The 113,091-nt window shown below is 72.9% G+C and carries 106 protein-coding genes and 1 riboswitch (1 of these 107 only partly in view); of the genes, 57 read left to right on the forward strand and 49 right to left on the reverse strand.

The window, feature by feature from the left end:
* Together Sri02f_RS06365 and Sri02f_RS06370 are read right to left on the reverse strand one after the other, a co-directional pair.
* Positions 1–569, reverse strand: partial view of a TerD family protein gene (locus Sri02f_RS06365; RefSeq protein WP_174855599.1) — the 5' portion only. 667 nt of this gene lie to the left of the window's left edge; the window shows 569 of its 1,236 coding nt (coding positions 1–569); its start codon is at positions 567–569; its stop codon lies off the left edge, out of view.
* Between the two features lie 59 nt (positions 570–628).
* Complete coding sequence (locus Sri02f_RS06370) at positions 629–1,438, reverse strand: NAD-dependent epimerase/dehydratase family protein (RefSeq protein ID WP_109000078.1); 810 nt, start codon at positions 1,436–1,438, stop codon at positions 629–631.
* Between the two features lie 228 nt (positions 1,439–1,666).
* Between Sri02f_RS06370 and Sri02f_RS06375 the strand changes: the two genes are divergently transcribed.
* Together Sri02f_RS06375 and Sri02f_RS06380 are read left to right on the forward strand one after the other, a co-directional pair.
* A complete protein-coding gene (locus tag Sri02f_RS06375; protein WP_245970465.1) occupies positions 1,667–2,608 on the forward strand; it encodes a 5-dehydro-4-deoxyglucarate dehydratase in 942 nt (313 codons plus the stop codon).
* The gene (locus Sri02f_RS06380; RefSeq protein WP_109000080.1) at positions 2,608–3,771 is read left to right on the forward strand and encodes a hypothetical protein; all 1,164 of its coding nucleotides are present in this window, start codon (positions 2,608–2,610) and stop codon (positions 3,769–3,771) included. Before Sri02f_RS06375 ends, Sri02f_RS06380 begins: the two co-directional genes overlap by 1 nt.
* A gap of 230 nt (positions 3,772–4,001) precedes the next feature.
* Here the strand turns inward: Sri02f_RS06380 and Sri02f_RS06385 are convergent, their stop codons facing one another.
* On the reverse strand, positions 4,002–5,246 hold the full coding sequence (locus tag Sri02f_RS06385) for an MFS transporter (protein ID WP_109000081.1): 1,245 nt from the start codon (positions 5,244–5,246) through the stop codon (positions 4,002–4,004).
* Between the two features lie 99 nt (positions 5,247–5,345).
* On the opposite strand from Sri02f_RS06385, the gene Sri02f_RS06390 reads away from it, so the two are divergent.
* From Sri02f_RS06390 to Sri02f_RS06470, 17 genes are all read left to right on the forward strand, one after another.
* Entirely contained in the window at positions 5,346–5,942 is a 597-nt protein-coding gene (locus Sri02f_RS06390) for a TIGR03086 family metal-binding protein (protein ID WP_109000082.1), read from the forward strand.
* Positions 5,943–6,101: 159 nt separating this feature from the next.
* On the forward strand, positions 6,102–6,863 hold the full coding sequence (locus Sri02f_RS06395; RefSeq protein WP_109000083.1) for an MBL fold metallo-hydrolase: 762 nt from the start codon (positions 6,102–6,104) through the stop codon (positions 6,861–6,863).
* A 165-nt stretch (positions 6,864–7,028) separates the two neighbouring features.
* Positions 7,029–7,712, forward strand: a complete 684-nt coding sequence (locus Sri02f_RS06400; RefSeq protein ID WP_109000084.1) for a GntR family transcriptional regulator — start codon at positions 7,029–7,031, stop codon at positions 7,710–7,712.
* Entirely contained in the window at positions 7,709–8,620 is a 912-nt protein-coding gene (locus tag Sri02f_RS06405; protein WP_109000085.1) for a dihydrodipicolinate synthase family protein, read from the forward strand. Before Sri02f_RS06400 ends, Sri02f_RS06405 begins: the two co-directional genes overlap by 4 nt.
* Positions 8,617–10,362 carry an L-arabinonate dehydratase gene (gene araD, locus Sri02f_RS06410; protein ID WP_109000086.1) on the forward strand — a complete coding sequence of 582 codons (1,746 nt, stop codon included), beginning with the start codon at positions 8,617–8,619 and terminating at the stop codon, positions 10,360–10,362. The genes Sri02f_RS06405 and araD overlap by 4 nt, the downstream gene beginning before the upstream one ends.
* Positions 10,363–10,617: 255 nt before the next feature.
* Positions 10,618–11,553, forward strand: coding sequence for a carbohydrate ABC transporter permease (locus Sri02f_RS06415; protein ID WP_109000087.1), 936 nt, complete (start codon positions 10,618–10,620; stop codon positions 11,551–11,553).
* The gene (locus Sri02f_RS06420) at positions 11,550–12,449 is read left to right on the forward strand and encodes a carbohydrate ABC transporter permease (protein WP_109000088.1); all 900 of its coding nucleotides are present in this window, start codon (positions 11,550–11,552) and stop codon (positions 12,447–12,449) included. Before Sri02f_RS06415 ends, Sri02f_RS06420 begins: the two co-directional genes overlap by 4 nt.
* A 169-nt stretch (positions 12,450–12,618) precedes the next feature.
* Positions 12,619–13,788: a Gfo/Idh/MocA family protein gene (locus tag Sri02f_RS06425; protein WP_109000089.1), complete on the forward strand. Its 1,170-nt coding sequence runs from the start codon at positions 12,619–12,621 to the stop codon at positions 13,786–13,788.
* The gene (locus Sri02f_RS06430; protein WP_109000090.1) at positions 13,788–14,678 is read left to right on the forward strand and encodes a DUF6807 domain-containing protein; all 891 of its coding nucleotides are present in this window, start codon (positions 13,788–13,790) and stop codon (positions 14,676–14,678) included. The genes Sri02f_RS06425 and Sri02f_RS06430 overlap by 1 nt, the downstream gene beginning before the upstream one ends.
* The gene (locus tag Sri02f_RS06435; protein ID WP_109000091.1) at positions 14,675–16,327 is read left to right on the forward strand and encodes a glycoside hydrolase family 43 protein; all 1,653 of its coding nucleotides are present in this window, start codon (positions 14,675–14,677) and stop codon (positions 16,325–16,327) included. The genes Sri02f_RS06430 and Sri02f_RS06435 overlap by 4 nt, the downstream gene beginning before the upstream one ends.
* A gap of 345 nt (positions 16,328–16,672) precedes the next feature.
* Positions 16,673–18,010 (forward strand): ABC transporter substrate-binding protein, encoded by a 1,338-nt coding sequence (locus Sri02f_RS06440; RefSeq protein ID WP_109000213.1) that lies wholly within the window; start codon positions 16,673–16,675, stop codon positions 18,008–18,010.
* A gap of 105 nt (positions 18,011–18,115) precedes the next feature.
* Positions 18,116–18,913 (forward strand): rhamnogalacturonan acetylesterase, encoded by a 798-nt coding sequence (locus tag Sri02f_RS06445; protein WP_109000092.1) that lies wholly within the window; start codon positions 18,116–18,118, stop codon positions 18,911–18,913.
* A gap of 48 nt (positions 18,914–18,961) precedes the next feature.
* Positions 18,962–20,287, forward strand: coding sequence for a pectate lyase family protein (locus Sri02f_RS06450; RefSeq protein WP_109000093.1), 1,326 nt, complete (start codon positions 18,962–18,964; stop codon positions 20,285–20,287).
* A gap of 141 nt (positions 20,288–20,428) precedes the next feature.
* On the forward strand, positions 20,429–21,559 hold the full coding sequence (locus Sri02f_RS06455) for a pectinesterase family protein (protein ID WP_109000094.1): 1,131 nt from the start codon (positions 20,429–20,431) through the stop codon (positions 21,557–21,559).
* A gap of 4 nt (positions 21,560–21,563) precedes the next feature.
* Positions 21,564–22,649, forward strand: coding sequence for a pectinesterase family protein (locus tag Sri02f_RS06460; protein ID WP_109000214.1), 1,086 nt, complete (start codon positions 21,564–21,566; stop codon positions 22,647–22,649).
* A gap of 57 nt (positions 22,650–22,706) precedes the next feature.
* On the forward strand, positions 22,707–23,822 hold the full coding sequence (locus tag Sri02f_RS06465; RefSeq protein ID WP_109000095.1) for a right-handed parallel beta-helix repeat-containing protein: 1,116 nt from the start codon (positions 22,707–22,709) through the stop codon (positions 23,820–23,822).
* Positions 23,823–23,900: 78 nt separating this feature from the next.
* On the forward strand, positions 23,901–24,698 hold the full coding sequence (locus tag Sri02f_RS06470; RefSeq protein ID WP_109000096.1) for an HAD family acid phosphatase: 798 nt from the start codon (positions 23,901–23,903) through the stop codon (positions 24,696–24,698).
* Between the two features lie 42 nt (positions 24,699–24,740).
* Here the strand turns inward: Sri02f_RS06470 and Sri02f_RS06475 are convergent, their stop codons facing one another.
* Complete coding sequence (locus Sri02f_RS06475) at positions 24,741–25,607, reverse strand: hypothetical protein (protein ID WP_109000097.1); 867 nt, start codon at positions 25,605–25,607, stop codon at positions 24,741–24,743.
* Entirely contained in the window at positions 25,604–26,173 is a 570-nt protein-coding gene (locus Sri02f_RS06480) for a SigE family RNA polymerase sigma factor (protein ID WP_109000098.1), read from the reverse strand. The genes Sri02f_RS06475 and Sri02f_RS06480 overlap by 4 nt, the downstream gene beginning before the upstream one ends.
* Positions 26,174–26,431: 258 nt before the next feature.
* Between Sri02f_RS06480 and Sri02f_RS06485 the strand changes: the two genes are divergently transcribed.
* Positions 26,432–27,883 (forward strand): NCS2 family permease, encoded by a 1,452-nt coding sequence (locus tag Sri02f_RS06485; RefSeq protein ID WP_109000099.1) that lies wholly within the window; start codon positions 26,432–26,434, stop codon positions 27,881–27,883.
* Between the two features lie 13 nt (positions 27,884–27,896).
* Here Sri02f_RS06485 and Sri02f_RS06490 read toward each other — a convergent pair whose 3' ends face one another.
* The 3 genes from Sri02f_RS06490 to Sri02f_RS06500 form a co-directional block, all read right to left on the reverse strand.
* Positions 27,897–29,354: a penicillin-binding transpeptidase domain-containing protein gene (locus Sri02f_RS06490; protein WP_109000100.1), complete on the reverse strand. Its 1,458-nt coding sequence runs from the start codon at positions 29,352–29,354 to the stop codon at positions 27,897–27,899.
* A gap of 80 nt (positions 29,355–29,434) precedes the next feature.
* Positions 29,435–29,905: a GNAT family N-acetyltransferase gene (locus Sri02f_RS06495; RefSeq protein ID WP_109000101.1), complete on the reverse strand. Its 471-nt coding sequence runs from the start codon at positions 29,903–29,905 to the stop codon at positions 29,435–29,437.
* Between the two features lie 36 nt (positions 29,906–29,941).
* Positions 29,942–30,715: an IclR family transcriptional regulator gene (locus Sri02f_RS06500; protein WP_069771170.1), complete on the reverse strand. Its 774-nt coding sequence runs from the start codon at positions 30,713–30,715 to the stop codon at positions 29,942–29,944.
* A gap of 123 nt (positions 30,716–30,838) precedes the next feature.
* Here Sri02f_RS06500 and Sri02f_RS06505 point away from each other — a divergent pair, with 123 nt between their 5' ends.
* A complete protein-coding gene (locus tag Sri02f_RS06505) occupies positions 30,839–32,368 on the forward strand; it encodes an aldehyde dehydrogenase (NADP(+)) (RefSeq protein WP_109000215.1) in 1,530 nt (509 codons plus the stop codon).
* A gap of 46 nt (positions 32,369–32,414) precedes the next feature.
* A complete protein-coding gene (locus Sri02f_RS06510) occupies positions 32,415–33,023 on the forward strand; it encodes a DUF1349 domain-containing protein (RefSeq protein WP_109000102.1) in 609 nt (202 codons plus the stop codon).
* On the opposite strand, the gene Sri02f_RS06515 is transcribed toward Sri02f_RS06510, so the two are convergent.
* The 4 genes from Sri02f_RS06515 to Sri02f_RS06530 all read right to left on the reverse strand — a co-directional run bounded on the left by Sri02f_RS06515 (position 33,020) and on the right by Sri02f_RS06530 (position 37,613).
* On the reverse strand, positions 33,020–33,730 hold the full coding sequence (locus Sri02f_RS06515; protein WP_109000103.1) for an IS630 family transposase: 711 nt from the start codon (positions 33,728–33,730) through the stop codon (positions 33,020–33,022). The two genes, Sri02f_RS06510 and Sri02f_RS06515, sit on opposite strands and share 4 nt — an antisense overlap.
* A gap of 124 nt (positions 33,731–33,854) precedes the next feature.
* The gene (locus Sri02f_RS06520; RefSeq protein ID WP_109000104.1) at positions 33,855–34,730 is read right to left on the reverse strand and encodes a geranyl diphosphate 2-C-methyltransferase; all 876 of its coding nucleotides are present in this window, start codon (positions 34,728–34,730) and stop codon (positions 33,855–33,857) included.
* 16 nt (positions 34,731–34,746) lie between these two features.
* Positions 34,747–36,117: a 2-methylisoborneol synthase gene (gene tcp / locus Sri02f_RS06525; protein WP_109000105.1), complete on the reverse strand. Its 1,371-nt coding sequence runs from the start codon at positions 36,115–36,117 to the stop codon at positions 34,747–34,749.
* Between the two features lie 80 nt (positions 36,118–36,197).
* Positions 36,198–37,613, reverse strand: a complete 1,416-nt coding sequence (locus tag Sri02f_RS06530) for a family 2B encapsulin nanocompartment shell protein (RefSeq protein WP_109000106.1) — start codon at positions 37,611–37,613, stop codon at positions 36,198–36,200.
* Positions 37,614–37,983: 370 nt separating this feature from the next.
* Here Sri02f_RS06530 and Sri02f_RS06535 point away from each other — a divergent pair, with 370 nt between their 5' ends.
* The 3 genes from Sri02f_RS06535 (at position 37,984) to Sri02f_RS06545 (ending at position 40,442) form a co-directional block, all read left to right on the forward strand.
* Positions 37,984–38,487, forward strand: a complete 504-nt coding sequence (locus tag Sri02f_RS06535; protein ID WP_174855595.1) for a GNAT family N-acetyltransferase — start codon at positions 37,984–37,986, stop codon at positions 38,485–38,487.
* Between the two features lie 77 nt (positions 38,488–38,564).
* Positions 38,565–39,281, forward strand: a complete 717-nt coding sequence (locus tag Sri02f_RS06540; RefSeq protein WP_109000107.1) for a DsbA family oxidoreductase — start codon at positions 38,565–38,567, stop codon at positions 39,279–39,281.
* Positions 39,282–39,389: 108 nt separating this feature from the next.
* Positions 39,390–40,442, forward strand: coding sequence for an aminotransferase class V-fold PLP-dependent enzyme (locus Sri02f_RS06545; protein ID WP_174855596.1), 1,053 nt, complete (start codon positions 39,390–39,392; stop codon positions 40,440–40,442).
* 52 nt (positions 40,443–40,494) lie between these two features.
* On the opposite strand, the gene thpD is transcribed toward Sri02f_RS06545, so the two are convergent.
* The 5 genes from thpD to Sri02f_RS06570 all read right to left on the reverse strand — a co-directional run bounded on the left by thpD (position 40,495) and on the right by Sri02f_RS06570 (position 45,348).
* Entirely contained in the window at positions 40,495–41,382 is an 888-nt protein-coding gene (thpD, locus tag Sri02f_RS06550; protein WP_373865074.1) for an ectoine hydroxylase, read from the reverse strand.
* A gap of 5 nt (positions 41,383–41,387) precedes the next feature.
* The gene (locus Sri02f_RS06555) at positions 41,388–41,792 is read right to left on the reverse strand and encodes an ectoine synthase (protein WP_069771179.1); all 405 of its coding nucleotides are present in this window, start codon (positions 41,790–41,792) and stop codon (positions 41,388–41,390) included.
* 58 nt (positions 41,793–41,850) lie between these two features.
* On the reverse strand, positions 41,851–43,122 hold the full coding sequence (gene ectB / locus Sri02f_RS06560; RefSeq protein ID WP_109000110.1) for a diaminobutyrate--2-oxoglutarate transaminase: 1,272 nt from the start codon (positions 43,120–43,122) through the stop codon (positions 41,851–41,853).
* A 55-nt stretch (positions 43,123–43,177) separates the two neighbouring features.
* The gene (gene ectA, locus Sri02f_RS06565) at positions 43,178–43,684 is read right to left on the reverse strand and encodes a diaminobutyrate acetyltransferase (RefSeq protein ID WP_109000111.1); all 507 of its coding nucleotides are present in this window, start codon (positions 43,682–43,684) and stop codon (positions 43,178–43,180) included.
* 554 nt (positions 43,685–44,238) lie between these two features.
* Positions 44,239–45,348 carry a pyridoxal-phosphate-dependent aminotransferase family protein gene (locus Sri02f_RS06570; protein ID WP_109000112.1) on the reverse strand — a complete coding sequence of 370 codons (1,110 nt, stop codon included), beginning with the start codon at positions 45,346–45,348 and terminating at the stop codon, positions 44,239–44,241.
* Positions 45,349–45,522: 174 nt separating this feature from the next.
* On the opposite strand from Sri02f_RS06570, the gene Sri02f_RS06575 reads away from it, so the two are divergent.
* The 5 genes from Sri02f_RS06575 to Sri02f_RS06595 all read left to right on the forward strand — a co-directional run bounded on the left by Sri02f_RS06575 (position 45,523) and on the right by Sri02f_RS06595 (position 50,337).
* Positions 45,523–46,386: a transporter substrate-binding domain-containing protein gene (locus Sri02f_RS06575; RefSeq protein WP_109000113.1), complete on the forward strand. Its 864-nt coding sequence runs from the start codon at positions 45,523–45,525 to the stop codon at positions 46,384–46,386.
* 4 nt (positions 46,387–46,390) lie between these two features.
* Positions 46,391–47,224: an amino acid ABC transporter permease gene (locus Sri02f_RS06580; protein ID WP_109000114.1), complete on the forward strand. Its 834-nt coding sequence runs from the start codon at positions 46,391–46,393 to the stop codon at positions 47,222–47,224.
* On the forward strand, positions 47,221–48,015 hold the full coding sequence (locus tag Sri02f_RS06585; protein ID WP_109000115.1) for an amino acid ABC transporter ATP-binding protein: 795 nt from the start codon (positions 47,221–47,223) through the stop codon (positions 48,013–48,015). The genes Sri02f_RS06580 and Sri02f_RS06585 overlap by 4 nt, the downstream gene beginning before the upstream one ends.
* Before the next feature lie 18 nt (positions 48,016–48,033).
* Complete coding sequence (locus Sri02f_RS06590; RefSeq protein WP_109000116.1) at positions 48,034–49,125, forward strand: amidohydrolase family protein; 1,092 nt, start codon at positions 48,034–48,036, stop codon at positions 49,123–49,125.
* Positions 49,126–49,338: 213 nt separating this feature from the next.
* Positions 49,339–50,337 (forward strand): SCO1860 family LAETG-anchored protein, encoded by a 999-nt coding sequence (locus Sri02f_RS06595; RefSeq protein ID WP_109000117.1) that lies wholly within the window; start codon positions 49,339–49,341, stop codon positions 50,335–50,337.
* 142 nt (positions 50,338–50,479) lie between these two features.
* On the opposite strand, the gene cobC is transcribed toward Sri02f_RS06595, so the two are convergent.
* The 5 genes from cobC to cobM all read right to left on the reverse strand — a co-directional run bounded on the left by cobC (position 50,480) and on the right by cobM (position 56,347).
* The gene (cobC, locus tag Sri02f_RS06600; protein ID WP_109000118.1) at positions 50,480–51,550 is read right to left on the reverse strand and encodes an Rv2231c family histidinol phosphate aminotransferase CobC; all 1,071 of its coding nucleotides are present in this window, start codon (positions 51,548–51,550) and stop codon (positions 50,480–50,482) included.
* A complete protein-coding gene (locus tag Sri02f_RS06605) occupies positions 51,540–52,481 on the reverse strand; it encodes a sirohydrochlorin chelatase (RefSeq protein WP_109000119.1) in 942 nt (313 codons plus the stop codon). The genes cobC and Sri02f_RS06605 overlap by 11 nt, the downstream gene beginning before the upstream one ends.
* A gap of 73 nt (positions 52,482–52,554) precedes the next feature.
* Positions 52,555–54,270, reverse strand: a complete 1,716-nt coding sequence (gene cobJ, locus Sri02f_RS06610) for a precorrin-3B C(17)-methyltransferase (RefSeq protein ID WP_109000120.1) — start codon at positions 54,268–54,270, stop codon at positions 52,555–52,557.
* Positions 54,267–55,532: a precorrin-6y C5,15-methyltransferase (decarboxylating) subunit CbiE gene (gene cbiE / locus Sri02f_RS06615; RefSeq protein ID WP_109000121.1), complete on the reverse strand. Its 1,266-nt coding sequence runs from the start codon at positions 55,530–55,532 to the stop codon at positions 54,267–54,269. Before cbiE ends, cobJ begins: the two co-directional genes overlap by 4 nt.
* Positions 55,529–56,347, reverse strand: coding sequence for a precorrin-4 C(11)-methyltransferase (cobM, locus tag Sri02f_RS06620; protein ID WP_109000122.1), 819 nt, complete (start codon positions 56,345–56,347; stop codon positions 55,529–55,531). Before cobM ends, cbiE begins: the two co-directional genes overlap by 4 nt.
* A gap of 99 nt (positions 56,348–56,446) precedes the next feature.
* On the opposite strand from cobM, the gene Sri02f_RS06625 reads away from it, so the two are divergent.
* Positions 56,447–57,310, forward strand: a complete 864-nt coding sequence (locus tag Sri02f_RS06625) for a ZIP family metal transporter (RefSeq protein WP_109000123.1) — start codon at positions 56,447–56,449, stop codon at positions 57,308–57,310.
* Positions 57,311–57,339: 29 nt separating this feature from the next.
* Here Sri02f_RS06625 and cobI read toward each other — a convergent pair whose 3' ends face one another.
* From cobI to Sri02f_RS06670, 9 genes are all read right to left on the reverse strand, one after another.
* On the reverse strand, positions 57,340–58,071 hold the full coding sequence (gene cobI / locus Sri02f_RS06630) for a precorrin-2 C(20)-methyltransferase (protein WP_109000217.1): 732 nt from the start codon (positions 58,069–58,071) through the stop codon (positions 57,340–57,342).
* On the reverse strand, positions 58,068–59,477 hold the full coding sequence (locus Sri02f_RS06635; RefSeq protein ID WP_109000124.1) for a cobyrinic acid a,c-diamide synthase CobB: 1,410 nt from the start codon (positions 59,475–59,477) through the stop codon (positions 58,068–58,070). The genes cobI and Sri02f_RS06635 overlap by 4 nt, the downstream gene beginning before the upstream one ends.
* 7 nt (positions 59,478–59,484) lie before the next feature.
* A complete protein-coding gene (cobO, locus tag Sri02f_RS06640) occupies positions 59,485–60,084 on the reverse strand; it encodes a cob(I)yrinic acid a,c-diamide adenosyltransferase (protein ID WP_109000125.1) in 600 nt (199 codons plus the stop codon).
* The gene (locus Sri02f_RS06645; protein ID WP_109000126.1) at positions 60,084–62,153 is read right to left on the reverse strand and encodes a putative cobaltochelatase; all 2,070 of its coding nucleotides are present in this window, start codon (positions 62,151–62,153) and stop codon (positions 60,084–60,086) included. The genes cobO and Sri02f_RS06645 overlap by 1 nt, the downstream gene beginning before the upstream one ends.
* Positions 62,150–65,806 carry a cobaltochelatase subunit CobN gene (cobN, locus tag Sri02f_RS06650; protein ID WP_109000127.1) on the reverse strand — a complete coding sequence of 1,219 codons (3,657 nt, stop codon included), beginning with the start codon at positions 65,804–65,806 and terminating at the stop codon, positions 62,150–62,152. The genes Sri02f_RS06645 and cobN overlap by 4 nt, the downstream gene beginning before the upstream one ends.
* Positions 65,803–67,335 carry a cobyric acid synthase gene (locus Sri02f_RS06655; RefSeq protein WP_109000128.1) on the reverse strand — a complete coding sequence of 511 codons (1,533 nt, stop codon included), beginning with the start codon at positions 67,333–67,335 and terminating at the stop codon, positions 65,803–65,805. Before Sri02f_RS06655 ends, cobN begins: the two co-directional genes overlap by 4 nt.
* Positions 67,332–68,297, reverse strand: a complete 966-nt coding sequence (locus Sri02f_RS06660) for a cobalamin biosynthesis protein (protein WP_109000129.1) — start codon at positions 68,295–68,297, stop codon at positions 67,332–67,334. Before Sri02f_RS06660 ends, Sri02f_RS06655 begins: the two co-directional genes overlap by 4 nt.
* Positions 68,298–68,405: 108 nt before the next feature.
* Positions 68,406–68,547, reverse strand: a riboswitch (cobalamin riboswitch).
* Between the two features lie 129 nt (positions 68,548–68,676).
* The gene (locus tag Sri02f_RS06665) at positions 68,677–68,898 is read right to left on the reverse strand and encodes a hypothetical protein (protein WP_109000130.1); all 222 of its coding nucleotides are present in this window, start codon (positions 68,896–68,898) and stop codon (positions 68,677–68,679) included.
* Between the two features lie 34 nt (positions 68,899–68,932).
* Complete coding sequence (locus Sri02f_RS06670; protein WP_109000131.1) at positions 68,933–70,189, reverse strand: inorganic phosphate transporter; 1,257 nt, start codon at positions 70,187–70,189, stop codon at positions 68,933–68,935.
* Between the two features lie 206 nt (positions 70,190–70,395).
* Here Sri02f_RS06670 and Sri02f_RS06675 point away from each other — a divergent pair, with 206 nt between their 5' ends.
* The 3 genes from Sri02f_RS06675 (at position 70,396) to Sri02f_RS06685 (ending at position 73,972) form a co-directional block, all read left to right on the forward strand.
* The gene (locus Sri02f_RS06675; protein ID WP_109000132.1) at positions 70,396–71,127 is read left to right on the forward strand and encodes a class II aldolase/adducin family protein; all 732 of its coding nucleotides are present in this window, start codon (positions 70,396–70,398) and stop codon (positions 71,125–71,127) included.
* 100 nt (positions 71,128–71,227) lie between these two features.
* Complete coding sequence (locus Sri02f_RS06680; protein WP_109000133.1) at positions 71,228–72,364, forward strand: alpha/beta hydrolase; 1,137 nt, start codon at positions 71,228–71,230, stop codon at positions 72,362–72,364.
* Positions 72,365–72,535: 171 nt separating this feature from the next.
* On the forward strand, positions 72,536–73,972 hold the full coding sequence (locus Sri02f_RS06685; RefSeq protein ID WP_174855597.1) for a hypothetical protein: 1,437 nt from the start codon (positions 72,536–72,538) through the stop codon (positions 73,970–73,972).
* A gap of 20 nt (positions 73,973–73,992) precedes the next feature.
* Here Sri02f_RS06685 and Sri02f_RS06690 read toward each other — a convergent pair whose 3' ends face one another.
* A complete protein-coding gene (locus Sri02f_RS06690) occupies positions 73,993–74,406 on the reverse strand; it encodes a VOC family protein (RefSeq protein WP_109000218.1) in 414 nt (137 codons plus the stop codon).
* A 348-nt stretch (positions 74,407–74,754) separates the two neighbouring features.
* On the opposite strand from Sri02f_RS06690, the gene abc-f reads away from it, so the two are divergent.
* The 3 genes from abc-f (at position 74,755) to Sri02f_RS06705 (ending at position 77,820) form a co-directional block, all read left to right on the forward strand.
* Complete coding sequence (abc-f, locus tag Sri02f_RS06695; RefSeq protein ID WP_109000135.1) at positions 74,755–76,353, forward strand: ribosomal protection-like ABC-F family protein; 1,599 nt, start codon at positions 74,755–74,757, stop codon at positions 76,351–76,353.
* Positions 76,354–76,675: 322 nt separating this feature from the next.
* Complete coding sequence (locus Sri02f_RS06700) at positions 76,676–76,897, forward strand: helix-turn-helix domain-containing protein (RefSeq protein ID WP_004002281.1); 222 nt, start codon at positions 76,676–76,678, stop codon at positions 76,895–76,897.
* Positions 76,898–77,016: 119 nt separating this feature from the next.
* Complete coding sequence (locus Sri02f_RS06705; protein ID WP_109000136.1) at positions 77,017–77,820, forward strand: enoyl-CoA hydratase/isomerase family protein; 804 nt, start codon at positions 77,017–77,019, stop codon at positions 77,818–77,820.
* Between the two features lie 21 nt (positions 77,821–77,841).
* Here Sri02f_RS06705 and Sri02f_RS06710 read toward each other — a convergent pair whose 3' ends face one another.
* Positions 77,842–78,555: a nucleopolyhedrovirus P10 family protein gene (locus Sri02f_RS06710; RefSeq protein ID WP_109000137.1), complete on the reverse strand. Its 714-nt coding sequence runs from the start codon at positions 78,553–78,555 to the stop codon at positions 77,842–77,844.
* Between the two features lie 97 nt (positions 78,556–78,652).
* Here Sri02f_RS06710 and Sri02f_RS06715 point away from each other — a divergent pair, with 97 nt between their 5' ends.
* From Sri02f_RS06715 to amaP, 5 genes are read left to right on the forward strand one after another with little or no spacing between them, the layout of a single operon-like run.
* The gene (locus tag Sri02f_RS06715) at positions 78,653–79,138 is read left to right on the forward strand and encodes an Asp23/Gls24 family envelope stress response protein (RefSeq protein WP_109000138.1); all 486 of its coding nucleotides are present in this window, start codon (positions 78,653–78,655) and stop codon (positions 79,136–79,138) included.
* A gap of 55 nt (positions 79,139–79,193) precedes the next feature.
* Positions 79,194–79,379, forward strand: coding sequence for a hypothetical protein (locus tag Sri02f_RS06720; RefSeq protein WP_109000139.1), 186 nt, complete (start codon positions 79,194–79,196; stop codon positions 79,377–79,379).
* The gene (locus Sri02f_RS06725) at positions 79,376–79,795 is read left to right on the forward strand and encodes an Asp23/Gls24 family envelope stress response protein (protein ID WP_109000140.1); all 420 of its coding nucleotides are present in this window, start codon (positions 79,376–79,378) and stop codon (positions 79,793–79,795) included. The genes Sri02f_RS06720 and Sri02f_RS06725 overlap by 4 nt, the downstream gene beginning before the upstream one ends.
* Positions 79,792–80,424 (forward strand): DUF6286 domain-containing protein, encoded by a 633-nt coding sequence (locus Sri02f_RS06730; protein ID WP_109000141.1) that lies wholly within the window; start codon positions 79,792–79,794, stop codon positions 80,422–80,424. Before Sri02f_RS06725 ends, Sri02f_RS06730 begins: the two co-directional genes overlap by 4 nt.
* A 5-nt stretch (positions 80,425–80,429) precedes the next feature.
* Entirely contained in the window at positions 80,430–81,008 is a 579-nt protein-coding gene (gene amaP, locus Sri02f_RS06735; protein WP_109000142.1) for an alkaline shock response membrane anchor protein AmaP, read from the forward strand.
* A gap of 105 nt (positions 81,009–81,113) precedes the next feature.
* Here amaP and Sri02f_RS06740 read toward each other — a convergent pair whose 3' ends face one another.
* From Sri02f_RS06740 to Sri02f_RS06760, 5 genes are all read right to left on the reverse strand, one after another.
* Positions 81,114–81,869: an SDR family oxidoreductase gene (locus tag Sri02f_RS06740; RefSeq protein WP_109000143.1), complete on the reverse strand. Its 756-nt coding sequence runs from the start codon at positions 81,867–81,869 to the stop codon at positions 81,114–81,116.
* Between the two features lie 5 nt (positions 81,870–81,874).
* A complete protein-coding gene (locus Sri02f_RS06745) occupies positions 81,875–83,662 on the reverse strand; it encodes a glycoside hydrolase family 15 protein (protein ID WP_109000144.1) in 1,788 nt (595 codons plus the stop codon).
* 118 nt (positions 83,663–83,780) lie between these two features.
* Positions 83,781–84,572, reverse strand: a complete 792-nt coding sequence (locus Sri02f_RS06750; RefSeq protein ID WP_109000145.1) for an SURF1 family cytochrome oxidase biogenesis protein — start codon at positions 84,570–84,572, stop codon at positions 83,781–83,783.
* 92 nt (positions 84,573–84,664) lie between these two features.
* Positions 84,665–84,898, reverse strand: coding sequence for a metallothionein (locus Sri02f_RS06755; RefSeq protein WP_079142445.1), 234 nt, complete (start codon positions 84,896–84,898; stop codon positions 84,665–84,667).
* A 79-nt stretch (positions 84,899–84,977) separates the two neighbouring features.
* Positions 84,978–85,988 (reverse strand): DEDDh family exonuclease, encoded by a 1,011-nt coding sequence (locus tag Sri02f_RS06760; protein ID WP_109000219.1) that lies wholly within the window; start codon positions 85,986–85,988, stop codon positions 84,978–84,980.
* 415 nt (positions 85,989–86,403) lie between these two features.
* Between Sri02f_RS06760 and Sri02f_RS06765 the strand changes: the two genes are divergently transcribed.
* From Sri02f_RS06765 to Sri02f_RS06780, 4 genes are all read left to right on the forward strand, one after another.
* A complete protein-coding gene (locus Sri02f_RS06765) occupies positions 86,404–87,114 on the forward strand; it encodes a VIT1/CCC1 transporter family protein (RefSeq protein WP_109000146.1) in 711 nt (236 codons plus the stop codon).
* Positions 87,115–87,246: 132 nt separating this feature from the next.
* On the forward strand, positions 87,247–88,140 hold the full coding sequence (locus Sri02f_RS06770) for a sterol desaturase family protein (protein ID WP_109000147.1): 894 nt from the start codon (positions 87,247–87,249) through the stop codon (positions 88,138–88,140).
* The gene (locus Sri02f_RS06775) at positions 88,137–88,811 is read left to right on the forward strand and encodes a lysoplasmalogenase (protein ID WP_109000148.1); all 675 of its coding nucleotides are present in this window, start codon (positions 88,137–88,139) and stop codon (positions 88,809–88,811) included. The genes Sri02f_RS06770 and Sri02f_RS06775 overlap by 4 nt, the downstream gene beginning before the upstream one ends.
* Before the next feature lie 36 nt (positions 88,812–88,847).
* Positions 88,848–89,891 (forward strand): zinc-dependent alcohol dehydrogenase family protein, encoded by a 1,044-nt coding sequence (locus Sri02f_RS06780; RefSeq protein ID WP_109000149.1) that lies wholly within the window; start codon positions 88,848–88,850, stop codon positions 89,889–89,891.
* 46 nt (positions 89,892–89,937) lie between these two features.
* On the opposite strand, the gene Sri02f_RS06785 is transcribed toward Sri02f_RS06780, so the two are convergent.
* The 3 genes from Sri02f_RS06785 to Sri02f_RS06795 form a co-directional block, all read right to left on the reverse strand.
* The gene (locus Sri02f_RS06785; protein ID WP_109000150.1) at positions 89,938–90,888 is read right to left on the reverse strand and encodes a CopD family protein; all 951 of its coding nucleotides are present in this window, start codon (positions 90,886–90,888) and stop codon (positions 89,938–89,940) included.
* Between the two features lie 118 nt (positions 90,889–91,006).
* Entirely contained in the window at positions 91,007–92,464 is a 1,458-nt protein-coding gene (locus Sri02f_RS06790; protein ID WP_109000151.1) for a CoA transferase, read from the reverse strand.
* A 139-nt stretch (positions 92,465–92,603) separates the two neighbouring features.
* On the reverse strand, positions 92,604–94,139 hold the full coding sequence (locus tag Sri02f_RS06795; protein ID WP_109000152.1) for a S8 family serine peptidase: 1,536 nt from the start codon (positions 94,137–94,139) through the stop codon (positions 92,604–92,606).
* 314 nt (positions 94,140–94,453) lie between these two features.
* On the opposite strand from Sri02f_RS06795, the gene Sri02f_RS06800 reads away from it, so the two are divergent.
* From Sri02f_RS06800 to moaA, 3 genes are all read left to right on the forward strand, one after another.
* Positions 94,454–94,810, forward strand: a complete 357-nt coding sequence (locus Sri02f_RS06800; RefSeq protein ID WP_109000153.1) for a DUF485 domain-containing protein — start codon at positions 94,454–94,456, stop codon at positions 94,808–94,810.
* Positions 94,807–96,435 (forward strand): monocarboxylic acid transporter, encoded by a 1,629-nt coding sequence (locus tag Sri02f_RS06805; protein WP_109000154.1) that lies wholly within the window; start codon positions 94,807–94,809, stop codon positions 96,433–96,435. The genes Sri02f_RS06800 and Sri02f_RS06805 overlap by 4 nt, the downstream gene beginning before the upstream one ends.
* Positions 96,436–96,743: 308 nt before the next feature.
* A complete protein-coding gene (gene moaA, locus Sri02f_RS06810; RefSeq protein ID WP_218029850.1) occupies positions 96,744–97,733 on the forward strand; it encodes a GTP 3',8-cyclase MoaA in 990 nt (329 codons plus the stop codon).
* 66 nt (positions 97,734–97,799) lie between these two features.
* On the opposite strand, the gene Sri02f_RS06815 is transcribed toward moaA, so the two are convergent.
* Both Sri02f_RS06815 and Sri02f_RS06820 read right to left on the reverse strand, forming a co-directional pair.
* Positions 97,800–98,018: a hypothetical protein gene (locus Sri02f_RS06815; RefSeq protein WP_109000156.1), complete on the reverse strand. Its 219-nt coding sequence runs from the start codon at positions 98,016–98,018 to the stop codon at positions 97,800–97,802.
* A 220-nt stretch (positions 98,019–98,238) separates the two neighbouring features.
* A complete protein-coding gene (locus Sri02f_RS06820) occupies positions 98,239–98,664 on the reverse strand; it encodes a DUF3099 domain-containing protein (RefSeq protein ID WP_109000157.1) in 426 nt (141 codons plus the stop codon).
* A gap of 202 nt (positions 98,665–98,866) precedes the next feature.
* Between Sri02f_RS06820 and Sri02f_RS06825 the strand changes: the two genes are divergently transcribed.
* Positions 98,867–99,145, forward strand: coding sequence for a GlsB/YeaQ/YmgE family stress response membrane protein (locus Sri02f_RS06825; protein WP_109000158.1), 279 nt, complete (start codon positions 98,867–98,869; stop codon positions 99,143–99,145).
* A 120-nt stretch (positions 99,146–99,265) separates the two neighbouring features.
* On the opposite strand, the gene tyrS is transcribed toward Sri02f_RS06825, so the two are convergent.
* From tyrS to Sri02f_RS06840, 3 genes are all read right to left on the reverse strand, one after another.
* The gene (gene tyrS / locus Sri02f_RS06830) at positions 99,266–100,531 is read right to left on the reverse strand and encodes a tyrosine--tRNA ligase (RefSeq protein ID WP_109000159.1); all 1,266 of its coding nucleotides are present in this window, start codon (positions 100,529–100,531) and stop codon (positions 99,266–99,268) included.
* 100 nt (positions 100,532–100,631) lie between these two features.
* Complete coding sequence (locus tag Sri02f_RS06835; protein WP_109000160.1) at positions 100,632–102,026, reverse strand: metallopeptidase TldD-related protein; 1,395 nt, start codon at positions 102,024–102,026, stop codon at positions 100,632–100,634.
* Positions 102,023–103,546 (reverse strand): TldD/PmbA family protein, encoded by a 1,524-nt coding sequence (locus tag Sri02f_RS06840; RefSeq protein ID WP_109000161.1) that lies wholly within the window; start codon positions 103,544–103,546, stop codon positions 102,023–102,025. Before Sri02f_RS06840 ends, Sri02f_RS06835 begins: the two co-directional genes overlap by 4 nt.
* A gap of 245 nt (positions 103,547–103,791) precedes the next feature.
* Here Sri02f_RS06840 and fabG point away from each other — a divergent pair, with 245 nt between their 5' ends.
* The 3 genes from fabG to Sri02f_RS06855 all read left to right on the forward strand — a co-directional run bounded on the left by fabG (position 103,792) and on the right by Sri02f_RS06855 (position 105,791).
* Positions 103,792–104,511 carry a 3-oxoacyl-[acyl-carrier-protein] reductase gene (gene fabG, locus Sri02f_RS06845; protein WP_109000162.1) on the forward strand — a complete coding sequence of 240 codons (720 nt, stop codon included), beginning with the start codon at positions 103,792–103,794 and terminating at the stop codon, positions 104,509–104,511.
* 5 nt (positions 104,512–104,516) lie between these two features.
* The gene (fabI, locus tag Sri02f_RS06850) at positions 104,517–105,284 is read left to right on the forward strand and encodes an enoyl-ACP reductase FabI (RefSeq protein WP_109000163.1); all 768 of its coding nucleotides are present in this window, start codon (positions 104,517–104,519) and stop codon (positions 105,282–105,284) included.
* A gap of 174 nt (positions 105,285–105,458) precedes the next feature.
* Positions 105,459–105,791: a hypothetical protein gene (locus tag Sri02f_RS06855; RefSeq protein ID WP_109000164.1), complete on the forward strand. Its 333-nt coding sequence runs from the start codon at positions 105,459–105,461 to the stop codon at positions 105,789–105,791.
* On the opposite strand, the gene Sri02f_RS06860 is transcribed toward Sri02f_RS06855, so the two are convergent.
* A complete protein-coding gene (locus Sri02f_RS06860) occupies positions 105,772–106,461 on the reverse strand; it encodes a FadR/GntR family transcriptional regulator (RefSeq protein WP_109000165.1) in 690 nt (229 codons plus the stop codon). The genes Sri02f_RS06855 and Sri02f_RS06860 overlap by 20 nt on opposite strands.
* A gap of 70 nt (positions 106,462–106,531) precedes the next feature.
* On the opposite strand from Sri02f_RS06860, the gene Sri02f_RS06865 reads away from it, so the two are divergent.
* The 4 genes from Sri02f_RS06865 to Sri02f_RS06880 all read left to right on the forward strand — a co-directional run bounded on the left by Sri02f_RS06865 (position 106,532) and on the right by Sri02f_RS06880 (position 109,200).
* Complete coding sequence (locus Sri02f_RS06865; RefSeq protein ID WP_109000166.1) at positions 106,532–107,986, forward strand: CynX/NimT family MFS transporter; 1,455 nt, start codon at positions 106,532–106,534, stop codon at positions 107,984–107,986.
* A 44-nt stretch (positions 107,987–108,030) separates the two neighbouring features.
* Positions 108,031–108,147 carry an SGM_5486 family transporter-associated protein gene (locus tag Sri02f_RS43585; RefSeq protein ID WP_107450844.1) on the forward strand — a complete coding sequence of 39 codons (117 nt, stop codon included), beginning with the start codon at positions 108,031–108,033 and terminating at the stop codon, positions 108,145–108,147.
* A 211-nt stretch (positions 108,148–108,358) separates the two neighbouring features.
* Positions 108,359–108,565: a hypothetical protein gene (locus Sri02f_RS06875; RefSeq protein ID WP_109000167.1), complete on the forward strand. Its 207-nt coding sequence runs from the start codon at positions 108,359–108,361 to the stop codon at positions 108,563–108,565.
* A gap of 116 nt (positions 108,566–108,681) precedes the next feature.
* Positions 108,682–109,200, forward strand: a complete 519-nt coding sequence (locus tag Sri02f_RS06880) for a SixA phosphatase family protein (RefSeq protein ID WP_109000168.1) — start codon at positions 108,682–108,684, stop codon at positions 109,198–109,200.
* A gap of 223 nt (positions 109,201–109,423) precedes the next feature.
* Here the strand turns inward: Sri02f_RS06880 and serB are convergent, their stop codons facing one another.
* Both serB and Sri02f_RS06890 read right to left on the reverse strand, forming a co-directional pair.
* Positions 109,424–110,638 (reverse strand): phosphoserine phosphatase SerB, encoded by a 1,215-nt coding sequence (gene serB / locus Sri02f_RS06885; RefSeq protein WP_109000169.1) that lies wholly within the window; start codon positions 110,636–110,638, stop codon positions 109,424–109,426.
* Between the two features lie 145 nt (positions 110,639–110,783).
* On the reverse strand, positions 110,784–112,862 hold the full coding sequence (locus Sri02f_RS06890) for a streptophobe family protein (protein WP_109000170.1): 2,079 nt from the start codon (positions 112,860–112,862) through the stop codon (positions 110,784–110,786).
* Positions 112,863–113,091: the final 229 nt, after the last annotated feature.

Raw genomic sequence — 113,091 nt, forward strand, 5'->3', positions numbered from 1 at the left:
GGGGCCGACAGGGCCACCGGGGTCTGGATCGTCGGCTGCGGCGGGGCGACGGGCTGCGGCGGGGCGACGGGCGCCGGCTCCTCCACCGTGACGCCGAAGTCGGTGGCGATGCCGGCCAGGCCGTCTGCGTAGCCCTGGCCGACCGCGCGGGCCTTCCAGGCGCCGTTGCGCAGATAGATCTCCACCACCACCAGAGCCGTCTCCGCGCCGAGACCCGGGGGCGTGAAGGTGGCCAGCACGCTGCCGTCGTCCGCGCCCCGGATCGTCGCCGTCGGTTCGACGCCCTGGAACGTCTGCCCCGCGCCGTCCGGGCTCGCCGTGACGACGATCTTCTCGATGCCCGGGGGGACGGCGGCGGTGTCGACCGTGATCGCGTCGGGGGACGTGCCGCCGCCGGAGCGGTAGGTCACGCCCGGTCCGCTCGGCTGGTTGTAGAAGATGAAGTCGTCGTCGGAGCGCACCTTGCCGTCGGCGGTGAGCAGCAGGCCCGAAACGTCGAGCCGCACCGGGGCGGAGACGTCCACCGTCACGCGCGCGACCGGGAGAGGGATGTTCGAGCCGGGGGTCATAGCTGTCATGCCGGGTGAACGAACGAGACCACTTTGCCGTTCCCTTACCCGGGAGGCCCTCAGTACGGCCAGATCGGCGGGTCGCTGACGAAGTGGCCGCCCAGGTAGGCGTGGGCGATGTTCTCCGGGTCCAGCTCGCCCTGCTCGGCGACCAGTTTCTCGGCGTACGGCTCGGAGTCGTCCTGCGGCTCGTAGCCGAGGGCGCGCGCGGTCGACAGGTCCCACCACAGCCGGGTGTTGGCGGAGGAGCCGTAGACGACGGTGTGGCCGACGTTCTCGGCGGTCAGGGCCGCGTGGAGGAGGCGGGCGCCGTCGGCGGGGCTCATCCACACCGACAGCATGCGCACACTGGTCGGCTCGGCGAAGCAGGAGCCGATGCGCACCGAGACGCTCTCCAGGCCGTGCTTGTCCCAGTAGAGCTGGGCGAGGTCCTCGCCGAAGGACTTGGACAGGCCGTAGAACGTGTCGGGGCGGCGTGGGGTGTCGACCGGGATCAGGGGTTCCTCGCCCCGCGGGCGGGGGGTGAAGCCGACGGCGTGGTTGGAGGAGGCGAAGACGACGCGCTGCACGCCCTCGTCGTGGGCGGCCTCGTACAGGTTGTACGTACCCGCGATGTTGGCGGCGAGGATCTTCTCGAAGGGGGCTTCCAGGGAGATGCCCGCGAGGTGGATGATCGCGTCGACGCCCCGTACGGCCTCCCGGACCGCCGCCTTGTCGGCCAGGTCGGCGACGATCGCCTCCGGTGCGCCCTCGACCGGGCGCAGGTCGAACAGGCGCAGCTCGTAGCCGTAGGCCGGCAGCAGGTCCCGCATCAGGGTGCCGAGGCCGCCGGCGGCGCCGGTGAGCAGGACGGTGCGCGGAGCGGGCATCCTCGGGTCTCCTTGGATCACTTGAGCGGGCGGACGCATGCATGGCCGAAGTTCACATTCATGGACACGCTAAGGAGCGGCGGCGGTACCCGTCAAGTGTGCGACAGGAGTGCCAAAACTGCTGGTGTCTCGGGGGTTGGTCGGCTTGACCGGGCCAGATCGGGCACCTTAGCGTGAGCTTGTTCAGGAATATGGACACCGCTCAAGAATATGGACCCGGGAGAGCCCGTGACGTCAGCCCCGCTCGCCGCCCGCCTCCGCGTCCCCAGCGGGCCGCTGTTCTTCCCCGTCACCGCCTACGGCCCCGACGGCTCCCTCGACCTCGACGTCTTCCGCGCGCACGTCCGCCGCGGCGTCGAGGCGGGCGCCGCCGCCGTCTTCGCGGCCTGCGGGACCGGGGAGTTCCACGCGCTGGCACCGGAGGAGTTCGAGGCCTGCGTCCGGGCGGCGGTGCAGGAGACCGCCGGGCGGGCGCCGGTCGTCGCGGGCGCCGGTTACGGCACCGCGCTCGCCGTCCGCTACGCGCGGCTGGCCGAGTCGGCCGGGGCGGACGGCCTGCTCGCCATGCCGCCCTACCTCGTCGTCGCCGCTCAGGAGGGCCTGCTGCGGCACTACCGGTCGGTGGCGGCCGCGACCTCCCTGCCCGTGATCGTCTACCAGCGCGACAACGCCGTCTTCACCCCGGAGAGCGTCGTCGAACTCGCCCGGACCGAGGGGATCGTCGGCCTCAAGGACGGCCTCGGCGACCTCGACCTGATGCAGCGGATCATCAGCGCCGTGCGCACCGAGGTCCCCGGCGACTTCCTCTACTTCAACGGCCTGCCGACCGCCGAACAGACCCAGCTCGCCTACCGCGCCCTCGGCGTCACCCTCTACTCCTCGGCCGTGTTCTGCTTCGCCCCCGAGATCGCCCTCGCCTTCCACCGGGCGCTCACCACCGGCGACGACGGCACCGTCCACCGCCTCCTCGACGGCTTCTACCGGCCGTTCGTCGAACTGCGCGCCCAGGGCCGCGGGTACGCCGTCTCGCTCGTCAAGGCCGCGGTCCGGCTGCGCGGGCTCGACGTCGGCGAGGTCCGCCCGCCGCTGCACGAACCGAGCGAGGAACATGTCAAACAGCTCGCCCTGGTGATGGAGCGCGGCTACGCGCTGCTGGAGGAGGACAAGTAGTGAAGGCGTCGACTTTCGTCTACCCCTGGGACGTCACCGGCGACCCCGGCGCGCCGGCCCGGATCGCCTCGCTCGGCGTGGAGCAGGTGACCCTCGCGGCGGCCTACCACTCCACCCGCGCCCTGACCCCGCGCCACCCGCGGCACCGCATCGTCACCGCCGAGCACGCGGCCGTGCTCTACCCGCCGGACGGCCGCTGGGAGGGGCGCGCCCTGCGCCCGTACCCGGCCGGCGACTGGGCCCCCGGCGACGCCTACGGCGAGGCCGCCGAGGCGCTCGCCGCGGCCGGGCTGGAGGTGCACTCCTGGGTGGTCCTCGCGCACAACTCCCGCCTGGGCGCGGAGCATCCGGACACCTCGGTGGTCAACGCCTACGGCGACCGCTACCCCTGGGCGCCCTGCGTCGCGCAGCCCGCCACCCGCGCGTACCTGGCCGACCTGGCCGCCGAGGCCGCCGTGCGACCCGGCGCGGCCGGCGCCGAGCTGGAGTCCCTCGGCTGGTACGGCCTGCAGCACCTGCACGCCCACGACAAGACCGGCGGCGTCGGCCTCGGCGACGCGGGCCAGTACCTGATGGCGCTCTGCTTCTGCCCCGCCTGCCGGGCCGGCTACGGCGCACAGGGGCTGGACGCCGACGCGCTCGCCGCCGCCGTCCGGGAGGCGCTGGAGCCGCTGTGGCGGGGGGCGCCGGACGACCAGGGCTGGACCGGCGTCGAGAAACTCCTCGGGGAGGACATGGCCGCGGCCACGCGCGCGTGGCGCGACGAACGGGCCCGCACCCTCCAGGAGGCGGCCGTGGCCGCCGTCCGGGCGGCCGCGCCCGCGGGCTTCCAGGTCCTGCTGCACGCGGACCCCGTGACGTACCACGTCGGCGCCAACGCGGGCGTCGACCCGGCGCACATCCTGTCCGTCGCGGACGGAGTCGTGGTGCCCTGCGCCGACGGGCCCGGCCTGCTGACGCCCTTCGCCGCACAGGAACGTGAGGGCGCGGTCCTCGCCGCCAACTTCGGCGTCGTCTCCGGCATGGGGGGCAGTCCGGGCACGCTGACCGCCGACATGGCCCGCGCTCGCGAACTCGGCGCCACCGAAGCCCGGCTGTACCACGCGGGACTGGCGTCGGACGCCGACCTGGAGGCGGTCCGCGAGGCACTCGCCTCACGCTGACCGGTCGCGCGGACGCGGCGGCACGCCGGGACCGCAACCGGGGGCGACGCGGCGGGAGTCGGGCGCAGACCGCCGCGCCCGGGGCGCGGGGCCCGGCGCCCCGGGCCTGGCGTGCCGCATGCGGCGGTCTGCGGTGCGGGTCGTCGAGGTCCGATGGTCGAGGTCCGGGCGTCGAGGTCCGATGGTCGAGGTCCGATGGTCGAGGTCCGATGGTCGAGGTCCGGGGCTTCTCACGCCGGGTCGGCGTCGGGCGGGGCCGCGGACGCGGTGCGTGCGGCGCCCTCATCGGCCTGCGCGGGGGCTCGCAGCAGGGGGAGGACCGCCGTCAGCCGGGCCAGGCCCAGCGCGAGCAACAGCGGCTGGTACGGGAGGAGTTCGACCAGGCCCGCACCCATCGCCAGACCGACCGCGTTCGGCGCGTAGAGCAGGGTGCCGGCCGTGGCGGTGACCCGGCCGAGCAGCGCGTCCGGGGTCCGCTGTTGCACGGCGGTCAGCGCGGCGATCAGGGCGCAGGGCAGGCCCGCCCCGATCGCGGCGCCGCACATCAGGGCCACGGGGTCCGAGGGGACGGCCTGGGCGACGACCGCGACGGCCGTGAGGGCGATTCCGCACGCGGCGAACCGGCGCGCGCCCAGTCGCCGCAGCGCCGGCCCCGAGACCAGCCCCACCACGACAGATCCGCCCCCCTGTGCGGCGTAGAGCACGCCCATGTAAGCGGGGGAGTGGCCGAGTCCCTCGACGACGGCGTAGAGCAGCGGCGCGCCGAGACCCGCGAACAGCATCGTCGTGCCGCCCGCCACGACCAGCGGGCGCAGGTCGGGATGCCCCCACAGGAAGCGGGCGCCCCCGGCGGTCTGCGCCCGCCAGTGGCCGGCGACCCGCCGCGGCCGTTCCTCACGGACCCGCATACATCCGTACAGTCCGGCCGCGCACACGAACGTGGCCGCGTCCAGCAGTGCCACGCCGTGGCCGCCGTAGGCCGCGTACACGACCGCGCCGGTGGGCGGGGCCACCAGTTTCATGCCCTCGGTGAGCGTCATGCGCAGCCCGTTATAGTCGCCGAGCAGCTCCGGGGCCACGACGGCGGCGACGAGCGCGGACTCGGCCGCGTCGACCACGACGGAGGCGGCGCCGTACAGGAACAGCACCGCGAACAGCAGCCACAGCCGGTCGGGCGAGTCCACGGCGAGCACGCTGAGCAGCAGGGCCGCCGGGCCCAGGGTGAAGGCGACGAGCAGGGGGCGCCGGCGGGTGCGGTCGGCGAGGGAGCCCAGCAGCGGGGCCAGCAGCGTGGGCGCCCACAGCGCCAGTACGCACAGCGCGGCGAGCCCGTTCGAGCCGGTGAGGTCCTTGACCCACACGCCGGACGCCAGCCAGAGCGCCGAGGTGCCGAAGCCGGACACCGCCGACACGGCCAGGCAGAGCGCCGCGTCGCGGTCCCGCAGGACCCGTACCACGGACCAGTTGTTCGTCATGCCTGGTCATCGTGGGTCTAAGGAGACCCTCGCCGCATCGGGCAGGTGCCCTACCCGGGGGCCGCGATGAGTTTCCGGCGCGCGGACGGTCTCTCTCACATGACCGACACGACGACGACCTTCGACCTCGGGCCCCAGGCCCGGATCATCGCGCGCCTCGCGGACGGCGTGCGCGACGAGCAGCTCGCGCACGGGACGCCCTGCCCGGGCTGCGCCGTGCGCAATCTGCTCGGACACCTCACCGGTCTGTCCGTCGCCTTCCGGGACGCGGCCCGCAAGGACCTCGGCCCCACGACCGACACCCCGCCCGACGCGGCCGCGCCCGACATCGGCCCCGGCTGGCGCGGGGAACTGGCCGAAGCCCTCGACGCCCTCGTCGACGCCTGGCGCGACCCGGCCGCCCGGACCGGCATGACCCGCGCGGGCGGCGTGGACCTGCCCGGCGCGGTCGCCGCCGCCGTCGTCGCCGACGAACTGGTGATCCACGGCTGGGACCTGGCCCGGGCGACCGGCCAGGAGTACGACCCCGACCCGGCGGCGCTGTCCGCGGCCCACGGATTCCTGGCCGCCGCGGCCGACGGCGCCTCCGGCGCGGGCCCCTTCGGACCCGTGGTCCCCGTCCCGCAGGACGCCTCGCTGCTCGACCGGGCGCTCGGACTGAGCGGACGCGATCCGGGGTGGACGCCCCGTTCGTAGCGACGGGTGCATGCGGGGGCGGACGCCCCCGGGCACCCGCCCGCATGTGCGGGCCCGGGCGTCAGGAGCCCGGGGCGAGCCGTGGACGCCGGCGGGCGGTTGCCGTGGACGGACGCATTCAGGGCGCGTCCGGCGGGAGCGAAACGTACGCTCCCCACCATGCCCCTCAGCCTCACCGTCCTCGGCACCGCCTCTCCGCACCCGGGGCCGGGCCGCCCCTGCTCCGGGTATCTGCTGCGCGGCGCGGGGGCGGAGGTCTGGGTGGACGCGGGACCCGGCACGTTCGCGCAGTTGCAGCGGCACACGGACCCCGACCGGCTCACGGCGATCTGGATCTCCCACCTGCACGTCGACCACAGCGCGGACCTCCTCGCCGCCGCCTACGCGTTCGCCTTCGGCGGGATGACCCCGCCGGCCCCGATCCCGGTGTACGCGCCGCTCGACTGCGCCCGGCGGCTGGCCGGCTTCCTGGGCCGGTCGGACGTACGGTTCCTCAGCGAGTACCTCGACTTCAGGCCGCTGTTCGACGGGCACACCGTCCGGCACTGGAACCTGCGCCTCACCTCGCGCGCGGTGGCCCACGACGTCGAGGCGTACGCCCTGCGCGTCGAGTGCCAGGGCAGCGTCCTCGCGTACTCCGGTGACACCGGGCCGTGCGACGCGCTCACCGAGCTGGCCTCGGGGGCCGACCTGTTCCTGTGCGAGGCGGACCTCGACCGGCATCGCGAAGGCGAACACGAGCAGCCGGTGCACCTCACGCCCGAGGAGGCCGGTGAGGCCGCCCGCAAGGCGGGGGTGCGCGAGCTGTACGTCACCCACGTCGGCCCGACGCTGACGCGGGAGGCGGCGACCGCACGTGCCGCCGCCGTCTTCGAGGGCCCCACCCGCACGGCGCGCGAGGGCGAGACCATCCCCTTCTGACCCCACTTGTGTCCCCTTGCGCCCCGGCAACCTCGACTTCCTCTGCCGGAAGCATTGACGAAACCCGGGGCCCCTCCTACCTTCAACGCGTCGTACTTCGTACGTCATATATGAGACGCGATATGCGAGATCCGAGAGCGGATACGCGACTTCCGAGAGGCGCGCATGACCTCTGTGCCCACGCCGATCCCGTCCCGCACGCAGTACGTGCTGGAGGAGATCAAACGCCGCATCCTCACCGGGCGGCTGACGCCCGGTCAGGCTCTGGTCGAGACCGAGCTCGCCGCGCAGTTCGGGGTCTCCAAGACCCCGGTGCGCGAGGCGCTCAAGACCCTGGCCGGCACCGGCCTGGTCGTCATGAGCCAGTACAAGGGCGTCACGGTGCGCATGGTGGACGCCGACATGGCGCGCGAGGTCTACGACGTACGCCTGCTCCTCGAACCCGAGGCGCTCAGGCGGGCCGTGCGCCGGGGCGCCTCCCTGGACGCCGCACGCGAGGCGCTGACGATGGCCGACGAGGCCGCCGACACCGCCGAACGGTCCCTGGCCAACCGGGAGTTCCACCGCGCCCTGTATCTGCCGTGCGGCAACCCGCTGCTCGGCCGGATGCTCGACGAGGTCCGCGACCAGGCCGCCCTGGTCTCCGCCGTCGCCTGGGCGGCCTCGCCCTCCTGGGAGCGGGAGGCCGGCGAGCACCGCGAGATCCTGCGCCTCGCCCTGGCCGGCGACGCGGACGGCGCGGCCCGCGCCCTGCACGCCCACATCGCGTCCTTCGTGCACCGGGCGTTCCCCGACGCGGCCGGGGCGGACGCCCTCGAAGAGGCTCCGGCCGAGGAAGGTCAGCGATGAGCGGCGTGACGTTCGAGACCCAGCGTGCGGCCCTGGCCGACGTGGTGGCCATCCCGGTGACCCCGTTCGCCGAGGACGGCGCCGTCGACCGCGGCGCACACCGGGCCCTGGTGCGCCGGCTGCTCGACGGCGGGATCACCACCCTCACCCCGAACGGCAACACCGGCGAGTTCTACGCCCTCACCCCCGAGGAGCGCCGCCTGGTCGCCGAGCTGACCGTCGACGAGGCGGGGGAGCGTGCCGTGATCCTCGCCGGCGTCGGGCACGACCTGCCGACCGCCGTCGCCTCCGCCCGGCACGCCCGGGAGCTGGGCGCGCAGATGGTGATGGTCCATCAGCCCGTGCACCCCTACGTCTCGCAGAGCGGCTGGGTCGACTACCACCGGGCCATCGCCGGGGCCGTGCCCGAACTCGGCGTCGTCCCGTACATCCGCAACGCGCAGCTGCACGGCGAGCGACTGGCCGAGCTCGCCGACGACTGTCCGAACGTCATCGGCGTCAAGTACGCCGTCCCGGACGCCGCCCGCTTCGCGGCGTTCGCGCGCGACGCAGGCCTGGAGCGCTTCGTCTGGGTCGCCGGTCTCGCCGAGCCCTACGCGCCCTCCTACTTCTCCGCGGGCGCCACCGGCTTCACCTCGGGCCTGGTGAACGTCGCCCCGGCCGTCTCGCTGAACATGATCGAAGCGCTTCGATCAGGGGACTACCCGGCGGCGATGAAGGTGTGGGAACAGATCAGACGGTTCGAGGAGCTGCGGGCCGCCAACGGCTCCGCCGACAACGTCACCGTCGTCAAGGAGGCCCTTGCCTCACTCGGCCTGTGCCGGCGTGAGGTGCGTCCGCCGAGCCGGGCGCTGCCCGAGGGCGAGCGGTCCGAGGTCGCCGCGATAGCAGCGGGATGGTCCATATGAAGCGCTTCGACGATCAGGCCGGGAAACGCCCCGAGGAGCTCAGGAGCCATCAGTGGTACGGCGCGGAGGGCCTGCGTTCCTTCAGCCACCGCGCCCGCACCCGCCAGCTCGGCTACCTCCCCGAGGAGCACCTCGGCAAGCCCGTCATCGCGATCCTCAACACCTGGTCCGACATCAATCCCTGCCACGTCCACCTGCGCGACCGCGCGCAGGCCGTGAAGCGGGGCGTGTGGCAGGCGGGCGGCTTCCCCCTGGAGTTCCCGGTCTCCACGCTGAGCGAGACCTTCCAGAAGCCGACCCCGATGCTCTACCGCAACCTGCTGGCGATGGAGACCGAGGAGCTGCTGCGCTCCTACCCGGTCGACGGCGCCGTGCTGATGGGCGGCTGCGACAAGACCACCCCGGCCCTGCTGATGGGCGCGGCGAGCGTCGACCTGCCGGCCGTCTTCGTGCCCGCCGGGCCCATGCTGCCGGGCCACTGGCGCAGCGAGGTCCTCGGCTCGGGCACGGACATGTGGAAGTACTGGGACGACCGGCGGGCCGGCCTCATCGGCGACTGCGAGCTCGCCGAGCTGGAGAGCGGCCTCGCCCGCTCGCCGGGCCACTGCATGACGATGGGCACCGCGTCCACGCTGACGGCCGCGGCGGAGGCGCTGGGCGTGACGGTGCCGGGGGCGTCGAGCATCCCGGCCGTGGACTCCGGGCACGACCGGATGGCGGCCGCCGCCGGTCTGCGCATCGTCGAACTCGTCCACCGCGGGCGCCGGCTGAGCGACATCCTCACGGCGGACGCCTTCGAGGACGCGGTGACGACCGTCCTGGGCCTCGGCGGCTCGACCAACGCGGTCATCCATCTGATCGCCATGGCGGGCCGCGCGGGCGTCGAGCTCACCCTCGACGACTTCGACCGCGTCGCCCGCACGGTCCCCGTCCTCGCCAACGTCCGGCCCGGCGGCGAGAAGTACCTCATGGAGGACTTCCACTTCGCCGGCGGCCTGCCCGGCTTCCTCTCCCGGATCACGGACCTGCTCCATCTGGACCGGCCGACCGTCTCGCACGACACGATGCGCGAGCAGCTCGCCGGCGCCCGGGTGCACGACGACGACGTGATCCGCCCCCGGGACAACCCGGTGGCGGGCGAAGGCGGGGTCGCCGTGCTGCGGGGCAACCTCTGCCCGGACGGCGCGGTCATCAAGCACATCGCCGCCGAGCCCCACCTGCTCAAGCACACCGGTCCCGCGGTCGTCTTCGACGACTACCGGACCATGCAGCGCACCATCAACGACCCCGGGCTGGGGATCACCGCCGACACCGTCCTGGTCCTGCGGGGCTCCGGCCCCAAGGGCGGCCCGGGCATGCCCGAGTACGGCATGCTGCCCATCCCCGACCACCTGCTCAAGCAGGGGGTGCGGGACATGGTGCGCATCTCCGACGCCCGGATGAGCGGGACGAGTTACGGCGCGTGCGTGCTGCACGTGGCGCCCGAGTCGTACGTCGGCGGGCCCCTCGCCCTGGTCCGCACGGGCGACTCGATCACCCTCGACGTCGAGGCCCGCTCCCTGCGGCTCCATGTGGACGACGAGGAGCTGGAGCGGCGCAGGGCGCGGTGGACGCCGCCGCCCACCCGGTTCGAGCGCGGCTACGGCGCGCTCTACAACGAACAGATCACCCAGGCCGACACCGGCTGCGACTTCGCGTTCCTGGCCCGCCCCGGCAAGGTCGCGGACCCCTACGCGGGCTGACCGCCGGCTCGGGAGCGCACACGCCTGCCCATGCAGAAAGCGCTTCACCCGCACGGCGGCGCACCGCACGCGACCGCACGACGACGGACAGCACGACGCACGGACAGCACGACGGACAACGCACGCGAACGCTCGCCGCACCGAGAAACGCGCCGAGAAACGCATCGAAAGACGCGCCGAGAAACGCACTGAAAGGCGCACTGAAAGACGCGCCGAGAAACGCGCCGAGAGACGCACCGAGAACGGAGAACTGTCATGGCCCAAGCCGCAGCGGTGGCGAAACCGCCGGCGCCGCCCCGGCGGCGCCGTGCCTCCGCCACGCCCTGCAGGCTGCCGTACCTGCTGATCGCGCCGGCGGCCCTGCTGATGCTGGGCTTCATCGCCTACCCGGTCGTCAGCGTCTTCTACTACAGCCTGCAGAACTTCAACCCCACCAAGCCGTGGCGCAACGGCTACGCGGGCTTCGACAACTTCGTCCGGATCTTCACCGAGGACTCGCAGTTCCGGGACACGCTGACCTTCAGCGCGAAGTGGGTGTTCGTCGAGGTCGGACTCCAGCTGCTGTTCGGCCTGGCGCTGGCGCTGATCGTGAACCAGACCTTCGCCGGACGGGCGCTCGGCCGCGCGCTGGTGTTCTCGCCCTGGGCCGTCTCGGGCGTGCTGACCTCCGCGATCTGGGTGCTGCTCTACAACTCCCAGACCGGCGTCACCCGTTACCTCGCGGACATGGGGATCGGCGAGTACGGCGCCAGCTGGCTGTCGGACACCTCCACCGTCTTCCCGGCGGTGATCGTCGCCGACCTGTGGCGCGGCGTCCCCTTCTTCGCGATCCTCATCCTCGCCGACCTCCAGTCCGTCTCGAAGGACCTGTACGAGGCCGCCGAGGTCGACGGAGCCGGCCGGATCAAGCAGTTCTGGCACATCACCCTGCCCCACCTGAAGGACGCCATCGTCCTGTCCACGCTGCTGCGCGCGGTGTGGGAGTTCAACAACGTCGACCTGCTCTACACGCTCACCGGAGGCGGGCCCGCGGGGGAGACCACCACCCTCCCGCTCTACATCGCCAACACCAGCGTCGACGCCCACAACTTCGGCTACGCGTCCGCCCTCACCACGGTCGCGTTCGTGATCCTGCTCTTCTGCTCGATGGTCTATCTGCGGCTGAGCAAGTTCGGAGGAGGCGACAAGTGATCACCAAGGAGGCCGCCGAGGTCGCGCCGGTCCCCGTGCGCGTGCCCGCCGCGCCGGACCGGCAGCCGTCCCGCCGCAAGCGCGCCTGGGACGAGGCCCCGCGCTGGCAGATCTACCTTCCCCTGGGCATCTACCTGGTGTTCACCCTCGTCCCCTTCTACTGGATCCTGCTGTTCGCGCTCCGCCCGGCCGGCTCGACCTCGCTCGTGCCCTGGCCGATGACGTTCGACCACTTCGAGAAGGTCTGGAACGAGCGTGACTTCGGGATCTACTTCCAGAACAGCGTGATCACCGGCGTGGCCACCCTGCTGCTCACCACCGGGGTCGCCCTGGCCGGCGGCTACGCCCTCGCCCGCTTCGACTTCAGGATCAAGCGCGGGTTCATGCTCGCCCTGCTGTGCACCCAGTTCGTGCCGGGCGCGCTGCTCCTCGTGCCGCTCTTCCAGATCTTCGCCGAGCTCAAGATGATCAACTCGCTGGCCAGCGTCATCATCGCCGAGACGGTCTTCCAGCTGCCCCTGTCGATGATCCTGATCAGCGGTTTCATCCGGAACGTCCCCTATTCCCTGGAGGAGGCCGCCTGGGTCGACGGCTGCGGCCGGCTCACCGCCTTCCGCATCGTCGTCCTGCCGCTGCTGCGGCCCGGACTGATCGCCGTCGGCTCCTTCGCCTTCGTGCACGCCTGGAACCACTTCCTCTTCGCCCTGATGTTCCTCTCCGACCAGACCAAGCAGACGATCCCGGTCGGCCTGAACACCCTGATGAGCGCCGACAGCGTCGACCTGGGCGCACTGGCCGCGGGCGGCATCATCGCCGCCGTCCCCGTGGTGCTCGTCTTCGCCTTCATCCAGAAGTGGCTGATCACCGGCTTCAGCGCGGGGGCGGTGAAGGGATGAGGGCTTCCCGGGCCGCCACCGCCGCTCCCACCGCCACCGCCGCCGCCCCCGAGACGGCCCCCGTCGCCGCGGCGGACGCCGGCCGGACGCCTACCCTGCATCAAAAGATCGACGGCGCCGCGGTGACCGGCCGTGAGGCGGCATGCGGCGCGGGCGCAGGGAGGATCCCATGAACACCTCGGACACCGCCGTCCCCATCGTCCTCGCGGGCGCGCGCGGCCACGGCCGCTGGCACCTGGACAACATCCGCCGGCTCCAGGACAAGGGCATCGTCCGGCTGGCGGGCCTCTGCGAGCTGACCCCGCTGACCGCGGCCGAGATCCCCGAGGGCCTCGGCGCACCCGAGCAGTCCGCCGACTTCGGCGCGCTGCTGGAGACGACCGGCGCCCGCATCGCCGTCGTCTGCACCCCGATCCCCACCCACACCGACCTCGCGCTGACCGCGGCCGCCAAGGGCGTGCACCTGCTGCTGGAGAAGCCGCCGGCCCCGTCCTACGCGGAGTTCCGCCGGATGGCCGACGGCATCGCGCGGGCCGGCGTGGCCTGCCAGATCGGCTTCCAGTCGCTGGGCTCGCACGCCGTGCCGGCGATCCGCGCGCTGATCGAGGACGACGCGATCGGCGAGGTGAGCGGAGTCGGCGGCGCCGGAGCCTGGGCGCGCGCCCAGACGTACTACCGGCGGGCGCCCTGGGCGGGCCGGCGGCGGCTGAACGGCGTCGACGTGATCGACGGGGCCCTCACCAACCCGCTGGCGCACGCCGTCGCCACCGCCCTCGCCCTGGCCGGCGCCACCCGCGCCGAGGACGTCGCCCGCATCGAGACCGAACTGGCGCACGCCAACGCCATCGAATCCGACGACACCTCCTGCGTCCGGGTGAGCACGGCCGACGGCCGGCACGTCGTCGTCGCGGCCACGCTGTGCGCCGAGGACCCCGACGACCCGTACGTCGTCGTCCACGGCAGCCGCGGCCGGATCACCTACTGGTACAAGCAGGACCGCGTGCTGCTCCAGCGGGCCGGCCACGGCCCCGAGGAGTTCGAGTACGGCAGCACCGACCTGCTGGAGAACCTCGTCGAGCACCTCACCGACGGGACGGCGCTGCTCGTCCCGCCCGCCGCGACCGAGTCGTTCATGCGGGTCGTCGAGGCGATCCGGACGGCCCCCGACCCGGTCCAGCTGCCCGAGCGGGCCTGGCGGCTGCTGCCCGACGAGGACCGGCGCGTCGTCCCCGGCGTCGACGGCCTGGTCGCGGCCGCCGCCGACACCCTCTGCCTCTACTCCGAACTGGGCGCGCCCTGGGCGTTCCCGACCGTGCATCCGAAAGAGGTGAGCCCCTGATGACCGCACCGGCACCCGACTCACCGGTCGTCCTGCGTGTCGCGGGCCGCCCGGTCGCCCGCTACGTCATCCGCCCCGGGCTGCCCGCCCGGCTCTCCCCGCGCCCCTATCTGCACCCCGTCACCACCCTGGCCGGCACGGCGGTCACCGAGTTCAGCCCCGCCGACCACACCCACCACCTCGGCGTCGGTGTAGCCGTACCCGACGTCGAGGGGCACAACTTCTGGGGCGGCCGCACCTACGTCCGCGACCGGGGCCCGACCGAGCTGGACGATCACGGCGCCCAGCGGCACGGCTCGTTCCAGCTGCGCGATCCCGACGGCTTCGTGGAGGAGCTGCACTGGGTCGCCTCGGGAACCGAGCTGCTGCGTGAGCGCCGTACGGTGGCGGCCACCGAACTCACCTCCTCCGCCTGGGCGTTGGACTTCACCTTCTCCCTGACCAACGTGACGTCCGGCCCGCTGTCCATCGGCAGCCCGGCGACGAACGGACGCCCCGGAGCGGCCTACGGAGGCTTCTTCTGGCGGGCCAGGAAACAGGACGCGCCCCCCGAGGTCTTCACCGCGGTCGCCGAGGGCGAGGCGGCCGTCCACGGCGCCCGCGCCGACTGGCTCGCCCTGACCGGACAGGGCTCCCCGCGCGCGGCCGGCGCCGGGAGCGGGGGAGGGTGGACCCTCGTCTTCGCGGGCGCCACCGACGCCACCCGCCGCGACCCCTGGTTCGTGCGCACCGCCGAGTACCCGGGCGTCGGATCCTCCCTCGCCTCCGCCGCGCGGCTGCCGATCCCGCCCGGCGGGACGGCCGTGCGCCGGATCGTCACCGTCGTCGCCGACGGCCGGCTCAACCGGGACGAGGCTGCGGCCCTCGTGCGAAAGGCGGTCAGCCAATGAGGCAGGAGCAGCACGAGCAGCACGAGCAGCACGAGCAGCGGGAGCAGCACGAGCAGCGGGAGCAGCCGGAGCAGCGCGCGACGCACGGGACGGGCAGGACCGGCGGGGCGGACGAGACGTACGCGGCGGCCGCGGAGGGGGCGACGGACGAGACGTACACGAACCCGATCCTGGACGCCGACTGGTCCGATCCCGACGTGGTGCGCGTCGGCGACGACTTCCACCTCACCGCCTCCAGCTTCGGCCGCGCGCCCGGCCTGCCGCTGCTGCACTCGCGCGACCTGGTCAACTGGACGTTGGTCGGCCACGCCCTCGAACGCCTCGAACCGGCCGACGAGTTCAGGACCCCGCGCCACGACTGCGGGGTCTGGGCACCCGCCCTGCGCCACCACGACGACCGCTTCTGGATCTTCTGGGGCGACCCGGACCGGGGCATCTTCCAGGTCAACGCCCCTGAATTCAGGGGACCTTGGACCCGCCCGCAGCTGGTGAAGGAGGGCAAGGGGCTCATCGATCCCTGCCCGCTGTGGGACGAGGAGACCGGCGAGGCCTATCTGGTGCACGCCTGGGCGAAGTCCCGGGCGGGCGTGAAGAACAGGCTCACCGGCCACCGTATGCACCCCGCGGGGACGGCCGTCCTGGACGAGGGCAAGGTGATCGTCGACGGGGACCGGATCCCCGGCTGGTTCACCCTCGAAGGACCGAAGCTCTACCGGCACGACGGCTGGTTCTTCGTCCTCGCCCCGGCGGGCGGGGTGGAGACCGGCTGGCAGGGCGCCTTACGCGCCCGCGACTTCTTCGGTCCCTACGAGGAGCGCATCGTCCTGGAGCAGGGGGACACCGACGTCAACGGCCCCCACCAGGGCGGCTGGGTGCGCACCCGGTCCGGCGAGGACTGGTTCGTGCACTTCCAGCAGCGCGGCGCCTACGGCAGGGTCGTCCATCTGCAGCCGATGCGGTGGAGCCCGGACGGGTGGCCGGTCATCGGCGACGAGGGCGCCCCCGTCCCGGAACACCGGCGGCCCGCGCTGCCCGCACAGCCACCGGCCGCGCCCGCCGTCGACGACGACTTCCCCGGCGGACGCTTCGGCCGCCAGTGGTCGTGGACGGCCAACCCCCGGGACGGCTGGGCGATCCGGCACTCCGCCGACGGGCTGCGGCTGGCCTGCGCACGGACGGCCGGCGCGCACGATCTGCGCACCCTGCCGAACGTCCTCACCCAGCGGCTGCCGGGCCGTCCCTCGGCCGTCGAGGTGGGCCTGCGGCTGCACAGCGAGGAGCCGGGGGCCCGCGCCGGACTCACGGTCCTCGGGGACGCGTTCGGCTGGATCGGCCTTCAGCGCGCCGCCGACGGCGGCGTCCACCTGGTGCACCGCTTCGCCGAGCCGGTGGCCGATCGGGAACGGGACGCCGCCCACCCCCTGTCCGTTCCCGAGGGCCGGGTACGGCTGCGGATCGAGATCGGCGCCGGAGCGCGGTGCCGTTTCGCGTACGACGTCGGCGACGGCCCGGTGCGCTCGGGCCCGGTCTTCGCCGCCACCCCCTGGCGCTGGGTCGGCGCCCTGCTCGGCCTCTTCGCCCTCGCGCCCCTCGGAACGGGCGACGCGGGGGCGGCCACGTTCGACGAGTTCCGGATCAGACCGCTCTGACTCCTCTGACCCCTCTGTTCTGTACGCCCTTGGGAGCCGCAATGACGCACTTCCATAGCAAGCGCTTGCCGAGTCCGGTCGCGGTCCTGTCGACCGCCCCGACGGTCCCGGCGGCGGACCCTGCGGCTCCTGCTGCCCCTGCGCCCCCTGCGGCGGCCTCGGCCGCCCGCGTGCCCTCGACGGCCCCCGTGTCCTCGGCCGCCCGCCGGCGAAGGCGTACACCGTGGCGGACTGCCTCCGCTGTGCGGACGGACGGCCGGGCGCCGCACGGCCGCACGGCCCACTGACCCCCCACAACTTCATATGTCCGTTGGGATCCAGAACCAGAAGAAGAGAGCCGACCACATGAAGAGCAGCATCCGCAGAAGCAGGCGAGCCGCCCTGGCCGTCGCCCTGGGTTCCGTGCTCGCGCTGACCGCCACGGCCTGCGGCGACGACGGCAGCGGCGCGGCCGGGGACAAGGGAGGCGATGGCTCCGGCAAGGGGGAGATCACCTTCTGGGACAACAACGGCGGCGTGCGCACCGACGTCTGGAAGGAGATCATCGCCGACTTCGAGAAGGCGAACCCGGACATCAAGGTCAAGTACGTAGGGGTGCCGTCCGACAGCGTCCAGTCCAAGTACGACACGGCCATCCAGGGCGGCGGGCTGCCCGACGTCGGCGGCGTGGGCACCGCGATGCTCGCCGAGATCGCCGCGCAGGGCGCCCTCGAACCGCTGGACAGCCGCCTGGCGAAGAGCGAGCTGGGCGGCCAGCTGAACGCGAAGTTCCTGGACGGCGTCAGGGCCGCCGGGATCGACGGCAAGACGTACAGCGTGCCGACCTCCGCCAACAACGGCACCCTCTGGTACCGCACGGACCTCTTCCAGAAGGCGGGCCTGCAGGCCCCGACCACCTGGACGAAGTTCTACGAGGCCGCCGACAAGCTGACCGACAAGGACAAGAACGCCTTCGGCTACACCATCCGCGGCGGCTCCGGGTCGATCGCCCAGGCACTCGACGCGACCTACGGGCAGAGCGGCATCACCGAGTTCTGGAACGGCGACAAGACCACCGTCAACGACCCGAAGAACGTGGCCGCGCTGGAGAAGTACGTCGGCCTGTACAAGAAGGACACCCCGTCCGCCGACGTCAACAACGACTTCACCAAGATGGTCGCCCAGTGGGACTCCGGCACCATCGGCATGCTGAGCCACAACCTGGGCTCCTTCGGCGACCACCAGAAGGCGCTGGCCGGCAAGTTCAAGGGCATCCCCGCGCCGACGCAGGACGACGGCACCCGGGTGCAGGTGTCCAACCCGGTCGACGGACTGGGCCTGTTCAAGTCGAGCAAGAACAAGACCGCCGCGTGGAAGTTCATCGAGTTCGCCGCCTCGCACGAGTCGAACAGCAAGTGGAACAAGACGGCGGGACAGGTGCCGGCCAACCTGGAGGCCGCGCAGGACAGCTGGGTGCAGGCCTCCGAGCCGACCAGGCTGGCCGCCGAGGCGCTGACGGGCGCCACCACGAAGATCGTGCAGCTGCCCTACTACCTGCCCGACTGGAACACGATCTCCAAGGCCGACAACGAGCCGAACTTCCAGAAGGTGCTGCTGGGCAAGCAGAGCGCGAAGGACTTCCTGGACACGCTGGCCGACCAGCTGAACGCCGCGCAGGCCGACTGGAAGAAGAACCACAAATAGTCCGGGCCGACGCGGTCACGGGGTGACCGCGCGCCGGCCGTCACCGGCCGCGCGGTCCCCCCACGCCTCCGCCCCCACCGATCGACCCCTCGAAAGGTGCATGTCGTGTCCCTGACCCGCAGACAGGTCACCTCGGCGGCGCTCGCCGCCCTCCCGCTCGGGGCGGCGGCCGCCGCGCCCGCCCACGCCGGCGCCCGCCGGCCGAGGACCGTCTACATCGCCGGCGACTCCACCGCCGCCCAGAAGTACTCCGACGCCGCGCCCGAGACCGGGTGGGGCATGGCGCTCCCCTTCTTCCTGCGGTCCGGTCTGCCCGTCGCCAACCACGCGGTGAACGGGCGCAGTTCCAAGAGCTTCGTCGACGAGGGCCGGCTCGACGCTGTGCTCGCCGCGATCCGGCCGGGGGACTTCCTCCTCGTCCAGTTCGCGCACAACGACGAGAAGACCACCGACCCCACCCGCTACACCGAGCCCTGGACGACGTACCAGGAGTATCTGCGCAGGTACATCGACGGCGCCCGGGCCAAGGGCGCGCGGCCCGTGCTGGCCACACCGGTCGAGCGGCGCAGGTTCGACGCGGCGGGCGACGCCCAGCCCACGCACGGGGAGTACCCCGCCGCCATGCGCGCCCTGGCCGCCGAGGAGGGGGTGGCGCTGCTCGACGTCCAGGCGCTGTCGCTGGCGCTCTGGCAGCGGCTGGGCGTGGAAGCGACGAAGACGTACTTCAACTGGACCGCGACCGAGCAGGACAACACCCACTTCAATCCGCCGGGCGCGATCGCCGTGGCACGGCTCGTCGCACGGGAGCTCGTGCGCACGCGGGTGCTCGCGCCGCATGACGTGATCCGGCTGCACGACGCGGTCCCCGCGTCCTGGATCACCTGGCCCGCGCCCCTTTCGTAACCGTTCTCGCGACAACTGCACCGCCTTTCCTCAGAGGAGACCCGCACAGTGCGTACACAGTCATGTCATGCACGCGTCATAGGAGCCCTGGTGGGATGCACCGCGCTGGTGCTGTCCGTCACCGCGACGGCCTCCGCCCAGGCCGAGTCCCGTTCCCCGTCCCGCGACCTCGGTCGGCAGGTCCTGGGCGCGAACGACGGCTGGGCCGCCTACGGGACCGGCACCACGGGCGGGGCGGCCGCCGACGCCGCCCACGTGTACACGGTCACCACCTGGGCCGAGTTCAAGGCCGCCCTCGCCGCCGGAGGCTCCGCGCCGAAGATCGTGAAGGTGAAGGGCGTGATCGACGCCGTCGCCGAGGGATGCGACGCCTTCGCCGCGCCCGGCTACGACTTCGACGCCTATCTCGCCAAGTACGCGCCCGGGACCTGGGGCCTGGACACCGACCTGAGCGCCGAGCCCGACGACAGCCCGGAGGGGCTGCGACGCGCCTCCGCCGCCGCCCAGGACCAGGCCATCAAGGCGAACGTCCCCGCCAACACCACCATCGTCGGCGTCGGGCGCAACGCCGGCTTCAAGGGCGCCAGCCTGCAGATCAAGGCCGTCGACAACGTGATCGTCCGCAACCTGGCCTTCGAGTCGCCCATCGACTGCTTCCCGCAGTGGGATCCGACCGACGGGTCCAAGGGCAACTGGAACTCCGAGTACGACACCGCCGTCGTCTACGGCTCCACCCATGTGTGGCTGGACCACAACACGTTCACCGACGGCTCGCACCCGGACAGCGCCGCGCCGACCTACTTCGGCATGCTCTACCAGCAGCACGACGGCGAACTGGACATCGTGCGCGGCGCCGACCTCGTCACCGCCTCCTGGAACGCCTTCACCGAGCACGACAAGACGATCCTCATCGGCAACAGCGACAGCGAGTCGACGGCGGCCGGGGACCGCGGGCACCTGAGGGCGACCTTCCACCACAACCTGTTCTCCGGCCTCGTCGAGCGCGCCCCCCGCGTCCGCTTCGGGCAGGTCGACTCCTACAACAACCACTTCGTCGCCGACGGCGGCTACTCCTACAGCTTCGGCATCGGCAAGGAGTCCCGACTGGTCGCCGAGCACAACGCGTTCACGCTCCCGCAGGGGATCAGCGCGGCCAAGGTGCTCAAGCGGTGGAACGTCTCGCCGCTGACCGCCGCCGACAACTACGTCAACGGCGTGCAGACCGACCTGATCGCCGTGCACAACGCCGAGATCCCGGCCGAGACCCTTCAGTCCGACGCCGGATGGACGCCCACCCTGCGCACCGGGATCGACCCGGCGAAGGCGGTCCCCCGGATCGTCGACTGCGGAGCGGGCGCCGGCCGCCTCGGCTGACCGTACGACGGCCGGGGCGGCGCCCACCGCCCCGGCCCCTGCCCGCGCGCCCCTCCCCGCCCGCACTCATCCCCGCCCGCACTCCGCCCGCGCCCTTCCCGCGCCGGCGCACCGCCCGCCGTACCGCGAAGGAGCACCCGCATGCCCTCGCCCCACCCCCGACGTCCCCTGTCCAGAAGGCAATTCCTCGCCGCGAGCGCCGGCACGGCCGCCGCGCTCGGCCTGACCGCGTCGCCCGCGCGTGCCGCAGCCGGTCCGCGCCCGTTCGGCCGCCACGGCTCCCCGGCCGCCCGCCGCACGCCCCGCACCCTGTACGTCGACCCGCTCGGCCGGGGCGACCACACCACCGTCCGGGACGCCGTCGCAGCCGCCGCCGGCAGCGGCTGGACCCTGGTCCTCGCACCCGGCTCCTACCGGGAGACGGTCGTCCTCGACGCCACTCGCACCGACGCCACCTGGATCGGCGCGTCCGAGGACCCGCGTGACGTCGTGATCGTCTACGACAACGCGGCCGGCACCCCCAAGCCCGGAGGCGGCGTCCTCGGCACCACCGGCTCGGCCACCACGACCCTGCAGGCCGACGGCTTCACCGCCCGCTGGATCACCTTCGCCAATGACTGGCTGCGCGCCGACCACCCCGACGTCACCGGCACCCAGGCCGTCGCCGTCAAGGTCCAGGGAGACCGCTGCGCCTTCCACCACTGCCGCTTCCTCGGCCACCAGGACACCCTGTACGCCGACTCCCTCGCCCTCACCGCCTTCGCCCGCCAGTACTACGCGCACTGTGATGCCGAGGGGGACGTCGACTTCGTCTTCGGCCGGGCCACGGCCGTCTACGAGCACTGCCACTTCCGCACCCTGAACCGTACCGACCTGACCGCCGCCCCCTACGGCTTCGTCTTCGCCCCCTCGACGGCCGGCGCGAACCCGCACGGGTACCTGGTCGTCCACAGCCGGATCAGCAGTGAGGCGCCGGACGCGTCCTACAAGCTGGCCCGCCCCTGGGTGCCCAGCTCCGACACCACCGCCCGCCCGAGCCTCGTCGTCCGCGACACCCGTCTGGACGCCGGAATCGACGCGGTCGCGCCCTACACGAACATGTCGGCCTCCTTCCCCTGGCAGAGCCAGCGGTTCGCCGAGTACCGCAACAGCGGGCCCGGAGCGCGGATCACCGTCTCCGAGAACCGTCCCCAACTCACCGCCGAACAGGCGCGATCGGCTTCCCGTGCGGCCTACCTCGGCGACTGGGAGCCCTGGCGGGGGGAGTGCTGAGATGCTGCGCCGACGCACCCTCCTCGCGGGCCTGGCGGGCGGCCTGACGGTCGCCGCCGCCGGCGCCCCCGCGCCCGCCCTCACGGGCACGGGCCGCCGTGTGCTGCACGTCCGCCCCGGCGACTCCCTCCAGGCCGCCGTGGACGCCGTCGACGGACCCGGCCGGACGATCGTCGTGCACCCCGGCACCTACCGCGAGGTCGTCGACGTGCCACCCGACAAGGAGGAGTTGACGATCCGCGGCGCCTCCCGCGACCCGCGCGCCGCGGTCCTCGTCTTCGACAACGCGGCCGGGACGCCGAAGCCCGACGGGTCAGGCGCCTACGGCACGGCCGGCTCCGCCACCTTCACCTCCGCCGCGCCCGGCCTCACCGTCCGCGACCTCACCCTCGCCAACGACTGGCTGCGCGCCGACCACCCGGACATCACCGGCACCCAGGCGGTGGCTGCCCACGTCACCGGCGACCGCACGCACTTCGACCACGTCCGCCTCCTCGCCCACCAGGACACCCTCTTCGCGGACACCACCGCGCTGGACGCCTTCGACCGCCAGTACTTCCACCGCTGCTACATCGAGGGCGACGTCGACTTCGTCTTCGGACGCGGCCGGGCCGTCTTCGACGCCTGCCACTTCCACACCCTCCAGCGGGACGTGCCCTTCACCCCCAAGGGCATGGTCTTCGCCCCGGCCACCGCCCGGGCGAACCCCTACGGCTTCCTCGCCACGCGCGGCCGGATCACCTCCGGCGCGCAGGACGCCGCCTACAAGATCGCCAGGCCCTGGGTGCCGTCGTACGAGACGACCGCCTGGCCCTCGCTCGTCGTGCGGGACACCTGGATCGGCCCGGGGATCGACGCGGTGACCCCGTACGTCAGCATGCGCGACGCCTATCCGTGGCAGACCATGCGTTTTCGTGAGCACGCCAACTCCGGTCCGGGCGCGCTCGTTCCGGTGCCGGAGAACCGGCCGCAGCTGACCGCCGCGGAGGCGGCGGCGCACACCCGGCGCACGTATCTGGGGGACTGGCGGCCGTATGAGCGCTGCGCACCGCCCGGCGGTCCCGTCACGCCGAGGAACGGTCGCCCCTGAACCCCTCTCCCCACTTCTCCCCCCACCCCTCCCGAACGACGAAAGGACCCCCACTCCATGTCCCGTCGTACCGCTCTCACAGCCCTCGCGGCCCTGTCCCTGAGCGCCGGACTCGCCGTCGTCCCGCCCACCCCGGCCCAGGCCGCCACGGTCGTGGTCAGCAACTCCACCGCCCTGTCCAACGCCGTCAAGAACGCCACCGCGGGCACCGTCATCCAGGTCCGCGGCGGCACCTACTACCCGACGGCCACGCTCCAGTCCACGGCCGACGGGACCTCCTCCGCGCCGGTCACCCTCACCGCGTACGGCTCGGAGACCGTGAAGATCGACGGCTCGTCGCTGCCCGCCGGCGCCTGGATCTTCAAACTGACCGCCGACTACTGGAACGTCTCCGACATCACCTTCCAGAACTCCCCGGACAGCGCGGTCGTCTGCCAGTCCTGCACCGGAACCGTCTGGAACGACATCAAGACCATCGACGGCGGCGACTCCGGCTTCACCCTCACCGGCGACGGCACGGTGAACAACACCGTCAGGAACATCGACTCCTACGGCAACTACGACGCCGCGAACCACGGCGAGAACGCCGACGGGATCGCCGTGAAGTTCGGCTCCGGCGCCGGCAACCTCATCACCGGGGCCCGTCTCTACAACAACGCGGACGACGGGATCGACTTCTGGTCCTTCTCCTCGCCCGTCACCGTCGAACACACCTGGTCCTTCGGCAACGGCGTCAACCGCTGGTCCGACCCGGCCTTCGCGGGCGACGGCAACGGCTACAAGCTGGGCGGCGACGGCGAGGTCGTCGCGCACGTCGTCAACAACTCGGCCGCCTGGGGCAACGCCGGAAACGGCTTCACGGAGAACTCCAACACCGGCGCCCTGGTCCTCAACCGCACCACGGCCTACGCCAACGGCAAGTGGGGCTACTACTTCGCCACCAGTGCCGCGAGGCTCGGCAAGAACCTCGCCGTGAGCAACGGTGGCGGCTCGGTCAGCAAGGGCTCGAAGGTCACCTCGTCCGGCAACAACTGGGACTCCGGCGTGTCGACGCCCGCCTTCAGGTCGACGGACGCGAGCAGCGCCTACAACGCCCGCGGCGCCGGCGGGACTCTGCCGGCGACCACGTTCCTGACCACCGGGTCGACGACCATCGGCGCCACCATGAACTGAACCCGCCGGGGCGCTTGACCCGTTTTTTGCCCGACGGGTCTCGCGCCGACGGGGGTGACGCGCGTAGAAACCTCTGTCATGCATAAGTCACTGCGCATCGCGGCCGTAGCCGCAGCCTGTGCCGTCGCCGGCGCCGCCCTGTACGGCGCCGGCGCGGCGACGGCCGGCCAGTCCACGGCCGACTCCACCCACGAGCCTTACAACATCGGGTTGTTGGTGAAGGACATCGACACCTACTACGGCACCGCGCCGGACGCGAACGGCGTGTACCAGGCCTCGCCGACCAGCCCGTACGCCCAGGACCTCGCGAGCATCGACAAGGCCGCGAGGAAGTACATCGACAAGGCGGCGCGCAAGGCGGTCCGCAAGGGCGAGAAGCCCGCGGTCGTCTTCGACGTCGACGACACGCTGCTGCTCAGCCTCGACTACGAGAAGCGGTACAACTACACCTACAACTCCGCCACTTGGGCGGCATACGTGAACAAGGCCGACCGCCCGGCCGTGTTCGGCAGCCCCGAACTCGTGCGGTACGCCCAGAAGAAGGGGGTCGAGGTCTTCTACAACTCGGGCCTCGCCGAGGCGCAGCGCTCCGCCGCCGTCGAGAACCTGAAGAAGGTCGGCGCCGACGTCAACCTCGACGCCGGCCACATGTTCCTGAAGAACGCGGCCGCGCCGCCGTCCTACCTGAGCGCCTGCGCCACCCCGGGCGCCTGGACCTGCACGACCGTCCAGTACAAGTCCGGCACCCGCAAGCACATCGAGGACGACCTCGGGTACGAGATCATCGCCGACTTCGGCGACCAGTACTCCGACCTCGACGGCGGCTACGCCGACCGCACGTACAAGCTGCCGAACCCGACGTACTTCGTCGGCTGAGACCGGCGTGCGGGGGACCGGTCCGTCCCCCGCACCGCTCGCTCAGCGCCCGTCGTCCCGGGAGGCGAAGCCACCGCCCACGGAGCTCTGCCGGCCCTCCGACAGACCCGAGATCGCGTAGGCGTCGTTCCTGGCGTCCCGGCCGCCGCGGCCGTGGTTGTACTGCCCGGCGAACACCCACGCGCCCTCGGGGACCGTCCGGCCCTCCTTGAGCACCCAGGTGTAGACGAGGAAGCCGTCCTGCTCGGCCACCGTGAGCGTGAAGTCGTCCTCGGGCAGCGAACGCCAGGCCCCCGTCGAGGAGACGCCCCCGGTCTGCGCCACCTTCAACTGCACCGTGAGGCGTGTGAGCTGCTCGGACGTCTTGAGCGTGACGTCGCTCTGCGCCCAGAAGTCGTTGCTGTGCGGGTCGACCGAGCCGTCCGACCACAGCGGGCCGTCCTGGGTGTGCTCGGCCGCCGGCAACAGGGTGGCCGCGGGCGCGGAGGGCGTCGCCCCGGCGCTCTCCGACGGCCGGGCGCTGGGCTTCGCCGGGTGGTGCGCGCCGCCCCCGGAGCCCGGCGTGGCCCCGGGCGAGGCGGGCGGACGGCTCGTGGCGTCCGGGGATCCGACCGGCGGTGAGGAGACGGAGACCGTCTGCTGCGCCGGAGCGTCGCCCTTCACGGCGGACGCCACCGCGTAACCGCCGACCGCGAGCATGCCCGCGACCGCGGCCGTGGCCCCCACGATCCGCGTCCAGCCCCACAGGGGCGGCCGGGTCGCCCGGTGGTCGGCCCGCCGGCCCTGGCCCTGTGCCGCCATCCCGCGCTCGACCCGCGCCAGGATGCGCGCCCGGTCGGGCTCGTGCGCCTCGGCCGCTCCGTGCAGCCGGGCGCGCAGCTCGTCGTGCACGTCCCGCTGCATCGTCATCGGTCCCTTCCCGAGGCCGAGGCCTCACCGGTGCGCACCATGGCGGGCACCTTGAGCTGAGCTCCCTTGGCGCCGAGCAGTTTCTGCAGCTCGGCCATTCCCTTCGAGGTCTGGCTCTTCACCGTACCGACCGACACCCCGAGGGCGAGAGCCGTGTCCTTCTCCGAGAGGTCGAAGGCGTGCCGCAGGACCACACAGGCCCGCTTGCGGAACGGAAGTCTACGCAGCGCCGACTGCACGTCCACGACTCCGGCGACGTCCGGGTTCTCCGTCTTCTCCTCGCGCTGCGACCAGAACAGCGCGATCCTGCGGCGCTCGCGCACGGCGCTGCGGATGCGGGTGCGGGCGAGGTTGGCGACGACGCCACGGGCGTAGGCCACCGGGTGGTCGGCCGCCCGCACCCGGTCCCAGCGGTTCCACAGCGCGAGCAGCGCGTCCGCCGCCAGGTCGTCGGCGGCGTCGGCCTCACCGGTCAGGAGATGGGCCAGGCGCGACAGCTCGGCGTAGTGGCGGTCGAAGAAGGCGTGGAACTCCACCGAGGCGGCGTCGTCGACGACTGTGCCCACGGGTGACCTCTTCTCGATGTGCCTGTGCGTGTCATGTGAATGACATGGGGATGCCCCGGGGAGGTGGTCGGGGCGAGATCGGGAAGCGTAGCAGTGGTCTACGGCCCGCTTCAGTACGGGGGTTCGAACATGATGTGACAGCTCGAACGTCCTCGGAGTCCGATTCCGTAACACGGCGAAAACCTGAGGCCGGTTCAACGAGGGAACAATCCAGCCAGCATCCGCACACCGACCGTTCAGGCCCCGAGGAGTACAGCCATGTCCGAGACGAAGAAGACGGCCGCCCGGCCGGACACCGCGCCACCCGCGGTGAACGGCGTCGACCGGTTCTTCAAGATCTCCGAGCGGGGATCCACCGCCGGCCGGGAGATACGCGGCGGCTTCGCCACGTTCTTCACCATGGCCTACATCCTTGTCCTGAATCCCCTCATCCTGGGCAGCGCCAAGGACAAGTTCGGGCATCAGCTCGACACCGTCCAACTCACCACCGCCACCGCCCTGGTGGCCGCCGTGATGACGATCGTCATGGGCGTCGGCGGCAATCTGCCCCTCGCGCTCGCCGCCGGGCTCGGCCTCAACGCGGTGGTCGCCTTCCAGATCGCCCCGCTGATGAGCTGGGACGACGCGATGGGCCTCATCGTGCTGGAAGGCCTGCTGATCTGCGTCCTGGTGGTGACCGGGCTGCGCGAGGCCGTGATGCACGCCATCCCGCAGTCGCTGAAGCAGGCGATCAGCGTCGGCATCGGTCTGTTCATCGCCTTCATCGGCTTCGTCGACGCCGGTTTCGTCAGCCGGATCCCCGACGCCGCGCACACGACCGTCCCCGTGCAGCTCGGCGCGACCGGCACGCTCGGCGGCTGGCCGGTTCTGGTCTTCTGCCTCGGCGTGCTGCTCACCGTCGGGCTGCTCGCCCGCCGGGTCAAGGGCGCGATCCTGATCAGCATCGTCACGATGACGCTCCTCGCGGTGGTCATCGACTCGCTCGCCGACGTCAAGTCCTGGGGCCTGACCACGCCGTCGTGGCCCGACAGGATCGTCGACGCCCCCGACTTCGGGCTCATCGGTCACTTCAGTCTGTTCGGCGCTTTCGGCGAGACCGGCGTCGTCACGGTCGTGCTGCTGGTCTTCACCCTGATCCTGTCGGACTTCTTCGACACCATGGGCACCGTGGTCGGCATCAGCGCCGAGGCCGGGCTGCTGGACGAGAAGGGCGACGTGCCCCGCCTCGGCCGGGTCCTGCTCATCGACGGAGCGGCTGCGGTCGCGGGCGGCGCGGCCTCGTCGTCCTCCGCCACCTCCTACATCGAGTCGGCCGCCGGTGTCGGCGAGGGCTCGCGCACCGGGTTCTCCAACCTGGTCACCGGCTCCCTGTTCGCTCTCGCCCTGTTCCTGACGCCGGTGCTGACCATCGTCCCGCTCCAGGCGGCCGCCCCGGCCCTCGTCGCCGTCGGCTTCCTGATGATGACCCAGGTCAAGGGCATCGACTGGGAGCGGTACGAGATCGCCGTCCCGGCGTTCCTGACCATCGCCGTCATGCCCTTCACGTACTCGATCACCAACGGCATCGGCGCGGGCTTCGTCGCGTACGTCGTCATCAAGACGGTGCTCGGCCGGGCGAAGGACGTCCACTGGCTGCTGTGGGGGGCCTCGGCGCTGTTCCTGGTGTACTTCGCGATCGACCCGATCGAGCAGGTCCTCGGAGTGAAGTGACCTGACCGACGGGCTACTTCTTCAGCGCCGCCTCCATCATCGCCCTCGCGACGGGGGCGGCCAGCCCGTTGCCGCTGACCTCGGAACGCGCCGCGTCGGACTGTTCGACCACGACCGCCACGGCGACCTCCTCGCCCGAGGAGCCGGACTTGCCGTACGACGTGAACCAGGCGTAGGGGGCCTTGCTGTTGTTCTCGCCGTTCTGGGCCGTGCCCGTCTTGCCGCCGACGGTGACGCCGTCGATGAGCGCGTTGGTGCCGGTGCCCTTCTCGACGACCGTCTGCATCGCCGACTGCAGTTGCTCCGCGGTGGAGGAGCTGATGATCTGCGTGCTCGACGCGTCGTCGTCGTAGTCCTTCAGCACGTTCCCGCCGCCGTCGGTGACCTGCGAGACCATGTGCGGCGAGACCAGCTTGCCGCCGTTGGCGATCGCGGCCGACACCATGGCCATCTGCAGCGGGGTCGCCGTCACGTCGAACTGGCCGATGCCGGTCAGCGCCGTGGACGACTTGTCCATGCCGGACGGGTACACGCTCGTGTACGCCCGCACCGGCACGTCCAGGCTGTCGTCGTCGAAGCCGAACCGGTCGGCCATCGCCTTGAGCTTGTCCTGCCCGAGCTGGACCGCCATATGACCGAACACGTTGTTGCAGGAGTACTGCAGCGCCACCCGGATCGTGGCGTTCTCGCAGGGCGCGGAGGCGCTCTCGTTCTTCAGGGGCGTCCGGGTGCCCGGCAGCATGTAGGGGTTCACGCTGTCCGTCGGCACGTCGACCGACTTGTACAGCCCGTCCTGCAGTGCGGCCGCCGCCACCACCAGCTTGAACGTCGAGCCCGGAGCCAGCGGCTGCCGCAGCGCCCGGTTGACGAGGGGCTTGTCGGAGTCCGTGGTCAGCTTCTTCCAGGCCGTGCCGGCGGTGTTGGCGTCGGTCAGTGACGAGGGGTCGTACGACGGCGTCGACACGATCGCGAGGATCTGCCCGGTCTTCGGGTCGATCGCGACGGCCGCGCCCTTCTTGTCGCCGAGGGCGTGGTACGCCGCCTTCTGCACCCGTGGGTCGATGGTGGTGATCACGTCACCCGGGTCGGCCCGCCGGTTCGTGACCGTGTCCAGCACGGTCTTCAGACGGGGGTCCGTGCCGTTGAGGACGTCGGCGTAGATCCCCTCCAGCTGGGTGGGCGCGTAGGCCTGCGAGGCGTACCCGGTGACCGCCGCGTACAGCGCGCCGTCCGTGTACGTGCGCTTGTATCTGAGGTCGCCGCCGGAGGTGGCGGCCGACCCGGTGATCGCCTTTCCCGCCACGATGATGTTCCCGAGCGGCTCCGCGTACGTCTCGATCGCGTTGCGCCGGTTGCTCTTGTCGTCCGCCAGCGCCCGGCCCTCGTAGAACTGCACCCAGGTCGCCCGGAGCAGCAGGGCGAACACCAGCAGCAGCGCGAAGACCGAGGCGCGCCTGATCGTCTTGTTCATCGCGATGAGAAGACGAACGGAACCGAACCGATCGTTCCCGTCCCTCCGGTTTTCTCATCGTCCGTTCATCTGGGGCCGGCTCAGGTCTCCAGCCGCAGCACGATCTCCTCGGTCTCCCGGCCGCGCGCGTTCGCGAAGCCGGCGGCCCGGGCGGTGGGCCGGAAACCGCACTTCGCAAGGACGCGCAGCGAACCGGCGTTGTCGGCCGCCGCCCGCGCGAACAGCGGACGCTCCCGGACCTCGGACAGCAGGGCCGCCAACGCCTGCGTGGCGATGCCCCGGCCCCAGTACGCCCGGTCCACCCAGTACGTCACCTCACGCTCGCCCGGCTGCCCGTACACCGCCGCGCTGCCGACCACGTCCCCGTCGGCCAGGATCGTGCGCAGCACGTCTGACGAGGCGCGGATCCGCTGCCAGTGGGCGTCGAAGGCGTCCCGGTCGGCCGGGTCCTTCGGGGTGAACGCGGCCATCTCGAGGGACTCGGGGTCGTTCATCTGCCGGAAGAACACCGGCAGATCGCTGTCGTGGACCCGGCGCAGGGCGATCGGCATGCCCCGAAGCCTACGGCCCCTCCCGCGTCCCCCGCCTCACAGCCGCCGGGTCGCCAGCGTGAGCCGGTCACGCGCGTCGAACAGCGCGTCCTTCACCATCTGCTCGTGCGCCGGCGTGAGCCTGGCCACCGGCACCGAGCAGCTGATCGCGTCCCTGGCCGGCGTGCGGTAGGGGATCGCCACGCCGAAGCAGCGCAGACCCAGCGTGTTCTCCTCGCGGTCCACCGAGAAGCCCTGCTCGCGGATCTGGTGCAGCTCCTCGATGAGCTTCTCGCGGTCCGTGATGGTGTGCTCCGTCAGCGCGGGCAGCGACTCCGGCAGCATCTTGCGGACCTGCTCGTCGGAGTAGGTGCTCAGCAGCGCCTTGCCGAGGGAGGTGGAGTGCGCGGGCAGCCGGCGGCCGACCCGGGTGAAGGGCCGCAGGTAGTGCTGCGACTGGCGGGTGGCGAGGTAGACGACGTTGGTGCCGTCGAGCCGGGCCAGGTGGATGGTCTCGGTGGTGTCGTCCGAGAGCCGGTCCAGGGTCGGGCGGGCGGCGGCGACCACCTCGTCGCCGTCGATGTAGGAGGTGCCGACCAGCAGCGCCCGCACCCCGATGCCGTACCGCGTGCCCGTCGCGTCCGTCTCCACCCAGCCCAGCTCCACCAGGGTGCGCAGCAGCATGTAGAGGCTCGACTTGGGGTATCCGACGGCCTCCTGGACCGACGCGAGGGAGTGCATTCCTGGGCGGCCGGCGAAGTATTCCAGCAGCTCAACCGTCCGCACCGCGGACTTGACCTGCGCTCCGCCCCCCGTCTCGCCAGCCGACATCGCCCTTGACCCCTTCGTTCGACGGGAAATACGCTCCGACAGCATATTCATCATCAGAGACAGCGTTCAGTATATCGAACGACCCTGGTGGATGAGCCAGTACCAAACGTGGAGGGACCCGCGGTGGCAGCAGCACCAGTCTGGAGTGTCGACCCCCGAACCGGGAAGCAGCGTGAACAGGTTGCGGTGGAGGCCACGGCCCAGGAGGTCGACGCCGTCGTCCGCGCCGCGCATGAAGCGCGCGGCTCCCTCGCGGACCGTACCGTCCGCGCCGCCTTCCTGCGCTCCGCCGCCGACCGGCTGCAGGCGGCCAGGGAGACGCTCGTCGAGGTGGCCGACGCGGAGACCGCGCTCGGCCCGGTCCGCCTGAACGGCGAGCTGGCCCGCACCTGCTACCAGCTGCGCGCGTTCGCCGACATCGTCGACGAGGGCGCCTTCCTCGACATCGTCGTCAACCACCCCGACGACACCGCCACCCCGCCCATCCCCGACCTGCGCCGCTACAAGGTGCCGCTCGGCGTGGTGGCCGTGTACTCGGCGTCCAACTTCCCCTTCGCCTTCTCGGTCGCGGGCGGCGACACCGCGAGCGCGCTGGCGGCCGGCAACCCGGTCGTCGTCAAGTCGCACCCCGACCACCCGGGCCTGTCCGAGCTGGTCGCCAAGGTGGTGCGCAACGCCGCCGCCGAGCACGGCATCCCGGCGGACGTGCTGGGTCTGGTCCACGGCTTCGAGGCCGGCGTCGAGCTGATCAAGCACCCGCTGGTCGCCGCGGCCGGTTTCACCGGCTCGATCCGCGGCGGTCGGGCCCTGTTCGACGCGGCCGCCGCCCGGCCGACGCCGATCCCCTTCCACGGCGAGCTGGGCTCGCTGAACCCCGTCGTGGTGACCGAGGCGGCCGCCGCCGAGCGCGCCGAGGCCATCGGGACCGGGCTCGCCGGGTCGATGACGCTGGGCGTCGGTCAGTTCTGCGTCAAGCCCGGCCTGGTGCTGGTGCCCTCCGGCGCGGCCGGCGACGGACTGGTCAAGTCGCTCACGGACGCGGTGAGCGACACCGACGCGGGCGTGCTGCTCGACCACCGGATGCGGGACAACTTCATCGCCGGGGTCCGCGAGCGCGCGGAGCTGGCCGACGTGGAGTCGCCGGTGACGCCCGGCGCGGGCGGCGAGCACACCGTCAGCGCGGGCTTCCTGACCGTGCCCGCGGCCCGGCTCGCCGCCGAGGGCGAGCACGACCTGCTCCTGGAGGAGTGCTTCGGGCCGGTCACCGTGGTGGCCCGCTACGAGGACGAGGACGAGGTCAGGGCCGTGCTGTCGCGGCTGCCGGGCAACCTCACGGCGACCGTCCAGCTGTCCGAGGGCGAGGCCGCCGGCGAGGGGCGCGGCGGGGAGATCCTCGCCGAGCTGACGCCGCTCGCCGGGCGGGTGCTGGTGAACGGCTGGCCCACCGGCGTCGCCGTCGCGCCGGCTCAGCACCACGGAGGGCCCTACCCGGCCACGACGTCGACCTCCACGTCGGTGGGCGGCACGGCGATCGAACGCTGGCTGCGGCCCGTCGCCTACCAGAACACCCCCGCCGCGCTCCTGCCGGTCGAGCTCCGGGACGAGAACGAGCTGGGCCTTCCCCGGAGGTTCAACGGGCGTCTGGAGCGGTAGCGCGCAGCGCTCCCCGCGCCGGCGGCCTCACCCCGATAATCAGGTCATGGACGTTTCGCTTCCCGAACTGCCCTTCCCTCTGCGCACCTACGGTCCCGACGGGCACTGGTCCCACGAGGACGGGGTGCTCACCGGGTGGGCCGGGGCCCGGCAGGACCGGTTCGTGCCGCCCACCGGCGACGGGGTGGAACCCGCCGCCGACGCCCCCCGGCTGCTGGGGGCGCCGGAAGGCGACTTCCAGTTGATCGCACGGGTCACCGTGGGGTTCAACTGGGCCTTCGACGCGGGGGCGTTGTACGTCCACGTCGGCGAACGGGCCTGGGCCAAGCTGTGCCTGGAGTACTCCCCGGACGTGGCCACCGTCTGCACGGTGGTCACCCGGGGGCACTCCGACGACGCCAACTCCTTCACCGTGGAGGGCAGTTCCGTCTGGCTCCGGGTGAGCCGGACCGGCCGAGCCTTCGCCTTCCACGCCTCCCGGGACGGCTGGCGCTGGACCTTCGTCCGGCTGTTCACGCTGGGCGAGGAGAAGGAGACCGGCGCGGCCCTGGTCGGCTTCATGACGCAGTCGCCGATGGGGGAGGGGTGCGTCGTGACCTACGACCACCTGGAGTTCCGGCCCGACTGGCCGGACGACCTGCGGGACGGCAGCTAGTGTCCCGGTCCGGAGATCCTGTCGCAGTAGCGGCAGATGCGGTCGATGGTCTGGTCTGCGGTCTTGGTCCACTTGAAAGGCCTGGCCTGCTCGTTCCAGGTCTTGATCCAGTTCTCCAGGGCGGTCTCCAGCTCGTCGTGTGAGCAGAACACGCCGCGTTCGAGGCAGCGCCGCTGGAGTTCGGCGAACCACCGCTCGACCTGGTTGATCCAGGACGAGTAGGTCGGTGTGAAGTGCGGCTCGAACCGGGGATGGGCCAGAAGCCACTTGTGGACCACCGGCGCCTTGTGGGCCGAGAGGCTGTCGCAGATCACGTGGGCCGCCAGGCCGGGATCGGTCTGGCGGTCGATCTCGTCGAGGAAGTCGCGGAAGTCCACGGCCCGGTGCTGCGCGGACAGCCTCCCGATCACCTTGCCGGTGGCGGTGTTCAGGGCGTCGGTGATGGTGCGGGGCACGCCGGGACGCGGCTCGTCGGACAGGCCGTCGAGACGGCGTTGCAGGAATCTGGTCCGCCACCGGCTCACGGTCCCGCGATCGGTGTCCAGCCGCGCGGCCACCGCGGTGTTGTTCAGCCCGTCCGCGCAGGCCAGCACGATCCGTGCCCGCTTGGCCAGACCCTGCGCGGTGGTCCGCCGTTTGGCCCACCCCTGCAACACCAGCCGCTCGTCCTCGGACAACACCAGCGGTTGCAGCCTGCTGTCCCCCATTCCTCCAGCAGACCGCAGCCACCAGCCGCTGTCACCGCCCGAGCCGAAATCTGAAACGAACCGCGACTCACGTGGCGAGACGTGAACTCAAGACCAGATCACCAGGTGCTGTCCGCCGCCGGGCTCAGACGCGGTCGGCCGCGATCAGGACGTACTGGAACGAGCCGTCCCGGTAGGACTCGATGAACGCCTCCTCGATCCCGGTGACCAGCGACGACGTGGCCCGCAGCTCCCAGTAGGGCAGGGTGTCCGCGGTGAGGTCCACGATCGTGTGCGGCACGAGCCGGTTGTCCGCCATGGCCCGCAGATACTCGCGGCGGGAGTGGATGTTGCACTCGAAGTGGGCGTTGATCCGGGAGACCCACTTCGACGGCTGGCCGTAGCGGGGGTTCCAGCAGCCGGTGATCGTCACGTACCGGCCGCCCGTCTTCAGGAAGCGGGAGTGCTCGGCGAACAGGTCGTGGAGGTCGACGTACATGGTCGACTCGTTGTTCCACGAGGCCGTGACGCTGCCCTTGCCGAAGGGCGTGTCGAGCATGTTGCACACGCGGGAGCGGACGCGGTCGTCGATGCGCAGTTCCCTCGCCCGCCTGTTGCCGAAGTCGGCCTGGGTGGCGGACAGGGTGACGCCCTCGACCCTGCAGCCGAAGCGGCGGTGGGCCATGACCATGGACCCGCCGCGCCCGCAGCCGGCGTCGACGAGGGTGTCGTCGGGACCGACGGGGCCGAGGTGGTCCATGAGGAACTCCGCCTGCGCCGACTCCAGCCGGTGCAGCTCCGCGACGAGCTTCTTCTCGTACTCGCTGTGGGCCGGGTCGCCGAGCGCGGCGTGGTCCACGGCGCCGATGCCGTAGTGGTGGTGGTAGAGGCCGTCCACGTCGCCGAGGCGGAGGTTGACCGGCCGTGCCTCGTTGTTCCAGTAGCGGGCGATGTCCTCCTGGTAGGCCGTCGCCGGGGCCGGGATCTTCGCGGTGGCGGTGGGGGTCGTCTCAGTGGTCACAGAAGAAGTCCGTTCCTTACCAGAAGTCGGGCAGGCTGTAGCGGTAGGTGTTGGTGCGGTGCCAGTCGTGGTTGCCGTCGACCCAGGCGGCCACGCCCTTGAGGAAACGCAGCACGGGGGGCAGGGGGCAGGCCGCCGCGAGCTCGGCCGCGGCGGCCTCGAAGGCGTGCTGGAGCTCGTTGTGGACCTCGACGGCCTTCAGATAGGCGTCGCGCTCGGAGAGCCCCTCGCGTTCCGCGATCACCACCGGAAGGTTCAGGTGGTGGCCCGGGCCGTCGAGTTCCTTGGTGTACGAGTAGAGGTCGTTGACGATGGTGGTGGCGTTGCCGGCGAGCGCGATGACCCGTTGCGTCTCCGGCCGGGCGTGCAGGTCGGCGGGCAGTTCGTAGCCGCCGACGGTGTCGGTGATCGTGGGGCAGGGGCGGAAGTTGTTGAACTGGCGCATCGCCAGGTACTCCCACACCTCCGGGACGTGACCGGTCTGCGCCCAGGCGGCCTCGGCGAGATAGCCCATGTGCAGCCGGGCCATGTCGTGCCGGTAGCGGTCGGCCTGCGAGGGCGAGGCCGCGCGGACGAAGTGGTCCATCGCGCTGCGGTAGGCCCGGCGCGGGGCGTCCGACGTGAGGGATTCGCGCCAGGCCGGCGCGTACTGCGCGGTGGTGTGGAAGGGGTCGAGCGCGGTGTGCGCCAGGAGGAGACGCCCGCCGAGGCCGACGGGCGACCCGCCGTGGTCCTCGCAGTAGCAGTCGTCCAGCGCGTTCTCCGCGACCATGAGCCGCGTGGCGAGCATCAGGTGGTCCACCGTCGGTGCGTCGGGGTGGCAGCCGACCATGTAGCGGCCGACGGAGAAGCCGTCGAACTGCCCCTCCCACTCCTCGGGATAGAGCTGGACGTCGTCCTCGGCCCAGCGCTTGATCCGGCGGCTCACCTCCTCGACGCGCGCGGGGTCGGGCTCCGGGACGGGATGGTGGTAGAGACCGGGGACGGCTCGCCCCGCGGCCGGAGCGGGCGCCGGGGACGGCGGGTCCGGGAGCCGGGGTGCGGGCCGGCCGGCCAGGGAGAGCGAGGTCGTGCCCAGCCCGGTGGGTCCGTGCGGGATCCCGCGGAGGGGGGAGCCGGCCGCGGCAGCGTCGGGCGCGTCCCGTACGGCGCGGACGGGCGCCGGGGGCGAGGGTGTCGGCGGTGGCGGGCCGGGGAGGGTGACCGGCGGATGCAGTGCCGCCAGAAAGCCGGACGCGGTCGGCCTGACCGGAGGGGCCGGCGTGACCGGCCTGACCGGAGGGGCCGGCGTGACCGGGAGCGCCGGTGCGAGGGCGTCCGGCAGCGCTGTGGGCGGCGTCGGCCGCCGCTCAGGGGGAGATGACCCTACGGGCCTGGAGTCGGGCATCGGCGGCTCCTTGCTGCGGTGGGACGGGCGCCCCGTCGTGCGTGGGGCGTCGGACGTGGACCTGCGACGGACCGGTGGCCTCAGCGCGGCCTGGGGGCGATCTGCACGTTCTCCATCACGCCGAGGGCGTCGGGCAGGAGCACCGCGGCGGAGTAGTAGGTGCTGACGAGGTAGGAGGTGATGGCCTGGGCGTCGATGCCCATGAACCGCACGGAGAGCCCCGGTTCGTACTCGTCGGTCAGCCCTGTCCGCCGCAGGCCGATGACGCCCTGGTTCTTCTCGCCCGTGCGCATCGCGATGATGGAGCTGGTCTGCTGCTCGCTGATCGGGATCTTGTCGCAGGGCAGGATGGGGACCCCGCGCCAGGCGGGGACGGACTGCCCGTCGAGTTCGACGTGGTCGGGGTAGAGACCGCAGGCGGTGAACCCGCGTCCGATGGCGGCGATGGTCCTGGGGTGGGCGAGGAACATCCTCGTGCCGCGCCGGCGGCAGAGCAGATCGTCCATGTCGTCCGGGGTCGGCGGGCCGGAGCGGGGCTGGACGCGCTGCTTGAGGTCGGCGTTGTGCAGCAGCCCGAACTCGCGGTTGTTGATCAGCTCGTGTTCCTGACGCTCACGCAACGCCTCGACGGTGAGCCTGAGTTGCTCCTCGCTCTGGTTCATCGGCCCGTTGTAGAGGTCGGCGACCCGGGTGTGGATCCGCAGCACGGTCTGTGCGACGGAGAGCTCGTACTCGCGGGGCTTCAGCTCGTAGTCGACGAAGGTGCCGGGCAGGTCGGCCTCGCCGACGTGACCGGCCGACAGGGCGATCTCGGCCTCGCCGTGCTTGTTCTGCCGTCGCCGCGCGCGGGAGCCGAACGCGTCGACATGGGCCCGAAGGCGGGGCACGCAGGCCTGGACGGCGAGGAAGTCGGCACGGGAGAGCGTGAGCAGGGTGCCGGAGGTCTCGGCGGTGACCGTGCAGTCGTGGCGGGCTTCGCCGTCCGACAGCGCGTGCTCGCCGAAGTGGTCGCCGTCCGCGAGCACCGCGACGGCGATCTCTCCGCCGTACTTGCCCTCGGAGGTCCGGCTGACCCGGCCGCGGGCGATCAGGTGGATGCGGTCCGCGGGGCTGCCGCGCTCGACGAGGACCTCGCCCGCCGCGAAGTCGCGCTGCGCGCAGCGGTCGGCCAGGGCGGTCAGGGCTTCCGTGTCCTCGAATCCGCGCAGGAGGGCCAGTTCACCCAGCTCCAGGGGGATCACCCGGACCGTGGCGCCCTCCTGGACGAACTCGATGCGCCCGTCGCCGAGGGTGTGGCGCAACCGCCGGTTGACCCGGTAGGCGCCGCCCTCGGCCTCGACCCAGGGCAGCATCCGCAGCAACCAGCGGGAGGTGATCGCCTGCATCTGCGGGGCGGACTTGGCGGTGGTGGCGAGGTTGCGGGCGGCGGCCGTGCTCAGGGACTGCTGCGGTGCGGCGGGCGGGGTCTGGGCTGCCGGGATGCTGTCGGCGGACATCGGCGGGCTTTCTCCTTGGACGACGGGTCGTCCGGCGCACACGGGTGCGCCGACCGGGAGACAGGAGGGCAGGAGGACAGGAGGACAGGAGGGCAGGAGGGCAGGAAGACAGGAGGGCAGGGAGAGGGGGAGAGGGGAGGCAGGGAGGAGGGGGCGACGGGCGGGAAGGATCACGGGAATCCGTCCGCCTGCAGAAAGCTAGCCGCTGGACCGGCCGCCTCCACCGGGGAGACGGGATGCTTACCCCGAAGCGGTGACAATCGGTTGAATGCGGTTTATCGGTCCGCGAGGTGGCGTCGCCCCGCCCTCGCACGCTTCGGCGGGCCGGGCGGTCCGGAACCGGCGGGACGGCCGTCACGTCCTCACCTGCATGATCGGAGAACGCGTCACGGGACGCCGGGTGATCCGCACCGCCGTCCCCGCCGAGGTCGAGAGCATCACGGCGCTGCACGCGCGCGCCAGGGCGACGTACTACCCGGGCGGGATCCCGCAGGACGGCGTCGACTGGCCGGCCGCCTGGGGCGCGGCCATCGAGCGGCCCGACGGCCAGGTGCTGTGCGTCGTCGAGCGGGGGCGCCTCGTGGGACTCGCCTCCTTCCGCACGCCGGAGGGAGCGCCCGCGCACACGGTCAAGCTGTTCCAGTTCCACGTCGACCCCGACCACTGGCGTACGGGGATCGGCACGGCCCTGCACACGGCCTGCGTCGAGCAGTGGAGGGCCGACGGCCGGCGCACGGCCGTGCTCGACGTGCACGTGGACAACCGGCGGGCCCAGGCGTTCTACGCACGTCAGGGGTGGTCCGCGGATCCGGGGGACCCGCCCGCCGAGGGCGACCACCACCTCTGGCTGAGGTACTCGGTGCCCGGGGAATGATTCGAGCTGTTTGAAGGTTCATCCACCGGGCGGAGGGATTCTCCGCGTCACCGGTACGACCTGGAGAGAGCCGAGACATGCGCGTCGAGATCTGGAGCGACATCGCCTGCCCCTGGTGCTACGTGGGCAAGGCCCGCTTCGAGAAGGCGCTGGAGGCCTTCCCGCACCGCGACCAGGTCGAGGTGGTGCACCGGTCCTTCGAGCTGGACCCGGGCCGCGCCAAGGACGACGTCCAGCCGGTGCTGGCGATGCTGACGAAGAAGTACGGGATGAGCGAGGCGCAGGCGCAGGCCGGCGAGGAGAACCTGGGCGCGCAGGCCGCCGCCGAGGGCCTCGACTACCGCACCCGCGACCGTGACCACGGCAACACCTTCGACATGCACCGCCTGCTGCACTTCGCCAAGGAGCAGGGCCGCCAGGACGAGCTGATCCAGATCCTGTACCGGGCGAACTTCGCCGAGGAGCGGTCGCTGTTCACCGAGGGCGCGGAGCGCCTGGTGGAGCTGGCGGCCGAGGCGGGGCTGGACGCCGACGCGGCCCGGACGGTCCTCGCCGACCCGGCCGCGTACGCCGACGAGGTCCGCGCCGACGAGCGGGAGGCCGCCCAGCTCGGCGCGAACGGTGTGCCCTTCTTCGTCCTGGACCGTGCCTACGGCGTCTCCGGAGCCCAGCCAGCCGAGGTCTTCGCCCAGGCCCTGACCCAGGCGTGGGGCGACCGCTCGCCGCTGAAGCTGATCGACGACGGCGGCGCGCAGGCCTGCGGCCCGGACGGGTGCGCGGTCCCCCAGCAGTGAGCCCGGCGGTGAACTCGCAGATCAGAGCCGATCTATAAGCGTTGCTTAGGAAAATCACGCAAAAATCGGCGATGGACGAGAGATTCCGCGAGGCCCACAGTGGGAGGCATGGACACCTTCGAGAGCCTCGTCAGGGCCGAGTTCACCCCGAAGACCACCTATCTGAACACCGCGAGCAACGGCCTGCTGCCCGCCCGCGCCGTCGCCGCCCTGCACGAGGCCGCGCTGCTGCGGGCCGAGGGCAGGCCGTTGACCCCGCTGCACGAGGACGTCGAGGCCTGCCGGGCCGCGTACGCCCGGCTGGCCGGCGTCCCGGTCGCCCGGGTGGCGCTGGGCGCCTCGGTCGCCGCCCACACCGGCCTGATCGCCGCCTCGCTCCCCGCGGGCGCGGAGGTGCTCACCGCCGAGGACGACTTCACCTCGGTGCTCAACCCGTTCCACGTCCGCGGCGACCTCAAGGTCCGCGCGGTGCCGCTGGAGCGGATCGCCGAGTCCGTCCGTCCCGGCACCGCCCTGGTCGCGGTCAGCGCCGCCCAGTCCGCCGACGGACGGATCGCCGACCTGCCCGCCCTGCGTGAGGCGGCCCGGGCGCACGGCGCCCGCACCTACGTCGACTTCTCCCAGGCCGCGGGCTGGCTGCCGACGGACGCCGGCGCCCACGACTTCTCCGCCGCCGTCTCCTTCAAGTGGCTGCTCGGCCCGCACGGCGCGGCCTTCCTCGTCGTCCCGGAGGACTTCGGCGGGCTGGCGCCGATCCTCGCGGGATGGGTCGCCGGCGAGGAGCCCTGGGACAGCTGCTACGGACCGGTGGCCGAACTGGCCCGCTCCGCACGGCGGTTCGACCTGACGCCCGCCCTGTTCAGCTATGCCGGACTGCGCCGCTCCCTCGAACTGATCGAGGAGCTCGGCGTGGCGGAGATCGGCGCCCACGCCCTCGCCCTCGCCGACCGCTTCCGCGCCGGACTCGCAGCCCTCGGGCGCGAGCCCCTTCCCGCGCCCGGCTCCGCCATCGTCTCCGTGCCCGGACTGGGCTCCCGGCAGGGCGAGTTGGCCGCCGCGGGCGTCCAGGTCTCCGACCGGTCCGGCAACCTGCGCGCCGCCTTCCATCTGTACAACACGCCCGCCGACGTCGACCGGCTGCTGGACGTCCTGTCGGGCTGACGCCCACGGAACGGGTACGACGAGGCCCGCGGCGGGACGCGCGCGCGGGCGGTCACATCACCGGCGTGAAGTCCCGGGCGCCGATGAACTCCGGGCGGCGGATCGGCGCGGCGAACGGTTCCACGGCCGTGTTCTCCACGCTGTTGAACACGATGAACACGTTGCTGCGCGGGAAGGGCGTGATGTTGTCGCCGGATCCGTGCATGGCGTTGCAGTCGAACCAGGTCGCCGAACCGGCCTTGCCCGTGAACAGCTTGATGCCGTAGTCACCGGCCATCGCGGTGAGCGCCTCGTCGGAGGGCGTGCCCGCGTCCTGCATCTGCAGCGACTTCTTGTAGTTGTCCTTCGGCGTGGCGCCGGCGCAGCCGAGGAACGTCCGGTGCGAGCCCGGCATGATCATCAGGCCGCCGTTGGTGTCGAGGTTCTCGGTCAGCGCGATCGAGACGGACACCGTCCGCATGTTCGGCAGACCGTCCTCGGCGTGCCAGGTCTCGAAGTCGGAGTGCCAGTAGAAGCCGCCGGCCCCGAAGCCCGGCTTGACGTTGATCCGCGACTGGTGGACGTAGACGTCCGAGCCGAGGATCTGCCGGGCCCGTCCCACGACCCGCTCGTCGCGCACCAGGGCGGCGAAGACCGGGCTCAGCTTGTGCACCTCGAAGACGGACCGGATCTCCTTGGACTGCGGCTCGACGATCGACCGCTCGTCCGCCCGGATCTCCGGGTCCGCGACGAGCCTCTCCAGCTCCCGCCGGCAGACGGCGACCTCGTCGTCGCCGATCAACTGGTCGACGGCCAGGAAACCGTCGCGCTCGTACGTCTGCAGGTCGGTGGCCGGGATCGGGCCGGGGGTGTCGGGGGAGCCCCAGAGGACGGGGTCCTTACGGGGGACGGACACCTCGGTGGTGCCACGGGTCGGGTAGAGATCGGTCAGGGTGGTCACGATGCTCACACCTCCTCGGGCTCGGTCAGCAGGGGGTAGACGCCGTTCTCGTCGTGGTCCTCGCGCCCGGTCACGGGCGGGTTGAACACGCAGAGGCAGCGGAAGTCCTCCTTGACGCGCAGCGTGTGCCGCTCGTGCCCGTCGAGGAGGTACATGGTGCCGGGCGTGATGGTGTGCGCCAGCCCGGTCTCGTGGTCGGTCAGCTCGGCCTCGCCCGCCACGCAGACGACGGCCTCGACATGGTTCGCGTAGTGCATCGAGGTCTCGGTGCCCGCATACAGAATCGTTTCGTGCAGCGAGAATCCGACCCGCTCCCGGGCCAGGACGATGCGCTTGCTCTCCCAGGTGCCGGACGCCGCCCGCACATGGCGGTCGGTGCCCTCGATCTCCTTGAACGAACGGACGATCACGGTGGTGCGATCCCTCCTGGATAGGTGACGTGGGGGGGTGTGACGCGTGGGGAGGGCGTCAGACGGTCTCGCGCACGGCGCGGGCGAGGATGCTCAGGCCCTCGTCCAGCTCCTCGGGGGAGACGGTCAGGGCCGGCAGCAGTTTGACGACCTCGCTCACGGGGCCGGACGTCTCGATCAGCAGCCCGAGTTCGAAGGCCCGCTTCGCGACCCGGCCGGCCCGCGCCTTCTCGTGGAACTCCAGGCCCCACACCAGGCCGCGGCCCCGGTACTCCTTGACGTCGGCGAGGTTCTCCTCGGTGATCGAGATCAGCCCCTGCTCGACCTGCTCGCCGCGCGTGCGGGTCTGCTTCTCCATCGCGGATCCGTCGGCCCAGTAGGTCTCCAGGGCGGCGGTGGCGGTGACGAAGGCGGGGTTGTTGCCGCGGAAGGTGCCGTTGTGCTCGCCCGGCTCCCACACGTCCAGCTCGGGCTTGAACAGGCACAGCGACATGGGCAGTCCGTAGCCGCTGATGGACTTGGAGACGGTGACGATGTCCGGGACTATGCCGGCCTCCTCGAAGGAGAAGAAGGCGCCGGTGCGTCCGCAGCCCATCTGGATGTCGTCCACGATCAGCAGCATGTCCTGCCGTTCGCACAGCTCCTTGAGGGCCCGCAGCCACTCGGGCCGGGCGGCGTTGATGCCGCCCTCGCCCTGCACGGTCTCGACGATGACGGCCGCCGGCTTGTTGAGGCCGGAGCCCTGGTCCTCCAGGAGCCGCTCGAACCACAGGAAGTCCGGGACCTGGCCGTCGAAGTAGTTGTCGAACGGCATGGGCGTGCCGTGCACCAGCGGGACCCCGGCGCCGGCGCGCTTGAAGGCGTTGCCGGTGACCGCGAGCGAGCCCAGGGACATGCCGTGGAAGGCGTTGGTGAACGAGACGATCGCCTCGCGGCCCTTCACCTTGCGGGCCAGCTTCAGCGCGGACTCCACGGCGTTGGTCCCGGTCGGGCCCGGGAACATGACCTTGTAGGGCAGGTCGCGCGGGCGCAGCACCAGATCCTGGAAGGTCTGCAGGAAGGTCCGCTTGGCCACGGTCGACATGTCGAGCCCGTGCGTGACGCCGTCGCGCATCAGGTAGTCGATCAGCGCCCGTTTCAGCACCGGATTGTTGTGCCCGTAGTTGAGCGACCCGGCGCCGGCGAAGAAGTCGAGATAGCGGTGACCGTCCTCGTCGAACATGAGGCTGCCCTGCGCGCGGTCGAAGACGGCGGGCCAGCTGCGGCAGTAGCTGCGCACCTCGGACTCGAGGGTCTCGAACACGCTGAGGTCGGGCTGGGTGATGGTCACGACGAAAAGCTCCTGGGTGTGGGGGCGGGGGAGGGCGGGCCGGGGGCGTGGGGGTTCAGAAGGCGAGCGGGCCGATGCGGTACAGCACCTCGGGGTCGTGCGCGCCGTCGGGGAACAGCCCGGCGTCGAACAGCACCTCGCGGGTGACGGCGGCCCCGTGCCGCTCGGCGTACGAGGCGAACAGCCGCTCGGAGGCGCTGTTGCCCGGGGTGATCGTGGTCTCGACGGCGGTCAGCGGGCGCTCGGCGGAGATCCGCGCGGTCAGCCCGTCGAGCAGTGCGGCGGCGAGACCGCGACCGCGGTACGCGCCGTCGACCGCGACCTGCCAGACCAGCAGGGTGTGCGGGTTCTCCGGCCGGACGTACCCCGTGACGAACCCGACCGGCTCGCCGTCCTCGGCACGCGCCACCGCCGAGGTGTCGGCGAAGTCACGGCACCACAGCAGATAGCTGTAGGAGGAGTTCAGGTCGAGGGTCCGGGATTCCTTGGCGATACGCCATAGCGCGGCCCCGTCCGCCACCGACGGACGGTCGATACGAAGGTCTGCTTGTGTGGCGGTCATGCGGATCGAACTTACCCAGCGAAATTCAATAACGCATGGAGAGGCCGTGGTGATTCCGTGATGCCGCTGGTTCGCCTGGCCGTTTCATCCCCTTTTGCACCGCACAAAGAGGTCATATCGCCCGGCTTGTGCAATGCATCACGTGACCGTGATGCACGCGTGAATCTCCGCGTTTAGGGGCGGGAAATCCGGGCAGGAGAACTCGGGCACACCATCCGACCGAAAGCGTTGCGGGAACCGGATAAAGAAAGACCGGAAAGGCCGAGAAAGAAGAAGGGGAATCGGAAGGGATTCGGAAATCACCCCGAATTCACGCTCCGGTCACCCACACCCGGATCAGGCTGATCTCCAGGCGGGGCCGTCGGGCCGGCGAAGATGCGGCCGGTGTCCCCGGGCGACCGCCCGCCGATCAGCTCGCGCCCGCGCGCTGCCTCCCGGCGCCGTCCGCCGGAGGGCCTCAGGGCGTCAAGGCCCCGGGGCGTCAGGGCCCAAGGGTGTGAGGGCCTCAGGGCCCAAGGGTGTGAGGGCCTCAGGGCCCAGGGCTCTTGAGGGCCTCAGGCGTCCTGGCGCCAGGCGCTCTCCACGGCGCGGCGGGCCGCTTCGAGGTCCACGCTCAGCCCGTGCTCCGTCAGCGCGGCCCCGAGGGCGGCCAGGGAGCCCTGCACGGCCCCCACGGTCGCGTCGGCCCCGTAGTGGTTGACCCTGATCATCTCCTTGGCCAGCGCGCCGCCGCCCGCGGCGAGCGGCAGGGTCGCGTCGCTCGCCAGGGCCCGCGCCACGACCTCCGACGCCACGACCCCCGCAGGCGTGCGCAGCGTCGTGGCGACCGGCGCCGCGTCCGCCGCGTCGCGCACGTACGGCTCCAGCCCGCCGCCCAGCGCCACGGCGCCCGCGCGCGTGGCGGCCGCGGCGAAGGCGTGCCGGGCCATCACGGTGGCCGGCCCCTCCGCCTCGATCCGCTCGACGCACGCCTCCAGCGCCAGCATCTCCAGCTGCGCCGGCGCGTGCAGCAGCGCCCTGCGGCCGCCGTCGACCCACCGCTCCTTCCAGTCCAGCAGCGACAGATACGAGCGGCGGGGCGCGTGCGGGTTGGCCGCCATCCGCGCCCACGCCCGCTCGCTCACCGAGACCGCCGACACGCCCGCGGGCCCGCCCATGGCCTTCTGCGCGCCGATCACGCACAGATCCACGCCCCAGGCGTCCGGCAGCACCGGCTCGGCGCCGACCGAGGCGACCGCGTCCAGGTAGAACAGGGCGCCGTGCGCCCGCACCGCCGCGCCGATCTCCGCGACCGGGTTGGTGTTGCCGGTGGCGGCCTCCGCGTGCACCAGCGACACGAAGTCGATCTCCGGGTGCTCGGCGAGGGCCGCGCGGATCTGCTCCGCCGTGACCGCCGTGTGGAAGGGCACCGCCAGATCGATCACGGTCGCGCCGCAGTCCCGCAGCCAGTCGCCGAAGGTCTGCCCGTAGGGACCGGTGATCACGTTGAGGGCGGTCGTGCCCCGACCGGCCGCGGCGCGGATCGCGCCCTCCAGCGGCAGCAGCGCCTCGCCCTGCATGATCACGACGTCCTGCCGGGTGTCCAGCAGCCGCGCCACCCGGTCCTCGATCGAGGCGAAGTGCGCGGCGCTCAGCGGGGCGAGGTCCAGGAACGGGTGGGTCACGAGGGTGCTCTCTTCACTCACGGGGTAGAGGTGACGAGGGTAACCGGCGCCTGCCGAGCCATTCCCACTGCCGACTTCTTAGGTCGAACGGCCCTGTGGCCATCGGTTTGATTTGAGACACCCAAACTTCTCCTTATAATCGGAACCCATAGCTCCCTTACAGGAAGGCCCGCCGTGAACACCCTCCCCGGGCGCCGGATCCGCATTCTGGCCGCCACCACCGCGACGGCCGGGCTGATGCTCGTGGCCGCCTGCACCTCCACCGACAACGGGGGCAGCGGCTCCAAGACCGCCGCCGGCGGGGTCGAGCTCGTCAAGGCGGGCCAGCTCACCACCTGCACCCACCTGCCCTACCCGCCCTTCCAGTCGGAGATCGACGGCAAGGTGCAGGGCTTCGACGTGTCGCTGATCGACCTCGTCGCCAAGAACCTGGGCGTCAAGCAGGTGATCACCGACACGCCGTTCGAGAACTTCAAGACCGGCGCCTTCCTCAACTCCGGTCAGTGCGACCTGGCCGCGGCCGGCATGACCATCACCGACGAGCGCAAGAAGAACGTCGACTTCTCCGACCCGTACTTCGACGCCACCCAGGCCGTCCTGGTCGACAAGAACGCGGGTGTGAACTCGCTCGCCGACGTGAAGGCCAAGGGCGTCAAGCTCGGCGCCCAGGCGCAGACCACCGGCGAGGACTACGCGAAGAAGAAGGGCTTCGACCCGGTCTCCTTCGAGTCCTCCGACGCCGTCCTCAACGGCCTGCGCACCGGCCAGGTCAAGGCCGTCATCATCGACTACCCGGTCGTCCAGGGCTGGCTCAAGAACAAGGCCAACGCCGACGCCTTCAAGGTCGTCGACAACCTCAACACCGGCGAGCAGTACGGCTTCACCGTGAAGAAGGGCAACGCCAAGCTGGTCGCCGCGATCAACAAGGCGCTCGCGGACGCGAGGGCCGACGGCACGTACAAGAAGCTGTACGAGAAGTGGATCGGCCCGTACGACGCGTCGGCCGCCTCCCCGTCGGCCTCCGCCTCGGCGTCCTGACCCCATGGCCGACACCGACGTACCCCTCCAGCCGAGGAAGAAGGGTCTGACCCGGCGGCAGAAGCGCCGCCTCTCGCGGGGCGCGCAGTACGCCGTCTTCGTCGCCGCCGTGATCGTCTTCGCGGTCTCGGCCGACTGGGGCCGGCTGAGGAACCAGTTCGCCCAGTGGGACATCGCCCGGCAGATGTTCCCGGACGTCATCACGCTCGCCCTGAAGAACACCGTGCTGTACACGGTGTCCGGTTTCGTGCTGGGCCTGCTGCTCGGTCTGGTCATCGCGCTCATGCGGCTGTCCTCGGTGGGCCCGTACCGCTGGCTGGCCGGCGTCTACATCGAGATCTTCCGCGGTCTGCCCGCCCTGCTGATCTTCGTCTTCATCGGGGTGGCGGTGCCGCTCGCCTTCCCCGGCACGGAGATCGTCGGCGGCACCTACGGCAAGGCGGCCCTCGGGCTCGGTCTGATCGGCGCCGCGTACATGGCGGAGACGTTCCGGGCCGGCATCCAGGCCGTGCCCAAGGGGCAGACGGAGGCCGCCCGCTCGCTGGGCTTCTCACCCGCGCGCGCGATGATCTCGGTCGTCATCCCGCAGGCCTTCCGGATCATCCTTCCGCCGCTCACCAACGAGCTGATCATGCTCTTCAAGGACTCCTCCCTGGTCCTGCTCCTCGGAGTGACGCTGGAGGAGCGCGAACTGTCCAAGTTCGGCCGCGACCTGGCCAGCACGACCGCCAACTCCACGCCGATCCTGGTCGCCGGCCTGTGCTACCTGCTGGTGACCATCCCGCTCGGCTTCGTCGTGCGGCGTATGGAGGCCAAGGCCCAGGAGGCCGTGAAATGAGCCGACCCGAGATCGACGTGCGCGCGCTGCACAAGTCGTTCGGCGACAACGAGGTGCTGCGGGGCATCGACCTGGAGGTCGGCCGCGGCGAGGTCGTCTGTGTGATCGGCCCGTCCGGCTCCGGCAAGTCGACGCTGCTGCGGTGCGTGAACCTGCTGGAGGAGCCGTCCGGGGGCCAGGTCTTCGTCGGCGGCACCGAACTGACCGACCCCGACGTCGACATCGACGCAGTACGACGACGTATCGGCATGGTCTTCCAGCAGTTCAACCTCTTCCCCCATCTGTCCGTGACCGAGAACCTCACGCTGCCGCAGCGCCGGGTGCTGGGGCGCGGCAGGGCCGAGGCGGCGAAGGTGGCCGCCGAGAACCTGGAGCGCGTCGGGCTGTCGGACAAGGCGACCGCCTACCCCGCCTCGCTCTCCGGCGGCCAGCAGCAGCGCGTGGCCATCGCCCGCGCCCTGGCCATGGGTCCCGAGGTGATGCTCTTCGACGAGCCGACGTCGGCGCTCGACCCGGAGCTGGTGGGGGACGTCCTGGCCGTCATGCGCATGCTGGCGCACGAGGGCATGACGATGATGGTCGTCACCCACGAGATGTCCTTCGCGCGCGAGGTCGCCGACCGGGTCGTCTTCATGGACGGCGGGGTGATCGTCGAGGACGGCGACCCCGCCCAGGTCATCGGCGCCCCCGCGCACGAGCGCACCCGCCACTTCCTCTCCCGCCTCCTCGACCCGGCGATGGCCGAGGTGGAGGAGGAGAGGTCCGACCGGGCGGGCGGTTCCGACCGGTAGCTCACTAAGGTGCCGGACATGAGCGATCACCCGGTGCTGCATGTGAAGGGCCGGGTCCTGACCGGACCCGACGACGTCCGCGACGAGCTGTGGGTCGTCGACGGCCGGATCTCCTACGACCGTCCCGTCGGCGCCCGCGACGTGCTCGGCGTGGAGGGCTGGGCGCTGCCCGGCCTCGTCGACGCCCACTGCCATGTGGGCCTGGGCCCGCACGGCCCGGTCGAGGCGGACGTCGCCGAGAAGCAGGCGCTGACCGACCGCGACGCCGGCGCCCTGCTGCTGCGGGACGCCGGCTCGCCCTCGGACACCCGGTGGGTCGACGAACGCGACGACCTCCCGAAGATCGTCAGAGCGGGCCGGCACATCGCCCGCACCCGCCGTTACCTCCGCGGCTACGCGCACGAGATCGAGCCCGGGGACCTGGTCGCGTACGTCGCCCGGGAGGCCCGGCGCGGTGACGGCTGGGTCAAGCTGGTCGGCGACTGGATCGACCGCGAGGTGGGCGACCTGACCCCCAGCTGGCCGCGGGAGGCGGCCGAGGCGGCCATCGCCGAGGCCCACCGGCTGGGCGCGCGGGTCACCGCCCACTGCTTCGCCGAGAACTCGCTGCGCGACCTGGTCGAGTCGGGCATCGACTGCGTCGAGCACGCCACGGGACTCACCGAGGACCTGATCCCGCTGTTCGCCGAACGGGGCGTGGCCATCGTCCCGACCCTGGTCAACATCGCGACGTTCCCGGGCCTCGCGGCCGGCGGCGAGGCGAAGTTCCCGCGCTGGGCCGCCCATATGCGCCGGCTCCACGAACGCCGGTACGACACCGTGCGCAACGCGCACGACGCGGGCATCGCCGTCTTCGTCGGCACGGACGCCGGCGGCACGCTGCCGCACGGTCTGGTGGCCGCGGAGGTCGCGGAACTGGTGACGGCGGGCATCCCGCCGCTGACGGCGCTCTCGGCGGCGAGCTGGGGCGCACGCGCGTGGCTCGGACGCCCAGGTCTGGCCGAGGGCGCTCCGGCGGACCTGGTCGTCTACGAGAAGGACCCGCGAGCGGACGTCCGGGTGCTGGCGGCGCCGCGCAGGGTGGTCCTGAACGGGAAGGTGGTGGGCTGAGGGCGGGGGCGCGCGGGGAAGGCGCGCGGACGCGGGGTGCGCCGGGGTGCGGCAGCGGGGCGAGGGGGGCTGCGGCGAACGTACGTGCCGTTGGAATCGAAGGTGTGTGCGGAAAGCCCACGTTGGAGTGAACTCGCTTCGGCCCGCTGACCGTTCACCCTTCGTACGTAATTCTTGCGGGGTCCCGAAGCGTCTCTTCTGGGGGTCCCACCCTTGAACGGCAGCACCTTCCGCATGCCCGCACGCGTCCGTCGCGTCGCCGCCGTCGCGACGGCCACGGCCCTGGCCGCAGGTCCCGCGGCCCTGGCCGGCGCCGACACCGCCCACGCGCGGGGCGGTCAGGGCCGCGCGAGCGCGTCCGTCCTGCGCACCGGCCTCGACGTGGCCCTGCTCCACAAGACCGTCCACGTCCCGCTCACCGTCTCCCTCGACGAGGTGCACGCGCCGGGGAGCGCCGGGAAGACGGCGCTCACGGCCGAGCTGGACGGCGTGGCCGGCGGACAGCCCTTCGGCGTCCTGCGCGCCGACGTCGCCGAGGCGAAGGCGACGGCCGACGAGGAGAAGGCCGAGGCGTCCACCCGCCTCGTGCACGCCCGGCTGCACGTTCCCGGCCTCCCGCTGCTCTCCCTCGTCGAGGTCGGCACGGTCACCTCGAAGGCCGTCTGCGAGGCGGGCAGGACCCCGGTCGCCGCCTCCGACGTGCTCGGCTCGGTGACGGTCCTGGGCAGGAAGGTGTCGCTCAGCGCGGGCGGGGCCACCCATGTGAGGGTTCCGGGCGTGGGAGAGGTCCGGCTGGACCTGTCCCAGCGCGAGACGACCTCCCGCACGGCCGCCGCCACCGCCCTCGAACTCACCGTCTCCGTCAACCCGTTGAGCCTCGACGTCGCCGAGGTCACCGGCACCCTGACGCTGGCGAGGTCGACCTGCGAGACGCCCGCGGCCCACGAGCCGGGGCAGGGGCAGGGGCAGGAGCCGGGGCACGGAGAGGGGCAGGCTCAAGGAGAGGGGCAGGGGGCGGGGCCGGCGAAGGGGCCGGCCGCCGAGCCGGGCGCATCCGCCCCGGCCGCCGACGTCAAGCCCCAGGGCGCGCCCGCCGAGGCGGACCTGGCGCAGACCGGCGGCAGCCCGGCGACCCCGTACGCGGTGGGCGGCGCGCTGGCGCTGCTGCTCGCGGGCGGAGGAGCCGTGGCACTGGCCCGCCGACGCGGCTGACGGACCGGGCGCGGGCAGGCCGCCGGAAGTCCCCCCGGCGGCCTGCCCCGCGCCCTCGTCCTCGCCTCGTCCTCGCCTCGGCGGTCCCGGCCTGGCCGTCGCCTCGGCTCCGTTGTTCTCGGGCCGGTTGTTCTCGGGTCGGCTACCGGGCGAGGGCGAGCGCCTGGTCCAGCGCCTGGAGGAAACGATTCACCGTCGTCCGGTCCCGCACCGCCAGCCGCAGCCACTCCTCGTCGAGGCCCGGGAAGGTGTCCCCCCGCCGGACCGCGAACCCCAGGGTGCGCAGTCGCCGTCGGACGGCGGCGGCCCGGGGCAGCCGGACCAGGACGAAGGGGCCGTCCGCCGGCCCCACGACCCGCAGCCCGTCGGCGGCGAACTCCTCCAGACCGGCGACCAGATGCGCCCGGTCGGCCGCGACGCGGTGCGCGGCGTGCCCGGCCTCCGCCAGCGCCTGCGCCCCCATGCACGCCTCCGCCGCCGCCAGCGCCGGCGAGGACACCGGCCACAGCGGCTGCGCCCGCTCCAGCTCCGCGATCGTCTCCGGAGCGGCGAGGACGTACCCGATCCGCAGCCCCGCAAGACCCCAGGTCTTCGTCAGACTGCGCAGCACGACCAGACCGGGCACGTCCGTCGCCCCCGCGAGCGCCTCCCGCTCGCCCGGCACCGCGTCCATGAACGCCTCGTCGACCACCAGCGTCCGCCCGGTCCGGGCCAGCCGCCGGACGGCCTGCGCGGGATGCAGCACCGACGTGGGGTTCGTCGGGTTGCCGATCACCACCAGGTCCGCGCCCTCGGGGACGGCCGCGGGATCCAGCCGGAACCCGTCCTCCTCCCGCAGCAGCACCCGGTCCACGCTGTGCCCCGCGTCCAGCAGTGCCGCCTCCGGCTCGGTGAACTGCGGATGCACGACGACGGGCCGACGGACCTTCAGGGCGCGCGCCAGCAGCACGAACGCCTCCGCCGCGCCCGCCGTGAGCAGCACCCGCTCGACGGGCAGCCCGTGCCGGGCCGCGACCGCCGCCCGCGCGGCCCGCCCGTCCGGGTAGGCCGCCAGTCCGCCGAGGGAGGCGGCGATGCGCTCGCGCAGCCAGCGCGGGGGCGTGTCCGCGCGGACGTTCACGGCGAGGTCGACGAGCGCCGAGCCGTCGCCGCGCACCTCCGCGTCCCCGTGGTGGCGCAGGTCGTGCGCCTCGGCGTGCCCCTCAGCGCGCATGGGAGTGCGAGTGCCCGTGGTGGTGACCGTCGTGGTGATGTCCGTCGTGGTGATGTCCGTCGTCGTCCGGGTGGAAGTGCGGCTGCTGCGGCATCCCCACCTTGTCCTCGAAGCCCGGCAGCGCGATCCGGTACACGCACGAGTCGCAGTTCATCCGCAGGTCGCCCTTGACGGCCTCCTCGTACCGCTCCATCACCAGGTCGAGCAGCTCCGGCTCGGGCCCGATGACGTCCGCCGAGCGCACCTCGACCCCGGGATGCGCGGCCGCCCAGCCCTCGGTCTGCTGCCGCACCCGGTCCGGCAGGATCCCGGTGAACAGGAAGTACGGCAGGACGACGATCCGCCGCGCGCCCAGGCGCACGCACCGGTCGAGTCCGCTCGGCACGTCCGGCGCGGCCAGCGACACGAACGCGGTCTCCACGCCCGCGTACCCGCGTCCCTCCCACAGCAGCCGGGCCGCCTTGTACACCTCGGCGTTGGCGTCCGGGTCCGTCGAACCGCGTCCGACCAGCAGCACGGTCACGTCGGCCAGGTCCTCCGGCGTCCGCGCGCCGGCGCCCAGCGCCTCGTCCAGCCGCCGCTCCAGCACGTTCAGCAGCGCCGGGTGCGGGCCCAGCGGACGCCCGTAGGAGTAGGAGATCCCCGGGTGGCGCTCCTTCTCGCGGGACAGGGCGGCCGGGATGTCGCCCTTGGCGTGTCCGGCGGAGACGAGCATCAGCGGGACGGCCGCGAAGCGCCGTACGCCGCGCTCCACCAGCTCGGCCACCGCGTCGCCCAGCGGCGGCGGCGAGAGCTCGATGAAGCCGCCCGCGACGGGCAGTTCGGGATGGCGGCGGCCCAGCTCCCGCACGAAGTCGCGGAACGCCTCGGCTCCGGCCTCGTCGCGGGTGCCATGGCCGGCGATGAGCAGGGCGGGCGGCGGGGTGGTCACTGTTGCTCCTCGGGATCGGGAAGGGGTGGATGCGGCAGGCGGTCGTGCGCGGGTGCGGCGTGGGGCGGCCGGGTCACCGGACCTCCTCCACGGCGGTTTCCTGCCAGCGGTAGCCGCGGGGCGTCACCATGCGCCCCGCGACGGCGCGGGTCGCGGTGTTGCCCACGGTGACGACCGTCATCATGTCGACCCAGGCCGGGTCGAGTTCGGCGAGCGTGGTCAGCCTGCTGGTCCCGTCCGGCCGGGACGCGTTGCGCACGACGCCCACCGGAGTGGCCGGCTGCCGGTGCCCGGCGAGGATCGACAGCGCCTTGGGGAGCTGCCAGTCGCGGCCCCGCGAACGGGGGTTGTAGAAGGTGACCACGAGGTCGGCCTCCGCCGCCGCGCGCACCCGCCGCTCGATGACCTCCCACGGCGTGTGCAGGTCGGAGAGGCTGATGGACACATGGTCGTGGCCGAGCGGCGCACCGAGGATCGCGCCGGCCGCGAGCGCGGCCGTCACGCCGGGCACCCCGACCACGTCGATGTCGTCGGACGCCTCGGCGAGCGCGGGGGAGGCCATGGCGTACACGCCCGCGTCGCCGCTGCCGATCAGCGCGACGGCCTGTCCGCGCCGGGCCTCCTCGACGGCCGTGCGGGCCCGCTCCTCCTCGGCGCCCAGCCCGGACTCCAGGATCCGGGTGCCCGGCCGCAGCAGGTCGCGGATCTGGTCGACGTACTGGTCGAGCCCGACGAGCACGGCGGCCCGCCGCAGTTCGGCCGTGGCACGCGGGGTGAGCAGATCACGGGCGCCGGGTCCGAGCCCGACGACCGCGAGCCGCCCCCGCGCGGGACGCCGTACGACGGCGCAGGTGGCCATCGAGGCGTGTCCGTCCGCCCGCGCCGACTTCCGCTTGGGGACGAGGAGTTCACCGCCGCGGGCGAGCGCGGACGCCTCGGCGACCGACGGGGTGCCCACGGCGGCGAGGGGGGCGTCGGAGGGGTTGGGCACCTCGACCGTCGTCAACTCCTCGGCCGGGTACGTCACGAGGGGCACCGCGAGCCGCGCGGCCGCCTCGACGATGCCGGGCTCCTCGCGCTTGGCGTCCACCGTGGCGAGCTCGGCGAGGCTGCGCGGGGACAGCCCCGCGTCGCGCAGCGCGCCCCGCACCAGATCGAGCACCTCGTCGACCGGCACGCCCCTGGACGCGCCGACGCCGACCACCAGGGACGGCGGTCGCACCAGCACCTCGCCGTCGGCGGGTTCGACCGCGCGGTCCGTCAGCCGGACGGCCGGCATGCCCGGCGTGCGGGCCTGCGCCGCGAAGGGCAGCGCCGGCAGCGGCCACGCCGTCTCGGCGTCCAGCGCGACCGGCTCCCCGTCCAGCAGGGCCCGTGTCACGCCGGCCACATCGCCCTCCACCGGCAGACCGAGGGTGTCCAGACCGGGGACGCCCACCGCGTCCGTGGCCGTGGTCACCACGGGCTCCGCGCCCAGCAACCCGCCCACCGACACGGCGAGTTCGTTGGCGCCGCCGCCGTGGCCGCCGACCAGCGAGACGGCGAACCGCCCGGCCTCGTCGACGCACACCACGCCCGGGTCGGACGCCTTGTCGGACAGCAGGGGCGCGACGAGCCGGACGACCGCGCCCGTCGCGAGGAAGCACACGAGCTGCTCGCACTCCGCGAACGCCCGCCGCACGGCGTCGCCCACGGGTCCGTCGTACACCCGGGTGCGGTCCGGCCAAGCCGCGGCCAGCCGGTCGCGTGCCGCCGCGCCCGCCGCGGTGGCGGAGATGAGGCCGATCACTGGGCAACTCCTTCATGGTTCACGGGATTCGAGCCGGCGGGGTTCCGGTGCCCCCACAGCAGGAAGACGGGATTGGCCGCGGCGAGCCGGGTCACGTCGCCCGGCAGCGGCGCCAGCCGCGAGGACTGCAGCAACACCCCGTCGCAGCCGAACCCGGCGCCGGTCAGCGCGGCGCGCACCGCGGGCACCCGGTCCAGCGCGGCCAGGGCGACCACGACCGTGCGCCGGGCCCGCCGCGCGCACACCTCCACGACGGCGGACAGCTCGTGGCCGCCCCCGCCGACGAACACGGCGTCGGGATCGTCGAGCCCGGTCAGCGCGTCCGGCGCCGTGCCGTGCACCACGTGCACGTCGACGCCGTGGGCGGCCGCGTTGGCGCGCACGCGCTCCACCCCGTCCGCCGCCTTCTCGACGGCGCTGACGGCGGCGCCGAGCCGCGCGCACTCCACGGCCACCGACCCGGAGCCGGAGCCGACGTCCCAGACCAGCTCGCCGGGGCGCGGTCCGAGCCGGGCCAGGGCCAGCGCCCGCACCTCGAACTTGGTGATCATCGAGTCGCGGTGCGCGAAGTCGCCCTCGGCCAGCGCCCACCCGGCGGGCGCGGGCGCGGGCCCGGCGAGCGTGCGGGCGGGGCCGGGCGTCCGCGTCTCGTCCAGGCACAGCACGACGCTCACCGCCGTTCCCCAGTCGCGTCCGGCGGCCTCGGCGGGCGAGACCCGCTCCAGGCGCTCGCGCCCGGGGTCGCCCAGCGCCTCGGCCACGACGAGCGTCCGGTCGGGCGCGCTGCGCGCGAGGGCCGCGCCCAGCTCGGCGGGCCCGGCGCCCGGCCCGGTCAGCACGGCCGTCTTCGGGTGCGCCCGGCAGATGTTCACGGCCGTCCGCGGATCCCGCCCGTGCGCGCTGACGACCACGGCGTCGTCCCAGGTCAGTCCGAGCCGTGCGAAGGCGGCCGCCACCGAGGAGACGCCGGGCCGGACATCGAGCCGCCGCGGCCCGAACCGCTCGGCCAGCGCCCGCACGATGCCGAAGAACCCGGGGTCGCCCGAGGCGAGCACGACCACGCGCCGCTCCGTGTCGACGTACGCCTCCATGGCGTCCAGGGCCGGCGCCAGCGGGCCGAGCACGATCCGCTTCGCGGACGCGGGCAGCTCCACGGCGTCCAGATGCCGGCGCCCGCCCACGACGAGCTCGGCCCCGGCCAGCGCGTCGGCGGGGACGGGCGCGCCCGTCCCCGCGCCGACCACCGTGATCGGACGGCTCATGTGCTCGCACCCCGCGAGCGCAGGGCCCGGCGAGCCTCCGGGTCCGCCTTGCGATGGCCGTGGAAGTGACCGGGGTGGTACAGGTGCGAGCGGGTGCCGTGCGCGTCCAGGGCCGGGCCGACCAGGAAGAGGGTGTGCTTCCAGAGCTTGTGCTCCTTCACCGTCTCCTCCAGCGTCCCGATCGTGCACGTCACGACGAGTTCCTCCGGCCAGGTCGCCTGGTGGGCGACGACGACCGGGGTGGAGGTCGGATAGCCGCCCTCCAGCAGCTCCCGCACGAGCTGCCCGCTGCGCGCGGCGGACAGGAAGACGGCCATCGTGGTGCCGTGCTTGGCGAACTCGCGCACCTCCTCGCCCGGCGGCATCGGCGTCTTGCCGCCGCCGAGCCGGGTGAGGACGACGGACTGGGCGACCTCGGGGATCGTCAGCTCGCGTCGGGCGATCGCGGCGACGGCCGAGAAGGAGGAGACGCCGGGGACGATCTCGGTCGCGAGGCCGATCTCCTCGCAGCGGTCGAGCTGCTCCTGCGTGCCGCCCCACAGCGCCGGGTCCCCGGAGTGGATGCGGGCGACCTTCAGCCCCTCGGAGCGCGCCCGCTCGTACACGGCCACCACGTCCTCCAGGGACATCGTCGCCGAGTCGAGGATCTCCGCGCCCTCCCGTGCGTGCGTGAGGACCTCCGCCTGCACCAGGCTCGCGGCCCAGATCACGACGTCGGCCTCGGCGATGGCGCGCGCGGCGCGGAACGTCAGCAGGTCGGCGGCGCCGGGGCCGGCGCCGACGAAGGTCACCTTGCCGGTGGGGGCATCGGCCATGGGTTCGAATCCTCTCATAACGGGCTTTGTGCTGCTTTCCCGGTGTCAGCGGGCGGCGCGGATGTGCGCGAACGGGGGTCGATCGGATAGCAAGGGCCTATGGCGGTCTTCGTCGCGCTCGGCGCGTTCCTCATGACGCTGGCCGGCGGCTGGACGGCACAACGCGTGACCGACCGCCGCCATCTGGTGCTGGGCCTGGCCGGCGGCCTGATGCTGGGCGTGGTCGGCCTGGACCTGCTGCCGGAGGCCCTGGACGCGGCCGGCGCCGAGGTCTTCGGCGTCCCGGCCGCGCTGCTGCTGTTCGTGGCGGGCTTCTTGGTGGCCCATCTGGTGGAACGGCTGCTGGCGGTCCGCCAGGCCGCGCACGGCGCCGAGGAGCACGCCTGCGCCGCGGCGCAGCGGGAGCACCCCGGCCACGGACCCCACGCCGGACCCGGCCCCGAGGGAACGGTCCAGCCCGGGACGGCCCCCCACGGCACGGCTCACGAAGGCACGGCTCACGAGGGCAGGGTTCACGAGGGCAGGGTTCCGGAGGTCGGCCTGACGGCGGCCGCGGCGATGGTCTTCCACAGCGCCATGGACGGCGTGGCCATCGGCGCGGCCTTCCAGGTGGGCGGCGGCATGGGACTCGCCGTGGCCCTGGCGGTCATCGCCCACGACTTCGCCGACGGCTTCAACACCTACACGATCACCAGCCTGTACGGGAACGCCCGGCGCAAGGCCCTGGCCATGCTGTTCGCGGACGCGGCGGCGCCGGTCGTGGGCGCGGCCTCGACGACCTTCGTCACCATCCCGGAGCAGCTGCTCGGCGGCTACCTGGGCTTCTTCGGCGGCGCGCTGCTCTATCTGGCGGCCGCCGAGATCCTGCCCGAGGCCCACCACGAACACCCCGCCCGCTCCACCGTGCTGTGCACGATCGCGGGCGCGGCCTTCATCTGGCTGGTGGTGGGCCTGGCCGCGTGACGGGCCGCCCGACCGGGACGCGGGCGCTCTCACAGCTTGCCGCCCCGGCCGCCGCCGCGCCGCGCGGGCGCGATCAGCGTGGAGAGGTACGGCAGCGGCTCGCCGTCCAGCTCGGCCGCGGGCCGGATCGACTCCTGCGCCAGCCCGAGCGCCGACCCCCACACCGCGTCCTGGATCCGCCCGGTCTCCCGCAGCGCCTCGGCGACCTCGGCGGCCTGCCGCCCGAACTTGTAGGCGACGACGGTCCCCGGACCGGCGAGCGCGTCCTTCAGCACGGCCGATCCCGCGGTCACCGGCACCAGCGTGAGCGGCTCGGTGCCCTCGGTCAGCACCGCGCCGGACCGCGCGGCGAGATCCTGCATGGCCGTGATGCCGGGAACGGTCTCGATCACCACGCCCGGCACCGACTCCGCCACGGTCTGCGCGAGATAGGTGAACGTGGAGTACACGTTGGGGTCGCCGATGGTCGCGAAGGCGACCGACCCGTGCCGCCGCAGCAACCCGGCGACCCGTTCCCCGGCGGCGTCCCAGGCGGCCTCCCGCCGGGCCCGGTCGGTCCGCTCGTTGAGCGCGAAGACGACCCGGACGACCTTCTCCCCGGGCACGTAGTGCACCACGGTGGCCTCGGCCCGGCCCTGCTCGCCCCCGTCCATCACGGGCACGACGACGACCTCGGCGGCCCGCAGCGCGTTGACCCCCTTGACGGTCACCAGCTCCGGATCCCCCGGGCCCACCCCGACTCCGACCAGCCTGCTGCTCATGACGTCCGGCACCTCTCGACGAACCGACGGGCCACACCGGGCTCGGCCGCCCAGTGCGTATGCAGATAACTCGCGTGCACGCCTTGCTGTACGAAGCCCTCGACCCGCCGCCCAGGACCGCGCACACCCCACGCGGGGACCGTCCCGGCCCCCGGCTCGACGACCGTCCGGTGGAACTCGTGCCCCCGCATCCGCGTGCCGGCCGGCGCGAGCACACTGTCGCTCACGGCGACGGCGTCGCGATAGCCGAGGGTGAGCCGTTCGGACATCCGGGCCCGCGCGTCGAGCACCCCGCACATCGGGAGCCCGTCGAGCTCACGGCACAGATACAGCAGCCCCGCGCACTCGGCGGCGACCGGCGCCCCGGACTCCGCGAGCGCGGCGACGGCCTTGCGCAACGGCTCGTTGGCGGACAGCTCGGCTGCGTACACCTCGGGAAAACCGCCGCCGATCACCAGCCCGGCCGTCGCGTCGGGCAGTCGCCCGTCCCGCAGGGGGTCGAAGACGACCGCTTCGGCGCCCGCGGCGGTCAGCAGCTCCGCGTGCTCGGCATAGGAGAAGGTGAACGCCGGACCACCGGCCAGCGCGACGACCGGCCGGTGCCGGGGTCCGGGGGCGGCGTCCCCCGCGGACGGGCCGGGAAGGGCGGCCGGGCGCGAGGACAGGGCCTCGGCCGGGTCCCAGGCCGCGCCGGACAGCGCCCCGGCGCCCCGCGCCAGGGCGAGCAACGCCTCCAGATCGCACCCGCGCGCCACCTGCGCGGCCATCGCGGCGACCGACTCGACGGCCTCGGCCCGCCGTTCGGCGACCGGCACCAGCCCGAGGTGCCGCGAGGGCGTGTCCACCTGCGGAGCGCGCCGCAGCACGCCCAGCACCGGTGTCCCCGCCGCGTCCAGCGCCTCGCGCAGCAGCTCCTCGTGCCGGTCCGAGGCGACCTTGTTCAGGATCACGCCCCCGATCCGCACCTGCGGGTCCCAGGAGGCGAACCCGTGCACCAGCGCCGCCACCGACCGCGACTGCGACGACGCGTCGACGACCAGCACCACCGGCGCCCGCAGCAGCTTCGCCACCTGGGCGGTGGACGCCAGCTCCCCCTCCCCGGCGGCCCCGTCGAACATCCCCATCACCCCCTCGACCACGGCGACGTCGCACCCCCGCGCCCCGTGCAGGAACAGCGGAGCGACGAGCTCCGGCCCGCACAGATACGCGTCGAGGTTGCGCCCCACCCGCCCGGCGGCGAGCGAGTGGTAGCCGGGGTCGATGTAGTCGGGCCCCACCTTGTGCGGGGACACGGCGAGCCCCCGCGCGGCGAACGCGGCCATCAGGCCCGTGGCGACGGTGGTCTTGCCGCTGCCCGAGGAGGGCGCGGCGATCACCAGCCGGGGGACCGAGGACGGGGAGGTCATGACGGCGTCACCACTCGATGCCCCGCTGGCCCTTCTGGCCCGCGTCCATCGGATGCTTGACCTTGGACATGTCGGTCACGAGGTCGGCGACGTCGAGGAGCTTGTCGGGTGCGTTGCGGCCGGTGATCACCACGTGCTGGGAGCCCGGCCGGCGGCGCAGCACGTCGACGACCTCGTCGACGTCGACCCAGCCCCAGTGCAGGGGATACGCGAACTCGTCGAGCACGTACAGCTTGTACGTCTCGGCGGCCAGGTCCCGCTTGACCTGCTCCCAGCCCTCGCGGGCCTTGTCCTCGTTGTCGAGCTGCGCGTCGCGCTGCACCCAGGACCAGCCCTCGCCCATCTTGTGCCAGTCGACGGAGCCGCCCTGTCCGGACGCCCCCAGCACGCGCAGCGCGTTCTCCTCGCCGACCTTCCACTTCGCGGACTTGACGAACTGGAACACCCCGATCGGCCAGCCCTGGTTCCAGGCCCGCAGAGCGAGCCCGAACGCGGCGGTCGACTTGCCCTTGCCGACGCCGGTGTGCACGACCACGAGCGGCCGGTTACGGCGCTGGCGGGTCGTCAGTCCGTCGTCCGGCACGATGCTCGGTTGTCCCTGCGGCATTACGCGGCCCTCCTCGAAGTCCCCTGCACGTCCTTGACCAGCCCCGCGATGGAGTCCGCCCGCAACTCCTCCAGCGTCACGGCGGCGCCGCCCAGCTCACCGGCCAACTGCCCGGCGAGCCCCAGCCGCACGGGCCCGGACTCGCAGTCCACGACCACGCAGGCCACGCCGTCGGCGGCGAACAGCCGCGCCGCCCGCCCGGCGAGGGCGACGGGCTCCGGACCGCCGGTGGCCCGTCCGTCGGTGACGACCACGACCAGCGCCCGGCGCGCAGGGTCCCGCAGCCGCTCCACCCGCAGCACGTCGTGCGCCTTCAGCAGCCCGGCGGCCAGCGGCGTCCGGCCGCCCGTGGGCAGCGACTCCAGCCGTACGGCGGCGGCGTCCACCGACGAGGTGGGCGGCAGCGCGAGCTCGGCCGCGGCCCCCCGGAACGTCACGAGCCCCACCTTGTCCCGCCGCTGGTAGGCGTCGAGGAGCAGCGACAGCACGGCGCCCTTCACCGCGCTCATCCGCTGCCGTGCCGCCATCGACCCGGAGGCGTCGACCACGAACAGCACGAGGTTGCCCTCACGCCCCTCCCGGGTCGCCTGCCGCAGATCGTCCCGCCGCACCACCAGCCCCGGCCCGCTGCGCCCGCGCGCCCGCTGGTGCGGCGCGGCCGCCTGCACGGTCGCCGCCAGGTGCAGCTTGGTCAGGGCCCCGAGAGGCCGGCGCGCCCCCGTGGTGCGGCCGTGCTCGGTCCGGGCCCGCGACCGCCGTCCGGCGGCCCCCTCGCCGATGCCCGGCACGCTCAGCGCCTTGGTGCGAAACGGCTCGGCGGCCCGTACGGCGGACCGCTCGGAGGCTTCCGACGGCTGCGGCTCGCCGTCCTGCCCGGCCTCGGGCCGTGCGCCCGTGTCGCCGCCGTCCGGACCGGCGTCGGGCGCGGGCCGGCCGCCGCCTCCACCGGGTCCGTCGTCATCGGGACCGTCGTCGCCGCGGTCGTCCTCGCTCAGGTCGTCCTCGCTCAGGTCGCCGTCGCGTCCGGTGCCGGCGTCGTCGGGGCCGGTGTCGTCCCGGCCGCCGAACTCCTCCAGCGTCTCGTCGAGCTTGTCCTCGTCGAGTCCCGGCGCGTCGAAGGGACTGCGGCGCCGCCGGTGCGGCAGCGCCAGCAGCGCGGCCTGCCGGACGTCCTCCGCGACAACGTCCGTGCGCCCGGCCCAGGCCGCCAGCGCGGTGGCCGTACGTGCCATGACGATGTCGGCCCGCATGCCGTCCACCTCGAACGCGGCGCAGGTCGCCGCGATCTGCCGCAGCGCCCCGTCGCCCAGCCGCACCGACGGCAGCAGCGCACGCGCGGCCACGATCCGCGCACGCACGGCGGCCTCCTCGTCCGCCCAGCGCTCCGCGAAGGCGGCGGGATCGTCGTCGTGGGCGAGCCTGCGCCGGACGACCTCCACCCGCTGGTCGGGCTCGCGCGAGGCGGCCACCTCCACCGTCAGCCCGAACCGGTCGAGCAACTGCGGCCGCAGCTCGCCCTCTTCGGGGTTCATCGTGCCCACGAGCAGGAACCGGGCGGCATGGCGCACGGAGACGCCCTCGCGCTCCACGTACGAGGCGCCCATCGCGGCCGCGTCCAGCAGCAGGTCGACCAGGTGGTCGTGCAGCAGGTTGACCTCGTCGACGTACAGGATCCCGCGGTGCGCGTCCGCGAGGAGCCCCGGCTCGAAGGCCTTGACGCCCTCGGCCAGCGCCCGCTCGATGTCGAGGGCGCCGACCAGCCGGTCCTCCGAGGCGCCCACCGGCAGCTCGACCATGCGCGCGGGCCGCGTCTCGAACGCCCCCGGCTCGTGCGGGCCGTCGGGGCAGGCCGGGTCGGGGGAGTCGGGGTCGCAGGAGAACCGGCAGCCGACGACCACGTCCAGCGCGGGCATGAGCGCCGACAGGGCCCGCACGGCCGTCGACTTGGCGGTGCCCTTCTCACCGCGGACGAGCACACCGCCCACCGCCGGCGACACGGCGTTCAGCAGCAGCGCGAGCCGCAGGTCGTCCTGGCCCACCACGGCCGTGAACGGGAAAGGAGTACTCACTTCTGGTCGTCCTCCAGATCGCCTTCCAGCTCCAGGTAGGTGGCGCGCAGCCGCTCGATCGTGTCGGCGTCCGGCTCCGCCCACAGGCCGCGGTCGGCGGCCTCCAGGAGTCGTTCCGTGATCCCGCGCAGCGCCCACGGGTTGGACTTCTTCATGAAGTCGCGGTTTTCCGCGTCGAAGACGTACTCCGCGCTGAGCTTCTCGTACATCCAGTCGTCGACGACCCCGGCGGTGGCGTCGTACCCGAAGAGGTAGTCGACGGTCGCCGCCATCTCGAAGGCGCCCTTGTAGCCGTGCCGCCGCATGGCCGCCATCCAGCGCGGGTTGACCACCCGGGCGCGGAACACGCGGTGCGTCTCCTCGCCCAAGGTGCGGGTCCGCACCTGGTCCGGCGTCGCGGAATCGCCCACGTACGCCTCGGGGTTGGCGCCCGTCAGATGGCGCACCATGGCGACCATGCCGCCGTGGTACTGGAAGTAGTCGTCGGCGTCGACGAGGTCGTGCTCGCGGGTGTCCACGTTCTTCGCGGCGACGGCGATCCGCCGGAACGCCGTCTCCATGTCCCCGCGGGCCGCCCGCCCGTCGAGCCCGCGCCCGTAGGCGTACCCGCCCCACACCGCGTACACCTCGGCGAGGTCGGCGTCGGAGCGCCAGTTGCGGGCGTCGATCAGCGGCAGCAGCCCGGCCCCGTACGCCCCCGGCTTGGAGCCGAAGATCCGGGCGCTGGCGCGCCGCCGGTCGCCGTGTCCGGCCGCGTCCTCGTCGACGTGGGCGCGCACGAAGTTGGACTCGGCGGGCTCGTCCAGGTCGGCCACCGCCCGCACCGCGTCGTCGATCAGCCCGACCACGTGCGGGAACGCGTCCCGGAAGAAGCCGGAGATGCGGACGGTGACGTCGATGCGCGGCCGGCCGAGCTCCTGAAGGGGGACGACCTCGAAGCCGGTCACCCGGCGGGAGGCGTCGTCCCAGACCGGACGGCAGCCCAGCAGCGCCAGGATCTCGGCGATGTCGTCGCCCTGGGTGCGCATCGCCGACGTGCCCCACACCGTCAGCCCGACGGACTTCGGGTACGCGCCCGTGTCCTGCAGGTACCGCTGCACGAGGGAGTCGGCGAGCGACTGCCCGACCTCCCAGCTCAGCCTGGACGGGATGGCCTTGGGGTCGACGGAGTAGAAGTTGCGGCCGGTGGGCAGCACGTTGACCAGACCCCGGGTGGGGGAGCCCGAGGGCCCGGCGGGCACGTAACCGCCGTCCAGCGCCTTGAGGATGTGCCCGATCTCGTCCGTCGTCCGGGCGAGCCTCGGCACCAGCTCGCGGCAGGCGAACTCCAGCACCGCGACGGCGTCCGGCAGTTCGGCCCCGACGACGTCACGCACGAGCGGACGGCACTCGACGACCGCCCAGTCCCGCGCCTCCATGCCCTCCGCGACACGCCGGCACAGCTGCTCCAGCAGATCGATCGCGTCGGCCGCGGACCGCGACGGACCCTCGACCAGGTCGGTCAGCTCCGCCGGCGCCTTCACCGGCGCGCCCGGCTCGGCCAGCAACTCCTTCTCGTCGAGCCCGAAATGGGCCGCGAACGACGCCCTCAGGCCCGGCAGCGCGTTGGCCTGCCCGCCCCACACCTGCGAGGCGCGCAGCACGGCCAGCACCAGGTTCACCCGCGGCTCGCCGACCGGGCCGCCGCCCAGGATGTGCAGCCCGTCGCGGATCTGCACGTCCTTGATCTCGCACAGATAGCCGTCGATGTGCATGACGAACTCGTCGAAGGCGTCGTCGTCGGGCTGGTCGTCGACGTGCAGGTCGTGGTGGAGCTCGGCCGCCTTGACCAGCGTCCAGATCTGCGCCCGCACGGCCGGCGCCTTCGTCGGGTCCAGGTCGGAGACCAGCGCGTACTCGTCGAGCAGCTGCTCCAGCTTCGCCAGATCGCCGTACGTGTCCGCCCGCGCCATCGGCGGGACGAGATGGTCGACGACGGTGGCGTGCCCGCGCCGCTTGGCCTGGGTTCCCTCGCCCGGGTCGTTGACGATGAACGGGTAGACCAGCGGCAGTTCGCCGAGGACGGCGTCCGGCGCGCAGCCGCCGCTCAGCCCGAGCCCCTTGCCCGGCAGCCACTCCATCGTGCCGTGCTTGCCCATGTGCACGATCGCGTCGGCGCCGAAGCTGTTCTCCAGCCAGCGGTAGGCGGCCATGTAGTGGTGCGACGGCGGCATGTCGGGGTCGTGGTAGATCGCGATCGGGTTCTCGCCGAAGCCGCGCGGCGGCTGGATCATCACGACGACGTTGCCGAACTGCAGACAGGCCAGCACGACGTCGTCCCCGTCGACGTACAGGGAGCCCGGCGGCTCGCCCCACGCCTCCAGCATGCCCTCGCGCAGGGCAGGGTCGAGCCGGTCGAACCAGGCCCGGTAGTCGGCCAGCGGCACCCGCGCGGGCGCGGCCGCGAGCTGCTCCTCGGTGAGCCACTCGACGTCGTGGCCACCGGCGTCGATGAGCCGGTGGATCAGCTCGTCGCCGTCGTCGGGATGCCCCTCGACCGCGTAGCCCGCGTCCCGCAGCGCGTCGAGCACCCGTACGGCCGAGACGGGCGTGTCCAGGCCGACGGCGTTGCCGACCCGGGAGTGCTTGGTGGGGTAGGCGGTGAACACCAGCGCGAGCTTCTTCTCGGCGTTCGGCTTGTGCCGCAGCCGGGCGTGCCGGACGGCGATCCCGGCGACCCGGCCGGCCCGCTCGGGATCGGCGACGTACACCGGGACGTCGTCGGGCCCCTGCTCCTTGAAGGAGAACGGGACCGTGACGATCCGTCCGTCGAACTCCGGGATCGCGACCTGCATCGCCGCGTCCATGGGCGAGAGGGCGGCGTCGGACGCCTCCCAGGCCGCGCGCGACGACGTCAGACACAGCCCCTGCAGCACGGGCACGTCGAGCTCGGCGAGCGCCCCGACGTCCCAGGCCTCCTCGTCGCCGCCCGCCGAGGCCTGCGAGGCGTGCGCGCCCCCGGCCGCGAGGACGGTGGCGACGAGGACGTCGCAGCGGCCCAGGATCTCGTACAGCCCGGTGTCCGCACCGCGCAGCGAACCGCAGTACACGGGCAGGGCGTTGGCCCCGCGCGCCTCGATCGCGTCGCACAGCGTGTCCACGAAGGCGGTGTTGCCGCTCAGCTCGTGGGCCCGGTAGAAGAGCACGCCCACGGTCGGCCGGCCGTCACGGAGCTCGTAGGAGCCGTGGACGCCGTACTCCGGCATCGTGCGCGGCTCCTCGAACCCCTCGCCGGTCAGCAGCACGGTGTCGGAGAGGAACCGCGCCAGCTCGGCCAGGTTGGCCGGGCCGCCCTCCACGAGATACCGCAGCGCCTCCGCCACGACCCCGGCGGGCACGGACGACTCGGCCATCAGCTCGGCGTCCGGCACGCTCTCGCCGCCCAGCAGCACCGTCGGAACGCCGGAGGCCCGCAGCACGGCGAGCCCGTCCTCCCAGGCGCGCTTCCCGCCGAGCAGCCGTACGACGGCGATGCCGGCGCCGTCGAGGAGCGCGGGCAGCTCCTGCGCGACGTCGACGCGGGTCGGGTTGCCGATCCGGTAGTCGACGCCGGAAGCGGCCCGGGCCGCCAGCAGATCGGTGTCGGCGGTCGACAACAACAACACAGTGCTCATGCGGGCGCTCCCGGTGGAATGAAAGGCAGTCCTTGCGGCGCGCCCGACTCGATGAGCCGCCGGAGCGCGTCGGTGTCCGCGTGCTGTTCGATCAGGTCGCCGAGCCGGTCGAGCTGTTCCTCGCGCAGCCCGGCGAAGGACGTGTCGGGGGCGGGGACGAACCGGCGGCCCGCGGCGGCCGCCACCTCGCGCAGGAACGCCCGCCGGAACCCGTCCGACTCCAGCGAGCCGTGCCAGTGCGTGCCCCAGGTCTGACCGACCCGGCAGCCGTCCAGGCCGCGTCCCTCGCCGTCGGAGATGAACGTCTCGCCCCCGGTGACGTCGGCGACGCCGTGGTGGATCTCGTACCCCTCGACCGGTTCGCCGAGGGCTTCCCCCACCGGCCGGGTGAGGGTCTTCTCGCGGGCGAACCGCACCCGGACGGGGAGGATCCCCAGCCCGTCGACCTGTCCGCGCCGGCTCTCGACGTCGTCCTCGATGCGCTCGCCGAGGATCTGGAAGCCGCCGCAGACGCCGAGGACGGGCCGCCCCTCTGCGGCCCGGCGCAGCACCGCCTCGGCCAGGCCGCGTTCACGCAGCCACTCCAGGGCCCGCACCGTGCCCCGGGTCCCCGGGATCACCACCAGGTCGGCGTCGGCCAGTTCCTCGGGACGGTCCACGAACCGCACGACGACGCCGGGTTCGGCGGCCAGCGCGTCCACGTCCGTGAAGTTCGACATGAGCGGGACCGCGCAGACGGCGATCCGCAGTACGTCCTCCCCGACGGGCGGGGCGGTGTTCGACTCGCGCACGGTGCCCCGCAGCGAGACCCTCAGGCCGTCCTCCTCGTCGATGCCGAGCCCGTGCCGGAACGGCAGCACGCCGTACGTGTGCCGGCCGGTGAGACCGTGCAGCATGTCCAGGCCCGGCTCCAGCAGGGAGACGTCGCCCCGGAACTTGTTCACCAGGAACCCGGCGACCAGCGCCTGGTCCTCGGGTGACAGGAGCGCGACGGTCCCGAAGAACGAGGCGAAGACGCCGCCGCGGTCGATGTCGCCCACGACCAGCACGGGCAGCCCGGCATTGCGGGCGATTCCCATGTTGACGATGTCCGTCCGCCGCAGATTGATCTCGGCGGGACTGCCCGCCCCCTCACAGATCACCGCGTCATACGTGCCCCGCAACTCGGCGAGACAGTCGAGAACGGTCCCGAGGAGCTTCTGCTGCCGCCCGCCGTGGTACCCGCGCGCGCTCATCTCGCCCACCGGCTTGCCCAGCAGGACCACCTGGCTGCTCTGCTCCCCGCCCGGCTTGAGCAGCACGGGGTTCATCAGCGCCGTCGGCTCGATGCGGCACGCCTGCGCCTGCATGGCCTGCGCCCGTCCGATCTCGGCGCCCTCGCGCGTGACGAACGAGTTCAGGGACATGTTCTGCGCCTTGAACGGCGCGACCTTCACCCCCTGCCGGACCAGCCACCGGCAGATCCCGGCCGTGACGACGCTCTTGCCGGCGTCGGAGGTGGTGCCGGCCACCAGGAGACCCCCGCTCATGACGTACGCCCCTTCCGCGCGTCGAGCGCCTTTGCCGTGACGAAGCGCGCGGCGACGGTCACGCCGAGCGCGAGCAGGCCGACGCGGCGGGAGAGCCGCGCGGCGCGTTCGATGTCCTGGACGACGACGGGCCGCCCCGCCGCCCCGTTGAGCACGGGCCGGTGCTCGACCCGGCCGCCGTAGGACAGCGTCCCGCCCAGCCGCACTCCGAGAGCGCCCGCGAAGGACGCCTCCACGGGCCCGGCGTTGGGGCTGGGATGCTTGCGCGCGTCGGCGCGCCAGGCCCGCACCGCGCCCCGGGGGTCGTCTCCGGCGACGGCGGCGAGCAGGGCGGTCAGCCGTGCCCCGGGCCATCCGGCGACGTCGTCGAGCCGGGCCGAGGCCCACCCGAAGCGCAGATGGCGCGGCGACCGGTGCCCGACCATGGCGTCGAGGGTGTTGACCGCCCGGAACCCGACCAGCCCGGGCACACCGGCCGCCGCGCCCCACACCAGCGCGCCGACGACGGCGTCCGAGGTGTTCTCGGCGACGGACTCCACGACGGCCCGGGCGATCCCGTCGGCGTCCAGGGCCTGCGGGTCGCGCCCGCACAGACTCGGCAGCCGTTCCCGGGCGGCCTCGACGTCTCCCGCCTCCAGGGCGCGCCCGACGCCCCGGGCCTCGCGCACGAGGGAGGCGCCCCCGACGACGGCCCAGGTGGCGGCGGCGGTGAGGGCGACGGAGGCGGCGGGACGCCCGCGTACGGTCCGCGCGGCGACGGCTCCCAGGGCGACGGCGCCGCCCGCGCACACCACGGTGTGCAGGGCGCCCCATCCCCGGTGGTCCCGCCACAGCAGCCGCTCCACGGCGCCCGCGGCCCGGCCGAACGCGGCGACCGGATGCCCCCGGCGGGGGTCGCCGAGGAGCAGGTCGCCGAGGAGGCCGGCGGCGGCGCCGTACGCGTGGACGCGATCGGCACCCATCGGCTCAGCCGGCCGTGCGGGCGGCCGACGGGCTGGGGGCGGTGCGCAGGGCGCTCGATGGGCAGCCGAACATGGCTATGTGTCCTCACTCAGGGTGTCCACGCCCTGGTTCGACGAGACCGCGGCGAGAGTTCCTGGCTCCCGGGGGTTACTACCCCGGTGACAGTGGCGGGACCGCGCCGGATTCACACCGGCTTCCTCTTCTGCCGCCGTACATGGCCCGGGCAGTCCACCACGGGCCCGGAAGGGCCGTCAACTTGCTGTTGACCTGCGAGGGGAGAGTGTGCAGAACCCCACACGCGGGCGATCGCCGTGGTCACACGCGAAGGGGTGCGGGACGGCGACCCGTCCCGCACCCCGGGGATGTCCCGATGACCCGTCAGGCCACGATCAGGGAGATCCCGTACGCCACCGCCGCCGCGCAGGCCGCGAAGCACGCGTACGCGCCCGTCACCGCGAGGGCGGCCGAGCCGCCCTCGGCCGTCGCGCGCTCCTGGCGCGACAGGCCCATGACGCCGAGGGTGAACAGGGCCACGAGGCCCACGGTGACCACGAGGCTGACGCCGAACACGGAGCCCAGGGCTGCCCAGTCGATCTTCATGATGCTTCTCTTCCTTCGTACCGGACGGGCCGGATCAGACGGCCGCGGCCGGCGGGACGGCGGGGGCCACGGGCTCCGGGGCCGGGGCCGGGGCCGGGGAGGGGATGGTCGCCGTCAGGTCGTCGGCGAGGGAACCCGCCGGGGGCGGGGCGACGGCCGCGATCGCCGTCGTGACGACGCCGGCCGGCTCCTCGGTGTCGTTGACGTTCGAGGCGTCGACGACCTCGCGCCGGGAGATCTTCCAGATCGCGGCGCTGGAGGCGATCAGGAAGGCGGCCACGACGGCCGTGCCCCAGTCGCCGAGGCCGGTCACCGACTCGGCGAGCGCGCCCACCAGGGCCGCCGCCGGGAGGGTCAGGCCCCAGGCCACGAACATGCGGGTCGCCGTGGACCAGCGGACCACGCCGCCCTTGCGGCCCAGGCCCGCGCCCATCACCGAACCGGAGACCGAGTGGGTCGTGGAGAGGGAGAAGCCGAGGTGGGAGGAGGCCAGGATGACCGTGGCCGCGCTGGTCTGGGCGGCGAAGCCCTGCTGCGGCTGGAGTTCGGTCAGGCCCTTGCCCATGGTGCGGATGATGCGCCAGCCGCCGAGGTAGGTGCCGAGCGCGATGGCCATGCCGGCCGAGAGGATGACCCAGGTGGGCGGGTCGGAGTCGGGGGCCACGGCGCCGCCGGCGACCAGGGCGAGGGTGATGATGCCCATCGTCTTCTGCGCGTCGTTGGTGCCGTGCGCGAGCGAGACCAGGCCGGCCGAGGCGATCTGGCCGGTGCGGTATCCCTTCGCCGCGGCCTTGCCCTCGGCCTTCCTGCCCAGGGTGTACGAGAGCCGGGTCGCGAGCATCGCGGCGACGCCCGCCACGATCGGAGCCGCGACCGCCGGGAGCAGGACCTTGGTGACCAGCACGTCACCGTGGACCGCGCCCGTTCCGGCCGAGGCGATGGTGGCGCCGATCAGGCCGCCCATGAGGGCGTGGGAGGAGCTGGACGGCAGGCCCACCAGCCAGGTCAGCAGGTTCCAGAGGATCGCGCCGACCAGGGCGGCGAAGATGACCTCGGGACGGATGCCGGTCTCGTCGACGAGACCCTTGGAGATCGTGTTGGCGACCTCCACCGAGAGGAAGGCGCCCACAAGGTTCAGCACGGCGGACATCGCCACCGCGACCTTGGGCTTGAGTGCACCGGTCGAGATGGTCGTGGCCATCGCGTTGGCGGTGTCGTGGAAACCGTTCGTGAAATCGAACGCGAGTGCGGTGACGACCACAATCGCGAGGATCAGCGAGAAGTTTTCCATTTACCCAGGCAATCGTTCGAAGTCATTGGAGCGTCGACCGTAGGCAACCTGGATGAACGGAAGATGAACTGGGGCAGGCATCATGGTGTCGTTCGCTGTGGGCTGGTGGGGGAGTTGGAGGTCCGCCTGCCGGCCCCCGCCGCCGGGACGTCCGGGACGCGCCGCGACTCACCCCGGGAACAGGGGCGTCCTGGCAGGATCGCGGCATGGCTGAGCAGCGACGCGAGCAGGCGGACGCCCGGGATCCCGGGGACGGCGGACAGGGCGCGGTGGAGCGCCGGGGCAGGCGCGCGACGCCCGAGGAGGCCAGGGCCTGGGAGGCCCTCGTGACGACGGCCCGCCGCACCGTGACCGACGGTCTCGTCGTCGGCACCTCCGGCAACGTCTCCGTGCGCGTCGGCGACACCGTGCTGGTCACCCCGTCGGGGGTGCCCTACGACCGGCTCGGCCCGGACGACGTCACCGGCGTCGACCTCGCCGGCCGGCAGGTGCTCGGCGCCCTCGTCCCGACGAGCGAACTGCCGATGCACCTGGCCGTATACAGCACCCGTGACGCCGGGGCGGTCGTCCACACCCACGCCGTGCACGCCACGGCCGTCTCGACCCTCGTCCCGGAACTCCCTCTCGTCCACTACATGGCGGGCGCCCTCGGCGGCCCCGTCCGGGTCGCCCCCTACGCCACGTACGGCACCGAGGAGCTGGCCGGGCACGTGCTCCGGGCGCTCGACGGACGTACCGGCTGCCTGTTGCAGAACCACGGCACCCTCACCTACGGCGCCACCCTCGACCAGGCCTACGACCGCACGGCCCAGCTGGAGTGGATGTGCCGCCTGTGGCTGACGGCCTCCTCGCTCCCGGGCCGCACCCCGACGCTGCTGACCGAGGACCAGGTGGAGCAGGCGGCGCGCCGTCTCCGGGGCTACGGCCAGCAAAACTGACCGCCGAGGCGCCGCCCCGCGCCCTGGTGCCCGGGGTGCGGCGTCACCCCGGGCGGACCCACCACTGGCCGTCGCGGTGGTCGGCCTGGACACTGGTCGGGTGCGCACTGTCACAGCGACGGCCGCCGCCGTCACCGCAGCCCTGGCCGCCGGCGCCGCCAGTGTCGCCGCCGGCCGGTTCGCCAGCGACGCCGCGCTGAAGGCGCCGCCGGGCCGGCCCCTGCCCACCGAACCCCGGCTCACCGTGCACGGCACGGCCGCCGGACAGATCACCGTGACCCGCGACCTGGCCGCCCTGCGCCCCGGCTCCTACGGCCTGTCGGGCAACGGGACGCACGCGGTCGTCGGCCCCGTCCTGCCCACGGACCCGCACCCCGTCGACACCGTCGTGCGCCGCCTGGAGCGCGTCACCCACGGCTCCCTGCACTCCGGGGACGCGGTCTGGCTGACCCCGAACCTGCACGTCGGCAACCCCGGCAGCGCCCTCGGCCTCGACCACGCCGACGTCGACGTCCCCGGCGAACTGGGCAACCTGCCCGCCTGGTTCGTGCCCGGCGCCCGCCGCACCTGGGTGATCGCCGTGCACGGCCTGGGCGCCACCCGGGAGCACGCCCTGAACGTCGTGGGCTTCCTGCACCGCCGCCGTTTCCCCGTCCTCGCCCTCGCCTACCGCGGCGACCTCGGCGCACCCCGCCCGCCGGACGGGCTGAACCACCTCGGCGCGACCGAGTGGCGCGACCTCGACGCGGCGATGCGGTACGCCCTGCGCTACGGCGCCGAACGCGTCGTCCTGCTCGGCTGGTCCACCGGCGCCGCCATGGCGCTGCGCGCGGCCGCCGACTCGGGCCTGCGCGACCTCGTCTCGGGGCTCGTGCTGGACTCGCCGGTCCTCGACTGGCGGACGACGCTGCGCGCCCTGGCCGCCGCCCGCCACACCCCCGGAGCGCTGCTGCCGCTCGCCGTCCGCGCCGCCGAGGGCCGCACCGGCCTGCGCGGCGGCGCCGGCGACCCCGCGGCCGCGGCGGCCGCGCCGGACCGGCTGCGGGTCCCGACGCTGATCGTGCACGGACCCGACGACGCCGTCGCCCCCTGGGGCGCCTCCCGCCGCCTCGCCGCCCGCCGCCCCGACCTCGTCACCCTGCACACCGTGGCGGGCGCCCCGCACGGCGCCATGTGGAACGCCGACCCCGCCGCCTACGAGGAGGCGCTGCGCCGCTTCCTGACCCCGCTGATGTGAGACCGCCCGACGGCCGGCCGCCCCGAGCGGTCGCGGGGGTTCCGTTTAAGGCCGTACCACTGGCCTGAAGGCGCCGCCTCCCCCTCGATCCACCCCGGGCGCCGGCCGCTCCACCGGGCCGCCGCGGCATTCCGTTTGGGTTTTCGGACCGTCAACCGGAAGACTGCACCCGTGACGTCCCGTATCCCGCGCGACTCCAGGCTTCGACTCGTCCGCCCGCGACCCCTGGCCGCCGCCCCCTCAGCTGTGAACGAGCGGCGCCCGCGCCGCCCCGCACCCCGCCCGCCGGAGGGCACCCCGGCGCCCGCGGAGCTGGCCAGAATGGCGCGCTCCGGACTGGCCGCCGCGGCCCGCGTCGCCCGCTGGGCCGACAACGCCCTCGGCCCCGGCCGAGACGCCGCGACCACCGAAGGCAAGGCCACGCTCTCCGACGCGACCGCGCGGCGGGCCGCCGCCGACCTGGGCCTGACCGTCGACCGGATCCGCGCCGACTGGGACACCGCCCGGCTCGCCGGCCTCGTCGAGGTGCACGGCGACAGCGCTCGCCCCGGCTGGCGGCTGCGTGCCTGGAACCGCGACGACAGCGCCGTCCTGCGCGGCTGGGTCGCCCTGTTCGACGCCTGGTCCCTGGCCTCCCCGGAACCGGAGGACCAGGAGCCCGGCGCGGTCGCCGAGGTCGTCTCGGCCATGCCCCAGGTGCTCTCCTTCCTCCAGCTGTCCGCCGGGCCCGTCCCCGTCGAGCAGCTGCTGGACCTGCTCCGCCAGCGCGTGACCGAACTGCGCACCGAGCGCTGCGAAGTCCCCTACAGCGCCGGTTCCGAGCCCGCGACGCCGCTCGCCCCGGTCACCTCCGCCGACGTCGAGCCGGCCGAGCCCGCCCAGGACGCCGAACTCGCCCCTCTCCTCGACTGGGCCCTGCACGCCCTCGCCTCCGTGGGCGCCCTCACCTACGGCGACGCACACGCCACCCTCACCCCACTGGGCAGCTGGGCGGTCTGGGTCAAGCTGGAGCAGATCTGCGTCGCCGCGCAGAGCCCCGCCGGGAACATCGAGCAGTCGGCCGAGGCCATGCTCCGCGGCTGCGCGCAGCTGCGCCCCAACGCGGCCCGGTCCGAGTACCGCGCCTGGCTCGCCGCCCGCACCGTCGGCAGCGCCGTCAGCGAACTGCTGCTGGCCGCCCGCGGGGACGACGCCCTGCTGCGCGGCCTCGCCTTCGAGGCGCTGCGCGTCGTGGGCGCTCCCGCCGAGCCCGACGTCCGGGCGGTCGTGGACGAGCCCGCCCTGCGGCCGTACGCCCTGCTGTGGCTCGCCGAACACGACGGCGTCGACCCCGAGGACGCCCACGAGGTGCTCACCCGGCAGGAGGCCACCTGGCTGTGGGTCGACACCGCCGCGGCCGTCGCCGACCACGGCGAGGCGCCGATGCTCGTACGCCACCTGGAGTCCGCGCTGCAGCCGACCGTGCCGGCGCTGCTGACGGAGGTGCGGGCCGTCGGGCATCCGCGCACCGTGCAGGTGCTGGTGGCGCTGGCCGCCGCGCACCCGGACCCGGCGCTGGCCAAGGCCGTGCGCCGGGCCGCCTTCCAGGTGCACACCGGGGGCAGCTGACCGGGCCGCGCGGGGGCCGCTCAGCCCGGTATCTCGGGGGCGTACGTGCCGAAACTCCAGAGGTTGCCCTCGAGATCGCGGGCCATGTAGTCCCGCGAGCCGTACTCCTGGTCCGTCGGGGGCATCAGGATCTCCGCGCCGTGCTCCACGGCTCGCCGGTGATGTGCGTCGACGTCGTCCACCACGACGTACACGCCGGTCGGGCCCGCGCCCTTCATCGCCGTGTCGAAGACGCCGCCGCGGCCCTTGGAGCCCAGCATCACCGCGCCGTTGCCCTGGACCAGCTCGGCGTGCATGACCGAGCCGTCCTCTCCCTCGTACACGGACAGCTCCGTGAAGCCCAGGGCCTCGGTGAGCTGCCGGATCGCCGCCTTCGCGTCGGCGTACAACACCGTCGGGAAGAGGCTTGGACGCCCGCCGTTCGTAGCTGCCATGCCGATCACTCCCTTGTGATGCGAGCTGTGATCCGAGCTGTGGTCCGAGCCGTGATCCATGCCGGATTCCTGACCCGCCCCCCAGTCTGGCACCCGGCACCGACAACGCCCCCTGACCGGGGGATCCGGCGCAGGCGCCCGAGCGCGGGACCGGTCGGACCGCTGGACTGATGGACGGACGGACCGCGCAAAAACACGGCGCCGCGGCCTGATCGAACACCTGGACCCAGAAAAAGTGCTTGCACGGTCCCGTTAGACTGGCGTCATGGCCATTCTCCTCGCGCATTAGACGGCGGGAACGTCCTCAGCCGCCCATCCCGCCAACGACCCCCGCTCTGGAGTCTGTCCGTGATCTCCGCCTCCGGCATCGAGCTGCGCGCCGGCGCCCGCATCCTCATCGAGAACGCCTCCTTCCGTGTGGCCAAGGGCGACCGCATCGGTCTGGTCGGGCGCAACGGCGCCGGCAAGACCACCCTGACCAAGGTCCTGGCCGGTGAGGGCATCCCGGCCGCCGGTCAGGTCACCCGCTCCGGCGAGGTCGGCTACCTCCCGCAGGATCCCCGCACCGGCGACCTCGACGTCCTCGCGCGCGACCGCATCCTCTCCGCGCGCGGCCTGGACGTCCTGATCCGCAAGATGCGCGAGAACGAACAGCGGATCGCCAACGGCGCCGGCGCCACCCGGGACAAGGCGATGCGCCAGTACGAGCGCCAGGAGACGGAGTTCCTCACCAAGGGCGGGTACGCCGCCGAGGCCGAGGCCGCCACCATCGCCGCCGCGCTCAACCTGCCCGACCGTGTGCTCGGCCAGCCCCTGCACACGCTCTCCGGCGGTCAGCGCCGCCGCGTGGAGCTGGCCCGCATCCTGTTCTCCGACGCGGACACCCTGCTCCTCGACGAGCCGACCAACCACCTCGACGCCGACTCGATCGTCTGGCTGCGCGACTACCTCAAGACCTACCGCGGCGGCTTCATCGTCATCAGCCACGACGTCGACCTGGTCGAGACGGTCGTCAACAAGGTGTTCTACCTGGACGCCAACCGGTCCCAGATCGACGTCTACAACATGGGCTGGCGGCTCTACCAGCAGCAGCGCGAGTCCGACGAGAAGCGCCGCAAGCGCGAGCGGCAGAACGCCGAGAAGAAGGCCGCCGCACTGCACTCGCAGGCCGACAAGATGCGCGCCAAGGCCACCAAGACGGTCGCGGCGCAGAACATGGCCCGCCGTGCCGACAAGCTGCTGTCCGGCCTGGAGGCGGTCCGCCAGTCCGACAAGGTCGCCAAGCTCCGCTTCCCCGAGCCCGCGCCCTGCGGCAAGACGCCCCTGATGGCCGAGGGCCTGTCGAAGTCCTACGGCTCGCTGGAGATCTTCACCGACGTCGACCTGGCCATCGACAAGGGTTCGCGCGTGGTCATCCTCGGCCTCAACGGCGCCGGCAAGACGACCCTGCTGCGGCTGCTCGGCGGCGCCGAACAGCCCGACACCGGCGAGGTCATCGAGGGCCACGGCCTCAAGCTCGGCTACTACGCCCAGGAGCACGAGACCCTCGACCCGGAGCGCACGGTCCTGGAGAACATGCGCTCCGCCGCCCCCGACCTGGATCTGGTCGAGGTCCGCAAGACGCTCGGCTCGTTCCTCTTCTCCGGCGACGACGTCGACAAGCCCGCCGGCGTCCTGTCCGGCGGCGAGAAGACCCGGCTGGCCCTCGCCACCCTCGTGGTCTCCTCGGCCAACGTCCTGCTCCTCGACGAGCCCACCAACAACCTCGACCCGGCCAGCCGCGAGGAGATCCTCGGCGCGCTGCGCACCTACAAGGGCGCGGTCGTCCTCGTCACCCACGACGAGGGCGCGGTGGAGGCGCTGCAGCCGGAGCGGATCATCCTGCTGCCCGACGGCGTCGAGGACCTGTGGGGTTCCGACTACGCGGATCTCGTCGCCCTGGCTTGATCATCGGCGATGGATCATTCGGCCCATCGGTGATCCATCATCTGTGTGAGATCTCCTCGTATCGAGGTGTGTCATACATCGATTTCCCGGCCGATCCCTTTGTCGACAAGGGATCGGCCGTCTCGCGTCTCTGACCTGGCACTTCGCGAAAGAACCCGTTCGGCGGTACGAACGCGCACACGTGGAATCATGGCTTCCGCTTGTGGGGACGCGCTCCTGTCGTCAAAACCGTCTCGCACGGACCTTGCCGAATGGGTGGCCATCACGTCCCGGAGGGGTGATCATGAGGAGACCAGAGCGCACTTCCCATGAGGAGGCACGGGTGGCCGAGACTCTGAAGAAGGGCAGCCGGGTAACCGGCGCCGCGCGCGACAAGCTCGCGGCAGACCTGAAGAAGAAGTACGACTCCGGTGCGAGCATCCGGGCACTGGCCGAGGAGACCGGCCGCTCGTATGGCTTCGTGCACCGGATGCTCAGCGAGTCGGGCGTCACGCTCCGTGGGCGTGGCGGGGCGACCCGAGGCAAGAAGGCCGCCTCGTCCTGACCTCCGGGCGGCCCATGGGCTTCGACGGTGGCCACCCGGTCGGTGATCCGATCGGCCGGGTGGTTACTGTGCAGTCACTTAGCTGACCGCTAGCTGACCGCACCCACCGGAGGCGCCCCATGGCCACGCCCGACCAGGAACTCGTTCCCCTGCTCGACAAGGACGGCGTACGGCTCACCGTCGACGACGCGCTCGCCACGGTGACGCTGGCCAACCCGGCCAAGCGCAACGCGCAGAGCCCCGCCATGTGGCGGGCCCTCGCCGAAGCCGGGCGGCTGGTGCCGGGCTCCGTCCGCGTGGTCGTGCTGCGCGGCGAGGGCAAGTCTTTCTCCGCCGGACTCGACCGGCAGATGTTCACGCCCGAGGGGATCGAGGGCGAACCGTCCTTCATCAATCTCGCACGCAGTGGCGACGCCGAACTCGACGCCGCCATCGCCGGGTTCCAGGAGGGCTTCACCTGGTGGCGGCGCAACGACGTCGTGTCCATCGCCGCCGTCCAGGGCCACGCCATCGGTGCGGGCTTCCAGCTGGCCCTCGCCTGTGATCTGCGCGTCGTCGCCGACGACGTGCAGTTCGCCATGCGCGAGACCAGCCTCGGCCTGGTACCGGACCTGACGGGCACACACCCCCTGGTCTCCCTGGTCGGCTACGGCCGCGCGGTCGAGATCTGCCTCACCGGCCGGTTCGTGCACGCCGAGGAGGCGGTGAGCACCGGCCTGGCCAACGCCGCCGTGCCCGCGACCGACCTCGACACCACCGTCCGCGAGCTGGCCGCGGCGATCCTGGCCGCACCCCGCGAGGCCGTCATCGAGACCAAGGCCCTGCTGCGCGGCGCCGGCGACCGCACCTACGACGAACAGCGCGCCGCCGAGCGCGCCGCCCAGGGCCGCCGGCTGCGGGACCTGGCCGGCCTCGGCGAATAGCCGCCTTCTCGCGGACCGCGGTCACTCCACGGCCGTGACCAGCACGGTCACCGTCGGGTGATCCGGCAGCGCCTCCGACACCGCCGCGCGCACCTGCCGGGCCACGTCCAGGGCCCGGTGGTGCCCGCTCACCGCGATCTCCACGCGGGCGTGGCGGTGCGGCAGCGCGGTCGCGTGTTCGCGCTCCTCGATGCGCACCGCCCTGCCGACGACATCGGTCAGCCGGGTCACCCCGGCCACGGACAGCGCGGCGACGGTCGCACGCGCCTCGTCGCCGTGTTGTCTCGCCCCGACCGGCGGCGGCTCGGGCCCGGGGCGTACCGCCTCCGGTTCCCGCTCCTCGTCCAGCAGGGCCGTCACCCGCAGGTCGACGTCCGACACCACCAGGCCGAGACGCTCCGTCGCGGCCGCCGCCAGCGCTGAGCGCAGGCGCGACGCCGCCGCTGGCAGCGGCTCGGACGCGTACACGGCGATGTCCGCCGTCACCCGCACCGGCCCGGTCGCCGGCGCGCCGGGTGGAGGCGGCACCACGGGCTCGTCCACCCCCGGCGGGCCGGCCGGCGCGATCCGCAGCTCGTCCAGCCGGACGCCCTCCATATGGCGTACCGCCTTCCGCAGCACCGCCCCGGCCGCCGCCTCCGTGATCCACGCACCGTCCCGCGGGCCGCCCAGGGGGAGCAGCCTGCCCAGGCCCAGCTGATGCCGTACCGCGCTCGTCCATCCGTCCGCCGTCATTACTCCAGCGTGCCGCATCCCCGGAGCGAGGACGGGCAACCGCGCTTACCGTGGTCGTAAGGGGGCGAAAAGGAACCGGACGTAAGGACGTACGGCGATGAGCGAGGCAGTCGAGCAGAACCGGACGCAGACCCCCGACGGCGGCACGGAATCGCCGCAGACCCGTAAGACGGCCCGGCGCGGCGGCGGGGACCCGGCCACTCGCGGACGGACCACCATCGCCGACGGGGTCGTGGAGAAGATCGCGGGCCTCGCGGCCCGGGACGTGCTGGGCGTCCACACCATGGGCAGCGGCCTCAGCCGTACCTTCGGCGCCGTGCGCGACCGGGTGCCCGGCGGCTCGAAGTCCGTCACCCGGGGCGTGAAGGCCGAGGTCGGCGAGGTGCAGACCGCGCTCGACCTGGAGATCGTCGTCGACTACGGCGTGGCCATCGCCGACGTCGCGCAGGCCGTGCGGGAGAACGTGATCACGGCCGTGGAGCGCATGACGGGCCTGGAGGTCGTCGAGGTCAACATCGCGGTCAGCGACGTCAAACTGCCCGACGACGAGGACGAGGAGCCCGAGCAGCCCCGGATCCAGTGACCCACGCACGACACGCAGCGGCCCCGGGTGACCGGGCCGCCGAGGGGAGAACACCTTGAGCATGGCCGTGGTCGGCATGATCGCCGGCATGGCGCTGGGCTTCGCCGGATACTTCGGCGGGTTCGGGGCCTTCGTGCTGGTGGCGGCGCTGGGCGCCATCGGGTTCGTCGTCGGCCGGTTCCTGGAAGGGGACCTGGACCTCGGCGACCTGTTCCGCACCCGCGACGACCGCCGCAGGTGACCACCGTGACCGAGGGGAGCGACGGCGTCGGCCGGCGCTCGGCCGCCGTCCCCCCGGGCCGGCGCGGCGCGACCCGCATCGCCGACCGGGTCGTGGCGAAGGTCGCCGCCCAGGCGGCGCGCGAGGCGGTCGGCCCGCTGCCGCGGGACGCCGGGCCCCCGCACGCGACCGTCGTCGTCCGCCCGCACGCGAGGCCCCGGTCGTCCGGGGAGCCCGCGGCGGACGCGGCGCACGTCCGGGTCCATCTGGAACTCGACTATCCGACCGACATCGGGGCCCGCTGTCACGAGGTGCGTCGACACGTCGCCGAGCGGGTAGGCGCGTTGGTGGGAATGGAGGTTCCGGAGGTCGCCGTCCAGGTGGAGCGGCTGCACCTGGCATCTGCCCCCGGCGTGGCACAGGGGAGGACACGATGAGCGAGCCCGAAGGCCCGCGGGCCGGCGCGGTGCCCGTGCTGGACAAGCCCGCCCAGGACGACGTCCCCGAGCAGGCCGCCGCACCCCCCGACCATCGCTTCTGGTCGGCGCGTCGGGTGCCGGCCGCCGTCGTCGCGGTGCTGCTGCTGGTCGTCGCGGGCGCCTTCCTGTACGACGTCGCCGCCGTCCGGGCCCACCGGCCCGCCATGGCCTGGCGGCGCGCTCTCGCCCGCCAGCTCGCCGAGCGCCCGCTGGACGACGTCTGGGTGCTGGTCGGCGCCGGCGTCGCGGCCGCCCTCGGACTGTGGCTGATCACCCTGGCCGTCACCCCGGGCCTGCGGCACGTCCTGCCCATGAGCCGCCCCCACCCCGACGTCCGCGCGGGCCTGCACCGGGACGCCGCCGCACTGGTGCTCCGCGACCGCGCCATGGAGATCGCCGGCGTGCAGTCGGCCCGGGTGCGCGTCCGCCGCCGCAGGGCCGACGTCCGTGCGGTCTGCCACTTCCGGGACCTGGACGACGTCCACGCGGACCTGGACACCGTCCTGACCGACGCGATCCGCGGGCTCGGCCTGGCCCGGCCGCCGGGACTGTCGGTCCATGTACGCCGGCCCGGGAAGAAGGGGTGAGGGCGATGCTCAGGACCGTCGACCGGGTGCTCGTGGGGGTCATCGGGCTGGCGCTGCTCGCCGTCGGCGGCGCGGTGCTGGCCGTCGGACTGGGCGCCTCGCCGCCCTCGTGGTGGATCCACGACAGCCGCCACGACGTCCTCCTCACCACCGCCGAACGCACCCGCTGGCGCGGCGAGGCCTGGTGGTGGCCGACGGTCCTCGCCGCTCTGGCCCTCCTCGTGCTGCTGGCCCTGTGGTGGCTGGCCGCGGTCCTGCGCCGTCGCCGGCTCGGCGAGGTCCTGGTCGACACGGGCGACGGCGCGGGAGCGCTGCTGCGGGGCAGGGCCCTGGAAGGCGTGCTGGCGGGCGAGGCCGGCCGGCTGGACGGCATCGCGCACGCCCACGCCCGGCTGACCGGCCGCAGCGACGCTCCCGCGGCGGACGTCCGGCTGCTTTTGGAGCCCCACGTGGATCCGGCGACGACGCTGAACCGCCTGACCGCCGAGGCCCTGGCCCACGCGAGGGACTCGGCGGCGCTGCGGGCACTGCCGGCGACGGTGCGCATGAAGGGCGCCAGGCACAAGGCGGAAAGGGTCAGTTGAGCCGCCTACCGCCCGGATGCCGCCCCGACCGCCGCAGATGCCGTCCCGGCCGCCCCGGGTGCCGTGCCGAGGCCCCGGGGGCCGTGTCGTCGTCTCCGGCGTGCGTCAGAAGCCGTGTCGCATACCGCCGTCGACGGGCAGCATGATGCCCGTCAGATAGGAGGCCGCCGGCGACAGCAGGAACGCCGCCGCCCTGCCGAACTCCTCCGGGGCGCCGTACCTGCGCAGCGGGATGCGGGACTCGTTCGCCGTCCTGGTCGCCTCGGGATCCGCCGACAGCGCGTCCAGCTCACGCACCCGGTCGGTGTCGATCCGCGCGGGCAGCAGCCCCACGACCCGGATCCCGCGGGGCCCCAGCTCGTCGGCGAGCGACTTGGCGAACCCGGCGAGCCCCGGCCGCAGGCCGTTGGAGATCGTCAGCCCCGGGATCGGCTCGTGCACCGATCCCGACAGCACGAACCCGATGACCGAGCCCGCCTCCAACTCGGCCGCCGCGGCCCGCGCCAGCCGGACCGCGCCGAGGAAGACCGACTCGAACGCGGCCTGCCACTGCTCGTCCGTGTTGTCCGCGACGAACCCGGGCGGCGGGCCGCCCACGCTCACCAGCACCCCGTCGAACCCGCCGAAGGCGTCCCGCGCCGCCGCGATCAGCTGGGCCGGCGCGTCGGGGTCGGCGTTGTCCACGGCGACGCCGACGGCGTTCGGCCCCAGCTCGGCCGCCGCCTCGGCGACGCGCTTGTCGTCCCGCCCGGTCAGGACGACCTTCGCGCCGTCCGCGACGAGCTCGCGCGCGGCGGCGTTGCCGAGGCCCCGCGTGGCCCCGGTCACGACGTACACCCGGTCCTTCAGTCCAAGATCCATGGCCCCTATCCTGCCTCCTCGCCGCCGAACAGTGCGAGGGCGGTGTTCACCAGGCCGATGTGGCTGAACGCCTGCGGGAAGTTGCCCAGATGCCGGCCGGCCACCGGGTCGTACTCCTCCGCCAGCAGCCCCACGTCGTTGGCCAGCCCCACCAGCCGCTCGAACAGCTCGCGCGCCTCTTCCCTGCGGCCGGTCATGTGCAGCGCGTCCGCCAGCCAGAACGAGCAGGCCAGGAACGCGCCCTCGTCGCCCGGGAGCCCGTCGACGGGCGCGCCGTCCGTGCTGTAGCGGCGCACCAGACCGCTGTGCCCGAGTTCGTCGCGGACCGCGTCGACGGTCCCCACGATCCGCGGGTCGTCCGGCGGCAGGAAGCCCACGCGCGGGATGAGCAGCAGCGCGGAGTCCAGATCGGCCGATCCGTAGTACTGGGTGAACGTGTTGCGCCGCGGGTCGTAGCCCTTCTCGCACACCTCGCGGTGGACGTCGTCGCGCAGCGCCCGCCAGCCCTCCAGGTCGCCTTTGAGCTTCGGATACTCCTCCAGCGCGCGCACGGCCCGGTCGGCGGCCACCCACACCATCACCTTGGAGTGCACGAACTGGCGCCGGCCGCCGCGCACCTCCCACAGGCCCTCGTCCGGCTGCCGCCAGTTCTCGCTCAGCCAGTTCATCAGCGCGCACTGCAACGACCACATGTGCGGTTTGGGCGACATCCCCGCGGTCCGGGCCAGCGACAGGGAGTCCATGACCTCGCCGTAGACGTCCAGCTGCAGCTGGTCCACGGCGCCGTTGCCGATCCGCACGGGCGTGGAGCCGCCGTAGCCCGACAGCCACGGCAGATCGCTCTCGGGCAGCCGGCGCTCGCCCGCCAGGCCGTACATGATCTGCAGGTCGGCCGGATCGCCCGCGACGGCGCGCAGCAGCCAGTTGCGCCACGCCTCGGCCTCGTCCTCGTAGCCCGCCGCCAGGAGCGCGCCCAGGGTGAGGGTGGAGTCGCGCAGCCAGCAGTAGCGGTAGTCCCAGTTGCGGACCCCGCCCAGCTCCTCGGGCAGGGAGGTGGTCAGCGCGGCGGCGATGCCGCCGGTGGGCGCGTAGGTGAGGGCCTTGAGGGTGATCAGGGAGCGCACCACGGCGTCCCGGTGGGGTCCGCCGTAGCGGCAGCGAGCGGCCCAGTCCCGCCAGTCGTCGACGCTGACGCGCAGCGCCTCGAACGGGTCGACGAGCGGTGGGCGGGACTCGTGCGAGGGGTGCCAGGTCAGCACGAAGGCGACGGATTCGCCCTCGGCGACGGTGAACTCGGAGTACGTGGTGAAGTCCTCGCCCCAGGTGGGCACCTCCGGCTCGCTGCGGAACCAGACCGAGTCGGGTCCCGCGATCGCCACACGGTGGCCGTCGACCCGGCGCATCCAGGGGATGACCCAGCCGTAGTCGAACCGCAGCCGCAGGACGCTGCGGACGGTCACCCGGCCGCGCAGCCCCTCGACGATGCGCACCACGTCCGGAGCCCGGTCGCGCTGGGGCATCAGGTCGGTGACCCGGATCGCGCCTCCGGCGGTCTCCCACTCGGTGTCCAGGACGAGCGTGTCCGGCCGGTACGCGCGCCGGGTGCATGCGCCCTCCTCGCCCTGCGGGGCGATGCGCCAGTGGCCGTTGTCCTCGTCGCCGAGGAGCCGGGCGAAGCAGGCCCCGGAGTCGAAGCGGGGCAGGCAGAGCCAGTCGACCGAACCGTCCGTGCCGACCAGGGCCGCGGTCTGCTCGTCGCCGATCAGGGCGTAGTCCTCGATGCGGGGGTGCACGGGGTCCGGGTTCCCGGCGGACCCGGACGGCAATCAGGGGTGCGGCCGGCCGGGTGACGGGCCGCCCGCACCGACGGCGGGCCCGTGGTCGACGCGAGTGCGCCCGCGCGGGCCCGCGCTACACCGGGGCGGGCTCGTTCCGCTCCGCGGTCTGCGCGGCGGCCGCGGCACGGTCGCGGGCCTCGCGCCGGGCCAGGGTCAGCCAGCCGAAGGGGACGCCCGCGGAGAACAGCCACCACTGGATGGCGTACGCGAAGTTCAGGGCCGCGTCCTCGCTGCCGGGCGGGCCGAGCAGCTCCGGGGTGTCGCCCTTGGGCTCGGGCGCCGTCTGCACGATGTAGCCGCCGAGCACCCGGGCGCCCAGGCGGCGCGCCTCCTGCTCGCTGTTGATCAGCATGACCTGCCGGTCCGGCAGGCCCTTGAGGTCCTTGATGCCGCTGGCCGCGGTGGTCTCGTCGGGCATCAGCCGTCCGGTGACGGTGATCCGGCCGTGGGGCGGCGCCGGGATCAGGGGGAAGTCGCTCTGGCTGGCGCCGTTCGCGGGGATCCAGCCCCGGTTGACCAGCAGCACCTTGCCGTCCGTCAGCACGAAGGGGGTCAGGACGTGGAAGCCGACCGTCTCGTCGGCGTTGACCCGGCGCCTGACGACGACCTCGTGCCCGGTGTCGAAGGCTCCGGTGGCGGTCACGCTCCGGTACCGCTCGGTGCGGGTGACGTCGTGTCCCGGGGTGGTCAGGGTCTCCACGGGCACCGCGTCGGCGCCCAACGCGTCGGAGACCAGCTGGTTGCGCGCGGTGCGCTCGTCGTAGCGATGCATCTGCCAGAAGCCCAGCCTGATCATCGTGGGGATGAGGAGGAGGGAGACCAGCGTGAGGATCACCCACTGCCGGGACAACAGGAAGCGGTACACCCCACGACCGTACAACTCGGTCGTGGGGTGTACTCGGCCGGGTGCCGTATGCAACCCCTCGGGGAGGCGTCGCGGACGGGTTCCGGAGCAGCTCACACCTTGTCGACGATGCCCACCCTGCCCTCCGCGCGGGCGCAGTGCCCGCCGCAGTACCAGTGCCCCTCCACCTCGACGCCCTGGCCGATGATCTGGACCCGGCAGTGCTCGCAGATGGGGGCCATGCGGTGGATCGCACAGGAGAAGCAGTCGAAGACATGGATCGCGCCCTGCGCGTGCACCTCGAAGGTCATTCCGTAGTCATTGCCGCAAACTTCGCATCTCGCCATGCGCCACAGGGTGAGCCGTCGGCCGCGCGCGGGCGAGCGGGCGACGGGCGAGTCGCGTGGCAATCACCCGTACGCACGGTCACCCGTCGGCGGGCTCCACGTCCCGCAGGAGCTGACCGAAGGCGGCCTCGTCGACGACCGGCGTCCCGAACTGCCGCGCCTTCACCACCTTCGACGTGCCCGAGTCGGGGTCGTTGGTGACCAGCAGGCTGGTCAGCCGGGACAGACTCGTCGCCACGTGCAGCCCGGCCTCGGCGGCGCGGTCCTCCAGCAGCTCGCGCTCGACCGACGTGTCTCCCGAGAAGGCGACCCGCATGCCTTGCTTGAGCCTCTTGCCGTCCTCGTACCGCCCCGGGTTGGGATGCGGGCAAGCGGGCCTCTTGCGCGACGGCCGCCAAGTGCCGGGACGGTACGCGCCGTAGCCGCCGAAGCCGCCGCCCGGACCGCTCGCCTGCTGGCCGATCCTGGGCGTGGGCCGGTCGGTCCACTCCGTCAGCGGCCGGCACTCGAGCAGCGGCAGGCGGACGCCGCCCGCCGCCGCGGCCCGCAGGCTCGGCCGGAACGCCTCCGCGAGCACGCGCGCGTCGTCCAGCGCGTGGTGCGCCCGCTGCTGTACGACCCCGAAATGGGCCGCCAGCGACTCCAGCTTGTGGTTGGGCAGCGGCAGGCCCAGTTCCTTGGACAGCGCGATCGTGCACAGCCGCTGTCGCACCGGCGCCTCGCGCTGTGCGCGTGCGTACTCCCGCGCGATCATCTGCCAGTCGAAGACCGCGTTGTGCGCGACGAGCACCCGCCCGTCGAGCCGCGCGGCGAACTCCTCGGCCACGTCCTGGAAGAGGGGCGCGCCGTCGAGCACGTCGCTCGTCAGACCGTGTATCCACACCGGGCCCGGGTCGCGCTCCGGGTTGACCAGCGTGTACCAGTGGTCCTCGACCTCGCCGCGCGCGTCCAGCCGGTAGACGGCGGCGGAGATGATCCGGTCGTCCCGGGCCAGGCCGGTGGTCTCCACGTCAACGACCGCGTACCCCTGGGGGTACGCGGTCGGCCACTCCGTGGGGGACGACGCTGTCGTCGTGTGGTCTTCGAGCATGGTCACTGAGGATACGGGCCCCCACTGACAGCTCGCCGCACCTGCCCCGGGGAGAGGGCGGGACAAGCCGTCCGGGGCGTACGGCAGTTCGTGTCACGCACACGCGCGTGTGTCCGGCCCCCGGCTGAAGGAACCTCAACTGCCATGCGTGGAGTGCCGGTTCGGGTGTCCGCGCACAGGACTCTCCTGAACTTCGCGGGCTTATGGGTTCTTTCAGTACTCTTGGGCAGTCTTCATGCTTCTTCGCGGCTTTTAGGAGGCCTTCATGACTTTCTCGTGTGGATTGGTAGTGCTTGCCGTATTTGCTCTCGCGGGTGAGCGGGTGAGCGGGTGAGCGGGTGAGCGGGTGAGGGGGTGGGGGTGGGGGTGGCGTCGGTGCGGGGTCCGCGCTCCCCGGGGTGTCATCCTCCGTCCTGTGACGGAACCAACCCATGCCGAGGCCCACGAGGGCTCGCTCGGCTCCCGGCTGAACTGGCTGCGCGCCGCCGTGCTCGGCGCCAACGACGGCATCGTCTCCACCGCGGGCCTCGTCGTCGGCGTGGCCGGCGCCACGGAGAGCCGTTCGGCGCTGCTGACGGCCGGCCTCGCCGGTCTGCTCGCCGGGTCGATGTCCATGGCGGCGGGCGAGTACGTCTCCGTGTCGACGCAGCGGGACTCCGAACAGGCCGCCCTCGCGCTGGAACGCCGTGAGCTGCGCGAGCAGCCGGAGGCCGAACTGGACGAGCTGACCGAGCTGCTGCGGGAGCGGGGCCTGTCCAGTGAGGTGGCCAGGGAGGCCGCCGAGCAGCTGACGGAACGGGACGCGCTGAAGGCCCACGCGCGGGTCGAGCTCGGCATCGACCCGGACGACCTCACCAACCCCTGGCACGCGGCCTGGGCGAGCTTCCTCGCCTTCACCGTCGGCGCCCTGCTGCCGCTCCTCGCCATCGTGCTCCCGCCGGTCGACTGGCGGCTCCCGGTCACGGTCGCGTCGGTCCTGGTCGCGCTGGCCGGCACCGGCTGGAGCAGTGCCCGGCTGGGCTCGGCCGCGGCGGGCCGGGCGGTGCTGCGCAACATGGGCGGCGGGGCGCTGGCCATGGGGGTCACGTACGCGGTCGGAGCGCTGCTGGGGGCGGCCGGGGTGTGAAGGAGGCGTGAAGTGCTCGCCCCTCGCCCGGGCGGATTGGCGAGGATCACCAACAAGCAAGCGCATACCCCCGGTAATACTTGTCGGTAACAACGTCTAGCCGCAGGCCACCGGCGGTTCTACGTTGCCCACATGCCGAATTTGCCCGATGTCGTGCTGTGGTCGATACCCGCCTTCGTGCTGCTCACCGTGGTCGAGGTGATCAGCTTCCGGCTGCATCCCGCCGACGAGGGCGCCGCGGCCGGATACGAGACGAAGGACGCCGTGACGAGCGTCGGCATGGGGCTCGGGAGCCTCGTCTTCGACCTCGTCTGGAAGATCCCGATCGTCGCGATCTACACGGCGGTCTACGAGCTCACACCGCTGCGCGTGCCCGTCCTGTGGTGGACGCTCCCGCTGATGCTGCTGGCGCAGGACTTCTTCTACTACTGGTCCCACCGCGGCCACCACGTGATCCGCGTCCTGTGGGCCTGTCACGTCGTCCACCACTCCAGTGAGAAGTTCAACCTCACCACCGCCCTGCGTCAGCCCTGGACCTCGCTGACCGTCTGGCCGTTCTACGTCCCGCTCGTCGCCGCGGGCGTCCACCCGGCCGCGCTCGCGTTCTGCTCCTCGGCCAACCTCGTCTACCAGTTCTGGATCCACACCGAGCGGATCGACCGGATGCCGCGGTGGTTCGAGTTCGTGTTCAACACGCCCTCCCACCACCGTGTCCACCACGCCTCCCAGGGCGGCTACCTGGACCGCAACTTCGGCGGCATCCTCATCGTCTGGGACCGGCTCTTCGGCTCGTTCGTCCCGGAGGTCGACCGGCCCGTCTACGGGTTGACGAAGAACATCAACACGTTCAACCCGATCAAGGTGGCCACTCATGAATACGTCGCGATCGTCAAGGACGTGAGGGCGGCGTCCAGTTGGCGTGAGCGGGCGGGGCGCGTCTTCGGCGGCCCGGGGTGGCAGCCCGCGTCCTCCGCTCCCGCCCCCGGCGCCCCCGCGGCCCCCGTCGAGGAAACCACGGCCGCGTGACCCGCTCCCGCGCCCTGCTCGCCCTGTGCGCGCTCGCCACCGCCGTCGACCTGCTCAGTCTCGCGACCGGCTTCGGCCCCGGACACACCCTCGCCAAGCCGCTGCTCATGCCCCTGCTCGCCGCCTGGGCCGCCCTGTGCGGGGCGCCCGGGCTCCTTCTGGCGGCTCTCGCATGCGGCTGGGGCGGCGACCTCCTGCTGCTGTCCGACGCCGACCCCGCCTTCCTCGGCGGCATGGCGTCCTTCGCCGTCGGACACGTCTGCTACCTGATGCTGTTCGCCCGCGTCGGCCGTCCCCACACGCGGGCCGCGGTGCTCGCCCCCTGCTACGCCGTCGTCCTGATCGCCACCGTCGTCCTGCTGTGGCCCGGTCTTCCCCAGGAGCTGCGGCCGCCCGTGGCCCTCTACAGCGCCCTGCTCGCGGCCATGGCCTGCGCCGCCGCCGTCAGGCTCGGTCCGGTCGGCGGCGCCGGCGGCCTGCTGTTCCTGCTCTCCGACACCCTCATCGCCACCGGCGTGGCCGGCTGGCCGCAGCCCCCGCGCCCCGACCTGTGGATCATGCTCACGTACCTCGCGGCGCAGTTCCTGCTGGTCCGCGGCGTCCTCGACGTCCTCGGCGGGCGGCAGGACCCGGCGGCGGCGTACGGTGAAGTGCGCTCGACCACCCCCTGAGCGCCCTCACGACACCGCACGAGAAGGATCCTCGACATGCGCGCCACCACCATCCACGCCCCCTTCGACATGCGGGTGGAGGACGTACCCGAGCCCGTGGTGCAGCTGCCCACCGACGCGGTGGTCCGGGTGCTGCGCGCCTGCATCTGCGGCAGCGACCTGTGGGCGTACCGCGGCGAGGCGTCCCGGCAGCCGGGCCAGCGCATCGGGCACGAGTTCCTCGGCGTGGTGGAGGAGACCGGCTCCGACGTGACGACGCTGCGGCGCGGCGACCTCGTGGTCGCGCCCTTCATGTGGTCCGACGGCGTCTGCGACTACTGCCGGGAAGGTCTGACGACGTCCTGCGAGCACGGCGGCTTCTGGGGCTCCGTCGGGTACGACGGCGGTCAGGGCGAGGCCGTGCGCGTGCCGTTCGCCGACGGCACCCTCGTCGGACTGCCCAAGGACGCGGCCTCCGACGACCGTCTGCTGGCCGCCCTGCTCACCCTTTCCGACGTGCTGGGCACCGGCCACCACGCGGCCCTCGGCGCCGGCGCCCGGCCCGGCGCCACCGTCGCCGTCGTCGGGGACGGCGCGGTCGGCCTGTGCGCGGTCCTGGCCGCCAAGCGGCTCGGCGCCGAGCGGATCATCGCGCTGGGCCGCCACCGAGCGCGCACCGACATCGCGCGCCGCTTCGGCGCCACCGACGTCGTCGCCGAGCGCGGGGACGCGGCGGTCGAGGCCGTCCGCGAACTCACCCGCGGCCAGGGCGCGCACGCGGTCGTCGAGGCGGTCGGCACCGAGCAGTCCATGCGGACGGCGCTCGAGGTCGCCCGGGACGGCGGCGCCGTCGGCTTCGTCGGTGTCCCGCACGGCAGCGGCACCGGCCTCGACCTGAGTGTCATGTTCGACCGCAACATCGCGCTGCGCGGCGGCGTCGCCCCGGTCCGCGCCTACATCCCCGAACTGCTGCCCGACGTCCTGAGCGGCGCCATCGACCCGTCGCCCGTCTTCGACCTGACGGTCGGCATCGAGGGCGTCCCGGACGGCTACAAGGCCATGGACGAGCGCACCGCCCTCAAGGTCATGGTGACCAACTGACGGGCGCTCCGACGGCGCTCAACAGTTGATCCCGCGCTGCTGCCCGTCAACCCTTGACGGGCAGCGGCACGGCTGTCAGCAGCCCCGAGACCGCGACCGCCGCGCCCAGCGCGACGACCTCCACGCGCGCGGGGGAGCAGGCGGCCAGCGGGTCGGGGGACCGGCGCAGCCGCGTGCGCGCCCACAGGGCGAGCAGGGCGACCGCGCCGACCACGAGCACCTTGGCGAGCAGCACGCGCCCGTACGCCGTCGTGGTCAAGAGGTCGAACAGCGGACCCGAGGGCATCCGACGCAGCGAGCTGAGCAGTCCGGTCGCGGTGACGGCGGCGAAGAGCACGGCCGCCACGCGCGCGTACAGGCCGAGCAGCGCGCCGCCCGCCGCGGCCCCGTCCCACCGGCGCAGTGTGCGCAGCACGGTCAGCAGACCGCCCGCCCACAGCGCCGAGCACGTCAGATGCACGACGGTCAGAGCGGATCCGAGCAGGGGAGCGGGCTCGGTCGGCGGGTGGGCGCGCAGCGCCTCCGCAAGGACGACCGCTGCCAGCGGCCACGCCTGACGGTTCGGCCGGTGGGAGAGTGCACAGAGCCCGGCCACCGCGAACGCGATCGCCTCCACCAGCGCGAGCACGCCGGTCCGCGAGCCATGGCCGTGCGGCGCCAGCTCCCCGGCGGCCGCCGCGGCCGCGAACCCCACGACCGCCGCGTACGGCGCCCAGCCGCAGGGCCGGGCGGGCGGGGCCTTGGGCACTCGTCGGGCGAGGCCGGTCACGAACAGCTCGCCCGCCTGCACGCTCAGGGCCGCGAACAGGGCCGCCCGCAGCAGTGCGACCGCACCGGAGTCCGACGCCGTGCTCTGCCCCGTGCCGTGGGCGGCGACCGGCGGCCCGAGCAGCGGGACCAGTGCCCCGAGCCCGACCAGGGCGAGCAGGGCCACCGCCCGGCCGAAGCCGGTTCGGGGCGCGGAGTCGGTCGCTGCGGTCGGTCGTATGAGGGCCATGCCAGGATCTTCACCATGCGCCACAAAACGGGGCAAGTTGGATGCGGGTGGGCCTGCGGCGGGCTGTCCGGCCGCGTCCGGCCGCGGACACGCTCCGAGCCGGCGCGCCCGGATCCGCTCAGAGCCAGCGCGCCGGATCCGCTCCCCAAGGTCCCGGCGGCCGCGCCCAGTCGTGCGGCCCGCCGTCGAACGACACCGGCGGCAGGGCGTACCGCAGCCGCCCGATCGGGCCCTCGGCCTCCCCGAGCCGGGACTCCGGGCCGGCCCGGTCGGCCCCGCCCTGCTCGCCGTGTCCCTCTCCGCTCTCCGCGCCCCGTCCCCGGGCCCCCTCGGCGGCCGTCTCCTCCTTGGGCGTCCCTTTGCCCTCGTCTTCGCCCATCCGGGCGCCCTCGGTCAGCCAGGCCGCCGTCCGGGCCAGCGCCAGCCGGACGAACCGGCTGCCGCCCTCGTGCGACTGCTCGGTCAGCGCGCGAAGGACGGCGGCGGCCAGCAGATAGCCGGTCCCGTGGTCGAGGGCCTGCGCCGGCAGTGCGCCGGGCCGCTCGGCGGAGCCCTCCGTCGCGGCGATGCCGGTGGCGACCTGCACCAGGCTGTCGAATCCGCGGCGCGCGCTCCACGGCCCGTACGCGCCCCATGCCGAGACCTGCGCCACCACCAGCCCGGGCCGGCGCTCCGCCAGCGCCTCGGGGGAGAGCCCGAACCGGTCCAGAGCGCCCGGCCGGTAGCCGGTGACGACCACGTCCGCCGACCCGAGCAACTCCTCGAAGGCGCGCCGGTCGGCCGTCAGGTCCAGCAGCGTCGAACGCTTGCCGAAACCCGTGTCCGCGTGCTGGTCGACGAGCTCGGGCAGGCCGGGGGCGTCGACGCGCAGGACGTCCGCGCCCAGCAGGGCGAGGGTGCGGGTGGCGACCGGTCCGGCGAGGACCCGGGTCAGGTCCAGCACGCGCAGGCCCGCCGCGGGCAGCAGGGGAGTCCCGTCGAGCGGCGTGAAGGTACGCGTGTGTGCCGCGTCGAGCCGGCCGCGCTCGACCAGGGGGCGGGCGGCGATCGCGGCGGCCTGGGCGTGCGCCGCCCACTCCCCGGGCGTGCGCAGGGCGACCGCCAGGCCGCCGGCCGCGTACACCGTGTCCTCCACGTCCAGTGCGGCGCGCTCGGCGAGCGTCCTGTCCACGGCGGCCGGACCGGCGTCCGCGGGCAGCCCCAGCGCGTGCAGCAACCGCTCACGGTGGTGCGGGTAGTTGGCGTGGGTCCGCACCCAGCCGTCGGCCGTCCGCCAGAACCGCGAGAGCGGGGCGAAGAGGACGGGCGCCCGTCCGTCGATCAGCAGCCGCCGCTCGCTGACGAACGCGGTGGCCACGGCGTCGTCGTCCACCCGCACCGCGGGCGTCCGGCCGTGAGAGGCCCGTCGCGCCGCCAGCTCGGCGCCGGCCAGCGCGCACGCCCCGACACAGGCCCGTGCCAGGTCCCGCACGGGAAGCCGCGCGGGCAGGGCGTCCTCACGGACGACGGTCGACACGCGGGCCAGGAGGGCGGGATCGCCGCCGAGTGCCGACCAAGCCACCTTGATGTCAGTCATGACTCAATGATGCAGTATTGATTCAATCAATATATGTGCCGTGGGCGGACACCGCGCAAGGATGCCGCCGCACGCGCGAAGGGCCGGGCGGAAGTCCGCCCGGCCCTCGAAACGCCCGTCCTTCGCCCGATCCGGGCCGCTACTTCACGGCGCGCAGCGCGTTCACGACGCCGAAGCCGAAGAAACCGTTGAGGCGCTTGCCGCCCACGCACGTGGCGTCCACGACGCCGTTGCCGTCACCGTCGTACGGCTCGGTCGGGCAGCTCGTCGCGTCGGCCTGCAGCTTGAGCAGCGCCTGCAGCTGCGCCGGGCTCGCGTGCGGGTGCGTCGACTTCAGCAGCGCGGCCACGCCGGCCACGTGCGGGGACGCCATCGAGGTGCCCTGCAGGAATCCGTAAGCGTTGTTCGGCAGCGTCGACAGGATGCGGCCGTTGGCCGACGGCGTGTCCGGGATCTGGAACTTGTCGCCGCCCGGCGCCGCGACGTCGACGACGCCCAGGCCGTAGCTGGAGTAGTACGACTTCGTGCCCTTGACGCCCGTCGCGCTCACCGTGACGACGCCCGGCAGCTGGGTCGGGACGTCGAAGCACTCGTGCGGGTCGACCGTACGCGTCACCGGCGTGGAGTCGTCGGGGCTGGACGCGTCCTGGAGCGCGTCGGAGTCGAGGTCGTGATTGGAGTTGCCCGCGGAGGCCACATTGAGCGTGCCCTTCCTCTGGGCGTACAGCTGGGCCCTGTTGACCGCGTCCACGATGGCCCGCTGGTCGGGGTCGTCCATGCAGTTGTACAGCCACGGGTCCACGTAGTAGCTGTTGTTCGTGACCTCGACGCCGTGGTCGGCGGCGAACACGAACGCGCAGACCACGTTCTCCGGGTAGAAGAGGCCGTCCTTGGGGTCGCTCACCTTGATGGCGGCGACCTTGACGCCGGGCGCGACGCCCGACACGCCGATGCCGTTGCGGGCCGCGGCGATCTCACCCGCCACATGGGTCCCGTGGTAGTCCTCGGCCGGGTTGTACGGGCGCCATGCGCCGGGGGTGGTGTCCGCGACGCCGCCGACGCAGTTCGCCGACTGGGACGCCGAGAAGTTCGGCGCGAGGTCCGGGTGGGTGTCGTCGACGCCGGTGTCGATGACGGCGACCGTCACCTTCTTGCTGCCGGGGTTGATCGTGGCGGCCTTGTCGGCGCCGATCGCCCGCAGGTCCCACTGGTCGGCCTCGAGCGGCTCGCTCTGGCCCGCCGCGTCGGACGCCTTCTCGATCTTCGCGGCCTCCGCCTTGGAGAGGACCTGGGCCGCCCCCTCGTCGGTGGTCCCGGCGGCGCTCAGCGGCGCCGTCCGGGTCGCGCCGGCCGACTGCACGCCGCGCGCCGCGCGTATCTTGGCGCCGAAGCCGGGGTTCGCCGAATGGACGACGAGCACGCCGATCTTGTCGTAGGCCGCGACGACGGTGCCGCCGGCCTCCGCGATCGCCTTCTTCACCTTCCGGATCGTGCCGTGGTCGGCCTTCGTGTTGACGACGTACGCCAGGGTTCCGGCGTCGTCGGCCGCCTGGATGGCGGACGCCGTGACGGGGGTCGCGGAGGCCGCCGTCGGCAGGAAGCCGAGGGAGGCGGTCAGCGACAGTACGACGGGCACCGCGAGAGCGAGGCGGCGTCTGGAAGGCAGATGAGCCATGGGGTCTCCACATCATCCGGAAACGGGACCTGGCCCAGACGCAGGTGGCTGTCTGGGCAGGTACATGACGGGTGGTGCTGGCCCGAAGCTATCTCCCTGACTCACCGGCCAGCAATGACTTCCCGACGCCGATTTTGCCGACCCATGACCCTGCATGGCCCGCGCTCGTTGGTCATGGCCGGGCGCAGGCCGCTTCGACAAACCCGCCCGGCGCGTTGAACCCGTCTTCGTGCGGCCCCGTGACCTTGGGCAGGGAGCGAGAGGACACTCGCCTCCGTCCGCCGTCCCACCCGCACCCGCAACGAGGAGACCCTGTGGCCACCGAGACACCGCCCCCCTCGAAAACCCCAGCTCAGCTCCCCTCCGCCGAGGAGTTCGTCGCGGTGCGGGAGAGCGCGGAGTTCGGTGAACTGCGCGGCGCCTACCGGGGCTTCGCCTTCCCGCTGACCTTCGCCTTCATCGCCTGGTACCTGCTGTACGTCCTGCTCTCCAACTACGCGGGCGACTTCATGGGCACCAAGCTCTTCGGCAACATCAACGTGGCCCTCGCCCTGGGCCTCGCCCAGTTCCTCACCACCTTCCTCATCGCCTGGTGGTACGCGCGGACCGCGGCCGCCAGGTTCGACCCCAAGGCCGAGGCCATCAAGTCCCGGATGGAGGCGGGCGAATGAGCTCCGCACAGCACACCTCCCTGCTCGCCGCCGGCGAGGCCAGTGAGCACCGCACGCTGATCGTCACCCTGTTCGCGGTGTTCGTCGTCGCGACCCTCGTCATCACCGTCTGGGCCGGCCGGCAGACCAAGGACGCCGCCGACTTCTACGCCGGCGGCCGGCAGTTCACCGGCTTCCAGAACGGCCTCGCCGTCTCCGGCGACTACATGTCGGCCGCGTCCTTCCTGGGCATCGCGGGCGCCATCGCCCTCTTCGGCTACGACGGGTTCCTGTACTCCATCGGCTTCCTGGTCGCCTGGCTGGTCGCCCTGCTCCTGGTCGCCGAGCCGCTGCGCAACTCCGGCCGCTACACCATGGGCGACGTCCTGGCGTACCGCATGCGCCAGCGCCCCGTCCGCACGGCCGCCGGCACCTCGACGATCGTCGTGTCGATCTTCTACCTGCTTGCCCAGATGGCGGGCGCGGGCGTCCTGGTCTCGCTCCTCCTGGGCATCACCAGCGACGGCGGCAAGATCGGCATCGTGGCCCTGGTCGGCGTCCTGATGATCGTCTACGTGACGATCGGCGGCATGAAGGGCACCACCTGGGTCCAGATGGTCAAGGCGGTCCTGCTCATCGCGGGCGCTCTGCTGCTCACCTTCCTGGTCCTGCTGAAGTTCCACTTCAACATCTCCGACCTGCTGGGCTCGGCCGCCGCCAACAGCGGCAAGGGCTCGGCCTTCCTGGAGCCCGGACTGAAGTACGGCGCCACGGGCACCACCAAGCTGGACTTCATCTCGCTCGGCATCGCCCTGGTCCTGGGCACCGCCGGCCTGCCGCACATCCTGATCCGCTTCTACACCGTGCCCACCGCCAAGGCCGCCCGTAAGTCGGTCCTGTGGGCCATCGGTCTCATCGGCGCCTTCTACCTGATGACCCTCGCCCTCGGATTCGGCGCCGCCGCGCTGATCAAGCCCGACGAGATCACCGCGTCCAACAAGGCGGGCAACACCGCGGCGCCCCTGCTCGCCCTGCACCTGGGCGGCGTCGACTCCAACTGGGGCGCGATCCTCCTGGCCACCATCTCGGCGGTCGCCTTCGCCACGATCCTCGCGGTCGTCGCCGGCCTGACCCTGGCCTCGTCCTCCTCGTTCGCCCACGACATCTACGCGAACGTCATCAAGCGGGGCACGGCCACCGAGAAGCAGGAGATGTCCGCGGCCCGGTACGCGACCGTCGGCATCGGCGCCGTCTCCATCCTCCTGGGCGCCCTCGCCCGCGACCTGAACGTCGCCGGCCTGGTCGCCCTCGCCTTCGCGGTCGCCGCCTCCGCCAACCTGCCGACGATCCTCTACAGCCTCTTCTGGAAGCGGTTCACCACCGCCGGAGCCCTGTGGTCGATCTACGGCGGTCTGGTCGCCGCGGTCGGCCTGGTGCTGTTCTCGCCGGTCGTCTCGGGCAAGCCCTCGTCGATGTTCCCGGACGTCGACTTCCACTGGTTCCCGCTGGAGAACCCCGGCATCATCTCGATCCCGGTCGGCTTCCTGCTGGGCGTCGTCGGCACCCTGCTGTCGAAGGAGGAGCCCGACACGGCCAAGTACGCCGAACTGGAGGTCCGCTCCCTGACCGGAACCGGAGCCCACTGACCGGAAACGGAACCCGCTGACCGGAACCGGAGCCCACTGACCGGAAACGGAACCCGCTGACCGGAAACGGAACCCGCTGACCGGAACCGGAAACGGAGGCCGCCGACCGGCGCCGGAGCCCGCCGACCGGCCCGGTCGCGGCGGCCGGGCGCCCGCCGGCCACGCCCCCTCCCGCGGCCGCTTCGTAGATCCCTACGACGCGGCCGCGTCCTGCCTCGTGGGATCGGGCCCTGTCGATGTCAGCGGGGTCACGTAGGCTCGCAAGTGACGAACCAGGAAACCGATCCACCACGAGGGAGGGGGCCCACGTGCTCATCGACACCTACGGCCGAGTGGCCACCGACCTGAGGGTCTCGCTCACCGACCGGTGCAACCTGCGCTGTACGTACTGCATGCCCGAGGAAGGCCTGCAGTGGCTGGCGAAGCCCGACCTCCTGACGGACGACGAGATCGTCCGCCTGATCGGCATAGCGGTCACGGCCCTCGGCATCGAGGAGGTCCGCTTCACGGGCGGCGAGCCCCTGCTGCGCCCGGGCCTGGTCGGCATCGTCGAGCGGGTCGCGGCCCTCGACCCCCGTCCCCGGATGTCGCTGACGACCAACGGCATCGGCCTGCGCCGCACCGCCACGGCCCTCAAGGCGGCGGGTCTGGACCGGGTCAACGTCTCCCTCGACACCCTGCGCCCCGACGTCTTCAAGACCCTCACCCGCCGGGACCGCCACAAGGACGTCCTCGAAGGCCTCGAAGCCGCCCGCGACGCGGGTCTGACGCCGGTGAAGGTGAACGCGGTCCTGATGCCGGGCCTCAACGAGGACGAAGCCCCGGACCTGCTGTCCTGGGCCGTCGACCACGACTACGAGCTGCGTTTCATCGAGCAGATGCCGCTGGACGCGCAGCACGGCTGGAAGCGCGAGGGCATGGTCACGGCCGGGGACATCCTGGCCTCCCTGCGCACCCGCTTCGACCTCGCCCCCGAAGGCCAGGACGAACGCGGTTCCGCCCCGGCCGAGCGCTGGCTGGTGAACGGCGGACCTCACCGCGTCGGTGTCATCGCCTCGGTCACCCGCCCGTTCTGCGCCGCCTGCGACCGCACCCGCCTCACGGCCGACGGCCAGGTCCGCACCTGCCTCTTCGCCCAGGAGGAGACCGATCTGCGTGCGGCCCTGCGCTCCGACGCCCCCGACGAGGAGATAGCCGGCATCTGGCGGCAGGCGATGTGGGGCAAGAAGGCCGGCTCGGGACTGGACGACCCGAGCTTCCTGCAGCCGGACCGCCCGATGTCGGCGATCGGGGGATAGGTCCCGCCGATCGCGAACCCGAGGGCGGCCGCCGACCGATCGCGCCCGAGGACCGGCCGCCGGGGGCTACGAAGCCTGCGCGGACTCCCACTCGGTCAGCGGGACGACGTCCTTGAGGAAGCCGCGGACCCCGAGGAACTGCGACAGATGCTCGCGGTGCTCCTCGCAGGAGAGCCATGTCTTGCGCCGCTCGGGCGTGTGGAGCTTCGGGTTGTTCCACGCCAGCACCCACACCGCGTCCACACGGCAGCCCTTGGCGGAACAGACAGGGGTCTCGTCACTCACTGCTTCGTCTCACCCACACGCACACAAAGGCGACGCCGAGCAGCCACGGGGGGAGCTGCCCGGCGTCGGTCCGTCGCTCCGACGGGGGATGCGGAGCGCGTACGAAGTATGTCACGGCCGACCGTCGCCACGGGACTGGAACAACATGATTGATCTGAGCTTTTCCTGAGCTTTCCGCACAGCCCGCGCACAGCCCGAGCATGGCTCGCACACAGCCCGCTCACGGTCGTCGCTCGGCCGAATCGGCCGCGGATTCCTCCCGGCCGGCTTCCCGCGCGCCCTCGTTCTGCGGGTGGGATTCCGCTTGCGGGGCGGATCCCGAACGCTCGCCGTCGGCGCCGGGCCGGGCGATCATCGGCCGGACCGGCGCGGCGAGGAACGTGGAGGGGAGCGAGGGCACGTTCTCCCGCCCCGCGTTGGCGATCACGACCGCGACATAGGGGAGCACCAACCCCAGGACCAACGCCACGACGGCCACATGCCGTTCCACGTTCCACAGGGTCGCCGCGAGGATCACCGCCACCGTGCGGACCGACATCGAGATGATGTACCGACGCTGTCGGCCCCGCACGTCGTCCTGAAGACCCTGCCGTGCTCCGGTGATCCGGAACACCTCGACGTTCCCGCCACCGCCTTGCTTCCGCATCACATTCCACCGTCCGCCCGCCTCGGCCTCTCACCGACTTCCACGGTACGCCGCCCCCGCCCCCTCGCCGAGGCCGGGGCGGCCCCCCGTCGGGGCGGGCGTTCTGCGCCGTCCCGCGTACGGCCGTACCCGACATGCGCCGTACGGCGAGCGGATCGACACTGAGGGCAATGCTGACGTAGGGCCGTACGAGGAGGCGTCAATGGGCTGGTTGTGGGCGATCATCGTCGGATTCGTGCTGGGCCTGATCGCCAAGGCGATCATCCCGGGCAAGCAGCACAGCCCCCTCTGGCTGACCACCATCTTCGGCATGCTGGGCGCGATCGCGGGCAACGCGATCGCCCGCGCGGTGGGGGTCGAGTCCACGCCCGGCATCGACTGGAGCCGCCACGCGTTCCAGCTGATCGCCGCGATCATCATCGTCGCCCTGGGCGACACGCTGTACATGGCGACGCTGGGCAAGAGGAAGCAGCGAGCCTGAAGCGCGACGCCTGCACCGTCCGAGCCCGGCGCCGCGGGCCCGCGACGGTCGTCCGCCGCGCCGAGCGCAAGCCGAAGGGGCGGCCCCTCGCGGGAAGCCGCCCCTCCTGTGTGAAGCCGGTCAGCCGGTGACCTCCACGGCGGCCAGGTTCTTCTTCCCGCGCCGCAGCACCAGCCACCGCCCGTGCAGAAGGTCCTCCCGCGCGGGGACCGCGTCCTCGGCCGTGACCTTGACGTTGTTCACGTAGGCCCCGCCCTCCTTCACCGTCCGCCGGGCAGCCGACTTGCTGGCCACGAGACCGACCTCGGCGAACAGGTCCACGACCGGCCCCGGCTCGGCGACCCGGGTGTGCGGCACCTCGGAGAGGGCCGCGGCCAGCGTCCGCTCGTCGAGCTCGCCCAGTTCGCCCTGGCCGAAGAGGGCCCTGGACGCGGCGATCACCGCGGCCGTCTGGTCGGCGCCGTGCACCAGCGTCGTCAGCTCCTCGGCCAGCGCACGCTGGGCGGCACGCGCCTGCGGACGCTCCTCGGTCTGCCGCTCCAGCTCCTCCAGCTCCTCGCGGGACCGGAAGGACAGGATCCGCGAGTACGTCGAGATGTCCCGGTCGTCCACGTTCAGCCAGAACTGGTAGAACGCGTACGGCGTCGTCAGCTCCGGGTCCAGCCAGACCGCGCCGCCCTCGGTCTTGCCGAACTTGGTGCCGTCCGCCTTGACCATCAGCGGCGTCGCCAGACAGTGCGCCTCGGCCTCGGGCTCCAGCCTGTGGATCAGGTCCAGGCCCGCCGTGAGGTTGCCCCACTGATCGCTGCCGCCCTGCTGGAGCGTGCAGCCGTACCGGCGGTACAGCTCCAGGAAGTCCATGCCCTGAAGCAGCTGGTAGCTGAACTCCGTGTAGCTGATGCCCTCCTGGGACTCCAGCCGCCGGGCGACCGAGTCCTTGGTCAGCATCTTGTTGACGCGGAAGTGCTTGCCGATGTCACGCAGGAACTCGATGGCCGACAGGCCGGCCGTCCAGTCCAGGTTGTTCACCATCACCGCGGCGTTCTCGCCCTCGAAGGACAGGAACGGCTCGATCTGCGCGCGCAGCCGCGTCACCCAGTTCGCGACCGTCTCCGGGTCGTTCAGCGTGCGCTCCGCCGTGGGGCGGGGGTCGCCGATCTGACCGGTCGCCCCGCCCACCAGGGCCAGCGGGCGCAGGCCCGCCTGCTGGAGCCGGCGCATGGTGAGAACCTGCACCAGGTGGCCGACGTGCAGGCTGGCCGCGGTGGGGTCGAAACCGCAATAGAACGTGACGGGACCGTCCGCGAGCGCCTTGCGCAAAGCGTCCTCGTCAGTGGACAGGGCCCACAGGCCACGCCACTTCAGCTCGTCGACGATGTCCGTCACGGTTCTCGTATCTCCTCGATGATCTTCTTGGATCTTCATGATGCCCTGCGGGCGGTCCGAGCCGGTCAGCCGCACGAGTGCCGGGCTGCCGGCTACGAGGTTATACGCCCTGGCTGACAGAGCTCATATTGAAGTCCGGCACCCGCAGCGCGGGCATCGCAGCCCTAGTGAACCAGTCGCTCCACTCCCGGGGCAGCGTCTTTTCCGTGCGCCCCGCCTCCGAGGCGCGGCCCAGCAGACCGACCGGCGACTCGTTGAAGCGGAAGTTGTTCACCTCGCCGACGACCTCGCCGTCCTCGACGAGGTACACGCCGTCCCTGGTCAGGCCGGTCAGCAGCAGGGTCGCCGGGTCGACCTCGCGGATGTACCACAGGCAGGTCAGCAGCAGCCCGCGCCGGGTGCTCGCGACCATCTCCTCCAGGGAGCGGTCCTCGCCGCCGTCCAGGATCAGGTTGTCGCCCGCCGGAGCCGCCGGGAGCCCGGTCAGGGCGGCGCTGTGCCGGGTGGTCGTCAGATGCCTCAGCTCGCCCGCGTCGATCCACTCGGTGGAGCGCAGCGGCAGCCCGTTGTCGAACACCGACTGGTCGCCGCCCGAGGAGTGCGCGATCACGAACGGCGCCGACTCCAGACCCGGCTCGTTCGGGTCGCTGCGCAGCGTCAGCGGCAGACCGGTCAGCTTCTCGCCGAGCCGGGTGCCGCCGCCGGGCTTGGAGAACACCGTCCGGCCCTCGGTCGCGTCCCGGCCCGAAGCCGACCACAGCTGGTAGATCAGCAGGTCGGCCACCGCGGTCGGCGGCAGCAGCGTCTCGTACCGCCCGGCGGGCAGTTCGACCCGCCGCCGCGCCCAGCCCAGCCGCACGGCCAGCTCGGCGTCGAGCGCCCCCGGGTCGACGTCCTTGAAGTCCCGGGTGGAGCGCCCCGCCCACGCCGAGCGCGTCCGGTCCGGGGACTTGGCGTTCAGCTCCAGCGTCCCGTTCGGCTGGTCGTGCCGCAGCCGCAGCCCGGTCGAGGTGCCCAGGTACGTCGAGACGAGCTCGTGGTTGGCGAACCCGTACAGCTCGCGGCCGCCGGCACGCGCGCGGGCGAACGCCTCGCCCAGCGCCGGCGCGAAGTCGGCGAACACCGCCGACGAGGTCTGCGCGGGCGCCTCGGTGAATTCCGGGGACTGCGCCACGCCCGTGACCAGCGGCTGCGCGTCCTCGGCGGGCCCCGCCCCGCGCGCGGCGGCCTCGGCGGCCCGCACCAGGGGCTCCAGCTCGTCCGCGGTCACCGCGGCCCGGGAGACGACGCCCGAGGCGGTGCCCTCCTTGCCGTCGACGGTGGCGATCACGGTGAGCGTGCGCCCGCGCGTGACGCCGTTGGTCGTCAGCGTGTTGCCGGCCCAGCGCAGGTTCGCCGTCGACTGCTCGTCGGCGATGACGACGCAGCCGTCCGCCCGCGACAGCTCGAGGGCGCGCTCGACGACCTCGTGCGGCTTGTTGCTACGGGCGCTCATCGGCCGGCCTCCTGCGTGGTGTTCAAAATGTTGACGCCCTTGAACAGGGCCGACGGGCAGCCGTGCGACACCGCCGCGACCTGGCCGGGCTGGGCCTTGCCGCAGTTGAACGCGCCGCCGAGGACGTAGGTCTGCGGACCGCCGACGGCCGCCATCGAGCCCCAGAAGTCCGTCGTCGTCGCCTGGTAGGCCACGTCGCGCAGCTGCCCGGTGATCCGCCCGTTCTCGATCCGGAAGAACCGCTGGCCGGTGAACTGGAAGTTGTAGCGCTGCATGTCGATCGACCACGAGCGGTCGCCGACGACGTAGATCCCGCGGTCGACGCTGCCGATGAGGTCGTCGGTCGACATTCCGGCGGGATCCGGCCGCAGCGACACGTTGGCCATGCGCTGCACGGGCACGTGGCCCGGGGAGTCGGCGAACGCGCAGCCGTTGGACCGCTCGAACCCGGTGAGCTTCGCGATCCGCCGGTCCAGCTGGTAGCCGACGAGCGTGCCGTCCTTCACCAGGTCCCAGGACTGCGCCTCGACGCCCTCGTCGTCGTAGCCGACGGTCGCCAGGCCGTGCTCGGCGGTGCGGTCGCCCGTGACGTTCATCAGGTCCGAGCCGTAGCGCAGCTTGCCGAGCTGGTCGAAGGTGGCGAAGGAGGTGCCGGCGTAGGCGGCCTCGTAGCCGAGGGCACGGTCCAGCTCGGTGGCGTGACCGATGGACTCGTGGATCGTCAGCCACAGGTTGGACGGGTCCACGACCAGGTCGTACAGTCCCGGATCCACGCTCGGCGCGCGCATCTTCTCGGCCAGCAGCTCCGGCATCCGGGCCAGTTCGCCGTCCCAGTCCCAGCCGGTCCCGGTGAGGTACTCCCAGCCGCGTCCGACGGGGGGCGCGATCGTGCGCATCGAGTCGAACTCGCCGCTGGACTCGTCGACCGACACCGCGTTCAGCGCCGGGTGCAGCCGCACCCGCTGCTGGGTGGTCACCGTGCCGGCCGTGTCGGCGTAGAACTTGTTCTCGTGGACGGTGAGGAGCGAGGCGTCCACGTGGTTGATCCCGTTCGCCGCCAGCAGCCGCGCGCTCCAGTCCGCGAGGAGCGCCGCCTTCTCCTCGTCCGGCACGGTGAACGGGTCGATCTCGTACGACGACACCCACGTCCTCTCGGCGTGCACCGGCTCGTCGGCGAGCTCGACCCTCTCGTCCGACCCCGCCGCCTTGATCACCTGCGCGGACAGCTTGGCCATCGCCACGGCCTGCGAGGCGACCCGGGCCGCCGCGTCCATCGACAGATCCACGCCGGAGGCGAAGCCCCACGTCCCGCCGTGCACGACGCGCACCGCGTACCCGAGGTCGGTCGTGTCGGACGACCCGGCGGGCTTGGCGTCCCGCAGCCGCCAGGACGCACTGCGCACCCGCTCGAACCGGAAGTCCGCGTGCTCCGCCCCGAGCGCCCGCGCCCGCGCGAGAGCGGCGTCGGCGAGGGCGCGTAGGGGCAGGGCCGTGAAACTTTCATCGATGCTATGAGGCACCTACGTCTCTCCCTGGTGTCGTGGCGTGTGAAGACCTCGATCATGTCGCGCCCGGCGGCCGGTGGACCACACCTTCCGCGACGCCACCGCAAACTTTCTGTAGGGACCCGACAGCCAGCTCCGTGTGCCACTGTCGGTGCCCGAATGTCCGCGGGGCGAAGCGGACCGATAGGTTCGAGGGAAGCCGCCTGCCGTCCAGAGTGCGGGCAGGCGCGTCAGACCCCAAAAATCGAAAGGGTGATCCGTTGAGCCGCTCGGTTCTCGTCACCGGAGGAAACCGGGGCATCGGCCTCGCCATCGCCCACGCGTTCGCCGACGCCGGCGACAAGGTCGCGATCACGTACCGCTCGGGCGAGCCGCCGGCCGCCCTGACGGACCTGGGCTGCCTCGCCGTCAGGTGCGACATCACCGACCCCGAGCAGGTGGAGCAGGCCTACAAGGAGATCGAGGCGCAGCACGGCCCCGTCGAGATCCTGATCGCCAACGCCGGCATCACCAAGGACCAGCTCCTGATGCGCATGAGCGAGGAGGACTTCACCTCGGTCATCGACACCAACCTGACCGGCACCTTCCGCGTGGTCAAGCGCGCCAACCGCGGCATGCTGCGCGCCAAGAAGGGCCGCGTCGTGCTCATCTCCTCGGTGGTCGGGCTGTACGGCTCGCCGGGTCAGGCGAACTACGCCGCCTCCAAGGCCGCCCTGGTCGGCTTCGCGCGCTCCCTCGCCCGTGAGCTGGGATCCCGCAACATCACCTTCAACGTCGTCGCACCCGGCTTCGTCGACACCGACATGACCAAGGCGCTCACCGACGAGCAGCGCGCGGGCATCGTCTCGCAGGTCCCGCTCGGCCGGTACGCGCAGCCGGAGGAGATCGCCGCGACGGTGCGGTTCCTCGCGTCGGACGACGCCTCGTACATCACTGGAGCCGTCATCCCCGTTGACGGCGGACTGGGAATGGGTCACTGATCATCATGAGCGGAATTCTCGAGGGCAAGCGCGTCCTGATCACCGGTGTGCTGACGGAGTCCTCCATCGCCTTCCACACCGCCAAGCTGGCCCAGGAGCAGGGCGCCGAGATCATCCTCACCGCGTTCCCGCGGCCCACGCTGACCGAGCGCATCGCCAAGAAGCTCCCCAAGCCCACCAAGGTCATCGAGCTCGACGTGACGAACGACGAGCACCTCGGCCGCCTCGCGGACATCGTCGGCGAGGAGCTCGGGGGCCTCGACGGCGTCGTGCACTCCATCGGCTTCGCCCCGCAGGACGCGCTCGGCGGCAACTTCCTCAACACGCCGTTCGAGTCGGTCGCCACCGCCATGCACGTCTCGGCGTTCTCCCTGAAGTCGCTGACCATGGCCTGTCTGCCGCTGATGCAGAACGGCGGCTCGGTCGTCGGCCTCACCTTCGACGCCTCGTTCGCCTGGCCGCAGTACGACTGGATGGGCCCCGCCAAGGCCGCCCTGGAGGCCACCAGCCGCTACATGGCGCGTGACCTGGGCAAGCAGAACATCCGCTGCAACCTCGTCTCGGCCGGTCCGCTCGGCTCCATGGCCGCCAAGTCCATCCCGGGCTTCGGCGAGCTGGCATCCGTGTGGGACGACCGCTCTCCGCTGGAGTGGGACCTCAAGGACCCCGAGCCGGCCGGCCGTGGCGTCGTCGCCCTGCTCAGCGACTGGTTCCCCAAGACCACGGGCGAGATCGTCCACGTGGACGGCGGTCTGCACGCCATCGGCGCGTGACCTGCCGCTGAGACGCCGTTGACGGGTGAGGGCCCGCGTCCTGGGTGACGCGGGCCCTCACCCGTCACTCGTTTGGCCCATCCGGCCGGGCGGCCGGCACCGCCGACCAGGCACTCTTAAGTGCGTGTTCCCCCCACGCGCTGTCCTCCCCAGCTCTGCCGAGGAGGTTCCCTTGTGCGCCTGTTCCGTAGTCTCGCTCCAGTGATCGCCGCGGTCGCCCTCGTCCTCTGTCCGCCGTGCGGCGCGCACGGCCACGCGCGCGTGGCGCGTCCGGAGCCGTTCGGCGCGGAGTGCCGGATCGAGGTGGACGGCTCCCGCGTCGTCGCCCACTGTCACAACCCCTACGCCGACACCGACCGCGTCAGCCTGCACATCGAGTGCGAGCGCTGGTGGGACGTGGACACCGACGGCCCTCCCGCCGACGTCGGCCCCGCCCTGTCCGTACGGCTCACCGGCCGTTGCTGGAAGGAGGTCGGGTCGGCCTGGGTCAGCCATCAGAAGCGGTGAACCGTCCGGGCCGGCACAGCAGCGGGTAGGCGGCCGCCTCGACCGCGGCCGTCTGCGCGGCGCCCGCGCGGATGGCGTCCACCAGCCGGGAGTGGTCCATGTACGTCTCGGGCGTCAGCTCCTCGCCGACGTCCTCGCGCAGCCAGTCCCGCAGGACCTCGCCCAGGTCCGCGTACATCGCCGTCAGGACGTCGTTGTGGGAGGCGGACACCACCGCCAGGTGGAAGGTGGTGTCCGCCGCCACGAAGGCCTCCGCGTCGCCCGACTCCCACGCCTCCTCGCGCCGCAGCAGAAGCGCGTCCAGCTGCTTGAGGTCCTTCTCCGTGCGTCGCTCGGCCGCGAGCTTGGCCGCGCTCGACTCCAGCGTGGCGCGCAGTTCGGCGATGTGCCTCGGGTCGGCGTCGGCGAAGCGGCGGTGCATCACGCCCGCCAGCTCGCTGGTCGCCACGACATAGGTGCCCGAGCCCTGCCGGATGTCCAGCAGACCGTTGTGCGCGAGCGCGCGGACCGCCTCGCGGACGGTGTTGCGCGCGACCCCCAGCTGCTCGACCAGCTCGGGCTCGGTGGGGATGCGGGAGCCCACCGGCCACTCGCCCGAGGTGATCTGGGCGCGCAGCGCGGCGATGACCTGTTCGGACAGCGCCGAGCGGCGGGGATGGCTCAGGGGCATGGCACACCTTCGCACGGTCCGGGGCGCCGAGGGGCACCCGGGCATGGACAACCAATCATCCTATGATTCTATGATGGGCGGCATGGCAAGCGAGCAGACCCGCACGACGACGCCCACGACGACGCCTGCGTCCCTTCGCGCATCCGGGGAGGGCGAGCCCCCGTCGCACGTCGCTCCGCGCGCGTGGACGGCACGACTGCTCGTCGTCGGCATCGTCCTGGCCGCCCTCAACCTCCGCCCCGCCATCACCAGCCTCGGCGCGCTCCTCGAAGAGGTCCGCGACGGGCTCGGCATGAGCGGCAGCGTGGCCGGACTGCTCACCTCCGTGCCCCCGCTCTGCTTCGCCGCCTTCGGCGTCATGGCCCCCCGTCTCGCCCGTCGCTTCGGGCCGGGAGCGGTGGTGTGCGCGGGCATGGCCGCCATCACCGCCGGACTGCTCGTACGCCCCTACCTCGGAGGCGCCTCCGGCTTCCTCGCCGCCAGCGCCCTCGCCCTCATGGGCATCGCCGTCAGCAACGTGCTGATGCCCGTCATCGTCAAGCGGCACTTCCCCGACCGGGTCGGCTCGATGACCGGCCTGTACTCGATGGCCCTCGCCCTGGGCACCTCCACCGCCGCCGCGGTCACCGTGCCCATGACCGAGGCGCTGGGCGGCAGTTGGCGCACCGGGCTCGCGGTGTGGGCGGGCCTGGCGGCCGCGGCCGTCCTGCCGTGGCTGCCGCTGGCACGCGTACGGGGGACGGAACCGGGCCGCGGCACGACGACGGGCGCCGCGGTGCCCGCCCGGGAGCCGCAGGCCCACCGGGCGGCGCGGGGGCCGGGGGAGCGGCCGGCCGGGCCGGAGGCAGAGGCGCGGGAGGCGGGGTCCCCGCAGCGGGCGCACGTGCCCCGCCCCGCCGCACACGACCCCGCGCGCGGGGGCCGCCCTCCCGCCGCCGCGCTGCGCGTCACCCGCAGCCGGACCGCCTGGGCCCTGGCCGTCTTCTTCGGCCTCCAGGCCACCGCCGCCTACATCACCATGGGCTGGATGCCGCAGATCTTCCGGGACGCGGGCGTGTCCGCCGGCACGGCCGGCGTCCTCCTCGCCGTGACGATGGCGATGGGCGTTCCCCTGGCCTTCGTCATCCCGCGGGTCGCCACCCGGCTGCCGCACCAGGGCCCGATCGTGGTCGCGCTCGGCGTCTGCGGCCTCGTCGGATACGCCGGCCTCTACCTCGCGCCCGCCGCCGGAGCCTGGGCCTGGGCCGTGCTGCTCGGCATCGCCAACTGCGCCTTCCCGCTCGCCCTCACGATGGTCGGGATGCGGGCCAGGACCGGCGCGGGCGTCGCCCAGCTGTCGGCCTTCGCGCAGAGCACCGGCTACCTGATCTCCATACCGGGCCCGCTGCTGGTGGGAGTGCTCTACCAGCACAGCGGCGGCTGGGGCCTGCCTCTTGCGCTCATGGCGGCCCTGATGGTCCCGCAGACGGTCATGGGCGTCCTGGCCGGCCGGGACCGCACCGTGGAGGACGAGGCCGCCCGCTGACCCCCGGCGCGGCCGCCGCCGCAACGGGGTGCGAGACTGGCGGCATGCCAGTGCTCGACCCGAATCCGCAGAACGGCCAGAAGAAGATGCTGCTCGTCTTCGGCTCGTTCTTGGCCATCTTCGTGATCATCGCCGTCATCGCCACCCTCGCCTCGCCCTGACCCCCGCCCGGCCCGGCGTGCCGTCGTCTCCCCGCCGGGGTGGGGCTAACCCCCCTGTCCCCTAGGGGGTGAGGGTCAGGGTCAAGTGGGTGGATCGCCGGATGGGTTGACGGCCGCCGATTCCGTAACTTCGAAGTGTGACCGCGGACCGCGATCACCGCCCCGGTCCGGGACGCGCTCCACGGACCATTCGAAGACAGCGGAGGCACCCATGTCGGCCCCAACGCACACCCGGCCCCGCCCGACCGCCTCGGGCGGCGTCGACACCCGGCTGCCCTGGTGGGCCCTCGCCCTCCCGGCGCTCGCCTTCGCCACCCTGCTCCTGCTGATACTGAACCCCGCCGACGCCCACGCGGCCGGCGGCGACCCCGTGATCACCCACCTCGTCGAACGCGTGCAGATGCTGCTCGCCCGCTAGGGTCGGCGGCCGCCGCGGGGCGCGTCCGTCCCGCCGGGTCCGTGCCGTGGACCGCTGGTGAAGACCCATGTCAACTCCCTGAGCCCGTTGGCCTGTTTCATGCGAAGCTGGGACTCATGAGCGTCGCAGAACCCCGCAGGATCGTCCTCTTCCGCCATGCGAAAGCCGATTGGCCACAGGTGACCGACCACGAGCGCCCGCTCTCTGAGCGGGGCCGTAAGGACGCGCCTGTCGCCGGACGCAGGCTGACCGATACCGGCATCCCCGTGGACCTGGCCCTGTGCTCCACCTCGACCCGCACCCGGGAGACGTGGAAACTCGCGGTCCATGAGCTCCCGCAGCGGCCGAAAACCGTCTACGAGGAGCGGATCTACGAGGCCTCCCCGGGCGAGCTGATCGCCCTGCTCAACGAAAGCCCCGACGACGTGCACACCATCGTCATGATCGGCCACAATCCCGGGATCCAGGGGCTCGCCGACATCCTGTCCGGGGGGTCCGACGGCGACGCGGGCGAGCGCATGCGCCGTCGCGGCTTCCCGGCCGCCGCCTTCGCCGTCCTCTCCTTCGACGGCTCCTGGAAGGCCCTGGAGCCGGGAGCGGCCACGCTGACGGACTACTGGGCTCCCGAAGAGTGACCTGACCGGCACGCACGAGGGCCCGGCACCGCAGCGGCGCCGGGCCCTCCTCGTCAGCGCGGCACGATCGCGCGGTCACCCGGCACCCCCGGAAGGCACCCGCGTCCGCGGATCCAGGAAGCACCCGCGTCCGCGGATCCGCGACGCAGCCCTCGGGCCCGCTCCCCGTACGCCCTGCCCCGTACGCCCTGCACGCCCGGCACCCCTGTAGACCCGGGGGAGGCTACTGCTCGTCGTGCGTCTCCGCGGCCTCGACCTCTTCGCGGGTGATGCCCAGCAGGTAGAGGACGGTGTCCAGGAAGGGCACGTTCACCGCCGTGTGCGCCGCCTCGCGCACCACCGGCTTGGCGTTGAAGGCGACCCCGAGACCGGCCGCGTTGAGCATGTCGAGGTCGTTGGCGCCGTCGCCGATCGCGACGGTCTGGGAGAGGGGAACGCCCGCCTCGGCGGCGAACCGACGCAGCAGCCGCGCCTTGCCCGCACGGTCCACGATCTCGCCGGTGACCCGGCCGGTCAGCCTGCCGTCGACGATCTCCAGCGTGTTGGCCTGCGCGAAGTCCAGCCCGAGCCGCTCCTGCAGATCGTCGGTGACCTGGGTGAAACCGCCGGAGACGACGCCCACCTGGTAGCCGAGCCGCTTCAGCGTCCGGATCAGTGTGCGCGCCCCCGGAGTCAGCCGCACCTCGGCGCGCACCTTGTCCACGACCGAGGCGTCCAGCCCCTCCAGCAGCGCCACGCGCGCGTGCAGCGACTGCTCGAAGTCCAGCTCACCGCGCATCGCGGCCGCCGTCACCTCGGCGACCTGGTCTTCGCAGCCGGCGTGCGCCGCGAAGAGCTCGATCACCTCGTCCTGGATGAGGGTCGAGTCGACGTCCATGACGACGAGCCGCTGGGCCCGCCGGTAGAGCCCCGCGTCCACCACGGCGACGTCCACGCCGAGCACTCCCGCGTCCCTGACCAGCGCGGTGCGCAGCGGCCCGGCCTCCGCACCGGAGACGGCGAACTCGACGGCGGTGACGGGGTACTTGGCCAGCCGGAAGATGCGGTCGATGTTGCCGCCGGCTTTGGTGATCTTCGCGGCGATCGCCGCCGTGGCCTCCGCGGTGAGCGGATGCCCGAGCACGGTGACCAGCGACCGCCCTAGGCCGCGCGGCCGGTTGTCGCCGAGGCCGGAGATGATCTCCGCCTGCATCTTCATCGACTCGGCCCAGCTGTGGACCGTCGACCGCAGGTCGCCCTCCAGGCCGGCCGGCGGCTCGGTCACGAGCGCGCACAGCACCATCCGGCCTCGCGTGACGACCTGCTCGATGTCGACCACGTCGACGGAGTAGGCGGCGAGGGTGTCGAAGAGGCCGGCCGTGATACCCGGCCTGTCCTTGCCGAAGATCTTGACAAGGAGCGTGGGGACGTCGGAGGACGAGGTCTGCGAAGCGCTCATGGTGTACCCACCGTATCCGGCACTCAGTGCCGTTCGCCGCCGAGGTCCGCCTGACGGACAGGGAACAGTGGATGTCGGCGAGGTGGCGTGCGCCTCGACGGACGGTTGCCGACTCCCCGATTCTGCGTCCCGGCGTCGGTCACCGCTATCCGCGCGGCGCCCTCGGCCCCCTGGGAGGCGGCGGGGGAGGAGGCTGGGGAGGCGGCGGCCCGTCGTCCGGGCCCCGCGACGGCCGCTCGCGGGGCGCGCGCGGCGGCGGCCCGATCGGACGGACCACGGTCGGCGCCCCGTAGACGTCGTCCGGTCCGGGCGGCGGGGGCTCGCTGCGTCGCGGGCTCTCCTGGGACCGCGACCGCTCACTCGTGCCATCGTGCCCCTGCCCCTGCCCCTGCCCCTGCCCCTGCCCGGCCCCGTGCCCCTGCCCCTGCCCGGCCCGCGGTTCAGGCCCCGTCCCCGGCCCGGCGTCCCGCGCGCCGCGCAGGGCGTCCGGGAGGCGCAGGTAGGGGTTGGTCGCGGGGTTGGGCGGCCGGTACGAGGGCGCACCCGGCGCGTACGGCCCGACCTGGTCGCCCGCGAGCGGCGACGGTCCAGCAGGACCCGACAGTCCCGGAAGCGCCGAAGGCCCCGGGCCCCCGCCCGGGTTCGCCGCGCGGCCCGCGTCACCGCGTGCCAGCGGCGCGGCCAGTCGCCCCGCGGCCCGCGTGGCACAGGCCAGCGACGCGCCGACGACCCCCGCGCCCGCCCCCCACAGGGCGCCCAGGAACAACGCCGGGCCGAGGCGTCCGTGCAGCTCGATCCCGGCCCCGAAGGCGTCGAAGCCCAGCACGGAGAGCGAGGCGTTCACGGACACGTCCGTCAGCCAGGCCGCCGACGGCAACGCCAGCGCGGTCGCGACCGCCAGCCGCACGGCGCACCACGCGACGAAGCCGCCGGCGCCGCCTCCCCGGGCGCCACTCGCCAGGGCGCCGCCCCCCGGCCCGCCCGGCCCCTGCGCCGCGCTCCTCGGGCCCGCGGCGCCCGCACCCCGGGAACCGGCCGCTCCCTCCCGCCCGGATCCGGCTGCTCCCGCCCCCTGCCCGGCCCGCGGCTTCGGCGCCGGCAAAGGCGTCCGCACCGCCGTCAGCACGCCCGCCAGCAGCATCATCAGCGCGGCCGCCACTGCCAGCAGCCACACCCGTCCGTCCAGCTCGGCCAGCCGGCCCAGCGTCACCGGGTGCCGGGCGCCCGCGCCCAGCAGATCGTCCAGCGGGTCGGGGAGGACGGTCGTCAGGGCGCCCGTCGCCTGCCCGTCCCACGGGACGAACAGACCGATCGGGATGCCCAGCCAGACCCCGTTCGGAGCGCCGAGCAGCGCCGCCCCCGCGATCCGCCGGGGGTGGTCGTCGCCGATCGCCGCGTACGCCGCCGCGGCGAGCCCGGCCGCCACCGTCACCAGCGCCACCGTGACGACGGCGGACGCGGCCGGCCGCACCACGCGGTTCGCCGCCTCCCAGCCGCGGGGCAGCGGCGTGCGGCGCGAGGCCAGCAGGGCGATCAGCACGATGCCGAGCGACCAGCCGAGACCGCCGAGGAGCGTGGGCGCGGTGTCCACGGTGAAGCCGACCGCGGCCTTCGCGTGAACCAGGTCGCTGAGCCGGTCGGGCAGCAGTCCGCCGATGTCCCCGACGTCCCCGAGCCCGGGGATGTCCAGGCCCCCGCCCCCGCCGCCCGCGCCGCCGCCGGGGAGGCCGTCGAGGCCCAGTGAGTTCCCGTCGAGCGTGATGACGTCGTGTCCCGCCCAGGCGAGTCCGCCGAGCATCGCCACGAACAGCGCGACGATCGCGCCGACGCGCGCGAGGAGTTCGGCGGGGGCGATCACCGCTCCGGCCGTGCGCAGGGACCGGAGGAAGAACCACGACAGGAGCAGCGCGCCGACCAGGCTCACGCCCAGTGGCGTGATCTCGATGGCGGTGTCCGCCTGCGCGCCCGTCAGCCCGAAGGCGGAGACGTCACCGGACGGAGTCACCGAGCCGCCCGCTCCCAGGGCCACCACCGCGGCCGTCATCGGGCCCAACGAGCCCGCCGTGTCCGCCTTCAGCAGATGCAGCCCGAGCGCCGCGGTCCCCGCCATCCCGATCAACGCCCAGCTCACCGCGGCAACAGCGGCCAGCAGTACGTCCGTCCACGGCACGCGGCTGCCGCGCACCGTGCTCCCGCCGCCTTCGACAACCGTGCCGGCACTCATGCAGACCCCCCGATCCGCGGTGCGGAACGGCGAAGATCGCCGCTTCCGTCCCCCTCGCGTGCCTTTACCACTCTCCGGGCCGTTTTCCACCCCGTCAACGGGAACGGCCGACACGCGTGTGCGGGCTCTTCACAAGGCCCGACTTTCGGTCAGGGGGCCGCTACTGAAATAGTTCCCCCCGATGTTCGACATCCCTAGACTCCCCGTCGATGGGGCTAACTCGGGGGAC

The sequence above is a fragment of the Streptomyces rishiriensis genome (assembly GCF_003112535.1).
In the GTDB taxonomy this organism is placed as follows: Bacteria; Actinomycetota; Actinomycetes; order Streptomycetales; family Streptomycetaceae; genus Streptomyces; species Streptomyces rishiriensis.

Bases quoted from the DNA above. Each gene is read 5' to 3' on its own strand.
- Sri02f_RS06425 (WP_109000089.1), top strand. From the start codon at position 12,619: ATGAACACCTCGGACACCGCCGTCCCCATCGTCCTCGCGGGCGCGCGC.
- cobN (WP_109000127.1), bottom strand. From the start codon at position 65,806: ATGAGCACTGTGTTGTTGTTGTCGACCGCCGACACCGATCTGCTGGCG.
- Sri02f_RS06825 (WP_109000158.1), top strand. From the start codon at position 98,867: ATGGGCTGGTTGTGGGCGATCATCGTCGGATTCGTGCTGGGCCTGATC.
- Sri02f_RS06865 (WP_109000166.1), top strand. From the start codon at position 106,532: ATGATGGGCGGCATGGCAAGCGAGCAGACCCGCACGACGACGCCCACG.
- Sri02f_RS06400 (WP_109000084.1), top strand. From the start codon at position 7,029: ATGACCTCTGTGCCCACGCCGATCCCGTCCCGCACGCAGTACGTGCTG.
- Sri02f_RS06780 (WP_109000149.1), top strand. From the start codon at position 88,848: ATGCGCGCCACCACCATCCACGCCCCCTTCGACATGCGGGTGGAGGAC.
- Sri02f_RS06415 (WP_109000087.1), top strand. From the start codon at position 10,618: ATGGCCCAAGCCGCAGCGGTGGCGAAACCGCCGGCGCCGCCCCGGCGG.
- Sri02f_RS06705 (WP_109000136.1), top strand. From the start codon at position 77,017: ATGGCCACGCCCGACCAGGAACTCGTTCCCCTGCTCGACAAGGACGGC.
- Sri02f_RS06785 (WP_109000150.1), bottom strand. From the start codon at position 90,888: ATGGCCCTCATACGACCGACCGCAGCGACCGACTCCGCGCCCCGAACC.
- Sri02f_RS06755 (WP_079142445.1), bottom strand. From the start codon at position 84,898: ATGGCGAGATGCGAAGTTTGCGGCAATGACTACGGAATGACCTTCGAG.
- Sri02f_RS06465 (WP_109000095.1), top strand. From the start codon at position 22,707: ATGTCCCGTCGTACCGCTCTCACAGCCCTCGCGGCCCTGTCCCTGAGC.
- Sri02f_RS06890 (WP_109000170.1), bottom strand. From the start codon at position 112,862: ATGAGTGCCGGCACGGTTGTCGAAGGCGGCGGGAGCACGGTGCGCGGC.
- Sri02f_RS06590 (WP_109000116.1), top strand. From the start codon at position 48,034: ATGAGCGATCACCCGGTGCTGCATGTGAAGGGCCGGGTCCTGACCGGA.
- araD (WP_109000086.1), top strand. From the start codon at position 8,617: ATGAAGCGCTTCGACGATCAGGCCGGGAAACGCCCCGAGGAGCTCAGG.
- Sri02f_RS06770 (WP_109000147.1), top strand. From the start codon at position 87,247: ATGCCGAATTTGCCCGATGTCGTGCTGTGGTCGATACCCGCCTTCGTG.
- Sri02f_RS06500 (WP_069771170.1), bottom strand. From the start codon at position 30,715: ATGTCGGCTGGCGAGACGGGGGGCGGAGCGCAGGTCAAGTCCGCGGTG.
- Sri02f_RS06690 (WP_109000218.1), bottom strand. From the start codon at position 74,406: ATGGCAGCTACGAACGGCGGGCGTCCAAGCCTCTTCCCGACGGTGTTG.
- Sri02f_RS06440 (WP_109000213.1), top strand. From the start codon at position 16,673: ATGAAGAGCAGCATCCGCAGAAGCAGGCGAGCCGCCCTGGCCGTCGCC.
- Sri02f_RS06625 (WP_109000123.1), top strand. From the start codon at position 56,447: ATGGCGGTCTTCGTCGCGCTCGGCGCGTTCCTCATGACGCTGGCCGGC.
- Sri02f_RS06710 (WP_109000137.1), bottom strand. From the start codon at position 78,555: ATGACGGCGGACGGATGGACGAGCGCGGTACGGCATCAGCTGGGCCTG.
- Sri02f_RS06670 (WP_109000131.1), bottom strand. From the start codon at position 70,189: ATGGAAAACTTCTCGCTGATCCTCGCGATTGTGGTCGTCACCGCACTC.
- Sri02f_RS06515 (WP_109000103.1), bottom strand. From the start codon at position 33,730: ATGGGGGACAGCAGGCTGCAACCGCTGGTGTTGTCCGAGGACGAGCGG.
- Sri02f_RS06470 (WP_109000096.1), top strand. From the start codon at position 23,901: ATGCATAAGTCACTGCGCATCGCGGCCGTAGCCGCAGCCTGTGCCGTC.
- cobO (WP_109000125.1), bottom strand. From the start codon at position 60,084: ATGCCGCAGGGACAACCGAGCATCGTGCCGGACGACGGACTGACGACC.
- Sri02f_RS06790 (WP_109000151.1), bottom strand. From the start codon at position 92,464: ATGACTGACATCAAGGTGGCTTGGTCGGCACTCGGCGGCGATCCCGCC.
- cobI (WP_109000217.1), bottom strand. From the start codon at position 58,071: ATGAGCAGCAGGCTGGTCGGAGTCGGGGTGGGCCCGGGGGATCCGGAG.
- Sri02f_RS06635 (WP_109000124.1), bottom strand. From the start codon at position 59,477: ATGACCTCCCCGTCCTCGGTCCCCCGGCTGGTGATCGCCGCGCCCTCC.
- amaP (WP_109000142.1), top strand. From the start codon at position 80,430: ATGCTCAGGACCGTCGACCGGGTGCTCGTGGGGGTCATCGGGCTGGCG.
- Sri02f_RS06545 (WP_174855596.1), top strand. From the start codon at position 39,390: ATGGACACCTTCGAGAGCCTCGTCAGGGCCGAGTTCACCCCGAAGACC.
- cobC (WP_109000118.1), bottom strand. From the start codon at position 51,550: ATGCGCGCTGAGGGGCACGCCGAGGCGCACGACCTGCGCCACCACGGG.
- Sri02f_RS06795 (WP_109000152.1), bottom strand. From the start codon at position 94,139: ATGGCTCATCTGCCTTCCAGACGCCGCCTCGCTCTCGCGGTGCCCGTC.
- Sri02f_RS06655 (WP_109000128.1), bottom strand. From the start codon at position 67,335: ATGAGCGGGGGTCTCCTGGTGGCCGGCACCACCTCCGACGCCGGCAAG.
- Sri02f_RS06660 (WP_109000129.1), bottom strand. From the start codon at position 68,297: ATGGGTGCCGATCGCGTCCACGCGTACGGCGCCGCCGCCGGCCTCCTC.
- Sri02f_RS06585 (WP_109000115.1), top strand. From the start codon at position 47,221: ATGAGCCGACCCGAGATCGACGTGCGCGCGCTGCACAAGTCGTTCGGC.
- tcp (WP_109000105.1), bottom strand. From the start codon at position 36,117: ATGCCCGACTCCAGGCCCGTAGGGTCATCTCCCCCTGAGCGGCGGCCG.
- Sri02f_RS43585 (WP_107450844.1), top strand. From the start codon at position 108,031: ATGCCAGTGCTCGACCCGAATCCGCAGAACGGCCAGAAGAAGATGCTG.
- Sri02f_RS06835 (WP_109000160.1), bottom strand. From the start codon at position 102,026: ATGAGCGCCCGTAGCAACAAGCCGCACGAGGTCGTCGAGCGCGCCCTC.
- Sri02f_RS06805 (WP_109000154.1), top strand. From the start codon at position 94,807: ATGAGCTCCGCACAGCACACCTCCCTGCTCGCCGCCGGCGAGGCCAGT.
- Sri02f_RS06390 (WP_109000082.1), top strand. From the start codon at position 5,346: ATGACCGACACGACGACGACCTTCGACCTCGGGCCCCAGGCCCGGATC.
- Sri02f_RS06485 (WP_109000099.1), top strand. From the start codon at position 26,432: ATGTCCGAGACGAAGAAGACGGCCGCCCGGCCGGACACCGCGCCACCC.
- cobM (WP_109000122.1), bottom strand. From the start codon at position 56,347: ATGGCCGATGCCCCCACCGGCAAGGTGACCTTCGTCGGCGCCGGCCCC.
- Sri02f_RS06760 (WP_109000219.1), bottom strand. From the start codon at position 85,988: ATGCTCGAAGACCACACGACGACAGCGTCGTCCCCCACGGAGTGGCCG.
- Sri02f_RS06385 (WP_109000081.1), bottom strand. From the start codon at position 5,246: ATGACGAACAACTGGTCCGTGGTACGGGTCCTGCGGGACCGCGACGCG.
- Sri02f_RS06430 (WP_109000090.1), top strand. From the start codon at position 13,788: ATGACCGCACCGGCACCCGACTCACCGGTCGTCCTGCGTGTCGCGGGC.
- Sri02f_RS06510 (WP_109000102.1), top strand. From the start codon at position 32,415: ATGGACGTTTCGCTTCCCGAACTGCCCTTCCCTCTGCGCACCTACGGT.
- Sri02f_RS06490 (WP_109000100.1), bottom strand. From the start codon at position 29,354: ATGAACAAGACGATCAGGCGCGCCTCGGTCTTCGCGCTGCTGCTGGTG.
- Sri02f_RS06405 (WP_109000085.1), top strand. From the start codon at position 7,709: ATGAGCGGCGTGACGTTCGAGACCCAGCGTGCGGCCCTGGCCGACGTG.
- Sri02f_RS06665 (WP_109000130.1), bottom strand. From the start codon at position 68,898: ATGAAGATCGACTGGGCAGCCCTGGGCTCCGTGTTCGGCGTCAGCCTC.
- Sri02f_RS06370 (WP_109000078.1), bottom strand. From the start codon at position 1,438: ATGCCCGCTCCGCGCACCGTCCTGCTCACCGGCGCCGCCGGCGGCCTC.
- Sri02f_RS06880 (WP_109000168.1), top strand. From the start codon at position 108,682: ATGAGCGTCGCAGAACCCCGCAGGATCGTCCTCTTCCGCCATGCGAAA.
- fabI (WP_109000163.1), top strand. From the start codon at position 104,517: ATGAGCGGAATTCTCGAGGGCAAGCGCGTCCTGATCACCGGTGTGCTG.
- cbiE (WP_109000121.1), bottom strand. From the start codon at position 55,532: ATGAGCCGTCCGATCACGGTGGTCGGCGCGGGGACGGGCGCGCCCGTC.
- Sri02f_RS06540 (WP_109000107.1), top strand. From the start codon at position 38,565: ATGCGCGTCGAGATCTGGAGCGACATCGCCTGCCCCTGGTGCTACGTG.
- Sri02f_RS06495 (WP_109000101.1), bottom strand. From the start codon at position 29,905: ATGCCGATCGCCCTGCGCCGGGTCCACGACAGCGATCTGCCGGTGTTC.
- serB (WP_109000169.1), bottom strand. From the start codon at position 110,638: ATGAGCGCTTCGCAGACCTCGTCCTCCGACGTCCCCACGCTCCTTGTC.
- Sri02f_RS06675 (WP_109000132.1), top strand. From the start codon at position 70,396: ATGGCTGAGCAGCGACGCGAGCAGGCGGACGCCCGGGATCCCGGGGAC.
- Sri02f_RS06530 (WP_109000106.1), bottom strand. From the start codon at position 37,613: ATGTCCGCCGACAGCATCCCGGCAGCCCAGACCCCGCCCGCCGCACCG.
- Sri02f_RS06535 (WP_174855595.1), top strand. From the start codon at position 37,984: ATGATCGGAGAACGCGTCACGGGACGCCGGGTGATCCGCACCGCCGTC.
- Sri02f_RS06820 (WP_109000157.1), bottom strand. From the start codon at position 98,664: ATGCGGAAGCAAGGCGGTGGCGGGAACGTCGAGGTGTTCCGGATCACC.
- Sri02f_RS06740 (WP_109000143.1), bottom strand. From the start codon at position 81,869: ATGGATCTTGGACTGAAGGACCGGGTGTACGTCGTGACCGGGGCCACG.
- Sri02f_RS06435 (WP_109000091.1), top strand. From the start codon at position 14,675: ATGAGGCAGGAGCAGCACGAGCAGCACGAGCAGCACGAGCAGCGGGAG.
- Sri02f_RS06395 (WP_109000083.1), top strand. From the start codon at position 6,102: ATGCCCCTCAGCCTCACCGTCCTCGGCACCGCCTCTCCGCACCCGGGG.
- Sri02f_RS06715 (WP_109000138.1), top strand. From the start codon at position 78,653: ATGAGCGAGGCAGTCGAGCAGAACCGGACGCAGACCCCCGACGGCGGC.
- Sri02f_RS06455 (WP_109000094.1), top strand. From the start codon at position 20,429: ATGCCCTCGCCCCACCCCCGACGTCCCCTGTCCAGAAGGCAATTCCTC.
- Sri02f_RS06580 (WP_109000114.1), top strand. From the start codon at position 46,391: ATGGCCGACACCGACGTACCCCTCCAGCCGAGGAAGAAGGGTCTGACC.
- Sri02f_RS06860 (WP_109000165.1), bottom strand. From the start codon at position 106,461: ATGCCCCTGAGCCATCCCCGCCGCTCGGCGCTGTCCGAACAGGTCATC.
- Sri02f_RS06475 (WP_109000097.1), bottom strand. From the start codon at position 25,607: ATGACGATGCAGCGGGACGTGCACGACGAGCTGCGCGCCCGGCTGCAC.
- Sri02f_RS06875 (WP_109000167.1), top strand. From the start codon at position 108,359: ATGTCGGCCCCAACGCACACCCGGCCCCGCCCGACCGCCTCGGGCGGC.
- ectA (WP_109000111.1), bottom strand. From the start codon at position 43,684: ATGACCGCCACACAAGCAGACCTTCGTATCGACCGTCCGTCGGTGGCG.
- Sri02f_RS06730 (WP_109000141.1), top strand. From the start codon at position 79,792: ATGAGCGAGCCCGAAGGCCCGCGGGCCGGCGCGGTGCCCGTGCTGGAC.